119 protein-coding genes, 2 tRNA genes and 2 pseudogenes (1 of these 123 cut by a window edge) are annotated in these 109,517 nt (G+C 62.0%); 64 read left to right on the top strand and 59 right to left on the bottom strand.

Annotated elements, in window-relative coordinates:
- On the top strand, positions 1-677 hold the 3' portion of the coding sequence (locus ACODNH_RS15420) for a sugar phosphate isomerase/epimerase family protein (protein WP_306705676.1). 292 nt of this gene lie to the left of the window's left edge; the window shows 677 of its 969 coding nt (coding positions 293-969); the start codon falls outside the window, past its left edge; the stop codon is at positions 675-677.
- Positions 678-771: 94 nt separating this feature from the next.
- Entirely contained in the window at positions 772-1,485 is a 714-nt protein-coding gene (locus tag ACODNH_RS15425) for a TIGR00266 family protein (RefSeq protein WP_306705678.1), read from the top strand.
- Between the two features lie 34 nt (positions 1,486-1,519).
- On the opposite strand, the gene ACODNH_RS15430 is transcribed toward ACODNH_RS15425, so the two are convergent.
- Entirely contained in the window at positions 1,520-1,900 is a 381-nt protein-coding gene (locus tag ACODNH_RS15430; protein WP_306705680.1) for a CBS domain-containing protein, read from the bottom strand.
- Between the two features lie 102 nt (positions 1,901-2,002).
- Between ACODNH_RS15430 and ACODNH_RS15435 the strand changes: the two genes are divergently transcribed.
- Together ACODNH_RS15435 and ACODNH_RS15440 are read left to right on the top strand one after the other, a co-directional pair.
- On the top strand, positions 2,003-3,112 hold the full coding sequence (locus ACODNH_RS15435; protein WP_434530523.1) for a Gfo/Idh/MocA family protein: 1,110 nt from the start codon (positions 2,003-2,005) through the stop codon (positions 3,110-3,112).
- Between the two features lie 47 nt (positions 3,113-3,159).
- The gene (locus tag ACODNH_RS15440; protein WP_434530524.1) at positions 3,160-4,341 is read left to right on the top strand and encodes a redox-regulated ATPase YchF; all 1,182 of its coding nucleotides are present in this window, start codon (positions 3,160-3,162) and stop codon (positions 4,339-4,341) included.
- Between the two features lie 30 nt (positions 4,342-4,371).
- Here ACODNH_RS15440 and ACODNH_RS15445 read toward each other — a convergent pair whose 3' ends face one another.
- Entirely contained in the window at positions 4,372-5,298 is a 927-nt protein-coding gene (locus ACODNH_RS15445; RefSeq protein ID WP_434530525.1) for a hypothetical protein, read from the bottom strand.
- Positions 5,299-5,509: 211 nt separating this feature from the next.
- Here ACODNH_RS15445 and hisD point away from each other — a divergent pair, with 211 nt between their 5' ends.
- The 3 genes from hisD to ACODNH_RS15460 all read left to right on the top strand — a co-directional run bounded on the left by hisD (position 5,510) and on the right by ACODNH_RS15460 (position 9,725).
- Positions 5,510-6,778 carry a histidinol dehydrogenase gene (hisD, locus tag ACODNH_RS15450; protein ID WP_306705689.1) on the top strand — a complete coding sequence of 423 codons (1,269 nt, stop codon included), beginning with the start codon at positions 5,510-5,512 and terminating at the stop codon, positions 6,776-6,778.
- 284 nt (positions 6,779-7,062) lie between these two features.
- On the top strand, positions 7,063-9,288 hold the full coding sequence (locus ACODNH_RS15455; RefSeq protein WP_434530526.1) for an alkaline phosphatase D family protein: 2,226 nt from the start codon (positions 7,063-7,065) through the stop codon (positions 9,286-9,288).
- A 62-nt stretch (positions 9,289-9,350) separates the two neighbouring features.
- Positions 9,351-9,725, top strand: a complete 375-nt coding sequence (locus tag ACODNH_RS15460; RefSeq protein ID WP_306705694.1) for a HesB/IscA family protein — start codon at positions 9,351-9,353, stop codon at positions 9,723-9,725.
- Here ACODNH_RS15460 and ACODNH_RS15465 read toward each other — a convergent pair whose 3' ends face one another.
- The 7 genes from ACODNH_RS15465 to ACODNH_RS15495 form a co-directional block, all read right to left on the bottom strand.
- Positions 9,726-9,926, bottom strand: coding sequence for a dodecin (locus ACODNH_RS15465; protein ID WP_005535273.1), 201 nt, complete (start codon positions 9,924-9,926; stop codon positions 9,726-9,728).
- 47 nt (positions 9,927-9,973) lie between these two features.
- Positions 9,974-10,633: a hypothetical protein gene (locus ACODNH_RS15470; RefSeq protein ID WP_434530527.1), complete on the bottom strand. Its 660-nt coding sequence runs from the start codon at positions 10,631-10,633 to the stop codon at positions 9,974-9,976.
- On the bottom strand, positions 10,630-11,250 hold the full coding sequence (locus ACODNH_RS15475; protein ID WP_434530528.1) for a hypothetical protein: 621 nt from the start codon (positions 11,248-11,250) through the stop codon (positions 10,630-10,632). Before ACODNH_RS15475 ends, ACODNH_RS15470 begins: the two co-directional genes overlap by 4 nt.
- Positions 11,251-11,310: 60 nt before the next feature.
- Entirely contained in the window at positions 11,311-12,225 is a 915-nt protein-coding gene (locus ACODNH_RS15480; protein ID WP_434530529.1) for a metal-dependent hydrolase, read from the bottom strand.
- Positions 12,226-12,292: 67 nt separating this feature from the next.
- On the bottom strand, positions 12,293-12,826 hold the full coding sequence (locus ACODNH_RS15485) for a mechanosensitive ion channel domain-containing protein (RefSeq protein WP_306705702.1): 534 nt from the start codon (positions 12,824-12,826) through the stop codon (positions 12,293-12,295).
- Positions 12,827-12,850: 24 nt separating this feature from the next.
- Positions 12,851-13,183: a DUF7116 family protein gene (locus ACODNH_RS15490; RefSeq protein ID WP_434530530.1), complete on the bottom strand. Its 333-nt coding sequence runs from the start codon at positions 13,181-13,183 to the stop codon at positions 12,851-12,853.
- A gap of 81 nt (positions 13,184-13,264) precedes the next feature.
- Positions 13,265-13,504 carry a DUF5816 domain-containing protein gene (locus ACODNH_RS15495; RefSeq protein WP_434530531.1) on the bottom strand — a complete coding sequence of 80 codons (240 nt, stop codon included), beginning with the start codon at positions 13,502-13,504 and terminating at the stop codon, positions 13,265-13,267.
- A gap of 72 nt (positions 13,505-13,576) precedes the next feature.
- Here ACODNH_RS15495 and ACODNH_RS15500 point away from each other — a divergent pair, with 72 nt between their 5' ends.
- On the top strand, positions 13,577-14,935 hold the full coding sequence (locus tag ACODNH_RS15500) for a bifunctional metallophosphatase/5'-nucleotidase (RefSeq protein WP_434530532.1): 1,359 nt from the start codon (positions 13,577-13,579) through the stop codon (positions 14,933-14,935).
- Positions 14,936-14,967: 32 nt separating this feature from the next.
- Positions 14,968-15,414 carry a universal stress protein gene (locus ACODNH_RS15505; RefSeq protein ID WP_306705708.1) on the top strand — a complete coding sequence of 149 codons (447 nt, stop codon included), beginning with the start codon at positions 14,968-14,970 and terminating at the stop codon, positions 15,412-15,414.
- Here the strand turns inward: ACODNH_RS15505 and ACODNH_RS15510 are convergent.
- Complete coding sequence (locus ACODNH_RS15510) at positions 15,384-16,445, bottom strand: mechanosensitive ion channel family protein (RefSeq protein WP_306705710.1); 1,062 nt, start codon at positions 16,443-16,445, stop codon at positions 15,384-15,386. The two genes, ACODNH_RS15505 and ACODNH_RS15510, sit on opposite strands and share 31 nt — an antisense overlap.
- Positions 16,446-16,522: 77 nt before the next feature.
- Between ACODNH_RS15510 and ACODNH_RS15515 the strand changes: the two genes are divergently transcribed.
- Both ACODNH_RS15515 and ACODNH_RS15520 read left to right on the top strand, forming a co-directional pair.
- Entirely contained in the window at positions 16,523-17,257 is a 735-nt protein-coding gene (locus tag ACODNH_RS15515) for a proteasome assembly chaperone family protein (RefSeq protein ID WP_306705712.1), read from the top strand.
- Positions 17,258-17,382: 125 nt separating this feature from the next.
- Positions 17,383-17,577, top strand: coding sequence for a hypothetical protein (locus ACODNH_RS15520; protein ID WP_306705715.1), 195 nt, complete (start codon positions 17,383-17,385; stop codon positions 17,575-17,577).
- Between the two features lie 9 nt (positions 17,578-17,586).
- Here ACODNH_RS15520 and ACODNH_RS15525 read toward each other — a convergent pair whose 3' ends face one another.
- Together ACODNH_RS15525 and ACODNH_RS15530 are read right to left on the bottom strand one after the other, a co-directional pair.
- Positions 17,587-17,808 carry a hypothetical protein gene (locus ACODNH_RS15525; RefSeq protein WP_306705717.1) on the bottom strand — a complete coding sequence of 74 codons (222 nt, stop codon included), beginning with the start codon at positions 17,806-17,808 and terminating at the stop codon, positions 17,587-17,589.
- A 105-nt stretch (positions 17,809-17,913) separates the two neighbouring features.
- Positions 17,914-18,765, bottom strand: a complete 852-nt coding sequence (locus tag ACODNH_RS15530) for a translation initiation factor eIF-2B (RefSeq protein ID WP_306705719.1) — start codon at positions 18,763-18,765, stop codon at positions 17,914-17,916.
- Between the two features lie 90 nt (positions 18,766-18,855).
- On the opposite strand from ACODNH_RS15530, the gene ACODNH_RS15535 reads away from it, so the two are divergent.
- Positions 18,856-19,287, top strand: coding sequence for a type IV pilin (locus ACODNH_RS15535; protein ID WP_306705721.1), 432 nt, complete (start codon positions 18,856-18,858; stop codon positions 19,285-19,287).
- Between the two features lie 12 nt (positions 19,288-19,299).
- On the opposite strand, the gene ACODNH_RS15540 is transcribed toward ACODNH_RS15535, so the two are convergent.
- The gene (locus ACODNH_RS15540) at positions 19,300-20,394 is read right to left on the bottom strand and encodes a DoxX family protein (protein WP_306705723.1); all 1,095 of its coding nucleotides are present in this window, start codon (positions 20,392-20,394) and stop codon (positions 19,300-19,302) included.
- A gap of 120 nt (positions 20,395-20,514) precedes the next feature.
- On the opposite strand from ACODNH_RS15540, the gene ACODNH_RS15545 reads away from it, so the two are divergent.
- From ACODNH_RS15545 to ACODNH_RS15560, 4 genes are all read left to right on the top strand, one after another.
- The gene (locus tag ACODNH_RS15545) at positions 20,515-20,994 is read left to right on the top strand and encodes a GNAT family N-acetyltransferase (protein ID WP_170098070.1); all 480 of its coding nucleotides are present in this window, start codon (positions 20,515-20,517) and stop codon (positions 20,992-20,994) included.
- 39 nt (positions 20,995-21,033) lie between these two features.
- A complete protein-coding gene (priS, locus tag ACODNH_RS15550) occupies positions 21,034-22,212 on the top strand; it encodes a DNA primase small subunit PriS (protein WP_434530533.1) in 1,179 nt (392 codons plus the stop codon).
- Positions 22,209-23,150 (top strand): hypothetical protein, encoded by a 942-nt coding sequence (locus tag ACODNH_RS15555; protein ID WP_306705727.1) that lies wholly within the window; start codon positions 22,209-22,211, stop codon positions 23,148-23,150. The genes priS and ACODNH_RS15555 overlap by 4 nt, the downstream gene beginning before the upstream one ends.
- Positions 23,151-23,252: 102 nt before the next feature.
- Complete coding sequence (locus tag ACODNH_RS15560) at positions 23,253-23,684, top strand: hypothetical protein (RefSeq protein WP_306705729.1); 432 nt, start codon at positions 23,253-23,255, stop codon at positions 23,682-23,684.
- A gap of 37 nt (positions 23,685-23,721) precedes the next feature.
- On the opposite strand, the pseudogene ACODNH_RS15565 reads toward ACODNH_RS15560, so the two are convergent.
- Positions 23,722-24,806: pseudogene (locus tag ACODNH_RS15565) on the bottom strand (S1C family serine protease).
- Between the two features lie 146 nt (positions 24,807-24,952).
- Here ACODNH_RS15565 and ACODNH_RS15570 point away from each other — a divergent pair.
- Together ACODNH_RS15570 and ACODNH_RS15575 are read left to right on the top strand one after the other, a co-directional pair.
- Positions 24,953-25,216, top strand: a complete 264-nt coding sequence (locus ACODNH_RS15570; RefSeq protein WP_014039944.1) for a hypothetical protein — start codon at positions 24,953-24,955, stop codon at positions 25,214-25,216.
- A 140-nt stretch (positions 25,217-25,356) separates the two neighbouring features.
- Positions 25,357-27,939, top strand: a complete 2,583-nt coding sequence (locus ACODNH_RS15575; protein ID WP_306705734.1) for a heavy metal translocating P-type ATPase — start codon at positions 25,357-25,359, stop codon at positions 27,937-27,939.
- On the opposite strand, the gene ACODNH_RS15580 is transcribed toward ACODNH_RS15575, so the two are convergent.
- Positions 27,936-29,144, bottom strand: a complete 1,209-nt coding sequence (locus tag ACODNH_RS15580; RefSeq protein WP_306705736.1) for an ABC transporter substrate-binding protein — start codon at positions 29,142-29,144, stop codon at positions 27,936-27,938. The genes ACODNH_RS15575 and ACODNH_RS15580 overlap by 4 nt on opposite strands.
- 247 nt (positions 29,145-29,391) lie before the next feature.
- Between ACODNH_RS15580 and ACODNH_RS15585 the strand changes: the two genes are divergently transcribed.
- Entirely contained in the window at positions 29,392-30,111 is a 720-nt protein-coding gene (locus ACODNH_RS15585) for a metal-dependent hydrolase (RefSeq protein WP_306705737.1), read from the top strand.
- Here the strand turns inward: ACODNH_RS15585 and ACODNH_RS15590 are convergent.
- A complete protein-coding gene (locus ACODNH_RS15590) occupies positions 30,108-31,460 on the bottom strand; it encodes an ATP-binding response regulator (RefSeq protein WP_306705739.1) in 1,353 nt (450 codons plus the stop codon). The genes ACODNH_RS15585 and ACODNH_RS15590 overlap by 4 nt on opposite strands.
- Before the next feature lie 326 nt (positions 31,461-31,786).
- Between ACODNH_RS15590 and ACODNH_RS15595 the strand changes: the two genes are divergently transcribed.
- The gene (locus ACODNH_RS15595) at positions 31,787-32,029 is read left to right on the top strand and encodes a hypothetical protein (RefSeq protein WP_306705741.1); all 243 of its coding nucleotides are present in this window, start codon (positions 31,787-31,789) and stop codon (positions 32,027-32,029) included.
- A 234-nt stretch (positions 32,030-32,263) separates the two neighbouring features.
- Here the strand turns inward: ACODNH_RS15595 and ilvD are convergent, their stop codons facing one another.
- The gene (ilvD, locus tag ACODNH_RS15600; protein ID WP_306705743.1) at positions 32,264-33,991 is read right to left on the bottom strand and encodes a dihydroxy-acid dehydratase; all 1,728 of its coding nucleotides are present in this window, start codon (positions 33,989-33,991) and stop codon (positions 32,264-32,266) included.
- 121 nt (positions 33,992-34,112) lie between these two features.
- Between ilvD and ACODNH_RS15605 the strand changes: the two genes are divergently transcribed.
- Together ACODNH_RS15605 and ACODNH_RS15610 are read left to right on the top strand one after the other, a co-directional pair.
- The gene (locus tag ACODNH_RS15605) at positions 34,113-35,078 is read left to right on the top strand and encodes a beta-ribofuranosylaminobenzene 5'-phosphate synthase family protein (protein ID WP_306705745.1); all 966 of its coding nucleotides are present in this window, start codon (positions 34,113-34,115) and stop codon (positions 35,076-35,078) included.
- A gap of 100 nt (positions 35,079-35,178) precedes the next feature.
- The gene (locus tag ACODNH_RS15610) at positions 35,179-36,282 is read left to right on the top strand and encodes an NADH:flavin oxidoreductase/NADH oxidase (RefSeq protein WP_306705747.1); all 1,104 of its coding nucleotides are present in this window, start codon (positions 35,179-35,181) and stop codon (positions 36,280-36,282) included.
- 6 nt (positions 36,283-36,288) lie between these two features.
- Here ACODNH_RS15610 and ACODNH_RS15615 read toward each other — a convergent pair whose 3' ends face one another.
- The 3 genes from ACODNH_RS15615 to ACODNH_RS15625 form a co-directional block, all read right to left on the bottom strand.
- Positions 36,289-37,299, bottom strand: coding sequence for a DUF368 domain-containing protein (locus ACODNH_RS15615; protein WP_306705749.1), 1,011 nt, complete (start codon positions 37,297-37,299; stop codon positions 36,289-36,291).
- A gap of 106 nt (positions 37,300-37,405) precedes the next feature.
- Positions 37,406-37,657 (bottom strand): DUF7127 family protein, encoded by a 252-nt coding sequence (locus ACODNH_RS15620; protein ID WP_306705750.1) that lies wholly within the window; start codon positions 37,655-37,657, stop codon positions 37,406-37,408.
- A 91-nt stretch (positions 37,658-37,748) separates the two neighbouring features.
- On the bottom strand, positions 37,749-39,059 hold the full coding sequence (locus ACODNH_RS15625; protein ID WP_434530534.1) for a phosphoribosylamine--glycine ligase: 1,311 nt from the start codon (positions 39,057-39,059) through the stop codon (positions 37,749-37,751).
- A 177-nt stretch (positions 39,060-39,236) separates the two neighbouring features.
- On the opposite strand from ACODNH_RS15625, the gene ACODNH_RS15630 reads away from it, so the two are divergent.
- Entirely contained in the window at positions 39,237-39,509 is a 273-nt protein-coding gene (locus ACODNH_RS15630; protein WP_306705752.1) for a DUF7553 family protein, read from the top strand.
- 78 nt (positions 39,510-39,587) lie between these two features.
- Here the strand turns inward: ACODNH_RS15630 and ACODNH_RS15635 are convergent, their stop codons facing one another.
- Entirely contained in the window at positions 39,588-40,415 is an 828-nt protein-coding gene (locus tag ACODNH_RS15635) for a hypothetical protein (RefSeq protein WP_434530535.1), read from the bottom strand.
- A gap of 266 nt (positions 40,416-40,681) precedes the next feature.
- Between ACODNH_RS15635 and ACODNH_RS15640 the strand changes: the two genes are divergently transcribed.
- Together ACODNH_RS15640 and ACODNH_RS15645 are read left to right on the top strand one after the other, a co-directional pair.
- The gene (locus ACODNH_RS15640; protein ID WP_434530536.1) at positions 40,682-41,143 is read left to right on the top strand and encodes a winged helix-turn-helix domain-containing protein; all 462 of its coding nucleotides are present in this window, start codon (positions 40,682-40,684) and stop codon (positions 41,141-41,143) included.
- Between the two features lie 70 nt (positions 41,144-41,213).
- On the top strand, positions 41,214-41,501 hold the full coding sequence (locus tag ACODNH_RS15645; protein WP_434530537.1) for a hypothetical protein: 288 nt from the start codon (positions 41,214-41,216) through the stop codon (positions 41,499-41,501).
- Here ACODNH_RS15645 and ACODNH_RS15650 read toward each other — a convergent pair.
- From ACODNH_RS15650 to crtD, 7 genes are all read right to left on the bottom strand, one after another.
- Positions 41,498-41,821, bottom strand: coding sequence for a transcription factor S (locus tag ACODNH_RS15650; RefSeq protein WP_434530538.1), 324 nt, complete (start codon positions 41,819-41,821; stop codon positions 41,498-41,500). The genes ACODNH_RS15645 and ACODNH_RS15650 overlap by 4 nt on opposite strands.
- Positions 41,822-41,853: 32 nt before the next feature.
- On the bottom strand, positions 41,854-42,489 hold the full coding sequence (locus ACODNH_RS15655) for a hypothetical protein (RefSeq protein WP_434530539.1): 636 nt from the start codon (positions 42,487-42,489) through the stop codon (positions 41,854-41,856).
- Positions 42,482-43,354, bottom strand: a complete 873-nt coding sequence (locus ACODNH_RS15660; RefSeq protein ID WP_434530540.1) for a hypothetical protein — start codon at positions 43,352-43,354, stop codon at positions 42,482-42,484. The genes ACODNH_RS15655 and ACODNH_RS15660 overlap by 8 nt, the downstream gene beginning before the upstream one ends.
- A 133-nt stretch (positions 43,355-43,487) precedes the next feature.
- Positions 43,488-44,324: an RAD55 family ATPase gene (locus tag ACODNH_RS15665; RefSeq protein ID WP_306705761.1), complete on the bottom strand. Its 837-nt coding sequence runs from the start codon at positions 44,322-44,324 to the stop codon at positions 43,488-43,490.
- Positions 44,325-44,405: 81 nt separating this feature from the next.
- Complete coding sequence (gene cruF / locus ACODNH_RS15670) at positions 44,406-45,287, bottom strand: bisanhydrobacterioruberin hydratase (RefSeq protein ID WP_434530541.1); 882 nt, start codon at positions 45,285-45,287, stop codon at positions 44,406-44,408.
- Positions 45,280-46,164, bottom strand: coding sequence for a prenyltransferase (locus ACODNH_RS15675; protein WP_306705765.1), 885 nt, complete (start codon positions 46,162-46,164; stop codon positions 45,280-45,282). The genes cruF and ACODNH_RS15675 overlap by 8 nt, the downstream gene beginning before the upstream one ends.
- A 3-nt stretch (positions 46,165-46,167) precedes the next feature.
- A complete protein-coding gene (gene crtD / locus ACODNH_RS15680) occupies positions 46,168-47,655 on the bottom strand; it encodes a carotenoid 3,4-desaturase (protein WP_306705767.1) in 1,488 nt (495 codons plus the stop codon).
- Positions 47,656-47,790: 135 nt separating this feature from the next.
- Here crtD and ACODNH_RS15685 point away from each other — a divergent pair, with 135 nt between their 5' ends.
- Complete coding sequence (locus ACODNH_RS15685; protein WP_306705769.1) at positions 47,791-48,966, top strand: M24 family metallopeptidase; 1,176 nt, start codon at positions 47,791-47,793, stop codon at positions 48,964-48,966.
- 10 nt (positions 48,967-48,976) lie between these two features.
- Here the strand turns inward: ACODNH_RS15685 and ACODNH_RS15690 are convergent, their stop codons facing one another.
- Positions 48,977-49,126 carry a DUF1272 domain-containing protein gene (locus tag ACODNH_RS15690; protein ID WP_306705771.1) on the bottom strand — a complete coding sequence of 50 codons (150 nt, stop codon included), beginning with the start codon at positions 49,124-49,126 and terminating at the stop codon, positions 48,977-48,979.
- A 206-nt stretch (positions 49,127-49,332) separates the two neighbouring features.
- Between ACODNH_RS15690 and ACODNH_RS15695 the strand changes: the two genes are divergently transcribed.
- Together ACODNH_RS15695 and ACODNH_RS15700 are read left to right on the top strand one after the other, a co-directional pair.
- Positions 49,333-49,503 carry a hypothetical protein gene (locus ACODNH_RS15695; protein WP_306705772.1) on the top strand — a complete coding sequence of 57 codons (171 nt, stop codon included), beginning with the start codon at positions 49,333-49,335 and terminating at the stop codon, positions 49,501-49,503.
- 44 nt (positions 49,504-49,547) lie between these two features.
- Positions 49,548-49,757 carry a ribbon-helix-helix domain-containing protein gene (locus ACODNH_RS15700; protein WP_004593281.1) on the top strand — a complete coding sequence of 70 codons (210 nt, stop codon included), beginning with the start codon at positions 49,548-49,550 and terminating at the stop codon, positions 49,755-49,757.
- 8 nt (positions 49,758-49,765) lie between these two features.
- Here ACODNH_RS15700 and ACODNH_RS15705 read toward each other — a convergent pair whose 3' ends face one another.
- The gene (locus tag ACODNH_RS15705; protein ID WP_306705779.1) at positions 49,766-50,176 is read right to left on the bottom strand and encodes a hypothetical protein; all 411 of its coding nucleotides are present in this window, start codon (positions 50,174-50,176) and stop codon (positions 49,766-49,768) included.
- A 47-nt stretch (positions 50,177-50,223) separates the two neighbouring features.
- Positions 50,224-50,904 carry a hypothetical protein gene (locus tag ACODNH_RS15710; RefSeq protein ID WP_434530542.1) on the bottom strand — a complete coding sequence of 227 codons (681 nt, stop codon included), beginning with the start codon at positions 50,902-50,904 and terminating at the stop codon, positions 50,224-50,226.
- 121 nt (positions 50,905-51,025) lie between these two features.
- Here ACODNH_RS15710 and ACODNH_RS15715 point away from each other — a divergent pair, with 121 nt between their 5' ends.
- Positions 51,026-51,712, top strand: a complete 687-nt coding sequence (locus ACODNH_RS15715; protein ID WP_306705782.1) for a VOC family protein — start codon at positions 51,026-51,028, stop codon at positions 51,710-51,712.
- 148 nt (positions 51,713-51,860) lie between these two features.
- A complete protein-coding gene (locus ACODNH_RS15720) occupies positions 51,861-52,145 on the top strand; it encodes a hypothetical protein (protein ID WP_434530543.1) in 285 nt (94 codons plus the stop codon).
- A gap of 120 nt (positions 52,146-52,265) precedes the next feature.
- Here ACODNH_RS15720 and ACODNH_RS15725 read toward each other — a convergent pair whose 3' ends face one another.
- Complete coding sequence (locus tag ACODNH_RS15725; RefSeq protein ID WP_306705784.1) at positions 52,266-52,568, bottom strand: DUF5779 family protein; 303 nt, start codon at positions 52,566-52,568, stop codon at positions 52,266-52,268.
- Positions 52,569-52,702: 134 nt separating this feature from the next.
- Between ACODNH_RS15725 and ACODNH_RS15730 the strand changes: the two genes are divergently transcribed.
- The 11 genes and pseudogenes from ACODNH_RS15730 (at position 52,703) to pfkB (ending at position 64,158) form a co-directional block, all read left to right on the top strand.
- Positions 52,703-53,947 (top strand): LeuA family protein, encoded by a 1,245-nt coding sequence (locus ACODNH_RS15730; RefSeq protein WP_306705786.1) that lies wholly within the window; start codon positions 52,703-52,705, stop codon positions 53,945-53,947.
- A 345-nt stretch (positions 53,948-54,292) separates the two neighbouring features.
- Positions 54,293-56,047, top strand: a complete 1,755-nt coding sequence (gene ilvB / locus ACODNH_RS15735) for a biosynthetic-type acetolactate synthase large subunit (RefSeq protein WP_306705787.1) — start codon at positions 54,293-54,295, stop codon at positions 56,045-56,047.
- 41 nt (positions 56,048-56,088) lie between these two features.
- A pseudogene (gene ilvN / locus ACODNH_RS15740) lies at positions 56,089-56,622 on the top strand (acetolactate synthase small subunit); the annotation flags it as partial.
- Positions 56,623-56,640: 18 nt separating this feature from the next.
- Positions 56,641-57,672, top strand: coding sequence for a ketol-acid reductoisomerase (gene ilvC / locus ACODNH_RS15745; protein WP_306705788.1), 1,032 nt, complete (start codon positions 56,641-56,643; stop codon positions 57,670-57,672).
- Complete coding sequence (locus tag ACODNH_RS15750) at positions 57,665-57,937, top strand: hypothetical protein (protein WP_306705790.1); 273 nt, start codon at positions 57,665-57,667, stop codon at positions 57,935-57,937. Before ilvC ends, ACODNH_RS15750 begins: the two co-directional genes overlap by 8 nt.
- 79 nt (positions 57,938-58,016) lie before the next feature.
- A complete protein-coding gene (leuC, locus tag ACODNH_RS15755) occupies positions 58,017-59,438 on the top strand; it encodes a 3-isopropylmalate dehydratase large subunit (RefSeq protein ID WP_306705792.1) in 1,422 nt (473 codons plus the stop codon).
- Positions 59,435-60,079: a 3-isopropylmalate dehydratase small subunit gene (leuD, locus tag ACODNH_RS15760; RefSeq protein WP_306705794.1), complete on the top strand. Its 645-nt coding sequence runs from the start codon at positions 59,435-59,437 to the stop codon at positions 60,077-60,079. Before leuC ends, leuD begins: the two co-directional genes overlap by 4 nt.
- Positions 60,080-60,234: 155 nt before the next feature.
- On the top strand, positions 60,235-60,975 hold the full coding sequence (locus tag ACODNH_RS15765) for an HFX_2341 family transcriptional regulator domain-containing protein (RefSeq protein WP_306705795.1): 741 nt from the start codon (positions 60,235-60,237) through the stop codon (positions 60,973-60,975).
- Positions 60,976-61,419: 444 nt separating this feature from the next.
- Entirely contained in the window at positions 61,420-62,403 is a 984-nt protein-coding gene (locus tag ACODNH_RS15770; protein ID WP_306705796.1) for an isocitrate/isopropylmalate dehydrogenase family protein, read from the top strand.
- 88 nt (positions 62,404-62,491) lie between these two features.
- On the top strand, positions 62,492-63,253 hold the full coding sequence (gene glpR / locus ACODNH_RS15775) for an HTH-type transcriptional regulator GlpR (protein ID WP_306705797.1): 762 nt from the start codon (positions 62,492-62,494) through the stop codon (positions 63,251-63,253).
- Positions 63,250-64,158 carry a 1-phosphofructokinase gene (gene pfkB / locus ACODNH_RS15780; protein WP_306705798.1) on the top strand — a complete coding sequence of 303 codons (909 nt, stop codon included), beginning with the start codon at positions 63,250-63,252 and terminating at the stop codon, positions 64,156-64,158. Before glpR ends, pfkB begins: the two co-directional genes overlap by 4 nt.
- A 36-nt stretch (positions 64,159-64,194) precedes the next feature.
- Here pfkB and ACODNH_RS15785 read toward each other — a convergent pair whose 3' ends face one another.
- Complete coding sequence (locus tag ACODNH_RS15785) at positions 64,195-65,322, bottom strand: hypothetical protein (RefSeq protein WP_306705799.1); 1,128 nt, start codon at positions 65,320-65,322, stop codon at positions 64,195-64,197.
- A gap of 3 nt (positions 65,323-65,325) precedes the next feature.
- Complete coding sequence (locus ACODNH_RS15790; RefSeq protein ID WP_306705800.1) at positions 65,326-66,108, bottom strand: class I fructose-bisphosphate aldolase; 783 nt, start codon at positions 66,106-66,108, stop codon at positions 65,326-65,328.
- Positions 66,109-66,227: 119 nt separating this feature from the next.
- On the opposite strand from ACODNH_RS15790, the gene ACODNH_RS15795 reads away from it, so the two are divergent.
- Positions 66,228-66,371, top strand: coding sequence for a DUF7557 family protein (locus ACODNH_RS15795; RefSeq protein ID WP_306705801.1), 144 nt, complete (start codon positions 66,228-66,230; stop codon positions 66,369-66,371).
- Here ACODNH_RS15795 and ACODNH_RS15800 read toward each other — a convergent pair.
- Positions 66,368-66,817, bottom strand: coding sequence for a DUF5799 family protein (locus ACODNH_RS15800; RefSeq protein ID WP_306705802.1), 450 nt, complete (start codon positions 66,815-66,817; stop codon positions 66,368-66,370). The genes ACODNH_RS15795 and ACODNH_RS15800 overlap by 4 nt on opposite strands.
- Positions 66,818-66,993: 176 nt before the next feature.
- On the opposite strand from ACODNH_RS15800, the gene ACODNH_RS15805 reads away from it, so the two are divergent.
- On the top strand, positions 66,994-68,277 hold the full coding sequence (locus ACODNH_RS15805) for an FIST signal transduction protein (RefSeq protein WP_306705804.1): 1,284 nt from the start codon (positions 66,994-66,996) through the stop codon (positions 68,275-68,277).
- Positions 68,278-68,325: 48 nt separating this feature from the next.
- Here ACODNH_RS15805 and ACODNH_RS15810 read toward each other — a convergent pair whose 3' ends face one another.
- Positions 68,326-68,721 carry an OsmC family protein gene (locus ACODNH_RS15810; RefSeq protein WP_306705806.1) on the bottom strand — a complete coding sequence of 132 codons (396 nt, stop codon included), beginning with the start codon at positions 68,719-68,721 and terminating at the stop codon, positions 68,326-68,328.
- A gap of 107 nt (positions 68,722-68,828) precedes the next feature.
- Here ACODNH_RS15810 and ACODNH_RS15815 point away from each other — a divergent pair, with 107 nt between their 5' ends.
- Complete coding sequence (locus ACODNH_RS15815; protein ID WP_306705808.1) at positions 68,829-69,200, top strand: hypothetical protein; 372 nt, start codon at positions 68,829-68,831, stop codon at positions 69,198-69,200.
- A gap of 52 nt (positions 69,201-69,252) precedes the next feature.
- Complete coding sequence (locus ACODNH_RS15820; protein ID WP_306705810.1) at positions 69,253-70,107, top strand: UbiA family prenyltransferase; 855 nt, start codon at positions 69,253-69,255, stop codon at positions 70,105-70,107.
- 74 nt (positions 70,108-70,181) lie between these two features.
- Here ACODNH_RS15820 and ACODNH_RS15825 read toward each other — a convergent pair whose 3' ends face one another.
- Positions 70,182-70,841 (bottom strand): DnaJ domain-containing protein, encoded by a 660-nt coding sequence (locus ACODNH_RS15825; protein WP_306705812.1) that lies wholly within the window; start codon positions 70,839-70,841, stop codon positions 70,182-70,184.
- A gap of 127 nt (positions 70,842-70,968) precedes the next feature.
- Here ACODNH_RS15825 and ACODNH_RS15830 point away from each other — a divergent pair, with 127 nt between their 5' ends.
- The 3 genes from ACODNH_RS15830 (at position 70,969) to ACODNH_RS15840 (ending at position 74,363) form a co-directional block, all read left to right on the top strand.
- Entirely contained in the window at positions 70,969-71,517 is a 549-nt protein-coding gene (locus ACODNH_RS15830; RefSeq protein ID WP_306705814.1) for a DUF1684 domain-containing protein, read from the top strand.
- 72 nt (positions 71,518-71,589) lie between these two features.
- Positions 71,590-72,450: a CPBP family intramembrane glutamic endopeptidase gene (locus ACODNH_RS15835; RefSeq protein ID WP_306705816.1), complete on the top strand. Its 861-nt coding sequence runs from the start codon at positions 71,590-71,592 to the stop codon at positions 72,448-72,450.
- Between the two features lie 263 nt (positions 72,451-72,713).
- On the top strand, positions 72,714-74,363 hold the full coding sequence (locus tag ACODNH_RS15840) for a PAS domain S-box protein (protein ID WP_306705818.1): 1,650 nt from the start codon (positions 72,714-72,716) through the stop codon (positions 74,361-74,363).
- Between the two features lie 68 nt (positions 74,364-74,431).
- Here the strand turns inward: ACODNH_RS15840 and ACODNH_RS15845 are convergent, their stop codons facing one another.
- The 8 genes from ACODNH_RS15845 to ACODNH_RS15880 form a co-directional block, all read right to left on the bottom strand.
- On the bottom strand, positions 74,432-76,492 hold the full coding sequence (locus ACODNH_RS15845) for a TRAP transporter permease (protein WP_306705820.1): 2,061 nt from the start codon (positions 76,490-76,492) through the stop codon (positions 74,432-74,434).
- Between the two features lie 45 nt (positions 76,493-76,537).
- The gene (locus ACODNH_RS15850; protein WP_306705822.1) at positions 76,538-77,614 is read right to left on the bottom strand and encodes a TAXI family TRAP transporter solute-binding subunit; all 1,077 of its coding nucleotides are present in this window, start codon (positions 77,612-77,614) and stop codon (positions 76,538-76,540) included.
- Between the two features lie 579 nt (positions 77,615-78,193).
- A complete protein-coding gene (locus tag ACODNH_RS15855) occupies positions 78,194-79,558 on the bottom strand; it encodes an APC family permease (protein ID WP_434530544.1) in 1,365 nt (454 codons plus the stop codon).
- A 94-nt stretch (positions 79,559-79,652) separates the two neighbouring features.
- Entirely contained in the window at positions 79,653-80,069 is a 417-nt protein-coding gene (locus ACODNH_RS15860) for a mechanosensitive ion channel domain-containing protein (RefSeq protein ID WP_434530545.1), read from the bottom strand.
- Positions 80,070-80,459: 390 nt separating this feature from the next.
- Entirely contained in the window at positions 80,460-81,452 is a 993-nt protein-coding gene (locus tag ACODNH_RS15865; protein ID WP_306705828.1) for a hypothetical protein, read from the bottom strand.
- A 204-nt stretch (positions 81,453-81,656) separates the two neighbouring features.
- Positions 81,657-82,361 carry a universal stress protein gene (locus tag ACODNH_RS15870; protein WP_306705830.1) on the bottom strand — a complete coding sequence of 235 codons (705 nt, stop codon included), beginning with the start codon at positions 82,359-82,361 and terminating at the stop codon, positions 81,657-81,659.
- A gap of 816 nt (positions 82,362-83,177) precedes the next feature.
- The gene (locus tag ACODNH_RS15875) at positions 83,178-84,536 is read right to left on the bottom strand and encodes an NAD(P)/FAD-dependent oxidoreductase (protein WP_434530546.1); all 1,359 of its coding nucleotides are present in this window, start codon (positions 84,534-84,536) and stop codon (positions 83,178-83,180) included.
- A 96-nt stretch (positions 84,537-84,632) separates the two neighbouring features.
- Positions 84,633-85,154, bottom strand: a complete 522-nt coding sequence (locus tag ACODNH_RS15880; RefSeq protein ID WP_434530547.1) for a response regulator transcription factor — start codon at positions 85,152-85,154, stop codon at positions 84,633-84,635.
- A 216-nt stretch (positions 85,155-85,370) separates the two neighbouring features.
- On the opposite strand from ACODNH_RS15880, the gene ACODNH_RS15885 reads away from it, so the two are divergent.
- Positions 85,371-86,324, top strand: a complete 954-nt coding sequence (locus ACODNH_RS15885) for a D-2-hydroxyacid dehydrogenase (RefSeq protein WP_434530548.1) — start codon at positions 85,371-85,373, stop codon at positions 86,322-86,324.
- Here ACODNH_RS15885 and ACODNH_RS15890 read toward each other — a convergent pair whose 3' ends face one another.
- From ACODNH_RS15890 to ACODNH_RS15905, 4 genes are all read right to left on the bottom strand, one after another.
- Complete coding sequence (locus ACODNH_RS15890) at positions 86,325-86,705, bottom strand: hypothetical protein (protein ID WP_434530549.1); 381 nt, start codon at positions 86,703-86,705, stop codon at positions 86,325-86,327.
- Between the two features lie 91 nt (positions 86,706-86,796).
- Complete coding sequence (asd, locus tag ACODNH_RS15895; RefSeq protein ID WP_434530550.1) at positions 86,797-87,834, bottom strand: aspartate-semialdehyde dehydrogenase; 1,038 nt, start codon at positions 87,832-87,834, stop codon at positions 86,797-86,799.
- Between the two features lie 68 nt (positions 87,835-87,902).
- Positions 87,903-88,337, bottom strand: coding sequence for a hypothetical protein (locus ACODNH_RS15900; protein ID WP_434530551.1), 435 nt, complete (start codon positions 88,335-88,337; stop codon positions 87,903-87,905).
- A gap of 58 nt (positions 88,338-88,395) precedes the next feature.
- On the bottom strand, positions 88,396-90,621 hold the full coding sequence (locus ACODNH_RS15905) for an AAA domain-containing protein (protein ID WP_434530552.1): 2,226 nt from the start codon (positions 90,619-90,621) through the stop codon (positions 88,396-88,398).
- A gap of 104 nt (positions 90,622-90,725) precedes the next feature.
- Between ACODNH_RS15905 and ACODNH_RS15910 the strand changes: the two genes are divergently transcribed.
- From ACODNH_RS15910 to ACODNH_RS15920, 3 genes are all read left to right on the top strand, one after another.
- On the top strand, positions 90,726-91,766 hold the full coding sequence (locus ACODNH_RS15910; RefSeq protein ID WP_434530553.1) for a tyrosine--tRNA ligase: 1,041 nt from the start codon (positions 90,726-90,728) through the stop codon (positions 91,764-91,766).
- Between the two features lie 12 nt (positions 91,767-91,778).
- Positions 91,779-92,468, top strand: coding sequence for a class I SAM-dependent methyltransferase (locus ACODNH_RS15915; RefSeq protein WP_434530554.1), 690 nt, complete (start codon positions 91,779-91,781; stop codon positions 92,466-92,468).
- Between the two features lie 201 nt (positions 92,469-92,669).
- Positions 92,670-92,740: transfer RNA gene (locus ACODNH_RS15920), tRNA-Gly, on the top strand.
- 204 nt (positions 92,741-92,944) lie between these two features.
- On the opposite strand, the gene ACODNH_RS15925 is transcribed toward ACODNH_RS15920, so the two are convergent.
- On the bottom strand, positions 92,945-93,259 hold the full coding sequence (locus ACODNH_RS15925; protein WP_306705853.1) for a hypothetical protein: 315 nt from the start codon (positions 93,257-93,259) through the stop codon (positions 92,945-92,947).
- Positions 93,260-93,354: 95 nt separating this feature from the next.
- On the opposite strand from ACODNH_RS15925, the gene ACODNH_RS15930 reads away from it, so the two are divergent.
- Positions 93,355-93,510, top strand: coding sequence for a hypothetical protein (locus ACODNH_RS15930; RefSeq protein ID WP_306705855.1), 156 nt, complete (start codon positions 93,355-93,357; stop codon positions 93,508-93,510).
- Between the two features lie 131 nt (positions 93,511-93,641).
- Positions 93,642-95,003 carry a DNA polymerase IV gene (gene dinB, locus ACODNH_RS15935; protein ID WP_306705857.1) on the top strand — a complete coding sequence of 454 codons (1,362 nt, stop codon included), beginning with the start codon at positions 93,642-93,644 and terminating at the stop codon, positions 95,001-95,003.
- Positions 95,004-95,009: 6 nt separating this feature from the next.
- Here dinB and ACODNH_RS15940 read toward each other — a convergent pair whose 3' ends face one another.
- Complete coding sequence (locus tag ACODNH_RS15940; protein WP_306705859.1) at positions 95,010-95,357, bottom strand: hypothetical protein; 348 nt, start codon at positions 95,355-95,357, stop codon at positions 95,010-95,012.
- Between the two features lie 169 nt (positions 95,358-95,526).
- Here ACODNH_RS15940 and bluB point away from each other — a divergent pair, with 169 nt between their 5' ends.
- Together bluB and ACODNH_RS15950 are read left to right on the top strand one after the other, a co-directional pair.
- Complete coding sequence (gene bluB / locus ACODNH_RS15945; protein WP_306705860.1) at positions 95,527-96,198, top strand: 5,6-dimethylbenzimidazole synthase; 672 nt, start codon at positions 95,527-95,529, stop codon at positions 96,196-96,198.
- A gap of 170 nt (positions 96,199-96,368) precedes the next feature.
- Positions 96,369-98,276: a helicase HerA domain-containing protein gene (locus tag ACODNH_RS15950; protein ID WP_306705862.1), complete on the top strand. Its 1,908-nt coding sequence runs from the start codon at positions 96,369-96,371 to the stop codon at positions 98,274-98,276.
- Between the two features lie 27 nt (positions 98,277-98,303).
- On the opposite strand, the gene tpiA is transcribed toward ACODNH_RS15950, so the two are convergent.
- Positions 98,304-98,951: a triose-phosphate isomerase gene (tpiA, locus tag ACODNH_RS15955; protein ID WP_434530555.1), complete on the bottom strand. Its 648-nt coding sequence runs from the start codon at positions 98,949-98,951 to the stop codon at positions 98,304-98,306.
- A gap of 98 nt (positions 98,952-99,049) precedes the next feature.
- Between tpiA and ACODNH_RS15960 the strand changes: the two genes are divergently transcribed.
- Entirely contained in the window at positions 99,050-99,655 is a 606-nt protein-coding gene (locus ACODNH_RS15960) for a response regulator transcription factor (protein WP_306705865.1), read from the top strand.
- 1 nt (position 99,656) lies between these two features.
- Here ACODNH_RS15960 and ACODNH_RS15965 read toward each other — a convergent pair whose 3' ends face one another.
- From ACODNH_RS15965 to hisC, 4 genes are read right to left on the bottom strand one after another with little or no spacing between them, the layout of a single operon-like run.
- A complete protein-coding gene (locus tag ACODNH_RS15965; RefSeq protein WP_306705867.1) occupies positions 99,657-100,184 on the bottom strand; it encodes a multiprotein bridging factor aMBF1 in 528 nt (175 codons plus the stop codon).
- A gap of 41 nt (positions 100,185-100,225) precedes the next feature.
- Positions 100,226-100,834, bottom strand: coding sequence for a CDP-alcohol phosphatidyltransferase family protein (locus ACODNH_RS15970; protein WP_306705869.1), 609 nt, complete (start codon positions 100,832-100,834; stop codon positions 100,226-100,228).
- Complete coding sequence (locus ACODNH_RS15975; protein WP_306705871.1) at positions 100,831-101,337, bottom strand: adenylate kinase family protein; 507 nt, start codon at positions 101,335-101,337, stop codon at positions 100,831-100,833. The genes ACODNH_RS15970 and ACODNH_RS15975 overlap by 4 nt, the downstream gene beginning before the upstream one ends.
- A complete protein-coding gene (gene hisC, locus ACODNH_RS15980; protein ID WP_306705873.1) occupies positions 101,334-102,416 on the bottom strand; it encodes a histidinol-phosphate transaminase in 1,083 nt (360 codons plus the stop codon). The genes ACODNH_RS15975 and hisC overlap by 4 nt, the downstream gene beginning before the upstream one ends.
- 254 nt (positions 102,417-102,670) lie before the next feature.
- Here hisC and ACODNH_RS15985 point away from each other — a divergent pair, with 254 nt between their 5' ends.
- From ACODNH_RS15985 to ACODNH_RS15995, 3 genes are all read left to right on the top strand, one after another.
- Positions 102,671-103,369, top strand: a complete 699-nt coding sequence (locus ACODNH_RS15985) for a chemotaxis protein CheC (protein ID WP_306705875.1) — start codon at positions 102,671-102,673, stop codon at positions 103,367-103,369.
- 48 nt (positions 103,370-103,417) lie between these two features.
- Positions 103,418-103,870 (top strand): transporter, encoded by a 453-nt coding sequence (locus ACODNH_RS15990; protein WP_306705876.1) that lies wholly within the window; start codon positions 103,418-103,420, stop codon positions 103,868-103,870.
- Positions 103,871-103,954: 84 nt separating this feature from the next.
- Complete coding sequence (locus ACODNH_RS15995) at positions 103,955-104,533, top strand: metal-dependent hydrolase (protein WP_434530556.1); 579 nt, start codon at positions 103,955-103,957, stop codon at positions 104,531-104,533.
- Here ACODNH_RS15995 and ACODNH_RS16000 read toward each other — a convergent pair.
- From ACODNH_RS16000 to ACODNH_RS16010, 3 genes are all read right to left on the bottom strand, one after another.
- On the bottom strand, positions 104,530-106,161 hold the full coding sequence (locus tag ACODNH_RS16000; RefSeq protein WP_434530557.1) for a GMC family oxidoreductase: 1,632 nt from the start codon (positions 106,159-106,161) through the stop codon (positions 104,530-104,532). The two genes, ACODNH_RS15995 and ACODNH_RS16000, sit on opposite strands and share 4 nt — an antisense overlap.
- Positions 106,162-106,439: 278 nt before the next feature.
- Positions 106,440-106,513: transfer RNA gene (locus ACODNH_RS16005), tRNA-Arg, on the bottom strand.
- Positions 106,514-106,590: 77 nt separating this feature from the next.
- Positions 106,591-106,827, bottom strand: a complete 237-nt coding sequence (locus tag ACODNH_RS16010; protein ID WP_306707468.1) for a twin-arginine translocase TatA/TatE family subunit — start codon at positions 106,825-106,827, stop codon at positions 106,591-106,593.
- Between the two features lie 537 nt (positions 106,828-107,364).
- Between ACODNH_RS16010 and ACODNH_RS16015 the strand changes: the two genes are divergently transcribed.
- The 4 genes from ACODNH_RS16015 to ACODNH_RS16030 all read left to right on the top strand — a co-directional run bounded on the left by ACODNH_RS16015 (position 107,365) and on the right by ACODNH_RS16030 (position 109,457).
- A complete protein-coding gene (locus tag ACODNH_RS16015; RefSeq protein ID WP_434530558.1) occupies positions 107,365-107,610 on the top strand; it encodes a hypothetical protein in 246 nt (81 codons plus the stop codon).
- 59 nt (positions 107,611-107,669) lie between these two features.
- Positions 107,670-108,137 carry a peroxiredoxin gene (locus ACODNH_RS16020; RefSeq protein WP_306705897.1) on the top strand — a complete coding sequence of 156 codons (468 nt, stop codon included), beginning with the start codon at positions 107,670-107,672 and terminating at the stop codon, positions 108,135-108,137.
- A 46-nt stretch (positions 108,138-108,183) separates the two neighbouring features.
- Complete coding sequence (locus ACODNH_RS16025) at positions 108,184-108,996, top strand: HD domain-containing protein (protein ID WP_306705899.1); 813 nt, start codon at positions 108,184-108,186, stop codon at positions 108,994-108,996.
- 62 nt (positions 108,997-109,058) lie between these two features.
- Positions 109,059-109,457, top strand: a complete 399-nt coding sequence (locus tag ACODNH_RS16030) for a hypothetical protein (protein WP_306707470.1) — start codon at positions 109,059-109,061, stop codon at positions 109,455-109,457.
- Positions 109,458-109,517 lie beyond the last annotated feature (60 nt).

Raw genomic sequence — 109,517 nt, forward strand, 5'->3', positions numbered from 1 at the left:
GGCTGGCCGACCAGCTCGGCGTGAACACCGTCACGGGGTTCTCGGGCTTGCCTGCTGGCGGCCCGAACGACGAGGTCCCGAACTGGATCACTGCGCCCTGGCCGACCGAACACGCCGACGCTCACGAGTACCAGTGGCGCGTCGCCGACGAGTACTGGTCGGACCTCGCGGCTCACGCGGGCGCACATGATGTCGATGTCGCCATCGAGATGCATCCCAATATGTTGGTGTACGAACCGCGCGGCCTGCTGGAACTGCGCCGCCGGACGAACGACCGCATCGGCGCGAACTTCGACCCGTCGCATCTGTACTGGCAGGGCATCGACGTGACCGAGGCCATCCGACTGCTCGGCGAGCACGACGCCATCCACCACGTCCACGCCAAGGACACGAAGGTCTACGAATCAAACGCCCGCAAGAAAGGCGTGCTCGACACCGCGCCGTATACGGACGAGGCAGACCGGTCGTGGCTGTTCCGCTCCATCGGCTACGGTCACGACGAGTCCCACTGGAAAGACGTGGTGTCGACGCTACGGATGGTCGGCTACGACGGCGCGCTCTCTATCGAACACGAGGACTCGCTGACCAGCGCCCGCGAGGGTCTGGAGAAAGCAGTCGACGTGCTCGACCGCGCCGTCTTCGAGACCCAGCCCGGCGACGCCTACTGGGCTGAGTAAGCAATAGAACCAGCGAAACGGCTTTCTCCGACACTTAGGCTTATATAGTATCTGTGAGATACTACGACTGGACTATCCCATCCAGTGACACGATATGGACATCGAACTCACCCACAAACCCTCGTATACGCACGTCCGCGCTTCCCTCGACAGCGGCGAATCGATACTCGCCGAACCCGGCGCGATGGTCAGCCACTCGCCGACTATCGAAATCGAAACGACGACGAGCCGGGACGGCCTCCTCAGCTCCGCGAAGTCGATGCTTGGCGGCGAGTCGCTGCTCGCAAACGAGTTCACCGCCCGGGGCGGCCCCGGAACGGTCACTCTCGCGCCGCCGACGCCGGGTGACGTCCACCACCACGAGCTCACAGGCGAGACGCTGTACGCTGTCGATGGGGCGTTTCTGGCGGCCGACCCCGACATCGATATCGACTCCGAGTTCGGCGGTATCAAGTCGATGCTGGCCGGTGCAAGTATCACGCCGCTGGCGCTGAAAGGGACTGGGAACGTTCTCATCGAGGCGTTCGGTGGGCTGGAGACCGTCGACCTCGACGCCGGTGAGTCCTACACTGTCGACAACGACCACGTCGTCGCCTGGGAGGAGTCGGTCAACTTCGACGCCCATCGCGTCGGCGGACTGAAGTCGACGGTCCTCAGCGGTGAGGGCCTCGTGATGGATTTCACCGGCCCCGGAACGGTCTGGTACCAGACACGTGGCCTCTCCTCGTTCACCTCGGCCATCGCGGACGCGCTGCCCGGGACAGGTGACAACGGCGGTAACTCAACCGGTATAGACGACTTCATCTGAGTCCCGTCGGAAGTCCGCCGAAGAACAGCCGCGTTCAGGAGAGCGCTTGCGTGATGTCCGTCGACGAAACCATCCCGACGTAGTCCTGGTGTTCGTCAATGACTGGAAGGTGCTTGATATCGTAGGTCGTCATCATCGCTGCCGCTTCGCCCAGTTCGAGCGAGGTCGTCACCCGCTCGACCGGAGCCGTCATCACGTCATCAACGGTCGCCGACGAGAGGTCTTTCCCGGTCGCGACGGCATCGACAATGTCGGTGGTGGTGATGATGCCCGCCTCTGCTCCCGGCACGAAGATGCCGTTGATGTTCTGCGCCTGCATCTGCGTCGCGGCCGCTTTGACGGTTTCGTCAGCAGAAATCGTCTCTAACGGCGTCGACATGATGTCCTCGATACGGACGGTCGTTTCAGTGGCCATGGAGTATCAACACGGGCATCCGGTTTTGGCTTTTCCCTCGGCGCGGCCCGCCGCCCTGCCGTCACCATGAGCATTATCTCGGCCCCGAGTGAACAGTCGGCTATGACCCTCGATATCGGCATGCTCGGCTATCGGTTTATGGGCAAGGCTCACGCAAACGCGCTGGACCGCCTGCCCATGTTCTTCCCCGAAGCGCCCGCCGTCAACAAGGACGTGCTCGTCGGCCGCGACGAAGACGCGCTGGCCGACGCGGCCGACCAGTTCGGTTTCGACCGGATCGCAACGGACTGGCAGGATATCGTCGACGAGGTGGACGTGTTCTATAACCTCGGCCCGAACCACATCCACGCCGAGCCGTCCATCGCGGCACTGGAGGCCGGTACGCCGACGTTCTGTGAGAAGCCACTCGCACCCACGCTCGATACGGCTGAGGAAATGGCCGAGGCCGCTGCTGACGCTGACGTGCCCGCAGGGGCGGCCTTCAATTACCGGTTTGTTCCGGCCATCCAGTACGCGAAGGGGCTCATTGACGACGGCGTCCTCGGCGAAATTCATCACTTCCGCGGCCAGTATCTTCAGGACTGGCTGGTCGACCCAGAGGCACCGTGGTCCTGGCGCAACGACGAGGAGATGGCCGGCAGCGGGGCACTCGGCGACCTCGGGTCGCATACCGTCGACCTGGCCCGGTTCCTGCTCGGCGACGCCGCCGGGGAGATAACAGACGTGAGCGGGCACCTCCGAACGTTCACCGAGGAGCGCCCTGTGGAGGGCAGCGACGAGACGCGCCCGGTGACTGTCGACGACGCCTACAGCGCCCAGATCGCGTTCGACGGCGGCACGATGGGAACACTAGAAGCGTCCCGCGTCGCCAACGGACACAAGAACGCCCACACCATCGAAATCGAGGGGTCGAAGGGTGCAATCAAGTTCGACCTCGAGCGGCTGAACGAACTGCAGGTCCTCACAGAGGGCGACCGGGGCTTCCAGCAGGTGCTCATCACGGACGAAGACGACCCCTACGTCGACCACTGGTGGCCCCCCGGCCACGTCATCGGCTGGGAGCACACGTTCGTCCACGAGAACTATGAATTCCTCTCGGCCGTGGCCGACGGCGGGCAACAGGAGCCGTCTTTCGCCGACGGCCTCGCCGCACAGCGGGTCCTCGACGCTATCGAGCGAAGCGACGCCCGCGGCGAGTGGGTCAGCCTGTAGGGCCGCGAACCGAAACCCCCTTTCGGCGGCCACTGGTAGGGGCTGGCATGCTCTCTATCGCGCTGGCCGGGAAACCGAACGCCGGCAAGTCTACTTTCTACAAGGCGGCGACGATGGCCGACGTGGACGTGGGGAACTACCCATTCACGACCATCGATGCCAACCGCGGGGTCAGCCACGTCCGAACGGAGTGCCCCTGTCTCGACCGGGAGGAACGCTGTGGCGACGACAACTGCCGGGACGGCAAGCGCTACGTCCCGGTGGAACTCATTGATGTGGCCGGCCTCGTTCCCGGCGCACATGAGGGGCGTGGCCTCGGGAATCAGTTCCTCGACGAACTGTCGACCGCCGACGTAATTCTCAACGTCGTCGACGCCTCCGGCGGGACCGACGCCGAAGGTGAGCCGGTCGAGGTCGGCGAGCACGACCCTGTCGAGGACGTCCACTTTATCGAAGAGGAGATGGACCTGTGGATCGCCAGCATCATCGAGCGCAATTGGGAGTCAATCGAACGCCAGTCCCGCTCGCCGGATTTCAAACTCGACGAGTCGCTCGTGGACATGCTGGCCGGCGTCGGAGCCTCCGAACTCGACGTGGCGCGGACGCTGCGGGACCTGGAGTACCCCGAGGACCCCATCGCCTGGACCGACGAGCACCGCGAGGCGCTGGCGACGGAGATCCGCCAGCGGACGAAGCCGCTCGTCGTCGTTGCGAACAAGGCCGATATCGCCCCGGAGGGGAACATTGAGGCCCTGCAGGAGGCTGCTGACGTGGTCGTGCCCGCGACGGCCGACGGCGAACTCGCACTGCGCAACGCGGCGCAGGCGGGGGTCATCGACTACGACCCGGGCGACCCGGACTTTGACATCGTCGGCGACGTGAGCGACCAGCAACGCGAGGGGCTGAACCGCATCCGTGACGTGATGGACGAGTGGGGCGGCACCGGCGTTCAGGGCTCGCTTGACACTGCTGTTTACGACCTGCTTGACCATCTGACGGCCTACCCTGTCCAGAACGAAACGCACTGGACCGACGGGCAGGAGAACGTCCTCCCCGACGCGTTCTTGTTACGGCAGGGTGCGACGCCAAAAGACCTCGCCTATGCCGTCCACTCGGACATCGGCGACGGCTACATCCACGCCGTCGATGCTCGTGAGAACCGGCGTATCAGCGACGAGACGGAACTCGAAGAGGGAGCGGTCATCAAAATCGTCAGCGACGCGAACTGACGTTCCTATCCCGTTACCACACGCTCGTTCTCATTCCGGCAGCAGGTCCCGAAGCGTCGCCCGAATGTCCTCGCTCCCGGGACTTTGTGGCACTTGCCCGAGTACGTCCTGTCCGAGTCGCTCCGTCGCCGCGCCGACTGAAAGCCTGTCCAAGAGTGATCCGTACTTCAGCGCCAGCCGCGGCGACACGTCGAACAGCAGGTCGCGCTTCCCGATGAGCGAGTGGGTTATCGACAGGATTTCGCCGGCGTTGTCGACGTACTGCTGTCTGCTGTCGTCGTCACCGTAGCCAGCCAGTGAAGCCAGCAGGAACTGCTCCAGTTCTGCCTCCCGGTCGTGGAGCGCCGGCGGGTCCGAGAGCACGGTCGTTCCGTCGGGCCGTTCCGGGAGCATACTCCGGCGCGGCGCATACGAGAGGACAGCGCCGGTAGTGGGCGTAGTTGCAGCGGGCAGTGGTACGGCCAGCCGCTTCGAGGGGTTCGTATCGGTGAAGACGACGTGGAGGTTTGCTGGTTCGCCGCGTACCGGCTCGTCCCAGCCGTCAGGGCTGTGCTCGTAGCCGCGTCGGAGCGCTTCCCGGAGCGTTCGCTGAATCCGTCCGGACTCGCCCTGCAGTTCCAGGTGGAGTACGACGGGGCCGTCACCGCTCTCGTCGATGAGTGACCACAGGGTCGGAAGCGCGTCCGCAGCGCCGGCCGAAAGTTCGTAGCAGGCCGCGTCTTGTTCTGCGGCCAGCAGTCGGGCGAGCGTGCTGCCGCGCCAGCCGGTTAGGTCGGCCACGTAGAACCACGGGAGCGTGTGTATTGGGCCGACTGCAGCGTCACCGGCCACCGTATCGATAGTCGGCGGGACCGTTTCGAGATAGCGCTGGATAGTCGCTAGTTCGGGTGCAAAATATTCGGTCGCCGCTGGGGGCAGGTCGGTTGTCCGGCGACGATGGTCGTCGACTGAAGCCATACCACCTGTAGGCCCGTGTGCCGGAAAATGGTGACGAGAGAACGACTGACAGTGAGTCAAGCATTCGCGACTGGCGTGTCCGTCCCGACAGCCTCCGATTCCGAAGCCACTCCCGCCCGGCGAATCGGTCCCTCTCTCACGCACTCCGCTTCAGTGTCGTTTCTGACCAGCGAAGGGAAACCCGTTTTTTGCCCCGTCCCGAACCAAGGGTATGAACGTACGGACGATAGCCGACTTAGGCCCCGACGAACGGGCCGCTTTCTTCGACCGCGACGCCGGTGTCGACGCCGTCAGAGACGATGTCCGCGATATTGTCTCGCAGGTCCACGAGGAGGGCGACGTGGCGCTTCGGCGATTCGCTGAGGAGTTCGACGATGTCTCAGTGGGCAACATCGACATCACGGACGCCACCGAGCGGGCCTACGAGGAAATCGACGACGACGTGCGCGAAGCCATCGAGGACGCCGCGGCGAACATCCGTGCGTTCCACGAACGACAGGTCCCAGAGGACTGGCGTGACGACTTCGACGGGCGCGAACTGGGTCGCCGGTTCCGCCCGCTCGACAGCGCCGGCGTGTATGCCCCCGGCGGGACAGCAGCCTACCCCTCCAGCGCGCTGATGGGCGTCATCCCGGCGAAGGTCGCCGGCGTCGAGCACGTCGCCGTCGCCACCCCACCAGCCGAGGAGGTCAACCCTGTCACGCTGGCTGCCATCCACGTCGCCGGGGCCGACGCCGTCTATCAGGTCGGCGGCGCACAGGCCATCGCAGCATTGGCCTACGGGACCGAAACCGTCAGCGCAACGGACATCGTCGTCGGCCCCGGCAACCGCTGGGTCACAGCGGCGAAGGCCGAGGTCCGTGGCGATGTGGCAATCGATTTCTTGGCCGGCCCCTCCGAAGTTATGGTCGTCGCCGACAGCGACGCGGACCCGGAACTGGTCGCGGCTGACCTCGTCGCACAGGCTGAACACGACGAGAACGCCTCTGTCGTTGCCGTCACCGACGACGAGACGCTTGCTGAGCAGGTCGTCGACGCCGTTGACAAGCAGGCCGACGGCCGGGAGCGTGAGGCAGTCATCCGCGCCGCACTGGACAACGACGCGTCTGGCGTCCTCCTCGCACGCTCGATGAGCGAAGCCGTCCTCTTCGCCGAGGAGTACGCCGCCGAACACCTCTCGATTCAGGCCGCCGACGACGAATCACTTCTTGAACGGATTCCTTCTGCCGGGTCCGTGTTCCTCGGTCCGTACAGCCCCGTTGCGGCCGGCGACTACGCGACTGGGACGAACCACGTCTTGCCGACCGGCGGCAGCGCCCGGGTCACCGGTGGTCTCTCCGTGGACACGTTCGTCCGGTCGACGACAGTCCAGCGCCTCTCCGAGGATTCGCTGGGCGACATCGCGGACACGATTACGACCCTCGCCGAAGCTGAAGGGCTGGACGCCCACGCTGAGAGCGTCCGCAAACGGTTCGAGTAGCTGCCACACCGGACAGCACAGTGGCCGTCAATACGGCGGTGTGAGCCCGCCGGTACTCCGGGTTTTCATCAGATGCGTGGGAAGGGCCACGCCGCGTCTGCGTTGTTGCCGAGTCATCGAATAGCCTGCCTGATAAGATGCCTGATATTACAGGTATCGACACCTATTGTGCCCAGTGTATGCGTAATTTGTAATCCTGAAACAACATACTCGGAACGAAGAGACACGAATAGATCATATCAATATTATAAAACTTTAATCAGCGTCTGGGGCGGCAGTTAGTCGTGAGGCCCACGGACCTCCCCGAAATAGACACGACAGCACAGAACCGGCGAACGTTCATGCAGCGGACTGGTGGCGTTTCGCTGGCGGCTGTACTCGGACTGTCCGCCAACGCCAGTGCGATGGTGGACGACGACGGCAACTTCGAGTCGGACCCGTACACGCTAGGGGTCGCATCGGGCGACCCGCTCCCCGACTCCGTCATCATCTGGACGCGGCTCGCCCCGAACCCGCTCACAGCAGATGGTGCGATGCCGAGTGAGGCATTCGACGTCAAGTGGACGGTCGCCACCGACGAAGGGATGAGCGACATCGTCAACACCGGGACCGCGACTGCCGAACCGGACCACGCGCACACCGTCCACGTCGACGCAGACGGACTTAAACCCGCTACCGAGTACTATTACCAGTTTACGTGCCGTGGCGAGACGAGTCCGGTCGGCCGGACCAAGACCGCGCCCGCCGCCGGCGCGTCCGTCGATGCGTTTCAGTTCGGCTTCGCCTCGTGTAACCGCTGGGTCGACGGCCACTACACAGCGTTCGGGGAGATGGCCGAAGACGAGCTCGACCTCATCGTCCATCTGGGTGATTACATCTACGAGTACGGCATCGACGTTTCGGAATCACCCCGGGAAAAATCGCTCCCACAGGAATACAAGAAGGAGACGACGGACCTCGACACCTACCGACTCCGCTATGGCCTCTACAAATCAGACCCGAATCTGCGAGCCGCTCACGCCAGCGCCCCGTGGCTCGTTACTCGTGACGACCACGAGGTCGACAATAACTGGGCAGGGGACGTTCCACAGGACCCCGACAAGCAATCTACCGAGGCGTTTATCCAGCGCCGCGCAGCGGCATTGAAAGCGTACTACGAGCACCTGCCGTTCCGGATGGAACAAAAGCCTGACAACGCCAGTCAGAAGCTCTACAGATACTATGAGTTCGGCGACCTGCTCGATTTCAACGTCCTCGATACGCGGCTCTATCGGTCCGACCAGGCCTGTGACGACGTGTTCAACAAGGTCGACTGTGCGGAGCGCTTTGAGGAGGACCGAACTATTCTCGGGGACGCACAGGAAGAGTGGTTGCTTGAGAATCTTTCGGCCACTGAGACTACATGGAATGTGCTGGCGAACCAGCTTCCCTTCGCAGCAATGGATTTCAAGCAGGGTCCCAAAGAAGGGTTCCGGACAGAGCAGTGGGATGGCTACGTTCCTGAGCAGAATCTGGTCAAAACTGCGTTTGAGGAGGACGCCAACAACCCGGTGGTCATCACTGGTGACTTCCACTCCCACTGGGCGAATACGGTTATCAGTGCCAAAGACGGCTCCAGCGAACCAGTCGGCGCGGAGTTTGTCGGGACGTCCATCTCGTCGGGCGGGAATGGCACCGACATGGACGACTTCGGCCGCCACGTCGTCACAGAGAACGACAACGTAGAGTACTACAACAATCAGCGCGGCTACGTTCGCTGTACGGTCACGCCCGACAACTGGACGACAGAGTTTCAGGTGCTAGAGTACGTCGACGAGCCTGGTGCACCGATACGCACGGATGCGACGGTCGAACTCACGGCAGGCCAGCCCGGTATCCCCGCTGACAACCCGCTGATCCTCGCTGACTCTGTCGCCGTTGGCAACGGCAAGAACGGGACAGCAGAACTGACCGGTCGCTGGCTGGAGTCAGGACTCTCGGGCGGAGCGATGACTGTCTCCATTTCTGACCCAGAAGTCGCGACGATCACAGGCGTGACAGTTGCTGAACCATTCAGTATCTCTGAGACGGACGTTACCAGTGACGGGACGTCCGTTGATATCCGGTTTGCCGATGTGGAAAAGAATGCCCAGTCCGTTGTCGGTGGCACTGACACGCGACTTGCCACACTCGACATCCGCGGAGAGAGCGCCGGAACGGCTGACATCGAAGTGTCGGTCGATAGACTGGACGACGACAGCGGGACCTCGCTTGAAGCGAACACGGAATTGGGTGTCGTCATCGTCGGTCCGCCGCCGGTCACCGGGAGTACCGAGCCAACTGACCCCGACGGCGACGGGCTATTTGAGGATGTTAACGGCAACGGTCGGGTAGACTACGATGACATCCAGTTGCTGTTCGACAGCTTTGACGACGACAGCGTCGCGCTCAATAAGACTGCGTACGACTTCAACGAGAACGGCAAGCTCGAATACGACGATATCGTCACGTTGTACAGCGAGGTCAACTGAGTTGGAGCGGGTCCCCCTGTGCCGGCGTCACTGTTAACACGTTCGGGCGTCCACGTAAGTGTATGAGCAGCACAGCGGACGACGGCGATCCGAACTTCGGGGGCGAGGACGTTGCCGTCACCGAGCAGGCAGCAGGAGAGGCGCTGGACCTCCTCGAAAGCGAAGGCATGGACATCGAAGAATCCGGGCTCCGTCTGTACGTCCAGCAGGGCGGCTGTGCCGGCCTCTCCTACGGGATGCGGTTCGAACACGCACCTGAGGAAGACGACGAGGTGTTCGAGCGCAACGGACTCCGCGTGTTCGTCGACGACGCCAGCATCGACTATATCGAAGGGTCAGTCCTCGACTACGAGGGCGGCCTGCAGGGGGCCGGGTTCCACGTCCAGAACCCGAACGTGGTCAGCGAATGCGGTTGTGGCGAGTCCTTCCGGACGTAGTTACTCTTCGAGCTCGAACGCCACGACAACCTCAGCCTGGTACTCGCGGCCTTCGACGCCTGCAATTTCGACGCCGAGTTCCTCAACCTCGACCCACTTGAGATTGTCCAGTGTCGCCTCCGCACGCTCGATCGCGTCGTCGGCGGCTTTGTCGAAGCTTTCCGGACTGGTCCCGATGAGTGTGATCTTTTTGAAAACCATTTGCGTGCCATTCGTTCACACAGCGATGTGATAAAAGTACGGACAGGTCACTGAGACTGCCGGTTCAGCAGCGTCTCGACGTGGCCGACCACGTCGGTAAGGTGTGCCGTCCCCCAGATAGCCACGATAATGGCTCCGATCGTATCGAACACGAGATCGAGCATCGTGTCGGTGAGCCCGAACTGTGTCAGAATCGTGTCGTTCTCGGTCGCCGAGGCGGCAAGCGTAATCGAGAACTCGATGACCTCCCAGAACACACCGAAAGCCATCACGAACAGGAGGAGGAACACGAACATGAACCGCGAGGGAATCGAGATTTCGTCGGTGTGCTCGTCGAGCGCGCGAACCGTCGTGTACCCGACCGCGGCGACGACTGACGACGAGAGAGCGTGGGTGAAGTGGTCCCACCACCATATCGTGACGTAGAAATTCTCCTCGGCCCCCGGAAGGCCAACAGTTCCGAGCGCGTGGAAGAACGCTGCGGAGGTAATCCACAGGGTCAATGCTGGGTCGAGCGCGATACCGTAGTCCCGTTCCAGTAGCGCCGGGAGTTGTGTGACGATGATGGCGACGCCCGAATTGACGATGATACCGACGTTGCCCCGCTCGATACCGACCGCGAATAGGCCGATGAGGGCAATCGACAGACTTCGCGACAGCCGTTGCTGTGTTGCCGTACTGATGCTGAAGCGGTCACGGACCCTCATACGTCCGGCTGGACCTCCTCTGGAAGGCGGCTGGTCCCAGCCTGCCGGCGGACGTAGTATGCGAAAACCACACCGGCACCGATGCCGGCGATGGTCGACGCGACGAACTCCCACATCACCGCTTCCTCGATGACGTGTTCGGACACCGTTGGGTCGATCATGAAGGTGGTCCCGAGAAACTGGTCGGCTACCCAGCGGACGACTGCCCAGGCGCCGGCGGTAGCCATCGTGGTGATGGCGACGAAGACAACGGCGAACCGAGGCGTCATCCGGACAGGGGTAAAGAGCTGGAGTTCGACAGCGAGAATGAGCGCGATGGCGGCAACCGAGAGGTACGTGGCGAGATTACCAGTCATCGAGAGCGTCGCAAACAGACGGCCGACAACGGGCGACGCCGCCAGCAAGAGGATTTCCCAGGGGAGCATGGCGTCCCGGTTGCGCAATAGCACCGGCGGAAACAGCGCCAGCGCCGCGACAGCGGCCGCGAATCCGGCCCACAACAAGTCGGCCTGAACAGCACTTGTCACTGAAACGGCTGCGAGCATAGCGACGATGCACCACGCCGCGAGGGCGTTGACGCGCTTGTCCCGGAGCAACCGCGCTACGTCTCGGCTCATATTATCTGGTGAATCCCAACTGGAAAAACCCTATCGACCGATGCCGGCGGCGTGGGCTGTTCAGATAGCTCCATACGCCATGGCATACGCGAGCGCAGCGATGGTCACTGCCGCAAGCCCCGTCACGACCGTCTCCAGCCAGTCGACGCCGTCACTGAACGGCCGAGTCGGCGCGCCGACGACGCCCAGTGCGAGGACGCTGAACACGAAGTGCGCCGACTGTTCGAGCGTCGGTGCAGGCATGAACAGAACGGCTGCTGCATACCCCAGTCCCAGCGCTGCTCGGGGGCGGACGAGTCCCGTTAGCGTGTACCCACGAAGGTGGACGTACGTCCACACGGCGAGCCACACCGTCGCAAGTTCGATAGCGAACGCCGCCAGAAGATGCGTCGTCGGATCGGGGTGGAGCATCACTCGTTCGGTGACGAGGCTCACGTCGAAGGGATAGAAGAACGGGGGCGGGCCACCGGTGAAGAGGTCGCCGAATGGGTGGCTAAGCAGTCCCAGTAGCGCCAGCACGGTCACCGTCTGGGGGCTGATATCGCGTGACTGTGCGACTGTAGCCACACCCAGCACAGCCAGAACGAACACGAGCATCACGAGCCCTGCGACGGGGCCGCTGACTGCGCCCGTGAGAACGGTCAGTGCGACGCCGATGGACAGCGCGCCGGCTCGGGCAGTCCGTGAGTTACTTGCCCAGAGGCCGGCCGCGGCGGCGAGTGCCGTCCCTAACAGAAGCGAGTGTGTCGGCCCGCGGTGGACGACGTTCGCGGTCTCCCAGAAGCCGTCTGCCGTCAGATTCTCGGCGGCCCCGACGAGTAGTCCGAAGGGGGCGTAGACGATATCCACGTCGGGAACTGCGGCGAACAGGCCGGCGATGACGCCCAACTGGACCGCTCGCTCGCGGGAGAGCCCCAGCCACCACGCGGCGAGGGATCCAAGGGCGAACGCGAATAGTGCGTGCCCGACGAACATACCTCGAATAAGATGTCGATAGGCTTAAACACCACGTGTGAACGGGTAGCGCGGCATTTGACCCCGCTCAGGACTCTGAGCCGACCTTCGTCCAGCGTTCTTCGATAGCCGCGTTCGCTCTGACGACAGTGTCACCGTCGACACGGAACCGTGTCTTCCGGAGTTCGATGGCGGCTACCTCCCCGGTGGTGTCGCCGGCTTTGACGGTGTCGCCAGGGTTGAAATCGGGATCTCGGAGGAGGTAAACGCCAGCAACAGCGTCCTTGATCATCTCCGAGAGCGCGTACGAGACGCCAAGCGCGAGGAATCCCGTTGCAGTTCCAAGGGACGCGGCGATGGCGGTCAGGCCGACGATAGAGAGGAACGACAGCGCCACGCCAAACCACAGGAACACGAGTACGATCACCGACAAAAACTGTCGGTACACGGGCGATTCGCCGGGCAGCGACCGCTTCAGAACGGCCCGGACGACGAACATGATCGCTTTGATGCCGACTGCAGCAATCGCAAGAAAGACGAACGCGGTTATGAGGCGCGGGAGTGCGTCAACAACGTTCGTGACTAGCTGTTCAAGCGCTCGATTGATGACACCGACTTGCACGCCGGATGATGAAGGGAGAGGCCCCTAAGTGTTGGCGTCAGCTGACACAGCTGTGTCGCCGGGGTGACGGACCACCTCGTAATCGCCGTCTTCGGTAATCCCGATGACGGCCCAGTCATAGGATACGTCGAGCCGATTGAGACGGCGGCTGAGATGCGTCGCATCGCCCGTACGTGTGACGAAACAGCGCAAGTCGCCGCCGTCAGGTATTGGATCCTGCGAGTCGAGCACTGAGACAGTGACGACGCGCCAGTCGCGTTCCGCTCGCAGTTCGGTGCCAGTGCGCGACACGGTGTATCCGAGGTCATCGAATATCGACCGGGCCTGCTCGTCGAGTGATGTGGTAACGGCCCCCATCTGAGATTCAGTACCACTGGCTATCTGATAAACGTTCCCACTAGCCACCTGGTTGATAGGTCGCCCGCTCAGACCTGACTGCTACTCGTGAGCGGCGTCCCACTCTTCGGCCTTGCGGAGGTTCGAACAGTCGTTACAGCGGATGCGTCCCATTGAGTCCATCGCGTTGTTGAACGTCTCGCAGTTGCCACAGAAGTAGCCCCAGCGACGCTCGCGGTCGGCGTCGCGGTAGACGACGTAAAACGCGCCTTTCGTACCGGTGTCACCGTCGCTCCGGTCGACGTACAGCGTCTCGCCGTCGGGACCGTCGAGTGCGTCCATATGGGCTCATGACGGGCCAGCGGCTAAATCACTGCGGAAACCATTAGTGGCTGGTTCCCCTGCACTGTGGGTGTGAGTCCCCGGATCATCCACTACTCCGACGTGGAGAAGGCGTACGATACTCCCGAGCGAATCGGTCGATTTGCGGGGACAGTGGCCGCCGCTGACGGCCCGGATGCGCTGGTAGTCGGCACCGGGGACAACACCGGTCCGGGAGTGCTGTCGCTGGTCACCGACGGCGAGCAGTCGCTTGACCTCTTCACCGCGCTGACGCCCGCATTCGAGACGTTGGGGAACCACGATTTCGACCACGGACTCGACGCGACGCGGGAGATTATTGCGAGGTCGCCACAGATGTGGCTGACTGCGAACGTCGAACAGGACGGTGAACGGTTCGCCCGACGGTTGACCCGACCGTGGGCGAGTCGCACCGTCGACGGGGTGCAGGTCGGCTTCGTCGGTGTCACCAGCCCGGACACGGCCTCGGCCAATCCACAGGCGACGACGCTGACGTTCACGGACCCCGTTGAGGCTGTCAGCGAGGCGGCCACAGCGCTTCGGGATGCCGGGGCGGAGGTTATTGTGGTGCTCTCGCATCTGGGGCAGACTGACGAGAAACTGGCCCACGCCTCCGACGTGGACGTAATCCTCGGCGGACACATCCATGAGCGCCGCATCGACCGCATCGGTGGCACGCTACTTACCAGACCAGGAGCCAACGGCAAGACCGTCGTCGAGGTCGATCTCGCCGGGCCGGAACCGACTGCGAAGTTCCACGAAACTGTTGACGGTCCCGCAGACAACCGCGTCGCCGAGACGATCGAGGACAGACTCTCTGCGGCGGGACTCGATGAAGTCATCGGGCACGTTGAGGACCCGCTGGACCGGAGCAGGGCGACGACCTACGACGGCGAGTGCCGGCTCGGCAACCTCGTCGCGGACGCGTACCGGTGGGCGACGGGCGCAGATGTGTCCCTCCAGAACAGCGGCGGTCTCCGGAACGACATGGTTCCGCTCAATGGGGCGCTGACGGTCGCCGATATGGTTTCTGTCGTCCCCTTCGAGGAACCCCTGACAGTCGCCGAACTGACGGGAGCGGAGCTTCGGACGCTGTGTCGACAGGGAAGCGGGCAACAGGTCTCGTTCGGAGAGTCGGACTGGTGGCACGCCCATTTCAGCGGCGTCGAACTGGTCTGGAACGATGGCACACAAACCATTGAGCGACTGCGGGTCAACGGGCGACCGGTTCGCGACACCGAAACGTACACGCTCGCGACGAGCAACTACCTCTACTACACCGAGTTGGAGTTCCCGGTCCTCACCGACTCCCATCGGGTCAGTGTTGCCGACGTACAGTACGAGGCGCTGGCCGACTACGTCCGCGAGACGGACATCACCCCGGCGGTCGACGGCCGACTCACTCGTCGCTAGCGATTTAAACCTCGGCGCGGTACGTTCCGCCGATGCCACAGGTCGTCGTCCCGGTCAGATACCCACTCTCGGAGAACTCCCGAGCCACGCTTGCGGAGGCCATTCAGATCGCCGACGAAGAAGACGCGGACCTCACCGTCCTACACGTAAATCTATACCAGAACGGCCACCACGTCGACCGGACAGAGCTCAAACGCGCCGTCGAGCAGTCGTTCGGTCACGTCCCGCGAACGCGGTACGTCGTCCGGTCGGGGATGCTGGTGGAAGAAACGATCCTTGATGAGGTTGCTGCACAGGACGCCGATATCGTCGTCATCGGGAGCAAACAGGCGAGTCGCTGGCGACAGATGATCCGTCGGTTGGTTGATGACCCTGATGTCGAACAGTTCCTCCGCGAGGAACTCGATTGCGAAATCGTCACCGCCCAGCCGGATGCCCAGTCCAGCCGTCACTCGTCGCCGAGTTCATCGGGATCCTGACGCGGCGGGACAGGGGAGTCACCAGTGACCGTCTGGGACCGGTCAACGCCGTCAAGTCCGCCCAATCCGTTGGTAAGTGAGACGTTCATCTCCCCGCTGGTGTCGTCGAAGTATAGGTGTGAGTGCGGGTACGCGATCTCGACGCTTGCATCCTCGAGCCGCCGCCAGACGTTCGTCTGGACTCTCGAGCGGGCGGCGAGCAGTTTGTACGGTTCGGTCACCCAGTACCGCAGTGTCAGCAACACGCCGTGGTCGGCGAACTCGTTGATGTACACCGTCGGCGAGGCGGGATACCGGGCCGCACCGACGCGGATGTCCGGGCCGCCGGAGATGACGTTGTCTACTTCCCGGGCCGCCGCTTCGATGAGGCTTCGTGCGACGGCGATGTCACTCTCGTACGTGACCATCACGTCGAGCGACAGCCGTGTCCGTGAGTCTTCCGCCGAGTAGTTGACGACATCCCGCTGGCGAATCTCCCCGTTGGGGATGACGAGAAACGTATTGTCGAGGGTGAATATCTTTGTGTGTCTGAGCGTGATGTCCTCGACGAACCCCCGCTGGCCGGTGTCGACGAGTTCAATCATATCTCCGATCTCGAAGGGCTGGTCAGCCAGCAAGAAGACGCCGGAGATCAAGCCCCCAAGAATCGGGGCCAGCACGACACCAACCACGGCTGTGAACACAGTAACGGAAAGCGCGATGTCGCCCAGTTGCAGGCCGTAAATGCCCAGAATGGTCAGCAACGCGAAAATGTACACACCAGCACGGATGCCGCGCAGCGCCGTTCGAGTGAGACTTGGCCGCCGGAACTGCTGAGCGACACGTCGGCCCAGAAGACGAACGAGAACGCGAGAAACGACGATTGCCAGCCCGATAACGATCAGGGATTTCCCGATGTTGGCAATCCACATCGGAATTTCGAAGGGGAGCAACCCACCAATGTCGGTGGCTACCTCTGTCGCCACCTCCGTCGCGGCTTCGGTCGGCGCTGGAGTGGGTGTCTGCAACGGCCAGGCAGGGCCAAAACGCATGACATGGAATCAATCCTGCCACGAGAAAAGGATTCCCCTCCCGAACTACTTAATCCTCCAACTGTATCTGAACATGTATGTCGTCCAACGATATCTCGGTGGTTCTCTCAGACGACCGGCCACCGGTCGATACCTTGGCGGTCGGTGTCTCGGAGTACGGTCTAGCTGGCCTCACGGCCGTCGATTATCTTGCCGACCAGCAGTCGATGCGCGAAATCGGCCATCTACGGATTCCGGGGCCGCCGTTTATTACTCCCTTCGAAAACGGAACCCCGAGACATCACACGCGGCTATACGTCGACGAATCGGCGTCGTTTGCCGTCTTAGTTGGCGAGCGGTTCGTGCTACCGGCACAGGCAGGGGCTGTCGCCGAAGCGGTCGCGAGCGCTGGCGCACGGCTGGACGTTTCAAACATCACGATGCTCACCGGCGTCCCCATCGCACACGGCCCGGACGACCACGTCCCGTTCTACATCGCAACTCCGGCGTACCAGGAATCGTATCTCGACGACACCGACATCAGACCCATGGGAAACGGGTTCCTCGACGGACTGAGTGCCGAGCTAGTCACGCGCGGAATCGATGAGTCGCTTCCAACCGGTGTGTTCACGACGCCGACCCATCCGCAAGCGCCCGACGTGGCGGCCGCAATCAGACTGCTCACTGCGCTGAAAGAGAGCCACTCGATCCAGATTGACACCGGTCCACTGGAGGACTTCGCTGCGAACATCGAGGCCCACTATCAGGCACTCGCCGAACAGATGGACGCCGCTGATTCCGATCAGTTCGGAGATGACCGAATGTATATGTGAGGGCTAAAGTTTGGCACGTGTGTCCACATTTACTGAGATTTAAACTATACTAATTCCACATTGTGCGTGAACAATCAAACATTCTGCCGACACATTTTTGACCGTACAGCACGTTCTTTTCCTTGATGACCTCCACCGAAATCTACACGACCAGTGCGGTCGATTCAGACCCACCACCACAGACGCGGTCCAAGACATCACTGTTCTGTCCCGACTGCGGTCACGAGAGTGCCGTCACGGGCGACTGGACCACTGAAGCAACCGAGCACAGTTTCCAACTCCAGTGTCCAGACTGTGACACTGTCGTCCAGCAGCGGTAGAGTACGTAATTACCTCTCGTCCTCTGTAGACGAGGAACTTTCAGGGTTCTCAGCAGGCGGGTTCACTTTGATGAACTCAACAACGAGATACACTACTGAGACGATGATCAGTATGAGCAAGAAACCCGCATCCCAAGAACCCTGCAGACTCACACCGACCGTGGCCAGGGTTGCAACGAGTACAGCGGTACACCGGCGGATGGTTTGACGAAGGAGGGCAGTGTCGTCCATACATGCTTATTCACTGCCAGCAACAAGAACCTTCGATCCTGCTTCCCGTTGTTGTGACCCGTCCTGCTGGACAGTGATATTAGAACAAACGTACAGCAGTCCGTCTCAGTACTCGTGGATTCCGTCGTCAGTGACAACGGTATCGAGCAGGTGCGTCGGCGTGGCGTCGTAGGCCGGGTTTGCGATCTCGAATCCGTCTGCCGGCTCCCGGAGCACCTCTGACGGTGACCGAATTTCGTTTTCGAAGGCAAAGGCCCCGTCGACGTACTTCGCGGCGGCCCCGACGACCGTCACTGGAACGTCGTTGTCCGCTGCCGCCGTCGCAATCGGATACGTGCCGATGCGGTTGTACAGCGTGTCGTCGACGATGCAGTCCATGCCGACGAGCACGCGGTCGACCTGTGGCATGAAGTGTCCGGCGGCGCTGTCGACGATGAGTGTCACGTCAACCCCGTCCCGGTCGGAGAGGTGGCGCGTCATCTTTCGACCGAGGAAGCGTGGGCGAGACTCCGTAACGTACACCTCGAAGCTGTGGCCGGCTTCGATGGCGTCGTCGATGGCCGCAAGGACCGTCGAGGAAAAGTCATGCGTCAACAGCACGTCGTCATCAGCGATCTCCGACACGGCACGGGCAGCGGCGCGGTCCTTCGATGACTCCACCGAGTCGATAACGTCGTCGATAGCCTCATTGGTCAGTTCTTTGGCGGCCGCCACGTCGCCGGGCTCCGCGTCTGAGACGGTGTTCACGATCCGGTGCTGAGTCGTATGGAGGGAAGCGTGTGAGGGGTTCGCTCGTCGGAGGGCGCTGCTATTCCGGTCAAGCGAACGGAGGTAATCCTCGACCGTCGGGTACTCCCTGTCAGTCAGGTCCCGGAGCGCCTGGGCAGCTTTGACTGCGACCACGGAGGAACTGTGGGTCTGCATCTCCGAGATCTCCTCGACAGTCTCGTCTATCATACCGGTGGCTGTGAGTTGAACCGATATGTGTCTTCCCCTCGCCGTCGAACAGCATTTAACGCCGTCTCACATTAGGGGTGATAGACGGCTATGGGACAGTTCAGGACTGAGACAGTTGGGATGTCAGAGACCATCGGCGTCGCCGTCCTCATTGGGCTGACGCTACTCGTGACGGCCATGGTTGGGCTGAACGTCCTCGTCATCGAGGACGACGACAGCGGTGGCCCACAGGCGAATTTTAGCTACGACTACGTCGAGGACAACGAACTGCTCATTGTCACACACGAACGCGGCGACGAATTCGAAGCCGGGAACGTCGAATTCGAAGGGCCAAGCAGAACTGTCACCTGGGCGCAGGTGGCAAACCGGGAGCCAGACGCGATGATTGGCCCGGGCGACCTCGCACAGCTGAGCAGCGGTAACGCCTACGAGCGACGAGTGGGCGCCCGGGACACGATCACGATATACTACAACGCGAGCGGAAACCGGACCCAGCTAGATCAGTGGGACGGCGCGAACTGACCTGTCGCCTTCTCAGTCCGTCGAAACGACGGTCTCACGGTCGTTCTGTGCCGGCCGACCAAACCAGTCATCGAATGAGAGCGGTCCAGCACCCATCGTGAACACTGCCGAGGCCATTCCGAACAGCGTGATATGCGCGAGTACCGGGTCGTCTGGTAGCCCGAACAGCGTTGTGGTGAACAGGATAAAGGAGACAGCCGCGGCCCCACGAGTCATGAAGCCGAATATCAGCACCAGACCGACCAGCATCTCAGTTAGGCCAGCACCCAGCACCCACATCCCGGGGTCGACTGGGACGACGGCGGTGAGGTCGTACTTTTCGACGACCAGAAGTGCCTGGCCGGGTTCAGCGAGTTTCTGGAACAGTCCGAGAAAAATGAATGTCACGCCCATTCCGATTCGGATGATGACCGGGACGTACTCACGGTACGGTGCCGTTGTTGCGTCCAGAAACCCCTTGAGATGGTGCACCGGGTCGATGCGCCCGTAGTAGGTCCCGTCGGTGCTGGCGACTCGCTGGAGCATATGGTCCGCGCTCGGGCGGCCACCGCCCAGTATCAGCAGTGCCAGAAACGCCGGCACGTACTCCATGGCGAGAACAACACCGGGGTCAACGCTCAGCGCCCAGCCGAAGGTCACTAGCCCGATCGTGGTGACAATACGGGTCGCGAGCCCGAACAGGAGTGTGAACCCCAGCCCGATAAACAGGATACGGACGACCGGGCTCGTGGCGGGGTCAAACGTCACCGTCGGGGCGAACAGATACCCCTGAAAACCGGCACCGACGAGTGGCAGTCCCACGCTGAGTCGGAGCATCCACGGGACGAGGTCCGAGTAGCCGACGAGTACGTTCCGGAGGATGACGATGTCCGCAATCGTCGGCCGGACCCAGAGATACGCCGCGAGGCCGCCAGTCACAGCCAGTCCCGAGATGCCGAAAACAGCCGCGTTCACCGGGCTCGACAGTACCGATATCGCAAACGCCACCGCGTCGAGGGCCTCGCCCGGCCCATCTGTCACGTAGTCGACGTGTGCCGCCGCGGGTCGCGAAAGGAGCGCGAGCGCGAGCGCGACGCTGACGACACCACTCGGGAGACGCGTGTCCATGCCTGAGAATTCGTGCGCTGCCTACCTAACCCTGTTCGTCCGGCCCGCGGAACTGGACGGTTGGATACCCCGCTCTGTAGGCGGTGGAATTATATCCACGCCGCCACTACTTATACGGCAGTGAGCGTCAACATCGAGACACAGATCGTCGAACGCGGGGACGACGAACACGTCGACGCGGCGTGGCGGCTCAAGGAGGACATCCGAGAATCCGACGGCGTCCTTCGACAGCGGCGGGGGTTCTTTCGCGACGCCTACCGACGGTCGACCACCTATCTCTACATCGACCGCTCCAAAGACCGCCTCATCGGCTTCGCTGCGGTTCGACGCGACGGCTACATTCTCTTTCTCGCAGTCGATGACGAGTACAGGGGCCACGGCTTCGGCAAGCGACTCGTCGCCCGCGTCGCCGAGGACTACGGCAGCGTGACCTGCCACGCTCGGGCGACGAATCGGGAGGCCATCGGCTTCTACAAACACATCGGCTTCGAGATTACGCGTCGCATCGACAACTACTACGAGGACGGCGGCGACGCCTACTACCTCAAGCTCGGCGAGGACTCGATTACGGACAAACTGTCGAAGTTCCTGCGCGGCTAAGCGAACGCTTTTCAAGGGACCTCCCCAACGAGGTAGCCGATGGAAGAGCGGACCCGCGCGTACCTCCGTGGCCGGTTCGGCGATCACTACCGACAGGCATCCGTAACGCCGCCACCGGCCGCGAACGAACGTGAATGGGGATTCATCCCGTGGACCGAAGGCCCCGGCGAGACGATGGTCCGCCATCGCTCGCTGCTGGACCTCGGCGAAATCGAGGATTTTCTCGGTCGCCGGAAGCCCCGCCACGTCTACTTCTCCGCGGGCCGCTACGACGAACCAAGCGCCTCCACGATGTCGGACAAGGGCTGGCGCTCCTCGGACCTCGTGTTCGACCTCGACGCCGATCACCTGCCCTCCGTAGTACTGGGCGAGGACAGCTACGCCGAGATGCTCGCAAAGTGTAAGGACGCGTTGCGCAGGCTGCTCGACTTTCTGGAAGACGATTTCGGTTTCGATGATCTCACTATCGTCTTCTCCGGTGGCCGGGGCTACCACGTCCACGTCCGCGACGAGCGTATCCGGCACCTGGAGCGGGACGCGCGCCGGGAGGTCGTCGACTACGTTCGTGGCATCGGCCTAGAGTTCGACGAACTCGTCGACGAGGAGTCTGTCGCCGGCACAGCTGGCCGGTCCAGCCCGGCACAGAAGCGGACGCTCTCGACAGAGGGCGGGTGGAGCGCCCGCGCACACCGACATATGCTCGCCGTCGTCGACGACCTGCTCGCGATGGAGGAAGCGGACGCCCTCGACCGACTGCAGGAGTACGACGGCATCGGCGAGGGGAAGGCGACGGCGGCACTGAACGCCGCCCGGTCGAACTACGAGCAACTGGAAGCCGGCAACATCGACGTACATCCGGCGTTCTACCAGCTGGCGAAGATTCTGCTCCACGAGGTCGTCGCAGCAGACAACGCACCGATCGATGAACCGGTGACGACGGACACGAACCGGCTTATTCGCCTTCCGGGCTCGCTCCACGGCGGCAGCGGGCTGGAGGTCCAGCGCATCGACCGCGACGATCTCGACGCGTTCGACCCGCTGGTCGACCCCGTCCCGGAAACCTTCCGGGGCCACGACATCACCGTCGAGGTGACCGACGGCGGCCTCGTCGAACTATATGGCGATAGCTTTACACTGGAGGCGGGTAATCAGACTGTACCAGAGCACGTGGGCGTATTTCTCATGGCCCGCGGGCGTGCCGAGAAGGGGAAGGAATGAACGTAGACGAGCTCCAGTCCGTCCAATCGCGGGAACGCCAGACCGACCAGCTCCAGCAGCTGCGCGAGACGTTCTACGAGGACGCCGGGCAGTTCATCCAACAGCTCCGGTCGGAGCGCGACCGCGCGGCCGAGCGCGCCGAGGACCCGTTCGACTCGCCCGAGGTCAATCGCCTGACCGACGATATCAAGACCGCCGAGCAGACCGTGGAGGCTGTGTACGAGCGGCGTGTCGGTAAAATTGTCAAGATGGCGTCGCTGGCCGCGGCGGACATGCCGACCGAGGACGACGGTCTCACACAGGAGGAACGGGACCTGTTCGAAACGATGGTCGAGGCCATCGAATCCAACCGGGGCCACGTCCTCGATGTGATTGCGGGCGAGGCTCCGACCGGCGCGGTCGGCGACGAGCCGAACTCGGATGAGAGACAGGCTCCTGACCCGGACCCACACCAAGCAGCAAACGACGCGACAGCCGGCGAGCCCGAGCAGTCGACGCCGGACACCGGCGTTGACGCGGCTGACATGATGGGCAGCCGTGGGGACCAGTCCCCGCCCGCGCCGGACTCTGACGCACCAACGCCGCCGCCCGAGCTGGACACAGGCAGCAATCCCACAGTCGACGGCCAGTCCGAGCCGGCGGACGTGCCGCCCGGCGATGATGTTCCTGTCCCACCAGCCGAACAGAGTGTTGAGTCGCCCTCCGGCCCGGCGGCGGACCCGACGCAGGCTGACGGCGGTACGCAGTCACCAGCCAGTGCTGGCACGGCCGGGGCCGCCGACGTAGACCGGCGGACGGTTCGTATCACGGACGACGTGGGCGAGATATTCGGCGTCGACCAGCGCGAGTACGACCTCTCAACCGACGACGTGGTGACACTGCCGGCCGACAACGCCGACCCGCTGGTCGAACAAGACGCCGCCGAGCCGTTAGAATAAGCCGACGCGACGGGGCTGACGGGCCACTGTGCGAAACGCCGCTGAATACCCTGTTCCGTGGCAGCGGCTGACTATTTATACACGTTCGTTCAGTTGCTACGTATGAACACGCACGTCCGCATCGTTGTCGCCCTGCTTCTGGGCGCGTTTGCGTTTGCTGTCACGACCGTTGCAGTAACCGCTGGCTTCGAACCGCAGATAGAGTTCTCGCTGCTCATCGGCCTTCCTGTGGGCGTGTCGGCCGGCCTGACCGCGCTGTTCGCTGGCTACGTCCTGCTGTGGCACCGCGACCGAGCAGCGGCAGGTGCGGTCCCCGAGCGCGCGGTTCGCCTTCGACTGGCCGCGCTGGCGACCATCATGGACTTCGTCACGGTCACCGCGGCCGGCGCTGGAATCTACGTGTTCGTCGGTGAAAGTCTCGGTATCAGCCTGCTTATCGCGGGACTCCCGGTGACGCTGCCGCTCGCCGCCGCCGTCGGCTACATCGCAGCCGGTGGCGGCCGTAGCGAACAGAGCGAGTTCCAGACGCAGTAATCACCGTCGGGGCAGCAGATCCGGCTGACAACGTTCGTTACGGCTCTGGGCGCGAACCGAGCGTGAGTTCGACTGTTTCCTGTGCACCGTCTCGCTCGACCAGCACGTCAACTGTCTCGCCGGGGCTGGTCTCAGCGCGAGAAAGCTCCCCAGCGCCTGCCGCGTCGGCGTCGGAGTGTCGTTCATCTGCCTGACCACGTCACCGCCAGTTGGAATCGCTGTCCCCGAAATCATCGTTTCTCCGTCGCTGCCCTGTAGAACGCCCGCCGCTGGACCATCACTGACGACACGGGTGATGTACACCCCTGACCCGGGGTCCAGATTGTTCGCCTCAGCGACCCGCGGCGACACACTCCGGAGTCCAACACCCATATACGGGTGGTCGTAGTCGCCGGTCTGGATGAGTGACGGCACGACGCGCTGTGCGAGCGGGGCCGAAATGGCGAATGCGACGTTGTCGCCGCCGCCCGAATTGATGATGCCGACCACGTCGCCCTCAAGCGTGACGAGCGGGCCGCCGCTGTTGCCCGGGTTAACCGGCGCATCAGTCTGGACCGCATCGGCGATGGAGAAGTTGTTAGCACTCTGGAGCGTGCGGTCGACACCGCTGACAATGCCTGCGGACACTGAGCCGGACAGTCCGAAGGGGTTCCCGATAGCGACGACTTCGGTCCCGACTGTGGGTTCGGTCTCGACAAACGAGAGGGGTGTCACGTCCGGCGTCGCACCGATACGGAGAACCGCCAGGTCGCTGTACACGTCTGAGCCGACGACGGAGGCAGCGCGCCAGCCGGTGTCAGCAAAGCGGACGTAGTACTCGTCCCCGCCCGCAACGACGTGTTCGTTCGTGACGATATGCTCGTCGTCGATGAGGAAGCCGCTCCCCTGCCCACCACGGGAGTCTTCGGCGTACACTCTAATCGAGACGACGGCATCGGCTACCTCCTGATACACGTTGGTGTAGACGCTATCGGACTGTGCGACCGCGTCGGCTGACTCCGACTGAGCTCCGGTGTCACCACCTGAGTCGCTGCCGGTCCCGGGACTCTGACAGCCAGCCGTGGTCGCGACGGCTGTCCCAAGGGCCCCTAACATCGCCCGGCGAGTGAGAGACTGCTTCATACTGGGGCGTGGGTCTGGGCCGCGAAAAAGGCACGGTCAGAACTCTTTACCGCAACCAGAGTGCCTGATTGCCGTGCGCTCTGGCTTTCAGCTCGGTCCCGCAAGCGGGCACAAACTACAATCGTCCCGATAGCATACGGGGGTGCATGGCAGAGGATTCATCGGGAACGAAAACGCCGACACCGGGGTTCGTGTTGCCCGGACTGCGGTGTGGTGTCGAGATGGCACTCGTGGGCACAATCGTGTTGCTCATCGGCCTCCCGACCGAGGAACCGATACGGCTGGGAATCGTCTTCTTGTCCGCGCTACTGGCGATGACTGTAGTACTGTTCTGGGCAGTCGGCCGGCATATGCGGCGCTGGATCCGGTACGCACAGGGGAAACCGACGCGGACGACGCCGTTCGACTGAGGGTCGCTGCTGGCTCAGTCAGCCACACGGTCGATATCGGCCGATTTAATAACGAATCTGAATTTATTTATTAATCAATCCCACTTTGAGCGGTTAATTTAGCAGCTGAATTAATAAGACCGGGTAGCCTAGCACCGGTAATGACGGAGTCCGACAGCTGTTCGAACGATGACGGGTGTGGCAGTGCGAGTGACGACCCTCCTCCAGCAGCGCACTCCCACGATGGGGCCCACGTCGCACAACTGTCCGTCCCAGAGATGGACTGTCCCTCCTGTGCGGGCAAGGTCGAGTCGAGCGTCCGTGAACTGTCTGGCATCAAGGCCGTTGACCCGCAGGTAACAACGGGTCAGCTCACCGTCGAATACGACGAAACCGAGACCGACATGGACGCGATAGCGGCGCGCGTCGAAGCGGCGGGCTACACTGTCGCAGACGACGGCGGCAAGACGTTGCGGTTCGGCGTCCCGGAGATGGATTGTGCATCCTGCGCCGGCAAGGTCGAGAGCGCGCTCGGCGGGGTCGACGGCATCAGAAGTGCCGAAACACGCCCGACTACCGGAACAGTCGTTGTCACATACAACCCGAACGCGACGGCGAAGCGGGACATCGCGGCGGCTATCGAGAGCGCCGGGTACGAGGTTACGGAGACGACGGGCGAGGACGACACGGGGGCCGGTCAGTCGGACGAGAACAACTCGATCTGGACCAGCTCACGGGCGCTGAAGACGTGGGTCAGCGGCGTGTTCGTCGCCCTGGGCCTCGTTTTCTTTCTGGATTTCTTGCTGCCCGGTGCGAACGCGCAAGTCGGACGCGTTCTGGGGACGCCGCTGTACGTCGACGACGTTCTGTTTCTCATCGCGGTAGCGACCGGTGGCCAGGAAATCCTGCGTGGCGGCTACTTCTCCCTGAAAAACCGGAATCTGGACATCGACCTGCTGATGTCCATCGCCATTCTGGGCGCGCTCACCGCGAGCCTGGCTTTCGGCGAGGCGCTGTACTTCGAGGCCGCAACGCTGGCGTTCCTGTTCAGCGTCGCGGAGTTGCTGGAACGCTACTCGATGGACCGTGCGCGGAATTCGCTTGCGGAACTAATGGACCTCTCGCCCGATGAAGCGACGGTCAAGCGTGACGGGGAAGAGGAGGTACTGCCTGTCGACGACGTACAGGTCGGCGATGTCGTCGTCATCAGGCCCGGCGAGAAGATTCCGATGGACGGCGAGGTCATCGACGGAACGAGCGCGGTGAATCAGGCCCCGATTACTGGCGAGAGCGTCCCGGTCGACAAGACCGAGGGTGACGAGGTGTACGCGGGGACGATCAACGAGGAGGGGTATCTGGAAGTGCAGGTCACGGCGGCGGCCAGCGACAACACCCTTTCGCGCATCGTCCAGATGGTCGAGGACGCCCAGTCGAACAAGACCGAGCGCGAGCAGTTCGTCGAGCGCTTCTCAGCGTACTACACGCCGGTCGTCGTCGCCTTCGCCGTCCTTGTGACGCTGGCGTCCCCCGCCGTATTCGGGGTGGCTTGGTCGACCGCTGTCGTGCACGGCCTGACGCTGTTAGTGTTGGCCTGTCCCTGCGCGTTCGTCATCTCGACGCCCGTGTCGGTCGTCTCAGGTATCACCAGTGCCGCGAAAAACGGCGTGCTCATCAAGGGTGGCAACCACCTCGAAGCGATGGGCGCGGTCGACGTGGTCGCCTTCGACAAGACGGGCACGCTGACAAAAGGCGAACTGACCGTCACCGACGTGCTTCCACTGAACGGGAACACCGAAGCCGAGGTCTTGCAGTGCGCCCGCGGACTCGAACAGCGGAGCGAACACCCCATCGGCGAAGCCATCGTCGCGGAGGCGGGAACGACCGGCGTCGAAAGCGCCGACGTCGATGACTTCGAGAGCATCACTGGCAAGGGCGTCCGGGCGGACCTCGACGGGACACCCCACTACGCCGGGAAGCCGGGGCTATTCGAGGACCTTGGCTTCGATCTCTCACACGTCCACGCCACCACCGATGGTGGCGTTGTCACGAAAACGGCCCAGCAACTCTGTGAGCGCAACAACTGTCTGGACCTGCTGGAAGACGCCGTGCCCGAACTTCAGGCTGAAGGGAAGACGGTCGTCATCGTGGGCACGGACGAAGAGATAGAGGGTGTCATCGCCGTTGCCGACGAGGTGCGCCCAGCGGCGAAAGCCACCGTCTCACGGCTCCGGGATCTGGGCGTCGAGCGGACGGTGATGCTTACCGGTGACAACGAACGCACCGCGGGGGCTATCGCCCAAGAAGTCGGTATCGACGACTATCAGGCCGAACTCCTGCCTGACGAAAAAGTCGCCGCTATCGATGACCTCGTCGCCGAGTACGAAGACGTTGCGATGGTCGGGGATGGTATCAACGACGCACCGGCGTTGGCGAGCGCGAGTGTGGGCGTCGCGATGGGGGCCGCCGGCACGGACACGGCGCTTGAAACGGCCGACATCGCCCTGATGAGTGACGATCTCTCGAAGCTCCCGTATCTGTACGAACTGGCGAACGACGCTAACGGCGTCATCCGGCAGAACATCTGGGCCAGCCTGGCGGTCAAGGCCGGGCTCGCGCTCGCTGTGCCGTTCGGCGTCGTTCCCATCTGGGCCGCTGTGTTGGCCGGCGACGCCGGGATGACAACGGCTGTGACCGGGAACGCCATGCGGCTCTCTCGGGTTCGGTCCGAAAGCGGCGACGGTTAGATCTCGCCAGCGCGAATGTCCGCGATTCGCTGGCGGTCATACAGCGTCTCTTCCTCGTCGAACTCGTCCGGGAACAGCTGTTTTGCGGCGCGCTCTGTCTTCGAGAGGTTGATAATCGGTCCCTGATACATCCCGCCAGCCGGGTACACAGCGCCGTTCTGCACGGCAGTGAGCTGGCTTGCTGTGTCGTGGTCCTGCAGAAATGAGCGGTACGTGTCCTCGAATGCCGCATCTGTACGATGGGTATCCGTGTACAGCATCAGCACCTCCGGATCGATCTCAAGAAGCGGCTCGTAGTCGATTGTCCCCCGATCAGAGGTGAAGCTCTGGATCTCACTCCCGGCGAGCGCGTCGCTCACACCCAGGTCGCGCCAGTGCTTGTACGCCGTCCGGTCCCCGAGCCGGTACGGATAGAACGTCTCCGGCTCGATTGACCCTGGTGAGAGGAGCGCGATCTCCGGGCGCTGGTCTTCCGGGGGGAGCCGTTCCTTCAATCGGTCGAGGAACGCTTCGTGGAGATTCGAGAGTGCCCGGAACCGGTCCTGTCGCTGGAACACTGCGGCTACCTTCTCGGTCGCTTCGTACAGGCTGTAGTACGGATAGTCCTCGTGCCAGGAGTACGTCGAGAAACTGGTGTTCCCACAGAACGGGCCGACGCGTTCGTGCATCTCCTCGACGTCCGACCGGCCCCAGTTCGGGATGAGATTCGCCATGTAGTTGGGGTCGATGAAGTGAACACCGGCGTCGATTTCGAGTAGCAGTTCCTTCGAGATTCCATCCTGCCACAGTGAACTCATATCGCTTTTCGACGGCGAAAGTCCCGGAACGTCCTCGTAATGCCACGTACGGTACTCCCCGGTGAGAACGACTGCACTGGGTTTGGTCAGGCCGAGTGCGACGCCCATATCGGCCCAGCTGGCGTTTTCTGCGACCCACGTCTGTGGCACTGTCTCGAACATCACCTCCCCCACTGGTTCGACGGTGACGCGATAGGGTTTATCGGTGGCCGCCGTCTCCGTCGGTTTGGACTCCGTTGCTGTTGTTGTGGTCGTTCCCGTGGTAGTCTCCGAGTCTGTCGAATTCGGCGGGTCTGAGCCGCTGCTTCCCGTACACCCAGATAGCAGTCCACCAGCGATGACCGTGCCGCCGCAGGCGACGTACTCGCGTCGTGTCAGCTCCGACTGGTCATTTGAGTTGCTCGGCATGATTTTAGGCTAGCCTAAAAATTATAAAACGACTTCGGTTCCCGTCCCCAGAGCGTTCCCCATCGAAGCACGGTACGGGTTGGGCCTGTGTAACGGACAGACAGAGAATACTCTGAAAGACTTTTCGGATACCCATCATGACTGACTGCTGCCTGCGATGATAGCTGGGCACCGGTCTCTGGATCGAACACCACGAGGCTCGTCCACTGTAATATTAAGTAGACGCCACGAGTAGCGTGTATCCGGTATGGAACTCACATGGTACGGCCATTCGACGTGGCACGTGACAGTTGACGACACCGAATTGCTCATTGACCCGTTTTTCGATAATCCACACACAGACACCGATCCCGAGGAACTGGACCCCGACTACGTGCTGTTGACCCACGGTCACGCCGACCATATCGGCGACGTGGACCGCTACGAGGGGTGTGGACTCGTGGCAACGCCGGAAGTAGTCGAGTACTGCGAGGACAACTTTGGCGAGTTCGACGCCGTCGGCGGCATGGGGATGAACCTCGGCGGCACCGTCGAGATCGGCGACGCCTTCGTCACGATGCACCGGGCCGACCACACCAACGGCATAGACACCAGCTACGGTACCAGCGGCGGGATGCCGGGCGGATTCATCATTTCCGACACGAAGCCGACGCAGGTCAGCGACGCGGAGTCGACGACGTTCTACCATGCCGGCGACACCGGTCTCATGACTGAGATGCGCGATGTCATCGGTCCGTTCCTCGAACCGGATGCCGCGGCGGTACCAGTCGGCGACCACTTCACGATGGGGCCGATGCAGGCCGCCATTGCCGTCGACTGGCTGGACGTCGACCACGCGTTCCCGATGCACTACGATACGTTCCCGCCCATCGAAATCGAGACGCAAGACTTCGTGAACGAGGTCAAAGGCACCGGAAGCGACGCCGAGGTCCACGTCCTTGACGGCGACGAGACCTTTGAGCTTTAATCGGGTCGTTCCACGTCGGTTACGGTAAATCGCGCCCCGCCGTCCTCGCTGTCATCGACGGACAGCGACCAGCCGTGTTCTTTTGCGATCCGATTCGCGATATAGAGTCCGAACCCGCTGTTTTGCTTCTCTGATGCGTACCCCGCCTCGAACACCCGCTCTGGTGGCGAGACATCGACGCCGGGCCCGTCGTCCGCAACGAAGAATCCCGACGACGTGGCCCCAACGCGAATCGCAACATCGGGGCCGCCGTACTCAACGGCGTTCGAGAGCAGTATCTCAAGAAACAGTCGCATCGACTCTGCGTCCGCCAGCAGTCGCCTGTCAGATGTTACTTCGAGCGACGCGGCTTCGAGCGACAGCGAACTCCATACGTCCCAGACGACCGTCGAGAGCCACTGCTGTTCGGGCTCGAACGTCGGCGAGTCACTTGTGGCCAGCGAGACGACTTTATCAACAATCCCAGAGAGTTGGTCGATAGAACGCTCGACTGCGTCGATATGCTCGTCGTCGGCCTCAACCTGCGAGAGATGGCCGGTCGATACCTGAAGTTCGTTTCGGAGTTCGTGTGCGGCCAGCAGCGCCACCTTCCGGAGGCGTTCGTTCTGCTGCCTGAGGAGCCGTTCGTGCTCCTTCTGGTCAGTGACATCCTGCGTAATGCCAATGAGGCCGGCCAGTTCATCGGTTTCGTCGTACCAGGGGACCTTCGACGTTCGGAGGTGTTTCCCCATTGACGGCGAGAACTCGTGGACGTCGAGGATGTCGGTCCCGTCGTTGATTACCTGTAAGTCGTCGCCGCGTGCCGCATCCAGATACGTCGCCCCGGCGGGGAGCCCGTCTTCGTCTCGCCGGCCAAGCAGTTCTGGGGGTGCGTACGAAGAGTCGTTGAGCAACAGATAGTGCCTGTCAGTGTCTTTTACGTACAGGTGTTCGGAGTTTCGTTCGAACATCGTGGCGAGAATCGTCTCCGGCCGGGACGCCGGTCGTGCGGCCATTGTCTCGCTGTTTTCGAGTGCCGCACCGATTGCGGCTGCCAGTTCCGGCGATCCCAGATTGTCCGCAGCGACCGTTTGAATATGGTCTCCGCGGTCCGCCGCACTGCCATACATGATCACTGGGAGGTCCGGATAGAGGCCGGTAGCTGCCTCCGCCAGATGGCCGCCCGCCATCCCCTCACACGTCACCGGAACGACGAGGCAGTCAACCGCAGTACGTAGCAGTGTCGTATCGACGCAGTCGGGCTCGGTCGTATCAACTACGGCGTCAATTGCTGCCTGTTCAAGTGCCGCCTGTAACTGCTCTCCGGCAGCAGTCTCGGCAGCGACGAGGAGGACAGTCGGCGGGGACATCAACACGCCCACGATTTGTACTGTGATTGTAAATAGGTTTAGTAGTCATGATAACGCTGCAACAGGACGCAACAACGGGACGAGCCCCTGTGACCAATACTGACTAGCGCCGTCCGCAGTGACAGGTCGTCTTCTGTGTTGGCCCGCTAACTGGGCTGGCTGGTCGCTATACAGCACTCTCGTATCACGATGGCTGTCCTCAAACTAGAGAACTGTGTGGTGATTGCCGAGAGGAAGAGCCGTCGACAGGATAGCCGATACCCAGTAATGATACCCAAGTGAAAGGATTCACAACAACCGAGTATCCGGACAGCGTATGGGCAGGTGTGTCCGAAACGTACGTGTGTGCCCGATGCCAGGCCGGCGTCGAGCGGGACTTCGAGGTTCGGTCGATCATCAGGACCTGCAGCGAGTGCGGCGAGAACGAACGGTTCCTCCACAGGTCGCTGGTCGAGTCGCTCTCTGCAATCGCCGCTGAGAACCGGCCGGACGGCTGGGACCAGATGACACTGGACGAGCGGTTCGAAGCGGCGCTCAAAGAGGGGCTCATCACGGTTACACGGAAATAAGTCTGTACTGCCGCGCTGACGGCTCCCTTCGGTCCGGTGAAAGGTCCGACTACCGTCGGCTTCTCAGTCTACTTTGCGCCGGGATTCGTCACCGCACCGCTAGCCACCCGCCTCTTTCAGCGTCCCCCTTCCTCGCGCCATCGGCACTTCGGGAGGGGCCCTCGAAAAACGTGGGCGAAAAAACCGGATCTCACTCCACACGGTCCAGTGAAATGTCCGTTTATTGTCGGTTTCTCACTCCCACTTTGCGCCGGGGTTCGTCACCGCACCGTTGGCCGCGGAGCCGAAGTCGTTGTGATACTTCGCCAGCACGCCGCTGTCGTACGTCGGTTCTGGGTCGTAGTCTTCGAGGCGCTGTTCCATTTCGTCCTCTGTGAGGTCGACCGACAGTTCGTGGTCGTCGATGTCGATAGTGACGGTGTCGCCGTCCTCCAGAGCGGCGATTGGGCCGCCAACGAACGCCTCGGGTGCGACGTGACCGATAGAGAAGCCGCGGGTCGCGCCGGAGAAGCGGCCATCAGTGAACAGCGCCACGTCCTCGGCGTGGCCCTGGCCGGCGACGGCCGACGTCACGCCCAGCATCTCGCGCATACCGGGGCCGCCCTGTGGCCCCTCGTTGCGGATACAGATCACGTCGCCGGACTCGACGTGGCCTTCCTGCACGTACTCCATGGCTCCTTCTTCCTGTTCGAACACGCGGACCGGTCCCTCGTGGTGGAGGTGGTCCTCGCCGGTAATCTTGATGACCGCGCCGTCGGGCGCGAGGTTACCCGAGAGGATGCGGATCGCACCGCGTTCGTGGATCGGGTCCGCAACAGTATTGAGATAGTCCACATCGAGGTCCTCGACCGTTGGCGGGTCGATCTGTTCGAGTTCCTCCGCGATTGTGTTGCCCGTGACCGTGAGTGCATCACCGTGGAGCAGGCCGGCGTCGTTCAGGGCCCGCAACACGACCGGGACACCGCCGACCTCGTGGAGGTCGTTCATGACCCGCTCGCCGCCAGGCTGGAGGTCGGCGATCTTGGGCGTCCGGGCGCTGATTTCGTTGAACGTCTCGATATTGAGGTCGATGCCGGCCTCCGCCGCGAGCGCAAGCAGGTGAAGGACGGCGTTGGTCGAACCGCCGACCGCGACCTGCAGAGCGATGGCGTTCTCGAAAGACTCGCGGGTGAGGAAATCCGAGGGGCTACGACGTTCCTGCACCACCTCGACGGCGAGTTCGCCGGCTCGGCGGGCTTCCTCGTAGCGTGACTCGTGTTCGGCCGGTGGAGAAGCCGACCCAAGCGGCGCGAAGCCGAGCGCTTCGGAGATAGATGCCATCGTGTTGGCGGTGAACATCCCACCACAGGAGCCCGCACCGGGGCAGGCATGACGTTCCATCTCGTCGAGTTCGCCTTCGCTCATCTCGCCGTCGGCGACTGCGCCGACGCCCTCGAAGACGTTCTGGATAGTGACTTCCCGGCCGTCGTGCTCACCGGGCATGATCGACCCGCCATAGAGGAAGACGCTCGGCAGGTCCGTCCGGATGGCGGCCATCATCATCCCGGGCATGTTCTTGTCACAACCGCCGATGGTGACGATACCGTCCATGCGCTCGCCGAAAGTGACGAGTTCGACCGAGTCGGCGATTATCTCACGGGAGATGAGCGACGCCTTCATTCCCTCGGTCCCCATTGAGATGGCGTCTGAGATGGTGATGGTCCCGAACTCGATTGGCATCCCCTCGGTGTCGTCGATGCCGTCGTAGGCGGCGTCGGCCACATCGTCGAGATGGACGTTGCACGGCGTGATATCGGCGGCGGGGTTCGCGACGCCGATCATCGGCGAGGAGAGGTCCTCATCGTCGTAGCCCATCGCGCGGAACATCGCACGGTGGGGGGCTTTCTCGTACCCCTCCGTTACCTCGGTACTCCGCAGGTCCGGGTCTTTTTCCGGACGTTCTTGCCGCTCCTGATTGCTCATATTTCACCGTGGCCATGGGCAACCTTAAATAACTTGTACTCGCGCTAACGTCCCACATAGAAGTACGGCGAAACCCACCGGTGACAGCAGGTTCTTTTCCGTCGGGGACCTCCGCTGCGATATGCCGACGGTCACGACCGCCGCGCGACTCCACTTCGGGTTTCAGAACCTCTCGCTTGCCCACGAGCGCCTTTATGGGGGCGTCGGGCTTGCCCTCGATGAGCCGCGGCTGACCGTCGAGGCGACACGGGCCGACACGGTGCAGTGCGACGACCCGGCGACTGAGCCGTACGTCCGGCGCGTCGTCGACGTGCTTGACGTTCCCGGTGCTGCTGTCTCCGTCAAGGAGCGGTTCCCGCGACACGTCGGCCTCGGGAGCGGCACACAGCTCTCGCTGGCGACGCTCATTGCCGTCGTTCGGGCCTACCACCGGACCGCTGACGCACGGACGTACGCGCCGCAACTGGGACGGGGTGGCCGGAGCGGCGTCGGCGTAGCCGCGTTCGAGTCAGGCGGGTTCATCGTCGATGGTGGTCACCCGACGGAGCGGTTCACAGCAGAGCCACCGGCGGAGGGAGATTGGGACGTGCCGCCGGTGCTGGCCCATCACGACGTGCCTGCACACTGGCGTTTTGTCATCGTCGTTCCAGACACCGATCCCGGCCAGAGTGGGAGTGCGGAAGACCAGAGCATGCGGCAGGCCGTCGAGCGTGCCGACCCCGGCATTGCCGACGAGATTTCGACGTTACTGACTCGCCGGGTCCTCCCTGCGATTGCGACCAGAGACCACGACGACTTCGGGCAGGCCGCGGCGCGGCTGGGCCGACTCAATGGTGCGTGGTACGCTGACGAACAGGGCGGGGTCTACCGCCCGCCCGCCGGTGCGCTCGTCGATTCACTGGCAAGCGCCCCAGTTATTTCAGGGGCCGGCCAGAGTTCTTGGGGGCCAACCGTCTGGGGACTGACGACAGCGGATTACGAATCGGAGGCCCGCGAAGCGGGCGTGCTGGCACTCGATAGGGCTGATGTCGACGGAACAGTTCGCGTCGTCGCGCCCAGTAACACTGGTGCCTCGCTGACTGAATAGGCTGCCTTGCGGCGGGGCCGTTCAGTATGAGCCACCGGAACTAACGACGACTCTTGCAGCCGCCAGTGCGGTTATCCGTCTCGCCAGCGAACCCTCATCGATGACTGCACTGTTCTCACCACTGGAACTTCGCGAGACGACAGTCCCGAATCGCGTCATGGTCTCTCCAATGTGCCAGTACTCCTGTGGGGCCCGCGACGGCCTCGCCACCGACTGGCATCGGACACACCTCGGCTCTCGTGCCGTCGGCGGTGCAGGTCTGGTCATGACTGAAGCGACTGCCGTCGAAGCTCGCGGTCGCATCTCTCCGGAAGACCTGGGTATCTGGAGCGAGGAGCACGCAGCGGCACTCGAACCGATTACGGAGTTGATCAGCGAACAGGGCAGCGTACCGGGCATTCAGCTGGCCCACGCTGGCCGGAAAGCATCCATCGAACGACCGTGGGATGGGCACGACCCGCTCCAGTCCGACGACGGCGGTTGGGAGGTCGTCGGCCCGAGCGACGACCCGTGGCCGTACGAGGACGAAGAGGCCCCACCGACGACAGCACTCGACCAGGACGGTATCGAGGCTGTCATCGATTCGTTCCGTGCCGCCGCCGAGCGTGCACTCGACGCCGGCTTCGAGGTCGCGGAGGTTCACACCGCCCATGGCTACCTCCTGCATCAGTTCCTCTCACCAGTAACGAACCACCGCGAGGACGACTACGGCGGTGACTTCGAGAGCCGCACGCGACTGACACGAGAGGTTACCGCCGCTGTCCGCGATGTCTGGCCTGACGACAAGCCGGTGTTCGTCCGTATTTCGGCGACTGACTGGCTCCCCGACCGCGACGCATGGACTGTTGAGGACTCCGTGCGCCTGTCGGACCGACTCGCTGACATCGGTGCGGACTTCATCGACGTGAGCGGCGGCGGTATCCACCCCGAATCCCGCCCCGATTACGCCGGCCCGAACTACCAGCTTCAGTACGCAGAGCAGATTCGACAGGAAACCGAGTCGGATATCGCCGTCGGCGCTGTCGGCGGCATCACGACGCCCGAACAGGCGGAGGCCGTCATCGCCAACGACCGGGCCGATATGGCTATCGTCGGCCGTGAACACCTCCGGGACCCGTACTTCGCGATGACTGCTGCGAAGGAACTCGACGCGACAGATGAAATCGAGGGGCCGCCGCAGTACCGCCGCGCCTGGGGCTTCTGACGGAGGTCAGACTTTATCGAGGTCGAGGTCGACGGCGTACCAGTCGAGCACGAGCAGGAAGACCGCGCCGACAGCACCAGCGGCGACGAACGCGATGAGAACATCCGTTGAAAAACCCACCTTCTCCTGAACTTCCACGACGGGGGCACGCAGCGCGCCGACGACAAGCGCGACGAGAAACGCGAGCGTGGCCCGGCGGTTGTAGGCAAGCGCCCGACGGACAACGCGCGCAATGGTGAACAAGCCGACGAGCCCGCCGAGAATGAACGTCACGACCGGCACAGCGGTCGTAGTCACGTCTTCGGTTGGGCCGCCAGTAACGAGCGCGATGAGTGCGTCGACGAACTCGCTGAGGGCCGTCGACATGCGGGTATACTGGCCGAGGATGATGAGCAACAGCGACCCCGAGATGCCGGGCAGAATCATCGCGCTGACGCCGATCATGCCGGCGACGAAGACCAGTGCGAGGCCGCCACCATCTGTGGCGGCTGTCGACACCCCGGACACGTAGAACGCGAGGAGAAAGCCGACGACGCCGGCCCCTATCTGGAACGGGGAGTCGACTGTGAGACTTCGCAGTAGCACTATCGCTGAGGCGGCAATGAGCCCGAAGAAGAATCCGAAGAGGAGTGCCGGCGTTTCCTGGCTGGCGATGTGAACGATGCGCGTTACGATGACAACGGCGGTGGCGACGCCAGCGACCAGCGCGAGGAGGAACCAGATATCTATTTCGAGAAGTTCCGAAAACGCGCCACGGATATCGACACCGCCGTCTACGGGAGCGAGTGCGCGTAAAAACCGAAGTATCCGTCCCGGCGTGAAGGCGGTAATTGCGGCGATGAGTCGCTCATAGACCCCGGCGATAAGCGCGATTGTCCCGCCAGAGACGCCAGGGACGCCGTCGGCACTGCCCATACAGAGGCCGATGAGAAACGTTCGAAGCCACGCACGAAGCGGCGGCACCGAGCCCCGAATGGTCGGCAGGTCGCTCGAGTCTCGGTCAGGATGGGTGGTCATCACTGAACGCTTCCAGCATCACGCTGAAATCCCTTGTGGAGTTGCGTCGTGTCATGGAATCATCACAACGACGGAACAAGGGCTGGACAGGCAGTCCGCGACAGCGTTAGCTCCGCTGTGATAGCGTGAGCACGCCGTTCCTGAGTGTCTGGACTGCGTCAGCGGCCGGCAGATCGATGTCGAACTCCGTCTGGAGGTGCGGGGCGTCGACGGCAACGACGGCTTCCGTTCCAATTACATCGACTGTCACGTAGTCGTCGCTAACCTGAAGTGAGTTGAGGTCGACGGCAACCGTCCAGCCGTCATCGTGGTCGGTGTGCGAGACGTGTAGCGGCGACCGTTCAGTTTGTGCGTCCATTCGTCATCCATGAGTACGTGTTACACACATAAAGGTCCCCGTTCGGCGCGTGCCAAAGAGCACAGCGCAAGACAATGCAAGCAATCTGTCCTTACAGAGCCGGGCCGAGATAGCCCCACGCCTGCAGTCTGTCCCCGTCACCGTCGATCCAGCGCTCACCGATGTCGTCGCGGTAATAGCGGTTCGGGATGAGGATGTCGTCGATGCGTTCGTAAGCCTGCTCTCGCGCCGCCTGCATCGTCTCGCCTTTGCCCGTGATAACTCGTGGCATTCCACTCTCCCCGGCGACCCGCCACTGCCCGTCGATCCGCTTTGCGTCCTCGATGTGGACGCCCTCGCGGCTGTCGGATTCGAAGACGATCGCCGCGTTGCGGGAGTTCTCATCGTATGTGTCCTCGTCGTCAAACGGGAACGGCGGGAGGACGACCCGAACCGCGACCTGATACCCGCGATGGACCGCCAACTCCGGGTCGCGCCCGTTTGCCAGGTCGAGGAAGAACTGGCCCGTCTCTGATTCGAACGACTCCTCCTGAAGCGTTATCGTTGGATAGCCAAAACGCGGCGTGAACTCAAGCGGGTAGATACCGCTGTCGTTGACGATGCAGTTGATGTCGATGCTGCCGACGTACCCCTCGTCGGCGAGCCAGCCTTCCACCTTGCCGAGTGTCTCCTCAAACAGTTCGTTCCGGCCGGCCCAGAACATTGAGGTTCCCATCTCACCGGTCGAGGGACCAATGTTGCCCGGGAATAGCTTCTTGTGCTCGAAGTTGAAGTTGATCGGTTCGACGAACGACTCGCCGTTGAAGAAGCCACAGACGGCGATTTCGACGCCCTCGACCTTCCGCTGCAGCTGGAAGCCCTTCATCCGATGGCCCCAGGCCTTCTTGTACGCTCGAAGTACGTCGACGATATCGCTCCCGTCGTCCTCGTTCCCGACGTAGAGCAGTCGTTTGACGTTCTGGACTTCCCCTAGGGGTTTGATTACGTACGGTGCGGGGTTCTCCTGTACGTGTTGGATACCGGCGTCGAAGTCCTCGAAGACGTGATGCTCGATAGTGTTGACACCGTGTTCTTCGAGGATCTCCATCGCGTAGCCGCGGTCTTCTTCGAGCGTGTCCGTGTTGGGTGTCCCGCCAACGACGGCGTGGCCTTCGGCCCGGAGTTCCTGTGCAATCTCGCCGGTACCGATATCGCTGCCCACCCAGATATCGTCGAAAATCACGACATCGGCCCAGTCGAGATCCCCCCGCCAGTCGTCGGTTTTCGGGACGAACCCATCGGCGATCTCCTGATCGCTGTCGGCCTCGATGTAATAGCGAACGTCGTGTCCCTCCTCGGTGACCTGCCAGGCAATGTCGCCGATGAGTGCTGCGTCCAGCGAACAGAAGAGGAAGTTTGCCATGGTACGTCTGCAAGCGGGTGCAGGGTAAACGTTGCCGTCCTGCCAATCGCAGCCATTGCTATCGCGATGGTCGGACACAGGACTGTTATGCCGGCCTGTTGGATACCCGCTGTTTGTTTAAATGAACCCACATCGGGAAGCCGAACCGTTTTAGTCCCTATCTGTAAATTGCCACGTATGACACGCGACGAACTCGCGTCCGCGAGTGAACTGCTCGAATCGGCGGCCGAAGACACTGACAGTGACGCGGCGAGCGAACGCCTTGCCGAACTCGCTGACCAGCTCGACAGTCTCGCGACTGACGAACACGGCCCGGACCACGGTCGACTCGCCCGCATCCAGTCGGCACTCAACGACCTCAGTAGCGGTGACGCAGAAGACGCGGCTGGCGCCATCGAAGACGCCGACGACGAGATTAACGAGTACCGGTCCAACCTCGAAGGGGTTTGAGGCGGCGCTTCTGCGCCAGTAGATGGCTGTCCGGTGATTTTCTGCGAGGCAACGTTGGTTTTTGAACGCGATAGAGCGCTACGACTCGGTTGCGGTTTCCTCGTCGACCGGCTTGATTCGGTGTGTTGCGTCGTTGTGATCTTCCGCGGCTCGTAGTCGGTAGATGACTTCACGAGGCTCTGTATCGTCAACGTACGGTGTTTTACCGTCGCGTGTGATGACCGCTGTCTCTCCCGGCTTCAGTTCCCCATCAAACCGACCGACGGGCGCGTAGGCGACGCGCGGCCCGGTTCGGTTGAGTGCAATGACGTACCGGCCAGTGGTGTCGCCCGTGTTTGTGACCGTTATCTCAAGTGTTGGCTTGGCGGGCTCAGTGACGCGCTCCGGCCCGTCAAGGGTAACATCGAATGACGGCAACGGGGCGTTGAGTCTGTCTCGAACAGCCTCCGGTGGCGTCCACTTCCCGCCGGGCCAGGACAGTTGGGCGTCGCTGACTGAGCCGGTTTCCGGGAGGGCAAAGACCAGTGGCCCACCGGTCTCGGTGAACTGTCGGCCCCACTCTCCGTCACGATACAGGCCGTTCCTGAACGTCTCGGGGCTGTACGTCGCCCCATCGAATCTGAGCGAGAACGCGGCACGGTCGACTTCCGAGCCCCGGATAGCCGCTGTCAGCACGAGGAACTGGCCGTCAGCTGACTGAACAGTGATCGAGTCGGTGCCGGGAACCACAACCCCGGGCATCACCGCAGCGTCGGTAATCGTCACCGCGGGCGGCGGTCCGGTGTCGGTTTCACTGACGGCCGGTGACGGAACGGGTGTCATCGTTTCGGTGTCAGCAGCCTCACCCTGACATCCCGCACCGGTGATAGCCAGTCCGCAGAGTGCCAGAACACGACGGCGGTACATGGATCTGCGTTACCCTGCCCTGGGTAAATGCTTTCAGAACGCTTGGGTTCAGTTTTGACCGACCGTTTCCAGTTTGGCCCAGAATAGACCTGTCTCCTTGACTTGGGAAGTCTGTGACGCTGCGAAGGCAGGTGATGTCAGATTAAATAACATCTTAATTAATGTTTGTGGCTAACCAAAAGCTTTTGACAATTCCGTTGGTTTCAGTCAACTGTATATCAGGTTGGGGGATTGGGTGGCAGTCCCTTTCCTACGTGGTGATATCAATGAGCAAATCAACGAACGGCCGAACGGCCCCCAAGTCGATGCGACACAAGCAAATACTCGACGTAGCGGCCGAGAACCCTGAGGCGTCCATCGCAGAGCTTGCGGCTGAAGTACCGAGCGCGACAGCGGAACTGGTCGAGCGGGTCCTCGAAGAACACGGCGACCCAGCTGAGACCGACGAGACGGACGCGCCCGACGAGTCACCGGGTGAACCGTCGGCGGAGTCACAGTCGTACCCGGCCCCCGAGGATCTCTCGTCGACAGAACGCGAGACGCTCCGGTCGATTCAGCAACACCCCACCGCGTCCCAGCGGGACCTCGCTGAGAAGCTCGGTGTCACGGCTTCGACTGTAAGCAACCGCGTCAACGGCATTGACGGGTTTGACTGGTCGAAACCGCAAGACGTTCGCAAACGCTGTGTTCAGCGACCAGGGGACGGGGTCGCTGACCCCCTCCGATGAGACCGAAACGCCGGCATCCGACAGCGAACCATCGGAGTCAACAGACACCCCGGAGGATGCCGACGGGCAAGTGTCAGAATCAGCTGCCGCGTCCGGCCGCAGCGACTCTTCGGTCGCGGAGGTGGAGTCCGCAGCCGGCGAGGTGAACACCACGCTGACGACATTCCAGTCGACTGTCGAAGACCTCTCCACACAGTTGGCCGAGCTCGAAGGCCAGGTCGAAACCGTCACCGACGGCGGCGGCTCGCCACAGCCGTTTCAGGACCCGGAGCTCGTCCACAAGGTCGTCCACGCGTGTATGGACTCCGACAAAATATCTGAGGATGAAGAACTCCGGATTCTGGATTCGCTGCTCTAGTTATACTCTCGCCACCGGTGGCCACAGTCTTGACACTTGAAGAAGCGCGTCGGCGGTTCATCGGCTGACCCGGTCTGTTTGATCGTGTACCACGCTTTGCCGTGTCCGCATTCCTCACAGGTCACGTCGTCGGCCGTCGGCTTCCCCTCGAAGTTCGACCCCTCTTCGGTCTCTATCAGTTCGTCGTCGCTCTGTTCGTCCGTGCTGACGAACGCTGCCGCGCGGTCCTGATCTTTCTCGACGCGCGCGCCACAGGACTGACAGACCATCTCGTCACCATCGGCGTGCATCATCGAACCACAGTCGTCGCAGAACTGCATACACGCTCGTCGGACACCGAAACAAAAAGCCGTTACTGCTCGTCCTCGATTTCGTGTTGCTCGGCGACGACCGGACAGTCCAGCAGCCGGACCGTCTCCATGTCGAGGAACTCCATGATTTCGGTCCCCTCATTCGTGCAGTGTGCGTTCGGCGGCGCGGAGAAGTGTTCACATTGCTCGCAGTAGCGGTGTTTCGACACCTCCGCGTAGCGGCTCTCTGTGGTGGTCTCGCTGTCATCGTCTGCAGCGATTTCCGCCCACACCTTGTCCGCGTCGATGTGGTCGACATCGACCCGCTCGAACGCGCTCTCGCCGCTCCCGAAGGGGTCCTCGCCCCGCTCGTCCATCCCCGAGAAAGGGTCGTTCGGGTCGGGCGACGATCCAGAGCGTGGACTGTCTGAGTCGGCCGCCGAATCCGAACGGAACTCTTCCGTGTCGACGGCCGAGAGCAAGTCGTCAGCATCGGTCGCATCGGGGCCCGTCTCGGACACATCGTCGGCCGGTGTGTCACTCGGTTCGATGTCCGTCCAGCCATCGTCGGGTGGCTGGCGTGTGTCTGTCGAGCCGTCCGCGTCATCAGGCCCCCCATCGAGGCGCTCGAACGGGTCGCCCTCGCGGTCGTCGCCGGAATCGAGCTCTTCGAAGGGGTCTCGTTCGTCGTCACTCATGGGTCTCGCCCGGTTCAAGTTGTGCTGCGGCCACCAGCCGCGCCTTCGAGCGGATAATGCCGCCCTCGGGCCGCACGTCCGACACCGTCGTGTTGCAGTGTGGACACTGGGGTTCGGTCAGGAGCCCAATCTCGACCTGCTCGTCACAGTTCGAACACCGCGCCGTCGAGATGTTCTCCTGTGCCGCAGCGCGTTTCAGCCGGTCGACCGCTTTCTGGTTCTGGTCTCGGCCGCCCTGATCGTCGCGGAGGTCGCTGACGACCCAGGCGACGCGAGTGAGTTTGTCTTCGACATCGTCAAGACGGGCGTCGATGTCGGCGACTCGCTCGTCCTCCGTTTCGAGCGAGTCGGTCAGGTCACCTCGAAGCCCGGCGAGTTCCGTCTCCATTGCGTCAATCTCCTGTGAGAGTGCATCGATGCGATCGAACTCCTCGTGGCTGTGGTCGGCCGGCGCTTTCGCGTCAGCCTCCCGTTTGACCTGCACGACGCGCTCGCGAACGTCGTCGATTTTCGTCTGGAAGTCCGATTCGAGCGCGTCGAACCGATCGGCAAGCTGGCGTTCCACCGTGTCGACGATATCGGGGACATGGGAACTCACGGCGCTCTTGGTCGCCGCTTCGACTGAGCCGTTCAGCTTTTCGTCCACGGTTGCAGCGACGACGGCATCCAGTTCGTCTGACGACGGCTGAATGTGGTCGCCCATTTCGTCGTCAGAATCGGCCGTTGTCATATATGCGGCCAGCAGTTGCTCCATGACGGCATCGCGAGGAACGCCGAGTGTCTCGGCCTGCTCGGTCAGCCACTCATCTAGATCTGCAGATAGCTCGACGTACACTCCCCCGTCATCAGTCGACTCGGAGGACATTACGACACCTTTGACGAACAAGACTGATAAGGGTTTACCGCCGATTTCAGATACCGAGAGTGGAAGCGACCACTCAGCACCGTTCTCATTGTTCTCTGTCGACAGATTCTGCAAGTTGTCCCGCCGACTATCGTTATCGAATCTTGCGCACGTCGCTGATGTCGAAGCCGGCATCGCCCAGTTCAGTTTCGAACTGAACGATGTCCTCGTCCTCGATCTGTGAGAGGACGCCGCGGAACTGCTGGACAACAAGGGTTCGGGCGCGAGTGGAGCCGCCGGATTCCCACGCGAACTCCATCGTGCCGTGGGAGGCGTCAACGAGCTGCCCGTGTCGTACAGTCGACAGCGTCTCGGGATTGATGTGCAAGAGGAGCAGACAGCCCCACTGATGGGCCGCCTTCTGAAGCCCCTGAACAAGTGAACTGATGTCCGACCACTCGATTTCCTCACCCATGGCGCTGACAAGATCCGATAGCGAGTCGATGATGACGAGGTTGTTCGCCGCCACCTCGTTCAGCACCATGCCGAGCGTCCCGAGCAGGTCCTCCCGCTCGTGCCGTGCCCGGAGGTCGGTGATCGATGCGGTTTCGCTGGCGTACCATTCCCGTGGCACTGGACTGATGTGGAAATATCGCTCCGAGAGGTCGTGGAACTCGACCGCCCGGCTCCCCTTGTCGACCACATCATCGTCCATCGCCAGCCGCATCTCGCTGACCAGTTGCGATTCGCTTGTGGTAAACGAAATGTAGTGGATCTCGTCCGGGGCGACAGCGTCGGCCGAGCGGTCGCCGTAGTAGAGGTCGTGCAGTTCCGTGTCCACCTGTTCGAGCCCGTTGATGAGTGCGCTCGTATGCATGAACTCCCGGGAGCCAGCGCCGGCCTCGCCGGAGAGCAGGACGACGCTCCCGGCGGGTGCTCCACCGTTGATGATGGAGTCGAGCTGGCGGATTCCAAACGGGATTCGGTCCATACGTGCACCTACCTACGCGGTTGCTTAAACGCTTGGCCTGTCTCGGTGGTCGTGACAGGCGGGCAACAGCAAGCCACGAGGTCACCGCCAGACAGCACGGCCGAGCCGGGTTTCCGAGAGGTCGAAGTCGAAGCGATCCGTCCAGAGAAGGCCACCCCCCAGCAACGCGGCCAGGCCGACAGGCATCCAGTTCGCGTAAAAGAGGTTGATACCGCCCCACAGCAAGACGAAGCTCACCAGGTCATCGAGCATGAACGGGCAGTCCCGGAGTCGCTGGCGGAGCCCTGCACGGTCGAACCCGAAGTCGAACAGGAGGACGGCGACTGATCCCGAGAGGAGCCAACCGGCGTAGTTCTGCCACGGGACGCCGTAGAACTGCGGCATCTCGTAGATCCAGAAGCCGATGGCCACAGCACCCGGATCAAGCACGAGATCGACGAGCATGACCGTCGCCAGCGTCGCCAGCAGCCGAACCGCGGTTGACGCTGCCCTGTTGCCGAGCAACAGCAGGACGAGCAGGTAGGCGTTCAGGACCAGCGGGAAGAAAAACACCGGGAGCCCGAACGGTACCTCGCCAAGCAGCATCGGGCCGAGGTCGACACCGTAGATGAACTCGCCGTAGGGCCAGCCGGTCTGGACGCCGATGAGTTCGATGCCGTACGAGTAGAGTGTCAGCGCGACCAGCGCCAGCCCGGCCCGGCGGTCTACGAGCGGGAAGACGCCGGCGGCCAGCGGAAGCCGCATCACGAACGTCCCGAACAGGACGAAGTAGGGATTGAACGCGAGCGGGTCCGGCAGGAGCCCCTCGGCACTCGCGAGCAAGGTCACCGCGCCGACGAGCGGAAAGACGACAGCGATGGTAAACCGGTTCTCGGTGACGAACTGATCGAACTGCGCGGTCGCGTCGGTCTTTGTTTCCGGGAGTGTCCAGCCCGCCAGCGTTCGGTCTTCGCCGCTACCCATACAGCATCACCCACAGCGCGATGAGTGTGAAAACCATTCCGACGACGGTGTTAATCGCGGGATACCACCAGTACGCCTCGTCGATGTCGACGCCGATGCCGAGAATCCCGAAGACGAGGCCGGGATAGACGAGCAGTATCAGGCCGAACACCCAGTGCGTGTAGGTGAACACGAACGCGGCCGTGAGCCAGCACATCACGCAGTAATAGTAGGTGTTTGACTCGCCCAAGAACGTCGCCGTGGTCTGGATGCCTGCCTCGCGGTCGGGTTCGATATCGGGAATCGCCGAGAAGGTATGCATCCCCATCGCCCAGAGCCACGCGCCGGCGACCGCTGTCGCTGGCGGGGCCACTCCTTCGATAGCGGCGTAGCCGATGACGCCGGGCAGGATGTACAGCCCGTTCGAAATGGAGTCCAGAAACGGCGTCGTCTTGAACCGGAGTGGCGGTGCCGAGTACTCCACTGAGAGCGCAACCCAGGCGAGCAGGGCCACGACGCCGAGCGTTGGCAGTCCGAGGGTGAACAGTAACGCGAGCACGCCGCTGGCGACGACGATGGCTGTGATAGCGCTGTCCCCGCGGTAGCTGACCTCCCGGCCCTCGTCTTTCTTGGGATTGTGCTCGTCGATGTCGGCGTCGAAAATGTCGTTGACGCCGTAGAGGAACACGTTCCCAGGGATGGTGAAGTACAGAAACAGCGCGATAGCCAGCGGCGAGAACAGTTCTCCCGGGCCGTCGGCCGCGTAGCTAACGCCGACGATGACCGGGCCGCCGAGGTAGAGCCAGAATCGCGGGCGGGAGAGCCGTAACAGGTAGCCTACAAGCGTCTCCTCCGGCGGAATGACGGCGGTAATGCGGTCGGTCGGGAGTTCGGGCATTACTCAGGCGATATCCTCAATGAGTGCCTCCGCGGTGTGTTCGCCGCTGATGAGACACATCGGCACGCCGATGCCGGGCGTCGTGAACGACCCCGTGAAGTAGAGCCCGTCGACGGCCGACGAGCGGTTGTTGGGCCGCAACAGGGCTGTCTGGCGGAGCGTGTGTGCCAGACCGAGGGCCGTGCCCTCCGTGGCGTTGTACCGCTCGCCGAAGTCGGAGACGGCGAATTGCTTCTCGTAGACGATGCGGTCGCGCAGGTCCACCCCGGTGTTGTCGGCGATATCTCCCAGAACCTTCTCGCGGTACTCCTCGCGGATCTCGTCCCCATCGTGCAGGCCCGGCGCGATAGGGACCAGAACGAACAGATTCGAATGCCCGTCGGGGGCGACGGTGTCGTCAGTCTTCGAGGGTACACAGAGGTAGTACGCCGGGTCGTCGGGCCACGCGGGCTCGTCAAAGATATCGTCGAAGTGCGGGTCCCAGTCCGTCGGCAGGACAAGGGTGTGATGCTCCAGCGGTTCCACGTCGCCCTCGACGCCCATGTACATGAGGAAGGCAGACGGTGCGTACGTCTTGTCATCCCAGTACTCGTCGTCGTACTGGCGTTCGTGGTCAGGGAGGAGTTCCCGTTCGGCGTGGCCGTAGTCGGCGTTGACCACCACTTCGTCGGGGTGGGTCGTGTCGCCGTGGACTGTCTCGACGAGGAATCCATCCTTCCGCCGGGAAATCTCCTCGACCTCGGCATCGGTCTCGTAGGTGACGCCGAGTTCTTCGCCGAGTTCGACGAGGCCGTCGACGACCGCGCCGACGCCACCGTCAGGGTAGTAGACGCCGAGGTTGAAATCGACGTGGCTCATCATATTATACAGGGCTGGCGTCGTCCGGGGCGAGCCACCGAGAAACACCAGCGTGTACTGCATGATTTGCTGGAGCTTCGGGTGCTCGAAGTAATCTTCAACGTGGCTCTGCATCGTGCCGATGAGCTGGAGGCCAACCGGCGCGGCAGTCATGACGTCAAGGTCGACCCAGTCGCGCAGCTCCGAGCGGTCCTCGTAGACGAACTTGTTCATGGCCGTCTCGTAGTGGCGTTCGCTGGTCGACAGATATTCTTCGAACGCCTCGCCCGCGCCGGGTTCGTACTCCTCAAATTTCTGGGCCATCTCGTCGTTGTCGCCGGTCACGTCGATCTGGTCGCCGTCCTTGAAGAAGATGCGGTAGTGCGGGTCGAGCCGCTGGAGGTCGTAGTAGTCGCGGGGCTCCTTCCCGAAGTACGCGAAGAACCGCTCGAACACGTCGGGCATCAGGTACCACGACGGACCCATGTCGAACCGGAACCCATCCACCTCCAGCCGGGACGCACGGCCCCCAAGTTGCTCGTTTTTCTCCAGTAAGGAAACGTTCGCATCTGCGTCCGCCAGGTAGCACGCAGCGGAGAGCCCACCGATGCCGCCACCGACGACAGTCACGTCTTCACCGGACAAGTCACTCATTACTAGGTATTGAGGGGCTGGAACGTCAATAAATGAGCGGCCAAACTGCATCGGTATGGCATTCGTGGTCATATACCGGGCCATCGAGCGGCTCAGTGGGAGACGTATATGGGGATGGGGAACAGACTGACACGTATGGAGCCTGATCTCTCAGCACTGGACGCATATCTCGATGACGCCGGCGTCGACGGCTACCTCCTTGACGCAGATTCCGAGGTGTCAGATCAGTACTATCTCTCGGGTTTCGACGCGCCTGACCCGTTCATCACGCTATACGACGGTGACACACATCTCCTCTTCCCACGGAGTCTAGAATTCGGCCGCGCAAAGCGTGAGTCACGGGCCGAGACCGTCGAACGCTACGTCGACTTCGATCACCAGAACAAAGTCGAGGAGTACGGCCCGGACGAGGCGGTCTCGCACGTCCTCGCGGACTTCCTTGCGGCCTATGATGTCGACAGTGTGGCCGTCCCGCCGCGGTTCCCGCTACGGACGGCAGACGGCCTGCGTGCACGCGGCGTGGACGTGTCGGCCGACACCGACGGCATCGTCACGGAGATCCGAGCGACCAAGACCGAACCGGAAGTCGACCATATCCGGACGGCCCAGCGGGCCAACGAGGCGTCGATGGAAGCTGCTGAGTCACTGCTCGAAGCGTCGACGATTGCTGCCGACGATACGCTCGAAGTCGACGGCGAGACGCTGACAAGCGAGCGAGTGAAAGAAGAAATCGAGGTGACGCTGCTCCGGCACGGCTGCTCGCTGGACGAGACTATCGTCGCCTGTGGCGCGGACGCCGCGGACCCCCACGACCGCGGGAGCGGGCCACTCGTCGCCCACGAGCCGATTATCATCGACATTTTCCCCCAGGATAAGGCGACGAAGTACCACGCCGACATGACGCGAACGTTCGTGAAAGGCGAGCCCAGCGAGACGGTGCGCGAGTGGTACGACCTGACAGAACGCGCGATGGAAGCCGCGTTCGACGCCCTGGAACCCGGCGCGACTGGCGCGGACGTACACGACGCCGTCTGTGATGTGTACGAGGACGCCGGCGAACCGACGCTGCGTGACGACGACCGAACGGAGACGGGGTTCATCCACAGCACAGGCCACGGCGTCGGGCTGGACGTCCACGAGCTTCCACGGCTGGCACCGAACGGCGGTGAACTCGAACCGGGGCACATCGTCACTATCGAACCAGGCCTCTATGACCCCGATGTCGGCGGGGTCAGAATCGAGGACATCGCCGTCGTCACTGCCGACGGCTACGAGAACCTGACCGAGTACGAGATCCAGTTCGTCGTCTGATCCGGTCGCTTCAGAGCTGTTCCATCTGGCCGCCACAGGACGGACAGGCTGCTTTGGCGTCCTCTGTCTGAGTCCCACAGAGCGTACACTCATACCGCATTCCAGTCGAGTCGCTGTCATCGGTGCCGAACAGACCCGAGAGTCGTGGTAGCAGTTTCATTTTGGCCACCGTTCCAAGCTATGATTGCTTTTGTCAAGGCACTTGTTACCAAATGTCAGTAATTTCCGCGCCTTCATCATGAACATTTATTATGGATGGGTCGAAAGGTGGTGGTACTTGATGCTTGTATCCGATGTACGCCCCGCACGCGACCTCCACACTGCACTGCCCACAAAACACAGACGCCGGCCGACACGACCCCTAGGATGACAACACGAATCACGACCCCCCGAAACGAGGACTCGTACCCGACAACTACGCTGCCCTTCGACGACGCGGACGACCAGTCTCGATCCCGCCGCGCACCGAAGATGTTCTCGCCGACCAATCACGCCACGATGGGCCAGTTCGACACTGAGGCCACGGACCCGCGCTGAACTGGGACACAACGCATATCCCGCAGGCAGACCTCCGTGCCGATATGGCTGATTACACCACGGTATCGATTCCGAAGGACCTTGCGGAGCGCGTCGAAGAGACCATCGAAGGGACGAGTTTCTCCAGTACGTCCGACCTCGTTCGGTTCCTGCTCCGGAGTATCGTCGTTGAACACCAGCGGGAAGGAGAACTGACTGAAGCGCAGTTCCAGGATATCACCGACCAGTTGCGGGACCTGGGCTACTTGGAGTAGTTGGGACGCTACTGCGGATACTTCTCGGGCGGCTCAATGTCGAGAACAGTGACCTCCTGCGCTTGCCCGGATCTGTCGAAGGCCTCGAAGGCATCGATATCCCACGGCGGGATGCCGACGAAGACCACTTCGTGCAGGTCATCAGTCTTGCTAACACCCATGTATCCGTCAGGATGTGAGACGAACCGGCCCTGCGTCTGGCCGGCCGGCGTTCCCAGATCGACGCCGAACACTGCCTTCACCGAGGCCCCCGCTGAAGGGAGATAAAAGTCAGTAAACACCGGCGTTTCGTCCGGCAGGTCTGCGTCAGGAAGCTCTCCAGCAGGCGTGACGGCCAGCGAAATTGTCACGTCGTCAGGTTCGGCCTCGCTGGCGAGCCGTAACAGCGTCTCGACGAGTCCGCGTGTGACGTAGACCACGCTATGCTTTCGCACGGCCCGGGTAAAACGGCGTCGTTTGACCCACCTCAGCCGAGCACGAGCGACTTGAGGTTCTTCGCGTACAGCCCCGGCGTCCGGCCGCGGGACCCGCGAAGCGCGTAGGCGATGGCCTCAGCGGCGTCTTCCATCACGCCCTCGCCGTGCCCGACCAAGACTCGCTCGGGGTCAAGCCGCGTGAGCTTCTTCGGCGGGAACAGGCGCAACATCGGGTGGACCCCAAGACGCTCATCGCCGGCGAGGAAGTAGTCCGCCGCCCCGACCGCCTCGGGGACGACTAGCGTGTCGTCCTCGTCGCCATACAGTGCGGCCTCTTGCCAGAACGTGTTGTCGATAATCTTGTGGACACCGTAGTCTGTGTCCGGCAGCTGTCGGCGCATACGTTCGACCGGTGCGTCGATATCTTCTTCGACACCCGACATCCAGTCAGGGATATACACAGGCACGTCGTGGCGGTTTGCAACGGCGGCGCTATCGCGTTTGTGCCGGTCTAACAGGATGACAACGCCGGCCACCTCGCCGAACTCCGCGAACAGGTCGTCGATACCGTCGACGTCTATCGGGTCGGCGACGAACACGCCGGCATCCGTCTTGAGAACGTGACTCGCCCGGACCATCATCTCGTCGGGATAGGGTATGTAGCTCACGCCGCGCTCCCAGCGGTTCGTCTCCATCCAGCCTGCGGTTTCGTCCTGAGTGTTGGTTGGCATACGCCTCTGTACGAGCCTGACGCGAATAAATGGTTGAGAACGGGAAACACGCGAGCTGGGATTGTTTTGCCTGTGAAACAGCCTCCACAGCGGCTTTGTCGGTGGCGGTCGAAGCGCCGATATGCTCTCATCGCCCGCGTGGCTCACGCTAGAGGTGAAGTATCCCGACCGTGCGACGGCGTTTTACGAGGCCTTTCTGGAACTCGACGTCGTTTCAGAGACGCCAGACGAGGCCGTGCTCGCGGCTGGCGACACCGAACTCAGGCTCCGCGCGCCGGGAACAGTTCCACGCGGCGGGCTCCACACACATTACGCGCTCACGATTCCCGAGCGGGAGTACGACGACTGGTACGACCGGCTGGACGAGCGCTTCGATCTGGTCGAACACTCCTTCGGGGACGCGCGCTCGCTGTACTTCTACGATCCGCAGGGCAACTGCGTCGAACTTGGCGAGCGGGCGGTCGACGGCACTGGCGTCACGGGCCTGTTCGAACTCGTCCTCGAAGTCGAGGACCTGTCCGCGGCAGTGGAGTTCTACACCACGCTGGGGTTCGAACTGGTCGACGACGGCCGCGACGAAGGCCGGGTCAGGCTGTCGACCGGCGACCTCGATCTGGAACTGTGGTCACCGCGGCTCGGCATCGCTGACGCCCGCGGCGGCGCCCACGTCGACTTCGGCGTCGTCGCCGAAGACCCAAAATCGACGGCCAGGGAGGTCGCTGACGACGCGCTCGCAGTCACGTCAGTTGACGAGGGCGTCCGAATCAGGGACCGGGACGGCCACTACCTGACGCTGGTGTCTGCGTAGCCGGTTACCGATGTCAGTGTGGCTGGCCAACGGTATCGGGGGATACACTCGCTGGACGTGCATATAATGACTTCCCCCTGTGCTAGTAGCCGTATAGGCCCCTCATAGGCAGGTTCTTTTCGTGTCGAGAGCCACATTCTGCTTGAGGATGTCCCCGACTGACTCCCGGACTGAACGCGATGTCCCCGCGAAGGTGACGCTGTTCTGTCCGGACTGTGGGCACCGGAGCAGGTACGACGGTGACTGGGTCACGGTCGAACGGCGTGGTAGCATACACTACCGCTGTCCGGAATGCCACACCCAAATCACGACTCGACCGCGCCACACTGACAGTGGTTTGCCCCGGTCCCAGTTCTTCGACACCTACTGGCAAGCGTGGAACCATGGTGTTCGTGTGTGGCACGGACTGTTGCAGCGACTGCTCTCGCCGTAAGCGGTCGTGCCAGCTGTTATAACGTCGACCACAATCGCTACACCCGCGGTCTCGCTGGCTATCCCATAGAAGCCCATCACTCATGCAGGACCGCTCGGTTGAGACAGCCTGTTCTGCCACTCAACCCAGCCGCTCAGAGTCGATGCTGACACCCGGCGGCGTCACAATCAGGAACCCACGGAAGTGCATCAGTTCGCCGCCGGCCTCCCGGACCGGTCGGGCGAACCCGGCGGCGAGTTCGTTCAGGTCGCCCTCGACGTTGAGAACCAGTACCGACCCGTTCTCGATGGTATCGATCCACTGTTCGGGCGACTCCGATCCGTCGAGGACGCCGAGCACGACGCGGTTGCTTCCGGCCCCGTCACGGTCCTCATCCATCTGGTCCTCGACGGCCTGCAGGTCAAGCCCCTCGAAATCACTCATAGACACACACACGCGCGGATGGAGCAAAAATCCTCCCCAAGCCGTCTGACGCGCGGCAGTCACGCTGGCTGCGATACCGGGCCAGTGTCGTGTGCCATGTGCACGTGCCACCGTCTTATGAACAAGTATAAATAGTGGAAGCATCCAGTTACGGGTGCTTATGTCCAACAACGAGGGCACGTCGGAATCTCCGGCGGATCGAGTTCTTCCAGGGCACACTGGATTCCACGTCTGAGATTACAGACGCACGGATTTTCGACACCACGCTGCGCGATGGTGAGCAGTCACCACGTACGTCGTTCAACTACGAGGACAAACGCGAGATAGCCGCGCTGCTCGACGAGATGGGCACCCACGTCATCGAGGCCGGGTTCCCCGTCAACTCTGACGCGGAGTTCGAAGCAGTGCGCGACATCGCCGAGTCCACGCGAGTGACGACCTGCGGACTGGCGCGTGTGGTCGAGAAAGACATCGAGGCGGCCTTGGATTCCGGTGTGGACATGGTCCACACCTTCGTCTCGACGTCGGACGTACAGTTGCAAGATTCCATGCACGCGACCCGTCAGGAGGCGCTCGACACCGCTGTCGACTGTGTCGAGATGATCAAAGATGCGGGCGTCGAATGCATGTTCTCGCCGATGGATGCGACTCGGACTGACGAGGACTTCCTCGTCGAAGTCATCGAGGCCACGTCCGCGGCGGGGGCGGACTGGATCAACATTCCGGACACGTGTGGGGTCGCCACGCCGCGGCGGTTCTACGACCTCATCGAGATCGTCGACGACTGCACCGACGCCTACATCGACGTGCACACGCACGATGACTTCGGGCTGGCGTCGGCCAACGCCATCTCCGGCTTCGAGGCCGGGGCCAGCCAGGCGCAGGTGTCGGTCAACGGCATCGGCGAACGCGCTGGCAACGCGGCCTACGAAGAGGTCGTGATGGCGTTGGAGTCGCTCTACGACGTCGACACCGGAATCGACACCACCCGCATCACGGAGCTATCGCGGATCGTCGAGGAGAAGTCCGACATCGGGGTACCGGCGAACAAGCCTGTCGTCGGGCGCAACGCCTTCTCCCACGAGAGCGGCATCCACGCCGCCGGTGTCATCGAGAACTCCGACACGTTCGAGCCGGGCGTCATGACTCCCGAGATGGTCGGGGCCACGCGCGAGCTCGTGCTCGGCAAGCACACCGGGGCCCACTCGGTTCGGGAACGGCTCGTCGACGCCGGATACAACCCGAGCGAGGCGGAGGTCCGCGAAGTGACTCGCCGCGTCAAGGAGTACGGCGCGGAGGAGCAGGTCACCATGTCGGTGCTTGAACGGTTCGCCGAGGAAATCGGCGTGACCGAGGAAAGCGAGGAGGTCCGGGCGTAGGCCAATGACCTCGCTTCCGGCCGTCACTACGAGTGAGCAGCCACCGGTGAGTACCCGGTTTCGAGTAGCTGTCCGCCAACAACTATCACAGAACGTTTATTATTCGGGACGAACTGCATCCGGATGTGATGACCGCGGCTGCTGGGCGTCAGGTTCGAACCCCCGCCAGCACCGTGACCGCTATTCTCGGCGTGCGTATTGTAGGGGCACTATAGCCCCTCTCTTTACCTTTTCACCCCCGGCCGAATCGATTCGTCATACCACCACAGAGTCATCAGTCATGCACGCAGCACACACATCACCGCGGTATCGACCCCGAACACGAACAGATGGAGGGATGACACGATGAGCGAACGCGCATCCGTCCCCAAGGAAGAAGAAACGGAGCCAGAAACCGAACAGGAACCGGTCACAACGGGCGCGCAGTCGGTCATCCGCGCGCTTGAAAACGCCGGGACCGACTACGTCTTCGGCGTTCAGGGCGGCGCGATCATGCCCGTCTACGACGCGCTGTACGACTCCGACATCAACCACGTCACGATGGCCCACGAACAGGGGGCCTCACACGCGGCGGACGCGTACGGCGTCGTCACCGGCGACCCCGGCGTCTGTTTCGCCACGTCCGGCCCCGGCGCGACGAACCTCGTGACCGGCATCGCCGACGCTAACATGGACTCGGACCCGGTCATCGCGCTGACCGGCCAGGTCCCGACGGAGTTCGTCGGCAACGACGCGTTCCAGGAGACGGACACGGTCGGCATCACCCAGCCGATCACGAAGGAAAGCTACTTTGCCGCTGACTCAGACACTGTTGGCGACAACGTCAGCGAAGCGTTCGCGCTCGCTGACGCCGGCCGGCAGGGACCGACGCTGGTCGACCTGCCGAAGGACGTGACCCAGGGCGACACCGAGGTCGAACCCGGCTCCCCCGAGACGCCGGAGACCTACGACGTGCCCGAGGAAGCAGACGACGAAAACGTCCAGGAAGCCGCGGACGCGCTGGCCGAAGCCGAGCGCCCAGTCATCCTCTCGGGTGGCGGCGTCATCAAGGCAGACGCATCGAGTGCGCTCCGTGAGTTCGCAAAGGAGTACGAGATTCCGGTCATCACGACGATGCCCGGCATCGGGAGCTTCCCCGAGGACCACGAACTCTCGCTTGAGTGGGCCGGGATGCACGGCACCGGCTACGCCAACATGGCGATTAGCAACACCGACTGCATGCTGGCTATCGGGACGCGCTTCGACGACCGCCTGACCGGCGGCGTCGACTCATTTGCCCCTGACGCGGAGGTCATCCACGTCGACATCGACCCGGCCGAAATCAGCAAGAACGTCTACGCTGACTACCCGCTCATCGGGGACGCTCGGGAAGTGCTCCGGCAGCTGTTCGACGCGATGCCGCGTTCGCCGGACGCCGACGAGTGGCGCGACCAGTGCCAGACCTGGAAAGACGAGTATCCGATGGACTACGACACGCCCGACGACGAGCCGCTGAAGCCGCAGTACGTCGTCGAGAAGTTCTCGGAGATGACGCCGGACGACACCATCGTCTGTACCGGCGTTGGCCAGCACCAGATGTGGGCCTCCCAGTTCTGGGAGTACACCGAGCCCCGGACGTGGGTGTCGTCCCACGGCCTCGGGACGATGGGGTACGGCGTGCCCGCCGCCATCGGCGCGAAACTCGCCGCGCCGGACCAGGAAGTCGTCTGCTTCGACGGCGACGGCTCGTTCCTGATGACCGTCCAGGGGCTGTCAGTCGCGGTCCGTGAGCAACTGGACATCACCTACGTCGTCCTGAACAACGAGGCGGTCGGGATGGTCCGCCAGTGGCAGGACGGCTTCTACGAGGGTCGCCGGATGGCCTCCGAGTACCCGTGGATCCCGCAGTTCGACAAGCTCGCCGAGGCCTTCGGCGCACGCGGGTTCACGCTCGAATCCTACGACAACGTCGAGGAGACGATACAGGAAGCACGCGAGTACGACGGCCCCAGCGTCATCGACGCCCACATCGACCCCGGGGAGAACGTCTTCCCGATGGTCCCCAGCGGCGGTGACAACGGTCAGTTCGCGCTCAACGAAGACCATCTGGACATGATCTAACAATGACTGGAGGAATGCCAGGCCCCGCGCCGGACGAACGGATGCGCCCAAAGGGCCGACGCAACACGCAGGGAATCCGCGTCGACCCCGAGGCCGAAGTGACACACGAACCGCGACAGGCGGTGCTGTCCGCGCTGGTCAAACACCGACCGGGCGTGTTGTCGGAGGTGTCGGCGCTGTTCAGCCGACGGCAGTTCAACATCGAAAGTCTGACCGTCGGGCCGACAGTCGACGACGACACAGCCCGGATGACGATCCTCATCGAGGAGCCGGAACCGGGGATCGATCAGGCGAAAAAGCAACTTCGGAAGCTCGTGCCCGTCGTCTCGGTCAGGGAACTCGAAGGCGAGGCCGTCCGTCGGGAGCTCGCGCTGGTGAAAGTCAGCGGCGAGAAGCCCGACGACGTCAACGCGGTCGCCGATATGTACAACGGGCAGGCCGTGGATGCGTCTACCGATTCGGTTACTGTCGAGATTACGGGCAGCAAGCAGAAGATCGACGCCGCCATCGAGGCGTTCAAGCAGTTCGATGTGCAGGAAATTGTGCGAACCGGGGCCGCCGCACTGGAACGCGGCCCGAAAACACTAGAGAAGATGTCTGACGGACTTACCACAACAGTCTACTACGACGAGGACGCTGACGTATCGACCATCGATGACGAGACCGTAGCCGTGCTGGGCTACGGGTCGCAGGGCCATGCCCACGCACTGAATCTTCACGAGTCCGGCGTCGACGTAATCGTCGGCCTCCGCGAGGACTCTTCGTCGTGGGCCGACGCCGAGGACGCGGGTCTCCGTGTCGAGACGCCAGACGTGGCCGCCGGCGAGGCAGACCGCGTCGTGATGCTCGTCCCCGACACGATTCAGCCGGCCGTTTACGAGGCTATCGAGGACGAACTGGACGCCGGCGACACGCTCCAGTTCGCCCACGGCTTCAACATCCATTACGGCCAGATCGAGCCGCCGGAAGATGTCGACGTGACGATGGTCGCGCCGAAGTCGCCCGGCCACCTCGTGCGCCGGACTTACGAGCGCGGCGAGGGGACACCCGGCCTCATCGCGGTGTATCAGGACGCGACCGGCAACGCCAAGCAGGAGTCGCTGGCCTACGCGAAGGGCATCGGCTGCACCCGCGCCGGCGTCATCGAGACCTCCTTCCAGGAAGAGGTCGAGACGGACCTCTTCGGCGAGCAGGCCGTCCTCTGTGGCGGCGTCACCGAGATGGTCAAAGCCGGCTTCGAGACGCTGGTCGACGCCGGCTACGCGCCGGAGATGGCCTACTTCGAGTGCCTGAACGAACTCAAGCTCATTGTCGACCTGATGTACGAGGGTGGCCACATGGGCATGTGGAACTCCGTCTCCGACACGGCCGAGTACGGCGGCCTGACCCGCGGTGAGGAGGTCATCGATCGCGAGGGCATGGAGAAAATCCTCGAAGAGGTCCAGAACGGCGAGTTCGCTCGCGAGTGGATCAACGAAAACCAGGCCAACCGGCCCGCCTACAAGCAGTATCGCGACGCCGAACAGAACCACCAGATCGAAGCCGTCGGCGAGAACCTGCGTGAACTGTTCGCGTGGGGCGAGGACGCCGACGCAGAGAAGACAGAAGCTCCAGCAGATGACTAACGAACGCACAGATTCGACGGACGGCGAACAGAACGACTCACGCACAACGATGGGGCGCATCCAGCACACGCACCCCGAAACGAACGGAACCTTCGGCGCGGTGTTCCGCCGCGGCCCAGTTGTGGCCGCTGATGGCGGCGAACGCGACGCAGAGGAGGGGGAGGAGACTGACGAGAAGATGGAAGACATCGACCACGAAGCACCCGACGAGGGTGTCACTCGCGCATACGAGCGCGGAACGGAAGGACGGGACGAGACAACATGAGTACCGATAGACATTCCTGCTCGCTGCGCTGCGCGGGCTGTGACTATCGACCTCATGCTCATGTACGGGGGACATTCGGATGAGTCAGGGAACGCTGTACGACAAGGTATGGAACCAGCACAAAGTCACGACCCTGCCGAACGGCCAGGACCAGCTGTTCGTCGGACTGCACCTTATCCACGAGGTCACCAGTCCGCAGGCGTTCGGGATGCTCAAGGAGCGCGGCCTCGAGGTCGCGCGCCCGGATCTGACCCACGCGACGGTCGACCACATCGTGCCGACCGCGAACCAGGATCGGCCATACAGCGATGACGCGGCCGAGACGATGATGGCCGAACTCGAAGAGAACGTCCGGGACGCCGGTATCCAGTTCTCTGACCCGACGACGGGCGATCAGGGGATCGTCCACGTCATCGGTCCGGAGCAGGGCATCACCCAGCCCGGCAAGACCATCGTCTGTGGCGATAGCCACACCTCGACCCACGGCGCGTTCGGCGCGCTCGCGTTCGGTATCGGGACGAGCCAGATTCGGGACGTGCTGGCGACCCAGACCATCGCGATGGAGAAACAGAAGGTCCGCAAGATCGAGGTCACCGGCGAACTCGACGAGGGCGTCGAAGCCAAGGACATCATCCTCGAAATCATCCGCCGGCTTGGGACCGAGGGCGGCGTCGGCTACGTCTACGAGTACGCCGGCGAGACAATCGAGAATCTCGACATGGAAGGCCGGATGTCCATCTGCAACATGTCCATCGAGGGCGGCGCTCGCGCGGGCTATGTCAACCCTGATGAGACCACCTATGAGTGGCTTGAAGAGACGGACTACTTCCAGGAACACCCTGAGAAGTTCGAGGAACTCACGCCGTACTGGGAGTCCATCCGCTCCGACGAGGACGCCGAGTACGACGACGTGGTCGAAATCGACGCGGGCGAACTGGACCCCGTCGTCACGTGGGGGACCACGCCCGGCCAGGGAATCGGTATCGACGACCCAATTCCGGAACCCGAGGACCTCGCCGACGACAAGGTCGACACCGCCCGCCGTGCCCAGAAGCACATGCGCGTTGAGCCCGGCGAGACGATGGAAGGGTACGATATCGATGTTGCCTTCCTTGGTTCCTGCACCAACGCTCGGCTGCCTGACCTCCGCCGCGCGGCCCGCATTGTCAAGGGCCGGCAGGTCGCTGACGACGTGCGGGCGTTCGTCGTCCCCGGCAGCCAGCGCGTCCAGCGCGCTGCCGAGGAGGAGGGCCTGAAGGGCATCTTCGAGGAGGCCGGCTTCGAATGGCGTAACGCCGGCTGTTCGATGTGTCTGGGCATGAACGAGGACCAACTGGAAGGCGACGAGGCCTGTGCCTCCTCCTCGAACCGGAACTTCGTCGGCCGACAGGGCAGCAAGGACGGCCGGACCGTCCTGATGAACCCTCGGATGGTGGCCGCCGCAGCCATCACCGGCGAAGTCTCTGACGTACGCGACCTGGAGGAGGTGGCAGTCGCATGAGCGATGCGACTGATGACATCCCCGAAGTCGACTACGTTGAGGGGTCTGGTATCCCGATCCGCGGGAACGACATTGACACGGACCAGATAATCCCCGCGCGGTTCATGAAGGTCGTCACCTTCGACGGTCTGGGCGAGTTCGCCTTCTTCGACCTGCGGTTCGACGACGAGGACAACGAGAAGGACCATCAGTTCAACGAGGAGCAGTTCCAAGACTCGAACGTGCTGGTCGTTAACAACAACTTCGGCTGTGGCTCTTCCCGCGAACACGCGCCCCAGGCCCTGATGCGCTGGGGCATCGACGCCATCATCGGCGAAGCCTTCGCCGAGATTTTCGCCGGGAACTGTTTGGCGCTTGGCATCCCGACGGTCACTGCCGACCACGAGACGATCAACGCGCTCCAGCAGTGGGTTGATGACAACCCCGACGGCGAGATTGAAGTCGACGTGCGGGCGGAGACAGTCACTTACGGCGACAACGAAATCAACGTCAGCGTCGACCGCGCCCAGCGCGAGGCCCTCGTCGAGGGCAACTGGGACACGACGGCGCTGATGAAGGCCAACCAGAACGCTATCGAGGAGACGGCCTCGGAGTTGCCCTATCTCGATCAGACGCGGTCGGATCTCGAAGCGGACGATTAACTACGAGAACCGCTTTGCGTGTTCTCTGCGCGAGCGTTCGGTTCGCAGAAGCGGACGATTGACGCGAGGTCGCTTTCCGACCTCGGTTGGTGCGAACGGATTTTCCGTCCCAGAGATGGCAAGACCAATAGCTGTGCAGGGCGCCCCATTCTCGCATGGACCAGATTCGGGAGATACACATCGCGCCGCTGGGGCACGAGCGTGACCGGATCGCCGAGCCGATTCACCAGCACAACGCCGACGACGTGTACCTCCTCACGGCGACGACGGAGCCGTCACGGTTAACGCCGTATCAGCAGGCACTCGTCGAGGAACTGGACGCCAACGGCGTCAGCGTCGAACTACACCGAGCGGATTTACACGACCTCTACGACGTGCTGGCCGAGGTCACGACGCTGACCGCCGACCATCCCGAGGATATCGTGCGCGTCAATGTCTCGAGCGGGCCGAAGGTGGCGGCTATCGGGAGCGCAATCGCGTGTATGGCGACGGCGGCAACGGCATACTATGTCCATCCCGAGGAACACGTCCCATCGGTCTCTGCGGAGCCACTCACCCGCGGGATGGAGCGCGCAGAGGTCCTCCCGTCGTATCCTATTGAGGCCATTTCTCGTGACCAAGTTGCAGTGCTGGACTATCTCAAGCGGACAAACACGGACACCTACACTGCGAAAAAGTCGGACCTCATCGGGTTCGCCGAGGACGCTGGCCTTTCGTTCATCGACGACGCTGACCCGGCAAACGAGAAGGCGAAGTTCGCGCTGTTGAACGCAAATATCGTCGACCCACTGGTTGAGGACGGCTATATCGCGGTCAGCGATGTCGGTCGGACGAAACAGGTCGAACTGACCGAGACTGGCGAGAACGTCCTCCACGCGTTTCGGCATAAGCTCTGAAACGGGCTGTCGCTGGCGTGGCCGACATTTTGTGTCATCACTCCCGCGACAGTGACACTCGGTGGACCAATAGTATAGATAGTAAATTTTGTTTTTGTAGTATGAATAGTTTTGTGGTAATAAATACATATTAATCACCACAATACTCGGGTGCGCACGGTCCTCGGCGACGCGCTGTTCTCGTCGCTTCGGCCCTCCACCAGTTCGATGCGCTCGCTGGGGAGCCGTGCCACCGCCCTGCCATCCTTGTCCCGGCCCCGAGCCATCGCCCGGTTCGCCGGGTCGGGACGGTCCACCGCTGACGCCCTCCACGAACATGGCGCTACCCGGAACTCGGGTCGGCTCCAGCAACGACCGCTTGCCGGACGCTGCTACCCTCCTCAAGCGGCATACGGGAGCCAGCGAACCGAACCACTTTCACCAGCCGGCTACGTGCCTCCCGCTATGACACACGAGATAGCCGTTATTCCCGGCGATGGAATCGGACAGGAGGTCACACCCGCCGCGGTCGAAGTGCTGGAGGCAATCGACGCCGTCGACTTCGACTTCGTTGAGGGTGAGGCCGGCGACGCGGTGAAGGAAGAAACCGGCGACGCTCTCCCGGAGGAGACGCGCGAACTGGCTGCCGACGCCAATGCGACGCTGTTCGGCGCGGCAGGCGAGACAGCGGCCGATGTCATCCTGCCCCTCCGGCAGGTCGTCGGCTCCTTCGCTAACGTCCGCCCGGCCCGCTCGTATCCAGGGCTCGACGCCGTCCAGCCCGACACGGACATCGTGTTCATCCGGGAGAACACCGAGGGCGTCTACAAGGGGATCGAGAGCGAGATCTCCGAGGGCGTCACCACCTGTACGCGGGTCATCACTGAGGATGCCTCCCAGAAGATCGCCGAATACGGATTCAGCTACGCGAAGCAGAACGGCTACGATGACGTGACGATTGCCCACAAAGCCAACGTCATGCGCACTACTGACGGGCTGTTCCTCGATGCGGCCTCAGCAGTCGGCGAGGACCGCGACGCCGCGTACGACACGGCGCTGATGGACGCGCTTGCCATGCATCTGGTCATGAACCCACAGGACTACGGCGTCGTTATCTGTCCGAACCTCGCCGGCGATATGCTATCAGACCTTGCTGCGGGCCTCGTCGGCGGCCTCGGCCTGCTGCCGTCGGCCAATATCGGCGAGGAGAACGCGCTGTTCGAGCCGGTCCACGGCTCTGCCCCGGACATCGCTGGCGAAGGTGTCGCCAACCCTTCGGCGATGATTCTCTCCGCGGCGATGTTGCTCGACCACCTCGGATACGACGAACAGGGCGATGCAGTTCGAACGGCTGTCGAGACCGTGCTCGACTCTGGGCCTCGAACGCCGGATTTGGGTGGCGACGCATCCACTGAGGATGTGACCGCCGCGGTTATCGACGAACTGTAAGCAGTTTTCTCGCGTTCTATCTGGGCAGAAACAAGCACGGCCCGATAGAAAGAGGTAAAACCGAAGCGAAACAATCACAGCCGAAAGAATGCTCCCGGCCGAGCGAAAGCGCACTATCGTCCAGTTGGTGACAGAGCGAGACGGTTGTTCAGTGTCGGAGCTGGCCGCGGAACTGGAGTTCTCGAAGGCGACGATACGCCGTGACCTCCGGGATCTGGAATCGCAAGGTCGGATCGAGCGGTCCCACGGCGGTGCGGTGCCGGCGTCCTCCGTCGGGACCGAGCGCCCCTACGGCCAGCGTGAGGTCGACCACTATGCCGAGAAGCAGGCGATTGCAGAGCGAGCCGCTCAGGAAGTCCGTGAGGGACAGGTGGTCTGTTTCGATGCCGGGTCGACCACGATGGAGGTCTCGCGTGCGATCCCGGACACCGACTACGTCGCGGCGACGAACATGCCGGACCTCGCCACCGAACTGGCCGAGCGGGATGTCGACACCAAACTCACCGGTGGAAGCCTCCGACCGCGAACCCGCGCGCTTGTCGGCCCGACGGCCGAGCGCGCCGTCGGACGGATGAACTTCGACCTGCTGTTTCTGGGGACGAATGCGCTCGACAGCGCCGCCGGGCTGTCGACCCCGAACGAGGACGAGGCGGCTATCAAGGAACTGATGGTCGAGCGTGCCCGTCGGGTTGTGCTGGTCGCTGATGCGTCGAAGTTCGGTGACCGGAGTTTCGTCAGCTTTGCCGATCTGGATCAGGTCGATCTGCTGGTCACCGATGCAAGCCCGCCAGGGGCACTCGCTGCGGCACTCGCGGATGCCGACGTGGCTGTCGAGGAGGTCAGCACATGATTGTCACCGTCACCTACAATCCCGCGGTCGACCAGACGATCCAGTTTGATGAACAGATGGCTCCCGAGCGTGTCATGCGGGCCAACAAAGCGCAGTTCGACGCCGGCGGGAAAGGCATCAACGCCGCGCAGTTCCTCACCGCGATGGACCGGCCCTGTGTCGCGACGGGACTGCTGGGTGGATTCACCGGCTCGTTCATCAGAGAGACGCTGCAGGACGACGGCGTCGGGACAGCCTTCGTCGACGTGGACGGGACGACGCGGCTCAACACCACCGCTATCGCAGCCGCGGAGGAGTACAAGCTGAATCAGGCCGGCCCGACTGTCGGCGAGTCGGTCGTCGGCTCGCTGCTCGAACAGGTGCGAGCGCAGTCCCCTGACCGCGTGCTCGTCGGTGGGAGCCTGCCGCCGGGGTTGTCCCCCGACGCTATCGACCGCATCGCGGCCGGCGGCGACTGGGAGACCATCGTCGACACCGGCGGCGATATCCTCCGGGAACTCGACGCTCAGTACGGGCTTTGTAAGCCGAATCGCGCCGAACTCGGTGATGCCACCGGGGCCGATGTCTCAACGGTTGCGGGCTGTGCGGACGCGGCCGACACGTTCCGAGACCGTGGCTTCGACCGCGTACTGGCCTCCCTCGGCGCGGACGGCGCGGTCCTTGTCGGCGACACAGTCCGACTGTACGCGGAGGCGCTCGACATCGATGTTGTCGACACCGTCGGGGCCGGTGACGCGCTTCTTTCGGGCGTCCTGAGCGCCTGGGAAGCCGGCGCGGACGACGAGACGGCGCTCCGGACCGGCGTGGCCGTCTCATCGCAGGTCGTCCAGCGGGCCGGCACGGCCGTTCCGGACCTAGATAACATCGACTCGCTCCGTGATGGCGTGACGGTGCGGCGGCTGTAGCGGGCAAAAAGAGTCGTAGAAAGCGGAGACAGCAACTCAGAACTTTTCGAGGTAGTCGTCAACGAACGCCCGTACGTCGGCCAGCGACGGCTGGTCCGCGGTCCGAACGAAGTAGCCGGCGACGGCGTTGCCGACGACGACGGCAGCGGTGGGCGGGAGGTCGGCGATGCGGGCCAGCCCCAGTCCGGCGTTGAAGTGGTCGCCGGAACTGGTCGTCAGTTCCGGGTCCGAGACCGCGGGGACAGCCACGCTGTCGGTGCCGTCCGCAGTGATGACGACCGAACGCTCGACGCCGTGACCGACGAACCAGGTCGGTTCCAGCGCCGCGAACACCGCCTCGGCATCCTCGCCGAACGACCGCTCGGCGTCGCCGGCGTAAGCGTCCGCGAGAACGCCCGTCTCGGCGCGGTTCGCGGTGACCACTACATCCGTCACCTCGTCCAGCCGGCCGATAGCCTTCCGACCGGCGCGTAGGCGGTCGGCGTCGAGCTTTCGCACGTCTCCGGGGTCGACCAGCACCGTCTCAGGCGGGTCGTCGATATCAGCCCACAGGGTACGAAGGCCGTCGAAGACGGTCGGCAAGTCTGGCGTCTCGGACCAGTAGCCAGCCCCGAACAGGCTCGCGCCGTCGAGCGTCTCGGCCAGTCGATCGTGGCCGAAGGCCGCGTCGAGTTCGGCCCAGTCGAGCGCCATTGTGTCGCCGATTTCCGTGAGCATGAGCTTCCCGTCGTCAAACTCGACGGCGTCGGTGACACCGGGTTCGCCCAGCGAGTGGAGTTCGTAGTTGCCGAACTCCGTCTCGAAGGCGTCGTGGACCGGGTCGCCGTACATCCCGACCATCACGGGGTCGAACGACCAGCCGCCGAAGGCCCGTGCGAGGTGGCTGGTGTGGCCGCCGGTCCGACTACCCTGCTGGAGCCACTCGAAGGAGAGCGAGCTGTCGGCGGCAACGGAGCGGTCGATACGGTCGCCGAAACTCTCCAGCGTGGCGAGGCGCTCGTGGCTCTCGGGGTCGATGCGGTCAGCGACGACTTCCCGGACGCGGTCGAGGTAGCCGTCGAAGCCGAACACGACCCGCCCAGTATCGATAGCGTCGGGAAGCGCGTCGCTGGCGGGCAACGCCTCGTCCGCTGCGGCGACGGCTCGGCGCGTCTCCTCGTCCATGGCCTACAGGACGTCGTCGGTTGTCGCGTCCTCGAAGATGACGCCTTCGAGCTTGTCCAGAATGTCGTAGGGATCATCGCGCTGCCAGACGTTGCGGCCGACCGCGAGGCCGGCGACGCCCACGTCCATGCAGTCTTCGACGAGTTCGAGGAAGTCGCGGTCCGAGGTCTTCGATCCACCGGAGAGCAGGACGCGGTTATCGGCCGCGGAGCGGACGGCGTGGGCCATCGCTTCCTTGTCGCGCGGGTACTTGACCTTCGTGAAGTCAGCGCCGAGTTCGAGCCCGATTCGGGCTGCGTAGGCGATGGTCGAGGGGCTCCGGTGCTCCTTGATGGCCTGTCCGCGCGGGTACGACCACATCGCAACTGGCAGGTCGTGGTCGCGGGCGTTCTCCTGCACCGGGCGGAAGTCCTCGAACATATCGGTTTCGCGGTTGACGCCTGGGTAGACGGTGTAGCCGATGGCGTCAGCACCGAGTTCGGCGGCGTAGTCGACCGACCAGTTCTGGGGCGAGTACGGATCGCCCATCCAGAGGTCTGAGCCGCCGTTGAGCTTCGCCAGCAGGTTCACGTCGTCCTCGTAGCTCGGGTAGTACGTTTCGGCGAGGCCTTTCCCGACAGCCAGCGCCGTCACGGCGTCGTGGGTCGCCATCTCGAACACCTCACGCGGGTCGAGGCGTTCCTCGACGCCGCTGAACTGCTTGGGACCGTGTTCCAACCCGTGGTCGTGTGCTAGCACCAGCGTCTTATCGTTCCGTACGAGCGGTGAGTCACCAAGTGGTCGCATGTGTCGTATTTCTACCGAGAACGACCATTAACAGTTTTCGGTTCTGATTTGTTACTACTGTTCGCGTTCGTTTTTGATCGAGGACGGGAATTAAGTGTGTTCCAGTGAAAGGTTCGGCTATGCCATCCGTGGAGCTGGACGCCGAGACAGTCGAGCGCCTTGACGACCTCCGCGTCGAGGACGAGTCGTACGATGAAATCGTGACGGAACTCATCAACATCTACGAGGCTGAGGAGCTAACACTGTTCCACAGCGGCGACTAACCCTGGGCCTGTTCACAGACAGACTTCCAGCGCCCGTTCGACTCCAACTTCTCCTGTAGTTGCTCAGCGTACGCCTGTGCGAGGCGTGCTGCCTCTTCCTCCTGTTGTTTGTTCCCGCCATCGGACCCACCAAGTCCAAGCGCGTCCTTGACACCTGAGAGGAGGCCGCCGCCTGAGCCCCCGGACCGGTCACCACCGGGGCCGCCCATTGGTCCCTGGTTGGCGACCCGTTCCATCTCGGGCATGACGCTAGAGAGCTTCGACGTATTGGCGACGATTCGAGCGGCATCTGGGTCACCCGGGTTCTCGATCTCGAACTCGACAGCAGTCATCACCAGCCCCCACTGCTGACTCGAGAACGACGACGCTTTGACCTGTTCGTTGAACCGCTGGTCGACCGCCATCCGTTCACCGGCGATGCGGTCGGTCCAGTTTGAATCGCTCATAAACTGGTGTTTGCGGGCCGGCGGTATGAGCGTTTCCCGCTCCGTGTGGTGTTCTACAGTAAAACGTACCATTTCTGGGCTGACTGTCACGCCACCGGCTGCCGCGACCGCTACGTTTTATTGTCTCCAAAACGGTTCCAATATGTTAAGTTAGCTCACGATATACTTGTATCTCAATGAGTACTGAGTTTGGGACAGGGCAGGCGACGGGGGACTCGGGAGATGCAGCAGCTATGGACGCCATACGGGAAGCCATGGCCGATATCTCGGCAAGCGAACCGGACTTCTGTCAGATTTTCTGCTCCCCGACATACGATTACGAGGCGGTGCTGTGGGGTGCTCGAAGTGTTGTCGGTTCAGATACCGAAATTGTGGGCTGTTCGTCTTCCGGAGAGTTCACTGAAACCGGTTCGGGGAACGGAACTGTTACAGTCGGCGTTGTGTCGTCGGACTCGATGCAGTTCTTCTCCAGCCTTTCGACTGAGCTCAGCGCTGATCCTGAGCGCTGTCTGTTCGAAGCGGTTCACGACCTCCCTGCGAGCGGGGACCCTGCTGTCGACGGGTACCCGCATCGGACGATCATCAACCTCCACGACGGCATGGCTGGAATCGGAAACAAGGTTACGCGACTCACGGAGCAGTACCTCGACGACGAGGAGACGCCGGTGGTCGGCGGGTCTGCAGGTGACGACCTCCAGTTACAGCAGACCCACGTCTTCCGGAACGACCGCATCGAGACGGATGCCGTCGTCCTCGTGCTCATTGCCTCAGAGGATCCGCTTCCGGTGACAGTCAACCACGGCCACGAGCCGATCTCCGAGGCGATGACGGTAACCCGAGCGGAGGGAAGCACCGTGTACGAACTCGACGGCAGACCGGCCTTCGAGGCTTGGCGGGACGCGATTCGAGAGGACGCGATGGAGACATACGATATCGACGTCGACGAACTGGAGGCGGGGTCGGAAGACCTCGTCATGTTGCTCGGCCGTTACGAGCTTGGTATCGAGTCGGAACCGGAATCTGACACGGACGGACTCGCCTCCCGAATCAAGACCTTCATCGAGAGCAAACTCATCTCGACGACGGGATACAACATCCGGTGGCCGGGCCACACGACCGACACCGAAGGACCGCTGGATTTCGCCGTCGCCGTCTCCGAAGGAACGGAAGTGGTGGTGACACATAGCAATAAATCCGACCAGGTGTATGCGGTCCGGAACGCCGCCAACAACGCTGTCAATGAACTCCGCGGCGGAAGCGTCGCGGGCGGGTTCGTCTACGACTGCGCCTGCCGTGCAATGATTCTCGGTGACGACTTCGATGACGCCGTCGACACGATCCACAGCGCTATTGACGCGCCCTTCGCTGGCTTCGAAACTTACGGTGAAGTTTGCTCGGCCGATGAAGATTACACTGGCTATCACAACACGTCCTCAGTGATCCTGCTGTTCCCGGAGTGACGACTACGGGACTACGACCAGCGAAAAATGGCCGCCTATTCCTGTCCCTCAAACGCCGGATTCGATAGTGATATCCGCGTGTAGCTCGTCCTGCAACGCCGAGTGGACGTGGCAGATGTCTTCGGCGAGTTCGACGATGTCCTGCTCTTCGTCCGCAAGCGATTCCTCGACCTCGACGTGGAAATCGATGTACTCTAGGTCGTCGTCCTCATCGAGACCTGCGGCGACCTCGACATCGACGCTGCCGATATCCTCGTGGCCGTACTTGTCGGCGGCGACGCGCAGTGCCGGGATGTAACAGGAGGCGTAGTCGGCGGCCAGGATCTCGTTCGGCGACGGGCCGTTCTCGCTCAGCGCGTCGACGATAAGCTCCCATTCGCCGTTGATGACACTTTCTACTGTGTACCCTTCCTCGCATGTACTCTCGACTTCGATATCTGCCATAGCAATCCTGTGGACACGTCCCTCCCTCCTAAACGTTTCCTGCGCGGTATTTCTGCTTGCAGGGCACTGCCGAAGGATAATACACTTCCAGTCCGTACAGAGGGACAATGGAACACCTCGCACCGTCGAACGTGCCGGTGTACGCCACGCGGGAACAACAGCGCGAGATCTGGGAGCGCTGTCGGGACCGGGGACACCCAGTTCTCGCTGTCCGGGACGCGACGCGGGGGTTCATCGTCCGGTACGACCTCCAGCATCTGTCCTACGAACTCTCTGACGCCACCGTTCAGGCGCTCCGGGACCGTGTCCGGTCCCGCCGACCGTATCCGACGACGACGGACCCGATCTCGGAGACGGAGGGCGTCGGCGGCGAGGCTGGCCCAGTGTCCGGCGAACTCCATGCAGATACCGAACAGGCTGCCAGAGAACTAGCCTCGCACATATCGGGGTTCGTGCTGGACCGGTCGAACTGGCGGTAGTACCGAAACAACGCGGCTGGGGATTTTTCCCACAGCCGTGCCTTGAGTTCGTATGGCAGTCGCCCGACACGATACCGGTCCGTTCGCGACGGTGAGTGCCCTGGCCTCGCAGGTGCACCCGGTGTTCATGCTGCCGCCGCTCGCGACATCGCTGTTCGGTGGGTTGCTTTCCGGGGGCTTCTGGCCACCGGTGGCAGCGCTCCACGCGGGCGCGATGTTTTTCGCCGTCTACACGGCCCATGTCAAGGACGGCTACGTTGATTTCCACGTCCGTGGCGAGGACGACGACCATCCCCTCACTGGCTCGGGCTGTCGCATGGCTCTGGTCGGTGCTGGCGTCGGCTTCGCGCTCTGTACGGCAGCCATCTGGCTGCTGGTCGGTCCCGGCGCGGCACTGCTGACGCTTCCGACGTGGATTATCGGCTACACCCACGCGCCGCAACTGGATATGAACCCCGTCGGCGCGACGATGGGATATCCGTCGGGTATCGCGCTGGCGCTACTGGGCGGCTACTACGCGCAGGTGACGACGCTGACGCCACGTGCCGTCGGTCTCGCGGCCGTGTTCCTCCTGTTGCTGACCGGCATCAAAATCATCGACGACGAGCAGGACTACGACTACGACCGGTCGATACAGAAACGGACTGTCGCCGTCGTATTGGGTCACCAACGCGCCCGGCAACTCGCGCTCGGCCTGTTCGGAGCGGGTCTGCTCGGAATCGTGGGGCTGTCCGTGGCATTGCCTGGCATCCCACCGAGTGCTGCGGCGGCCGCGCTCGTTTTCGGGGCGGTCGCGGCCATCGCCCAGCGAGGCGACCCCGAAACCGCGACGATGCTGCTGATTCGGGGGTCGTATCTCCTGTTGGCCGTCCTCGTGACCGCTGTCTGGTTCCGGCCGCTAGCGTGAGGCTGTAGCCGTTCTGGCAGTCATGTGTTCGCTGGCTGTTCGAAACTGCTATCGCTCGAAACCGCCCTCGTCAGTCAGCCCGACACGTGTGTGAGGACGTGAGTCGCAGAGACGACCAGCGAAATCGTCACCATCGAGACAGCCATGACACCTGCAACGACCGGTGAAAGGTCCCCAGTGAGGCCACCGACTGCGAGCAGTACGGCGGCAACGATAGTACAGACCAGCAGTGCCAGATGGACGAACAGCCACGGGCCAACACGTCGCAGTGAATCGAGCAGTGTCTCGACTCCCGACGACTGTGTCGGCCGAACCCGCTTGCCGGGCTTGTAGTACTCCGCGGCAGTCCCGTAGCCCGTGCTTCCCCCGCGGGTCTGGGTGGGCCGCTGTGTCGCGTTCGCCGTTGCCTCGCCCGTCGTCTCTGCGTTGGCCCGCTGGTCGACGTACTGCTGTGCGATGTCACTGACACCGCCCGTGGCTGTGCCTCCGTCCGCGCCGCTGTCGACGTGCCTGTTGACGTATGCGTCGTGACCGAGTCGGTCGTATCGCGCTCGCTCGGCCTCGTCCGTGAGCACGTTCTTCGCCTGCGTGAGGCGCTTGAACCGTTCTCCGGCGGCAGGGTCGTCACTCACGTCCGGGTGATGCGCTTTTGTCTGCTCCCGGTAGGCGCGGACTATCGTCTCTTCGGTGGCATCTGGGTCCACCCCCAGAATACCGTAGAACGTCGCTTCCATACACACCCCTGTGTATTTATCCAGTTGGACTAGGCGTATAATAAGGTATTCACTCCCTCACGCTACGATATCGCGCGTCTGTCGCCGAGTCGCCGGACTGAAACTGCGTGGCCACCACCGTCTCCGTATGGACGAAGACACCGAGGACTGGGAGACACAGTTGCAGGCCAACCGGGACGAGAAAGACCGCTTCTTCGCGGAACACCGCCAATCACCGATTCCCCCGGAAGAACGCGACGATTTCGACGGACTCAGCTACTTCGAGCCTGACTCCGACTATCGGGTCGAAGCGACTGTTACTGTTCACGAGACACCGGAGTCGGTCGATCTGGAGACGAGCGACGACCGAACAGTGCGCTATCTCCACGTCGCAACGCTCTCGTTCGACCTCGACGACGAGTCCCGCGAACTCCATGCGTTCCGGCAGGCTGCCGATGAGTCACGGACGCTCTTTGTTCCGTTCCGAGACAAGACGACCGGGCAACAGAGCTACGACGGCGGCCGATACATGGAGCTGGAACCCGACCGCGATCTGAGTGACGGCGACAAGATTACGCTGGATTTCAACCTCGCGTACTCGCCGTTCTGTGCCTACAGCGACACCTTCTCGTGTCCACTCCCGCCGGAGTCAAACTGGCTCGAAACCGCGGTGACGGCCGGGGAACGGATAGACTGAGGCGTCTTTGCCGGCAGTCATGACACCAACACCAAACGAATTGTTTACACATCACCACGACCAAGGCAATGTATGGCAACGGCGACCCGCGACCGTCCGATTTTGCAGGCCTTCCAGTACGGGTTTACGCTTTTCTCGGCCCTTTCGCTGGGCGTGATAGGACTCGGGTTCGGCTCGGTCCTGCTCCTCACCATCGCTTTTTCGCTGTCACTCGGCGCAGGAGTACAGATTACCGAAGTACAGACGCTGGTTCTTGGGCTGATAACGGTTCAGGGAATCGGCTGCCCGGCCATCGCGTACACGTACATCAAACTCAGGCCGGTGATCAGAGCGAAACTCCGCGAGGTGTTCTCGTATGCGCCAGACACCGGCGCATTCAGTATCGGCATTTCTGTGCCGAGTCTCCGTGAGGTCGGTATCGTCGTGCTGGGCTACGCCAGCGCAATGGGTGGGCTCGTAGTGGTGGCTGTCATCATCACGGCGCTCGTCTCGATGTTCGGGATAGAACCGGCAACCAATCAGGCAGCAGAGACCGGAATGGAGAACCCCGATGTCCTCCTCCTGTTGATTCCCGCCTCGTTCCTCCTCATTGGCCCGGGCGAGGAACTGCTGTTCCGCGGTGTCGTTCAGGGCCGCATCCGGGACTATTTCGGCCCGGTTTCGGGCGTCACTATTGCGAGTGTCATCTTCGCCAGCATTCATTACCCCGCCCTCAGCGGCGGGTCAGTCACGGGGAAGTTGGTCGCGGTGAGTGCCCTACTCATTCCGTCGCTTATCCTCGGCACGACCTACGAGTACACGGACAACATCGTCGTCCCGTCACTTATCCACGGCGCGTACAACGCCACGCTGTTTACTGGCCTGTACGTCACCGTCAAATTCAGTGGTGAACTCTCGTCCGCCGCGGGCGTCCTCAGTAGTAGCGGCTTCTGAACGGTCCCTTCCATAGCAGGCCCACACTGTCTGACGTTTGTAAATCATGTGATTGGTTTCCCGGCCTGTACACACAGGGGAAGGTGATAGTTATATTCTATTGGGACCAGTAACAGGCGATTTTCGACCCTGGTATGCTCTTTACCCCCGGAATAGAATTCTATCCATCACCCGTATTTTTACCCAGTAGCAGGCGACACCTTGATGCTGTTAGTTTGAAATGACAAACGTCTTATTACCGTTTTTGCACAATATCTAAACAGATGGTTGGTTCAGTGCGCGTCTTACATGTCGATGACGAACCGGACTTTGCCGATCTAACTGCGGCATATCTTGAACGGACCATGGATTCATGCACCGTCGACACCGCGGTCCGGGCCGACGATATCATCACGGACCGCCCGCAGGACACGTATGACTGTATTATCAGCGACTACGATATGCCCGGAATGAATGGGCTTGAGTTCCTTGAACGGATTCGCGAGGACGCACCGAAACTTCCGTTCATCCTCTACACTGGGAAAGGCAGCGAAGAAATCGCGGCCGAAGCAATCTCTGTAGGTGTCACGGACTATATCCAGAAGGAACCGGGAACGTCCCAGTACACGGTGCTAGCGAATAGGGTGCAAAACGCCGTCGAGGCCCGCAGAGACGAACTGCAAGTCACGCGTGGCCACCGCGCAATGAACGCGGCCTGGGATGGCATCAGTACGCTGGATCACGAGGGACGATTCACCTATTTGAACGACGCCTATGCGGCCACGTTCGGCTACGAGCGCGAGGAGCTTCTGGGCGAACACTGGCAGAAAATCCACTCGGAAGAGAGCCTCAAAACGGTCGATGGTGAAATCCTTCCAGCCGTCAGCGAGGCCGGAACGTGGACGGGTGAGACACTGCTCGAACGCGCCGACGGAACACAGTTCATCGGCGAACACACCGTCGCGAGTATCAAAGATAACGGCGCCGTCTGCGTGGTCCGTGACCGGACTGATCGCGAAGAACTCGACAAACAACTGCGCCACGAGCGCGAGCGGTTCCGGCTGCTCGTCGATGCGGTTGAGAATTACGCGATATTCCTGCTTGACCCCGACGGTCTCATCCAGTCGTGGAACGCGGGTGCGAAACAGCTCACGCAGTACGAGGAGTCTGATATCCTCGACGAGCATTTCTCGGCGTTTCACACCGAGAAACAGATAGCCGATGGCATCCCCGAGCAACTGCTGCAAGAAGCCGGTGAGTGCGGTAAGGCCACCGACCGCGGGCTCCGGGTTCGGAAGGACGGGAGCACGTTCTGGGCCGATGTGACTGTCACGGCGCTCCAGGAGAACGGCGACGCCCGCGGCTTTGCGAAAGTGATCAAAGATATCACGGAACAGATCGAACGGGAGCGACAGCAGGCGAGGGCCGAACGCTACCGGAAGAAACTCTATGCGGTCACGAACGACTCGAATCGCCGGTTCGAACAGCGGTTAGTCGACGTACTGGAACTCGGTGTTGAGTATCTTGATGTCGACCAGGGCCATCTCGTCGCAATCGACCCCGAAACGGGAACACATGAAATAATCGCTATTAGCGGCGACCCGTCTCTTACCGCCCCCGGCGACATAACATCGCTCTCTGAGACCTACTGCCGACGAACCATCGAATCCGACGGTCCGCTCTCGATCTACAGCGCCGAGCAACAGGGTCTAGACGACGATCCCGCATACCAGCAGTACGGTATCGGCTGTTACCTCGGTGCGAAGATCGAAGTCGACGGTGAACTGTTCGGGACGGTCTGTTTCGTTGCTCGTGACCCACGGTCGGGCCAGTTCAGACAGGACGAACAGGCCTTCGTCGAACTGCTCACCCGCTGGCTCAAATACGAATTGAGTCGACGCGACGGACAGATCGAGTGGCCCCTGAAGATGTGAAAATCTGAAACGTCTCCTCGTCGGGCGATGGATCGTGCTGACGCGCGACCTGATTTACTGCGGGCCGCTCAGTCATCGACTGAGACCTGTTCGGGCTGTCCGGTTTCGGACCCGGAGTCGTATTTCACCGCTATGTACAGCAATGCGACGATGGTGAGTGTTGCGAGGGTCTGCACGGCAACGGTCATCGGCGCCAGTGGAGCGAACATCGCTGCTCCCGCAGCCACCAGTAGCCCGGCGCGATTCGGCAGCCTGAGTTGGCCTGAAAAATAGTTGACAATAGCTGTCACGGTGGCGACGAGACCGGTGCCCACGACGACGAACGTAATCGGTGTCGCCGGCACCGACCAGAACAACAGACTATCGTTGACGACGAAGACGTACGGGAGAACAAACAGCGGCGCCCCGAGCACGAGCGACTTTCCGGCGGTTCGCCAGAAATTCCCGCCTGCGACCCTGGCCGTGACGAGGCAGGCGATGGCAACCGGTGGCGTCAGCGCCGAGAGAATCGCGAAGTAGAACACGAAGAAATGCGCCGCGAGTAGGTCGATACCAGCCTCAGTCAGTGCTGGTGCGATCAGCAGCACGGCCGTGATGTAGGCTGCGACGGTCGGCATCCCGAGACCAAAGAGAAGCGCGGCGACCATCGCGAACATGAGCAATAGCGCGAGTACGCCGCCCGAGAGTTCAACGAGGCTGGAGGCGAACACCTGTGTGAATCCGGTGAGGTTCAACACACCGACAAAGATGTTCATCACGCCAAGCGATACCGCAATCGGGGCTGCGTTTTCCATTCCGCGGCCCAGGCCGTCCATAGTGTCCACGAAAAAGTCGCGGCTCCCGTACCCATCGCGGAAAAAGATTCCCTGAATGAACGCGGCTGGGAACGCCGACATGATTGAAAGGAAGCCTGCGTACAACGGGTCGTACAGAAGGATGACCAGTGCGTACAGGAGAACGACCAGCGGGACCCACAGCGCGAGTCCTTCAACGATCAGGTTGCGAACCGATATCTGCCCGAACGAAACAGCGGTTGTCGTCCGACCGAAGATCCCATCTAGTGCGTTTTTCCGCTCCTTGTCGACCGTCTCGACGTCAGTCAGTTCGTCCTCGCTAATCTCGCTCGTGAGCCCTTCCTTGATCGTCGTCAGGTGGACACCAATTGCGACCGTTCCGTAGAAGAGGAGTGCAGGCAGAAACCCGACGACAATAATCTTCAGGTAGCTCGTTCCAGTGATTTCGGCCATTATGAATGCCGCTGCACCCATGATTGGTGGCATAATCTGGCCGCCGCTGGAAGCCACCGCTTCGTAGGCCGCTGCGGTATCTCTGTCGAGCCCGTGACGCTTGAGCAACGGGATGGTAAACGCGCCCGTCGTCGCCGCATTGGCGGCCGCGCTGCCGTTGACCGACCCCATGCCCATGCTTGCGACGGTTGTCATCTGTGCTAGCCCGGAGCGGACTCGCTTGCCGATCAGCGTTCCGACCTGCACAAAATACTCCAGCGCGCCGTACGCTTCCAGCAGCCCCGCAAGGATCATGAAAATAATGATGAACGTCCCTGAAACCTCGACAATGACGCCGAAAACGCCACTACCGAACTCAACCGTTAGGCCCTGTACGAGCCGTTCGGCCTGAACCCCGTTGTGGTTCAAAATACCAGGGAAGTACGGCCCATACAGTGCATACGCAAGGCCAACGACGCCGACCAGCGACAGCATTGGACCGTAAACCCGCCGGCAGACATCCAACAACAGCAGGATGAGCAACAGCCCCATGAATAAGTCGAGGTCGGTGTATATTCCGAGTTGCTCATAGACGATGCGGTTGAAGGCGGTAAAGAGGTAGACAGCGACGACAGCAGAGAGGGCGGCCTCAAGTAGCGTCGCGTAGTTGCCGAACCGCTCCCGGCGTGTCTTGGGTTCGGGTTCAAATGCGAGGACGGCCGCCCCCACGAGCATGAAGCCGAGGTGGGCAATTTTGTGCTGGTCCTGTTCGAACGGGAACAGCTGGGTGAACCAGAGGTGATAGGCTGTCGAGGCGATTCCCAGAGCGATCAGGAACCCGTACTTGACCATGCGTACCCGGGACGGATCGACCCAGCTCCCGGGTGTGTTTTCTTCCGTCATGGCTGGTACTGATGGGGTGGCCGGAGAAGATACGGGCAGCTCGTGTTACCCCTCATATTCCTCAAGTGTGGTTAGTCTGTCCTTCCACAGACCCTGTTCCTTGTAGTACTTCTCCGCTCCGGGATGGACGGGTGCATTCGACGAGGGGAGCAAAAATTCCTGTGCGAAGTCCGGGCCAGCCCGCGAGAGCACTGAACTCGCCTCACGGACCGCGTCGATGTCCTCCATGACCGTCTGTACGAACTCATAGCCCAGTTCCTCAGATACGTCGGCCGGGAAGATCGTCTCGTAGCCGACACCGACTGCCGGAATGGAGTCCATTCGAATATCTTGCCCATCCCAGAGGCTGGCCGGTGTCTCAATATATGTGTAGGGCAGGTCGGAGTTTGCCAGGTCTGACTCGTCGAACTCCCAGTTGACGACCGCGACGTCGGCCTGTGCACCGGCCTCCTGCGCCCATCCGGTCAGCACCTCGCGACTGACCCCATAGACTATCATCATATCGAGGCGGCCGTCCGCGAACTGGGCCCCCTGATCTCCCCAGCTCATTGACTGGAGGTCGTACTTGTCCTCGACATTGTCGATCCCGGACAGTCGGAATCCGTCAAGTCCCGCAAAGAAGTTCGTCCCGCCGCGCTGGCCGAACGCCATCGAAACCGACCCGTCCTGTGGAATGTCCGACACTGTTTCAATGCCTGCCAGCGCGTCGTCAGTCCGCCTGACGAGGTAATACTCTAGAGTCATGAACGGTAACACCTGGGTCATCGTTTTCCCGACTGGTTTTCCGTAGGGGTCTCCCCCGCTGTTTGAGCGTGCGACCGCCCAGTCAGTACTCTGGGCGACATCGATGTCTCCCTGCGCGATCAACCGAGGGTTTGCCGCAGTCCCGCCGGTGGTCTGGGCGCTCATGCTGATGTCGCTTGACTTTTCGGAGATCAGCTGTGCCATCGCTACCCCTGACGCGTGAGTCGCTGTCTCCGGTCCCGACGTTCCAATTGTCCAACTTGTACTGCCGCCACTTCCATCACTACCACCGCTCTCGCCGCCACCACCGTCGCCGCCGTCGCCACCGCTGTCTCCACCACAGCCAGCGAGACCGGCCAGGCCAGCTGTACCGACCATTTTCAAGAAGCTACGCCGCTTGGAGGTCAGACTATATTGATCGTTGCTTAACATTATCTAATCTACAAATATGCTGTCAACCAGTCAATATATAAATGTTACTGCAAATATTATTGTCATGCTGGGATTGGCTGTGGGAAAATACACCGCAATCCTGCGCAAACGAGTAAACCTTGAGAAATAGTGCGTCCGCAACGAGATTATTGAGACTGTAGAAATGACAGATATGGGCCTATTCGACAGCCCCAGTCTTGGAAGCGCCGCCATCAATTATCACGAAGTTCCGGCTAACAGGGTGCAGTTACGGAAGAACCTGCCTCAGGGACATACTGGAGCTAATGTGGATAGTGTCAGTATTATTTTAATTGGAGTCAATGGGACTCTGGAAATATACGCTCAGGACACTACCGGGTGAAAATCTACTAGTACCGTCGCTAAAAGCGAACGGTATTGTCTACAGAAGAAGTACGGGACACATCGTAGTTACTCTGTATCGAGAATGTCGCAAGCATTGTAGTGTTCGTCACTGGCGGCACTAGCGACCCGATGGACGAGTCCCAGCGAGGTCATTTTGGGATGTCACCGCTTCGACCATTCTGCTTCCCCACTGTCTATCTCGGGCGTAAACGAACTCCGCTCGATATAGAAGTACTCTACGAGGAAGACTACCGCGAAGATCCCTCCGATCCAGAGTAGGATCGCCACGTCCGTTCGATATAAGTGATAGAGCACAACCGGAAGTGCGACCCCTGTGCCGACCAGTCCGAGTACGGGGATGAAACGGTTCGAACCCGTCTCATCAGCGAGTACGATGTTCGTATAATTCGTGACCGCAAAAGAGATCAGAAACGCCACTGATCCAAATTCAGTGATCTGCTTGAGTGTCCCAAGAGCTGCGAGTGCTGCCGTCAGACTACCGATAATCAGCAGCGAGTAGACGGGGATTCCGTCTCGGTTCCGGAACGAAAAAACGCGTGGGAGTGCACCTTCTGTCGCAATCTTGTGGACAAGCCGAGATGTACCGAACAATGTTGCGTTGATGCCTGACGAGGTGCTTTTGATTGCCGAAAGGATGACGAGAATGAATCCAGCACCCCCGAGTACTGGGATGTTGGAGACGGCCTCGGCGAGCGCGACCTCCTGATGAGCGAGAAGCTCCGCTGGCGTGAGATTGAGCGTCGCCATGAATGACACCGAGACGTAGATCAGCATCGCAATAGCGATGGCAACGTACATCCCGATTGGCAATACCTGTTCCACGTTTTCGATCTCCTCGTAGTCATATACCAAGAGTTGGAAACCCTCGTAGGAGACAAAGATGATGGCGAATCCGGCGATGGGGCTGACGACGCCTTTGCTGAAGAAGTCAATTGCCACCACACTCCCATCATAAAAAACCACTCCGAGAGTTGCGAGCGACAGCAAGATGGCGATTTTGATGTACACTGCGATATCTTCGAAGAGCCCGGTTTCTTGGACGCCCCGGATATTAAGGCCGACGAACGCAGCGACAATTATGATTGAGATTACCGGACGCAGGAGTTGCGGGAGTTCGTTCCCCGCGATGGCTCGCGCGGCAGTGAGCGTGTACGCACCGAAGGCGAACGCGTACATCGCCATCACACCCACGTATCCGACGATGAGAATCCACCCGACGTACGCGGCGATAGTTGGATTGTCAACAATGTGCTCGACGAATGAAAAGACGCCGCCGTGCTCGCCGAAGTGCAGCGTGAGTTTGAGATAGGAATAGGCAGTGAGGAGGGTGATGATGCCCGCAATGAGATACGACAGTGGGACTGCATTACCGGCTTGCTGCATTGCGACGCCGAGGACAGCGTAGATCCCGCCCGAAACCATTCCGCCAACACCCATCGCAACGACTTCGATGAGTCCGAGTTTCCCAGAACGACTGCGAGTCAGGAGAGAGGGCAGTAGTCCCATAGCTGTGATAATTAAGACGTACTGTTAGATTATACCAAGCGCACGGGTGAAAAGTTTGTGAACTGATTCGTGGTGCCAAGAGGCGACAGCAGGGTCAGCGGTGCTTGGAGATGTGAACGGGTGCCTTTGGTATCGTGATACCTTCCCTGGCGAAAGCGGCCATCGAGCGCTCAGTCACATCTGAGGCGAATGCGAACTCGTCGCGCAGGTCGGCTACATACGCCTTGCCGCGGATTGTCCGATAGTAGGATTCATCCTCAACCAAGACCGCGAACGGGTGGTCGTCGTCGACGAAAACGTACTTCGAGGTCACCATTGCCTCCTCGACGATAGCACTCGCCCGATCGAGATCGGCTCCGGTGGTGACCGCCAGCTCGACGACGACCATCATCTCTGGCTGTCCGTCGTTGGCGTTTGAGACGTTTGCGGTGAATAGCGTGGCGTTTGGGACTCTGATGGCGCTGTCGTCAGGCGTTATCAGTGTCGTCGCCCGGAGCCCGATATCGGTCACTTCGCCGTAGTCGCCGTCGATGGTAACCTTGTCGCCGACCTGGTACGGACGCTCGGTAATCGAGCACTAGCCCGCCGATCATCCCCGCGAAGAGGTCCTTCAGGCCGAACCCCAGGGCCGCCCCAAGCAGTCCCGACACTGCGAGCAACTGTGTGGCGGACAGTCTAAGCAACGGTCCCAGAATAAGAAAGGCCGCGGTTCCGTAGATCAGAAACCGCACAATCGGAACTAACATCTTGATACTGATCCGTCGGCGAGGCCGACGCTCGGCGACCGCGATGAGCGCATACCCAACCACCCGGCTGGCCACGTACGCGGCCACAAGTACTCCCACAATTCCTACGAGCGTCTCTCGGTCTATCCCGAGGTCTACCAGCACCTGAAGCGGGGTCACAGTATCCGCTCCCGTTCAGTCATCGCGACGGCGGCCGGCATCGCTGCTGGCTTCAGTTCCACGATATCGTCCTCAAGCGAGATGAGGCCGTCGCGCGAGAGGGTCCCAAGGACCCGGTCAAGTCCATCAACAATTCCCGTGAGCGGTTCCCGGTTGACCCGCTCTTTCGAGAGTACGATCCGCAGACAGAACGCCTCCTCGCGGTCCAAGTCCCGCTCGGATGCGGAGACCGCGATGTCGCTCGGGCGCACCTCTGACTCATCGCGGGTCTCCCAAATCGCTGTAGCGACACCAAGGTTCCCGTTCGAGACCGCAGCGAGCCGACCGAAAGTTACGTCCTTGGGATCGAGGTTTCCATCCGAGAATAGGTCCTTGATTGCAACTGGATCCAGCACAGGGACCGGCACCGATACCGACCAGTCCCGCCAGCCGAAATCACGATGTGTCGTGACGACTAAACCGCCCCGCTCGGGGTCGTCTGCGACGAACGCCGGCATCTCGTCGTAGCGGCTTAGCACGAGTTCCGCGATCCGTTCTGTGGAAGCGGACTGGATCTCAGCGACGACAGGAAACTCTCGATCAAGGTCCTGTACTGCTGTGAGATACGCCCACGCATACCGGTTCCAGCCGGTCACCACTCTCACATCGATGCTCGCCATATCGTCGAGAAACGCAGACAATTCCTCGAAGCCCCCGATACGACGCTCGTAAAGATGCTGGCAGTTCTCTATCACGACTGGCGTCCCATTGACCCTTGACCGTATCTGATCGACTCCATCACCCGGGCCAAGGCTGATACGGCTTGCATCCAGTTCCTGCACAGCATGGTCTATAACTGACCCGCGCCCGGAGAAGGGCTCGCCCACGATGGCAACCGGCCCGGTTCCCTCACCCGAGAGAAACGTCTCGAACGCTTCGTGGTCGTCACCCAGAAGTGTGGGGACGTCGACATCGAGTTCTTGATGTCGCTTTCGAGGGGCACTATGCATCAATATTCTCCTATTTTTGTGTCTAGGGAATTGAAAATACCGAATCCGGGTTGGCCCAGCCAGACACTCTGTCAATCTGTTCAGATCGCGACTCACACGATTGAGAGAGGATTAATAGAGCTATTGATCGATCCGAGCAGTAGATGGTTGAACCGGCGTGAGACTGTCATTAAATAGCGGGAAAAGGCGTTTAGCTGGTTGTCGTCACCGAATAGTCAATACGGGAACGTCCTGTTTGTCAACAATATAATCGCCTACTGGGCCAAAGACTTCGTCACCAACATCCTGCTCGGTTTCACCCAGTACAACGAGGTCATAGTTGCCCGCGGCTTGATTCAGCTCAAATGCCACATCTCTTCCTGTTCGCACCTCTCGATTGATATGAAGGGCCGGAATGCCTTCACTTGTAAGGTGTGAACTCATCTCGTTTAAGATTCTTTCACCCTCAACTTCTCCTTCTGGGTCATCCGGATCCGCTATGTGTATGAGGTCAATTGAAAGCAGGTCATCACCGTCAATGATATTGAGAAGATTGGCCACTTTCTCTTCCGCATTGTGTGTGTGACGGGCGGCCATCAATACTTTGCCAAGTGTATTTGCTCCACCCGGAGTGAGAACCGCATCAACCCTATTGGCGATTTTTTGCCGTGCTTCGACCCGATCATGGTTGAAAACAAGTTTGTACTCCGTCCGTATCCCCCGTTGCTCGAATTGTTCGGCCTGCTCTCGCAACTCCGTGGTGAAGTCTTCCTCGTATTCGTTCTTTACTTCTTGGACAGACTCGTTTTCATCAAGATGGTAAAACCCAACAAGCTCTGCATCCGGGTATGCAAGACGGTCAAGGAACCCTGGTTCGGGGAACTCAGGATCGGGGAACTCGACGAATACGAGGACGCTTGGATGCTCCATATTGCTTATACAAGTTACAGCAAACTAATACTTACCCTGAAAATGTCTCGGCACCAGCGATACTGACTGCTGAGTCAATCCTTCTACTCAGGGCGCCACTCATATGAGATACGTGTCATACTTCCGACCATCATAATACTTTGCTGGTCTGTCGGGTCGCCGGTTGTAACTCGGAATAACTCTTCGCCCGTTGTAACAAGATAGGGCGATACCTACTGATAGCATTTATTCTATCATACACCTGTAATTTCCTTCTATCTCTGTGATTCCACGTTTTCGGTATGGTGGATATGCGCTCTGTACCCGGCACAGTCATCTAAAGCTGACTGATGCCAACACTCCCGGCAGACTCCATTCCAGGCTGGTCAGGATAGATTGCTTCCAAAAATTCGTCAGGAAGAGCGGTTACTACCGAAGAACTGCTCCCAACCGAATACCGTAGCTGAGGCAATCAATATTATTTATCAATATTATCATTAGCGTACTCAAAATGTACGCCCGGAACACTAACGTCCGGCATCATCCTCGGCGGTGTGCCACGTCAGCCGGCAAACCCTCGTGCCGGGCGGGTCGTTGAATAACGACCAGATGCGCGAGCGGCGTCAGCCGCGAGCGCGGGTGATTACGGCGTAATCACCGAACGCCCAGACGGTGCAACCGTCTGGCAGATCGTCGAATGACGACCAGATGCGGTGTGAACCGCGGTCATGTCGCGTGCCCGGGTTCTCCGGGTCGTCATTGTCCCGGTGACGGGTCTCAGCCGGGGATTAAAGGCACGCACCCGTAGTTAGCCGGTCGCACACCTAAGGGTGACGTTCAGACGGCGTAGTCGTCCTCACGCAACTGGACGTACTTACCGTTGCGGGAGGAGAACTTCCCCCATTTGTAAGCCAGCACCATCTTAATACCGTTAAAGCCGCCACGGAGCGCCGCATCGGCCTTGATACCGCGGGCGTCCATCAGGTCGTTGGCGGTGGTAAAGGCCCGATCCCAGTCGCCGGGTCGCCAGTCCCGAACCATGTCCGCGAAGGTGACGTTCCGGAGGATTTCGTCGCCGATAGCGTCGTGCCAGGCGTCGTTGTACCGTTCGAGGCGGTCGTTTGCGGCGAGGCGACCGGCGATTTTCCCGGTGCGAACGGCGACATGGTCGCCGCCCTCGTGGAACGCCGAGGTGGTCCCCATTGCTCCACCGGCCACGGCGATGCCGGCACCCACCGGGGACTCTATCGGCCGAGTTGAGGAGATGGGATACGTCTCCGTCCCCTTCGATTTCCCACGGTCTTCGACGAGCGGGAAGTCGTCGAGGTCGTACGCTTGGAACTCCCGTTCGAGCAGTCGCTCGATGTACTGCCGGCCCTGTGGAATACTGTCGTCGCCCGCTCTGAGCAGGTCCCACTCGCTGCGGTCGTAGGCGTCGATGTCCAGCCCGATAGGCATCGTCAGACCGATACGGGCGACCGGCGCGTCGTTCGGGAAAATCCACGGGTACGCCGTGTGACCGGGCATGATACCCCACCAGAACTCGATGAACTCCGGCGTGAACAGCTCCTCGGGCATCCGGCGGTGCTCCTGATAGGCGATGTGGTTGACCTTGTTCGACGGCATGATGTCGGCCATCGTCTGTCCGGCTGGAAGGAACTGGTCGAGCGTGCCGCCGGTGATAGTCCGCTGTGGGCCGTCGGCAAGGATCACGTACTCGGCGGCGATGTCCTCGCCGTTGGCCAGTCGGACGGTGTGGCGCGGCGAACTCCGGAGGTCTGTCTCGACGCCGGTGACGCTGACGCCGATACGGTAGTCCGCGCCTGCGTCCGTCGCCCGTTCGCGGAGCCAGTCGTCGAACCGCGCTCGGTGGAAGGTGATGCCGAAGCCGTCAGCACTGGAGCTGATACCAGTCTCCGTGAGCGTCATCTCCGTCGAGGGGCCGTAGAATTTCGCCCCGTCGAGTTCGCTCAGTACCACGTCCTCGGGGAACTCCGACCGCGGAATACCCATGATGTCGAACCAGTAATCGAGTAGTCCGGCGGCGTCCGTCGAGTCCGGCCCCGTCCCCTCGCGGTCGGCTCTGGGGACCCCCTTTTCGAGGAGGACGGCGTCGGCCCCGTGGTCAGCTGCAGCCTCGGCCGCCGACGACCCGGCCGGGCCACCACCCACAATGGCGACGTCTACGTGTTCCATACCCGCTACGGTGTCCCGCGCCCGCTAAAACCTATTGTCTTGCATCGAAACTGGGGTCTGACGCTCTCACCTGACTAAACTGGAACACACCGTGCGCTACGGCTCGGACACTGCGTCGGCGAGTGACACGTCGTGTTGTTCCAGCCGTTCGACGGCCCGCTGGTACGAATCGCTTTCCGCGAGCGCTGTGGCCCGTACAGCGTCGGCAACTGTTGCCCGCCGGTCGGCAAGTCCCAGGATTTCTCGGCGTTGCGCCTCGTATTCACATCGGGTACGGACCGTCGAAAGTACTGACAACAGGGTATCCCGGTCAGCGGGCTTTCTGAGATACGAATCCACGGGGATATCCAGAATATCCACGTCCGGCTTGACGCTACTGATCATGACAACTGCGGGGGTAACTGACCGCTGCCGGAGCCTTTCGGCGACCGTTTCGCCGCTCAATTCCGGCATCTGGCGGTCCAGCAGTACCGCATCGATTGTGTCGTCGATCCGTTGTAACCCCGTACGGCCGTCTCCGGCCTCTATAACCTCATATGCCTCCGGGAGCCAGAGCTTGTAGAGCTGTCTAAAGTCTTCGTCGTCATCGATCACCACAACGCTCGTCGATTTCCCCATTCCTTGAACGCTGTACGCTGGCCATCCTACAAATATGCTAAGATATCGGCGCACTATTACTACAAATTTTACTAATTCAGGCTGGTAGTTCCCTCGTTCTCCAACTATAGCAATATCAACACTATCTCTGGCAGACGGTCAACAGACTGCCGGCACCGTTTTGAGGGGCCCGCGTGGAGCAGACGGTATGGATCCGCACGCCACAGGAGGGGTTCAATGGCTGACATCGTTGTGACGCGCTATGACGTTCACGGAATGCCAGTCGACCAGTATGTAACAGCGCTCCGGGAACGACTGCCGGAATGGGATATCGCCGTCGCAGAGACGCCAGAGGCCGAGCGGGACTTGATTGCGGGTGCGACAGTCCTGACTGGGAACGACATCTCGCCGGAGCTGGTCGACACTGCCGACTCGCTGCAGCTGTTTGCAGGGACATACGCTGGATACGACCACCTCCCACTCTCGGAACTGGCGGACCGCGATATCGCGCTCACGACAGCTTCCGGTGTCCACGGCCCGAACGTCGCCGAGAACGTCGTCGGCTCGTGGCTCGCCTTCGCCCGGGGCTTCTTCACCGCCCGTCGCCACCAGCGCGACCACGTCTGGCAGTCGTTCCACACCAACGATTTCGCCGGTAGCCGTGTCTGCGTTGTCGGTCTCGGCGAAATCGGCGAGGCCATCGTCGACCGTGTGCAGGGATTCGACGTGGAGACCGTTGGCGTCCGCTACTCACCAGAAAAAGGCGGCCCGACCGACGAGGTGTACGGCTTCGACGAGATTCACGAGGCGGTCACCGACACGAAGTACGTCGGGCTCGCCTGCCCGCTCACCGACGCAACACGTCACCTTATCGACGCGGAGGTGTTCCGGACGATGCATCCCGAGGCGGTACTTACCAACGTCGCCCGTGGTCCAGTTGTCGATACCAACGCGCTGGTCAGTGCGCTCCAGCGCAACCATATCGACGGCGCGGCACTGGACGTGACCGACCCCGAACCGCTGCCCGGCGATCATCCGCTGTGGGACTTCGAGAACGTCCTCATCACGCCACACAACGCCGGCCACACGCCGAGCTACTACGAGCGACTGGCCGATATCGTGGCGGAAAACGTTCGGCAGGCCGAGCGAACCGGTGAGTGGGACGGGCTCAGGAACCAAATCGACCTATAGTCACTGTCGGCTGGCGAGATAGCCAGCGCGGGCTTCGTACAGCAGATAGGATACAACTGTCACAGCGAGCACGCCGCCGAGTAGTTGATTGAGCGTGATGCTCCCGACGCTAGTCCGTCCGGCAACTGCTCGCAGGAAGGAAGCCACAGCTACCATCGCTGCAACTCCGATGTACCGCCAGCGGGCCGCAACTGGAATCGTCTCACTATCATCCACAAGAGCTAGGTACCGATGTGCGCCACCCAATATGACAAAGTTCGTGCCTGCGAAAAACGCGATGGACCCGAGCCGTCCGAGCGGAAATACGAATGGGCGGAGCACTGAAACGATTATAACCACGCTCACCAGTCCAATCTGAAGCTTCGTATCGCGGGAGACCATGTGTACGCAGTCGATACTGGTCGTGAAAAATGTCTGCCTAGCGACTTGACCTCGGTCAATTTCTAAAAACCGCACTCAGCGAGGCCGACCGTTACAGATAGCCGCGTTTGTTCAGCAGTTCGCCGTTCAGCACGCTCGCACCGGCAGCACCGCGCATCGTGTTGTGCGCGAGGCAGTTGAACTGGACGCCGTCGGTCGTCTCGCGGAACCCACCGACTGCGACGCCCATGCCGTCCTCGATGTTGCGGTCGAGGCGGGGCTGTGGTCGGTCCGGCTCCTCGAACACCGTGACGAGTTTCTCTGGCGAGGACGGCAGGTCGATACCGGTCACGGATTCCATCGCGGCCTCAGCGTCGGCCGTGGAGATGTCCTCGGCTGTGTCGGCCCAGACGTTCTCTAGGTGGCCGTCGAGCGTCGGGATGCGGTTACAGGAGGCGGCCACGTCCATCTCGTTGAGCTGGACTTCCGCGCCGTCGAACGAGCCCAGTAGCTTGCGTGATTCGCTCTCCATCTTCTGCTCTTCGCCGCCAATGTGTGGGATTGCGTTGTCGATGATCTCCATCGACGTGACGCCGGAGTAGCCCGCGCCGGAGACGGCCTGCAGGGTCGAGACACGCACGTCGGTCAGGTCGAACTCGCGGTCGAGGCCGGCAAGCGGCGGCACCATCGTAATCGTCGAGCAGTTCGGGTTCTTCAGGAGTGCGCCGTCCCAGCCACGCTCGTCGCGCTGGACTTCGAGGAGGTCGACGTGGTCGGCATTGACCTCAGGGATGATGAGGGGCACGTCCTCGTCCATCCGGCCGTTCGAGGAGTTCGAAGAGACTGTGTAGCCGGCCTCACAGAACTCCGGTTCGACCTCCGCGCCGACGCTCGACGGGAGCGAGGAGAAGATGAGATCGACGTCGTCGGGCACCGAATCCGGGTCGGTGGCGCGGACCTCTGACCCGGCTACGTCCTCGGGAATCGGGGAGTCGACGCGCCACTTGGCGGCGTCCTTGTATGTCTCGCCAACGCTCGCGTCGCTGGCGGTCAGTGCTGCGATTTCGAACTCGGGGTGGGGGTCAAGCAGTTGGATAAGTCGCTGCCCGACTGCGCCAGTCGCACCGAGCACACCTACGCGTACAGTCATCGGTTGACACACGGCTACGGGTGGTCAAAACAGTTTGGATACGGAGCCATACCGCTGCCCTCGTCGGGTTACTCGTCTGCAGTGTCTTCGAACACCCATTCGATGACGCGGGCCTCGACGAGGTCCCGCTCTTCGACGTAGGGGTCGTCGTGATTCGTCAGCGCTTCCTCAGCCTTGGCGCGCATCTCCGCCTCGATTTCCGTGTGGTCCGGCTCGTCCCGGATGTCGTTCAGCAGCGCCTCGAAGTCCTCTCGGAGATCGAAGGAGGCGCGAGCAGCGTTACACCGGGACAGCGGGCTCATCCCAGTTTCTAACACGAGGTCCCGAACCGTCTCCCAGTCGGAGCCACAGAAATAGATGGACACCTCGCCGACGATGTCCTGCCAAGCGATGGGGTCTGCGTGTTTGAGCAACGGGACCGCTCGCGGCGGCAGATCGAGACGGGTCTCGGTGTCGGGATTCCCGCACAGACAGCAGGCCTTCTCCGTTTTCCCCGTGTACATGTGAGACAGTTGGGTCGGACGTATTTGGACCCATCGCAGTCGGACGATAGCTGGCCAGCTACACCGGAATGAACTCGGGGTCCACGTCGTTCAGGCGGTCGGTGTTCGAGACGAACTGGTAGAAGTCGCTGTAGAGATCTGTGCACTTCCCGTCCGCATCGTAGCGGAGTGTGTGCCAGTCAGCGACAACGGCGCAGTACCGCTTCGCTCGCGTGAGCGCGACGTTCAACCGCCGTGGGCCGTCAACCGGTCTCCCGAGGAAGCCAATGTTCCCGTCTGCGTTGCTCCGGACGAGCGAGAGGACGATGGCCGTCCGTTCGCCGCCCTGAAACGAGTCGATGGTGTCGACAGTTACCCCGTCCGCAGCGTCGGTCTGCCCGGCGAGCGTCTCGCGGATACGTGACACCTGCGCGCTGTACGGTGTGATGACGCCGATCTCCTCGGCGGGTACGTCTGCCAGCAGGTCTTGAACGAGATGCGCGACAAGGCGGGCTTCGGTGGGATTAGCTCTGGAGTGCCCGACGGTTTCGACCCGGCCGCCAACGTTGTACCCTTCGACCGCCGGGCGGTCGGGGAGCGGGTCGACGGCCCGCCCGTTACGTAGCGTCCGGTCGTAGAACCGCCGGTTCGGGAAGTACGCGATGTCCCGGTGCATCCGGTACTGGGTCTGTAGCTGGAGGCCAACACCGTCGTAGACGCCGCCGTCGGCGTAGAGATGCTCAAACAGCGAGTGGCCGTAGCTCGATTCTGGCGGTTCGTCGCTGGCGCTGTAGGGCGGGAGCTGTCGGTGGTCCCCGGCCAGCACGGCGCGGTCGGCCCGGACCAGCGGGATACACGACGCTGCGCAGGTGGACTGTGTCGCTTCGTCCAGCACCACCAGGTCGAACTCACGGGCGAGCGTGGCGGCACTGTTGTTCGTCACCGCGACAACGTCGGCCCGCCCGGGAACGTCGCCGTAGGCGCGACGCACAACGTCGTTTGCCGACTGGCTCGCGTTCACGCGGTCGAGCGTGTAGTCGTCGTCGCCGTGTTGGCCGTAGGCGTGCAGCGACTGCGGGTCCGCCGCGTCGCTCGTCGACGACCCCGCGACGAGGTTGTCGACGGCCTGATTCGAGTCCGCACACACCAGCACGTCCTCACCGGCCTGTGCGGCCCGGCGGACGATTTCGACAAGCGTCCGCGTCTTCCCGGTCCCTGGCGGGCCGTGAATACAGAACAGGTCGTCGGCCAGCAATGCGTGCTCGACGGCCAGTTGCTGCTCCTGATTCAGTTCCTCATCGAACTGGTCGCTTCGGGCGGCTGCCCCGTTTGAGAACGTTATCGGCCGGTTGCCGGTGAGCACGTCCCGGAAGCGGTGGTCAGATAGGTCCTCGACCGCCTCCCGTTCGCGGTCGAACGGAACGGGATTGAGCAATGCTGTGAGCCCGTAGGTGGCGTCACCGTCGGTGAGGGCACTTTCGAGCGTCGTCGCACCGTCGACCTCGGCCCAGTTCACCGCGAGCCAGACCGACCGGCCGCGGATGCGCTCGACTGTCGCTGGGATCGGGAACGGACCGTCCCCTCGGGTCCCGTCCACGTCGTGGACCAGCACCTCGTTTCCCTCGTGGATGCCAAACTCCGATTCCACGACGAATGCCCAGTCACCGTCCTGTCTGGCGGCGATGTCTGCGGGCGGGTCGACGCGGAACCGGTACGTTCCGTCGTCTCGGCCCCGTGCGTGGAGCTCGGGGACTGCGTCGCCACCGGCCTCGTACACCTCGGCAGGTGAGCGCCGGTCGGCCTGTTCGCGGTTCTGCTGGCGAGTCGCTTCGCGTTCGCGCTCAACGTGGGAACGCAAACCGTCGAGCAGTTCCGCCAACGGGATCGGATTTCGGGGCGGTTCGCTGTCGTCTATGGGAGAGTCGTAGGAGGGTGGGTACGTTTCCGGGACGTAGTCGGAGTGCCAGAAGCGAATCCGGTCGGCCAGACCCGTGGCTCCGAAGGCGTCCGCGTGGATGAAGTCCCGCTCGCCGTCGCGCTCGAAGACGAAGATCTGTCCGTGCAGGGAGTGGTCGGTGAAGGCGACGAACTCGTCGGTGACCCGCGCTGAGTCCGGTTCGTGCAACGGGATACAGACCCAGTCTTCCTCGGAGTGGGCGAGTTCGTCGTGATGGCTTGCAAACTCGGCAACGGGCCGCGCGGGGACGACATGGCCGCGATCGTCGAGAGCGTCGTCGTCGGGGACACACAGCGACGCGCCGTCGAGGTCGAAGGACCCGATGACGTGGTCGAACAGGAGGGACATCTACCCCCGAATGTGCCCTGCTGTCATAAAACAGTACGGCCCACCTCGCCAGCCCGTCACACCGGACAGGAACGTTTTAATCGCCGGACCGGCCACACATCGGTATGGATACCGCCGAGCGACTCGATCTGGTGACACGACACACCACAGAGGTCGTCACCGAGGACGAACTGCGGACGCTGTTCGAGGAGAGCGACCCGTCGGCGTACATCGGCTACGCGCCGACCGGCGAGATGCACATCGGCCACTTCACGACGATGCGAAAGCTCGCGGACTTCCTGCGGGCCGGCGTCGACGTGACGGTCCTCATCGCGGACCTGCACGCCCACCTCGATGATAACAAATCACCCTTCGACCTGCTGGATGCCCGCTCGGCCTACTACGAGACGGCCATCGAGGGCATGATTGAAGCGGCCGGTGCGGACCCCGAAGATGTGACCTTCGTCCGCGGGACCGACTTCCAGCTCGACGAGGAGTACACGCTGGAGATGTACCGGATGGCCGCCGAGACGACCATCTCTCGCACGCAGCGCGCGGCCAGCGAGGTCGTCCGTGAATCTGAGAGCCCGAACCTCGGCGGACTCATCTACCCGTTGATGCAGACGCTTGACGTGAAGGCACTGGACGCCGACATCGCCTACGGTGGCGTCGACCAGCGCGGCATCTACATGCTCTCCCGCGAGATTCTCCCGGACCACGGCGGCGAGTCGCCGATCTGTCTGTTTGCACCGCTGCTGTCGGGCCTTTCCGGCGGCAAGATGAGCGCTTCCGACGAGGCGTCGAAGGTCAACCTTACCGACAGCCCTGGCGAGGTTGACGAGAAGATCAATCAGGCGTACTGCCCGGCCGGTGAGGTCGAGGAGAACGGCGTGCTGGAGTACCTCAATCACCTGGTCTTCCCGATTCTGGACGTTCGCGGCGACTCGTTCGTCGTCGAGCGCCCGGAGGAGTACGGCGGCGACCTGACCTACGAGAGTTACGACGAGGTCGAAGCGGACTTCGTCAGCGGCGAACTCCACCCCGCCGACCTGAAGCCGTCCGCCGCAAGCGCGATCTCGGACGTTATCGATCCGGTTCGGGAGCGGCTGGCCGACGAGGACGAGCTACTCGCCGAGGCCTACCCCGAAAAGTACGGCACGGAGTGACGCAGTCGACCGATGCCAGCCTCCGATTCGAGCGCCGACAGTGACGAACCGGCCCGTTCGCGGGCCGCCGTCCGCCGGACGTACGAGGACATCGGTGACCACTTCTCGAAGACCCGTGAGTATGCTTGGCCGGAAGTCGAATCGTTCGTCGACGAATCCGATAGTGTTGGGATGGCGCTCGATATCGGCTGTGGCAACGGCCGCCACGCGGAACTGCTCGCAGGGGTCGCTGACCACGTCGTCGGCCTCGACGCCAGCCGCGCGCTCCTGCGGGCGGCGACCGACCGCGTCGGCGACAGCGTCGCGCTACTGCAGGGCGACGCGACCCGCCTCCCGCTTACAGCCGGGTCTGTCGATCGCGCGGTGTACGTCGCGACGCTGCATCACCTGCCGTCGCAGGCCGCCCGCCGCGCCAGTCTGGACGAACTGGCCCGCGTCCTCGCGCCGGGTGCTCGGGCGCTCGTCAGTGTGTGGAGCACGGCTCACGACCGCTTCGACGCCGACCCCGACGCGGACGAGGGCTTTGACACGACCGTCGACTGGACGCTCCCCGGTGGCGAGACGGTCCCGCGGTTCTATCACATCTACGCGCCAGCCGAGTTCGAGCGTGATGTCGCTGACAGCGACCTTCGACTCGTCTCGATGGAACTCTCAAGCGGCAACTGTTACGGGGTTGTCGAGCCAGAAGGGAAACGCACTTAATTGCCTTCCATCTATGGACCTATACGTTCGCACTCGGGCGAAACACAGTCCACCGAGTCTGTGTCCGCACGAGTTAGCGGCGGTGGTGAGCAAATCCAACGGATTTGCGAACGACGCCGCGCGCGAACGAAGTGAGCGTGCGGCGGTGGCGAGCGATTCCAACGGAATCGCGAGGCACGCCGCGAAGACGCGGAGCAATGAGCGGCGGTGGTCTAGTGGTAGGACCTGAGCCTTCCAAGCTCATGGCCCGGGTTCAAATCCCGGTCGCCGCACTTTTTCAACGAACTATTGGTGAGTCGGAACTGTGGAGTGACGGATTTGACCTACTGAAATCCGAGCGACAGCGAGGATTTGCAGTCGAGTACAAACCCCAGCCATCGCATTCTGCGGCAACAAAAACGACCAGCCGAGGCGTTAGCAGGCGTTTGAAGCTCGCCGCGTTCGTCCTCTGTCCGGCTCCGTAGCCGTCGACACCCTCACTCTGGCTCGACGGCAGCCTGCTCGAACTCTTCCCAGTCATCACCAATCCACTCTTGTAGCCGGTCAGTGACGCCCGCGAAGTCCTCACCGTCCTCGAAGGACTCGACGACTACCCAGCCGTCACCGTCACGGTCATAACCGAGGCTGTAGCCCCGGTCGCCGTTGATGATGACGACGAACGCGGCCACTACATCGAGGTCAGGAAAGAACCCGACCGGCGCAAACCCGTAGTCGTCGTACTGGGCTTCAAGGGCTGAGATTTCGCTCGTTGAGAGCGGTCTGTCCGGCAGCGAGTCCGTCAGTTCAGTCATTACGTCGCAGTCGTGGGGAGAGGACTGAAAACGTTTCGAGCGGGGCCCTCAAAGTGTGAGATAAATATAACTTCAGCCAACATTGAAGTGCTACCATGACTTTTGTTAACATGGAGCTATCCACGCTCCCGGCGGGAACGACCGTCGTACCATCCGGGATTGGCATCGGCGGACGACAACTCGCCGGTGGAGCAATGGCCACTCCACCGGCCACGTATCGCTATGCAACCAACGGCGTACGGAGCATCTGACACCCCACCCCCACCCCACCACTTTCCCTGCTCCCGTTTTCCGGGGTTATGTCGACACACCCGACCACCCTTGACCTGATGCGCTTGGCGAGGGCCGGTGGGGTTTTCTGCCAGTACACATAGCGTCGGGTATGGACGTTGCGCGGCTCCCTGGGACCAGCGGATCCGAGCAGATAGTCGCGCACGTCGACATGGACTGTTTCTACGCTGCCTGTGAACAGCGGCGGGAGCCAGCACTCAGAGATGAGCCACTCGTCGTGGGGATGGGTTACGAGAACGGCGCGACCCATGGGGCCGTTGCGACAGCGAGCTACGAGGCCCGAGAGTACGGTGTTGAATCAGCGATGGCCATCTCAGAGGCCCTGGAACGCCTGCCACGGAAGGTCGACGCTGTTGCGGCTCCGGACCTCGATGTCGAAGACGCCGGCTTCTACCGCCCGGTCGACATGGACTTCTACGAGTCCGTCGCCGCGGATGTCCGGGAAATCCTCCACACGGAAGCGGATGTCGTCCGCGAGGTGAGCATCGACGAAGCGTATCTGGATGTGACCGAGCGGGTCTCATGGGAGACTGTCGAATCGTGGGCGCAGGACCTGAAAGATACAATCGAGTCAGCGGTGGGCGTGGTCGCAAGTGTCGGCGTTGCCCCGACGATGAGCGCTGCGAAGGTGGCCAGCGACCGCGACAAGCCGGACGGGCTGGTCATCGTCGAACCGGGAGCCGTCCGAGAGTTCTTTGATGACCTCCCTGTCGAGGACGTGCACGGCGTCGGGCCGGTCACCGCCAGAGAACTCGCTACACTCGATATCGAAACTGCAGGGGACCTCGCGGCCGCCGACCCGGAACTGCTGGCCGAACGCTTCGGTGAGCGCGGCCGCGAGATACGCCGCTACGCCCGCGGCGAGGACGAGCGGTCGGTAACGCCGAAAGGCGACCCCAAGAGTCTCTCGCGGGAGTCCGCGTTCACTGATGCGACGGCCGACATGGAGGCCAAGTGTCGACAGGTTCGCACCCTCGCCGATGCTGTCGCTGACCGCGCCGAGCGAAAAGGCGCGCGTTACCAGACTATCGGCATCAAGGTCGTGACGCCGCCGTTCGATGTGAACACGCGCGCCCGGTCGCTTCCCGGTCCAGTCGAGGAACCCGAACTGGTCAGACGCATCGCGCTGGACCTGCTCGGCGAGTTCGCTGGCGATCCCGTTCGGAAGGTCGGTGTTCGCGTTTCGAATCTGGACTTCTCTGCCGGCGAACAGGCCAACCTGGACGGGTTCGGCGGTGGCGATGGTTCCGAGGAACCGTCCGATAATCCCCGCACCAGCAACGTCCCGGCGGTAGCCGACGAGCTGGACGACGGGGGGCAAGTCGGACTCGGAACGTTCGCCGAGAATGAGGCGGGTAGCGAGGCTGTCGAGGACACGGTGGACGAGGGAACAGACGCCGGTGAGACGCACATCTCGCTCCCGCCCGGTCAGACCACGCTCGCAGATTTCTAGGCGTTCTCAGGCGACACCGTGTTCCAGATTCTCCAGTAGTTTCCCGACGAACAGGCCGGCTCGCGGCGAAATAGTGTCATCAGCCGGGACATCTGTCGGATGTGCGGCCAGCGTGTCGACGAACCGCCGACTGTGGGTCATTGCGTGCAACATGTCGACTACGTCGACCACCAACCCTTCGTCGCTGGTGTCCATCCCGGCGTAGCGCTCTTTCTCCGCCTCGGTGTAGGAAATCGTCCACGCCGGGCCACCTGCGGCCGTGACGATATCGTCAAGCGGCGCCACCTTCAGGGGACCGTCGTCACTCCCGACGTACACGGTTCCGTCCTCGACGAACGTCTCGTATCTGTCCATGGACAGCCCAGCTGAATAACTATGCCAAGGAGTCCCATTGCAATAGCCGTTACCCCGACCTGAACTGACCGGCACTGATCATGATCTGCCTTGCATTCGGACATCGCTGTATCCGGAACATCCGCTGGCCAGCATAACCGGTATACAACTGTCGTCTGTCATGGAACATATGGCTGAGATCGGTCCCCAAGACCGCGAAGCAGTTTACAAGACCATCTATTCGCGACGAGACATCAGACGATTTGTCGGCGACCCAGTTCCCGAGGAAGTGCTCGGACGGATTCTAGACGCCGCTCACAACGCGCCCAGCGTTGGGTTCTCGCAACCGTGGGATTTCGTCGTGATAGAAGACGAACAGACGAAATCAGCGGTCGCAGCGATTGCCGAGCGGGCGATAGCGGCCGCACGAGAAGGATACAAAGAGCCGCGCAAATCAGAGTTCGGCCAGTTGAAACTTGAGGGGATAACCGATGCGCCGGTGAATATCTGTGTTACCTGTGACCCCACCCGCGATGCGCCACACGTTCTCGGCCGGAACACGATGCAGCGAATGGACGTTTATTCGACGTGCCTTGCCGTGCAAAACCTCTGGCTCGCTGCCCGTGCCGAGGGTATCGGTGTCGGCTGGGTCTCGTTCCTGTATCCCCACGAACTCCGTGATGTGTTGAACATTCCACACCACATTCAACCCGTGGCATATCTCTGTGTCGGCTACCCAGAGGACGGCTTCCCTTCCGAACCGGTACTGCAACAGGAAGGCTGGCGTAGTCGTATCGATAGATCGGAACTGGTCCACCACGACGAGTGGGGCCCCAGTCGGACACCCGAAACACGGTCATAACGGATTCGGTGAGAGAATCTCACCGAGAGGACACGGAATCTCGAAGCCGACCGGGCGAAATCGCCGCGTCATTCCGAACGGTTTCGCCCCCGGCCCAGACCTGTACTGCAGTTGACGGTCGTCTGACGGAGAGTTATGGGGCCTGCGCGTCTCCGTCTTGACAGAAACGCATGGCAGAGACCGAACAGATAACTGTCGCGACGACGAGCGCGGGGCCGGGTGGGACCGGGGAACCGGGAGAGACTGTCAATCTCCCGGTGGTGGAACTGCTGACTGGCCGGGGATTCATCACCGGCAAGAGCGGGTCCGGGAAGTCGAATACGGCGAGTGTCATCGCCGAGAAACTGCTGGACAACGGATTTGGCCTACTTATCGTCGATATTGACGGTGAGTACTACGGTCTCAAAGAGGAGTATGAGATACTCCACGTCGGCGGTGACGAGGAGTGTGACATTCAGGTCACGGACGACCACGCCGGCAAGATCGCTTCGCTGGCGCTGGAACAGAACGTCCCCATCATTCTCGACATCTCGTCGTTCCTTGATGAGGAGGAAGCAGAGACACTACTGACCGAGGTCGCCAAGCAACTGTTCGCGAAGGCGAAAAAACAGAAACAGCCCTTCCTGATGCTCGTCGAGGAATGCCACGAGTGGATGCCGGAGAAGGGGTCGATGGGCGAGGTCGGGAAGATGCTCATCAAAATCGGGAAACGCGGCCGGAAACACGGGCTGGGCATCGTCGGCATCAGTCAGCGCCCGGCCGACGTGAAGAAAGACTACATCACCCAGTGTGACTGGCTGGTCTGGCATCGCCTGACCTGGAACAACGACACGAAAGTCGTCGGGCGCATCCTCGACAACAAGTACGCTGACGCCGTCGAGGACCTAGACGACGGCGAGGCGTTCATGATGAACGACTGGGCCGAGCAGGTCAGCCGTGTCCAGTTCCACCGCAAGCAGACGTTCGATGCCGGCGCGACGCCGGGCCTCGACGACTTCGAGCGCCCGGAACTCAAGTCCGTCAGCGACGACCTCGTTTCCGAACTGGAGACAATCAGCGAGGACCAGCAGGAGACGGAGAACCGGATCAAGGAACTCCGTGAGGAACTGGATAAAAAGAATTCCCGCATCGCCGAACTGGAGGCGGAACTGCAGGACGCCCGGGACCTCTCGCGGATGGCCGAGCAGTTCACCGAAGCGATGCTGGATCAGGCCGAGGACTACAACCCCGGCCGGACGGAACAGGAGAAGATGCGCCGCCAGCGCGAACGGTTCGCCGACCAGCCGGCGTCGGACGGCGACGCAGACGCCGACAGTGAGACGGACGCCGACGGTTCCCGCGACGAGCAGCCCGCGGAGCCGGACGAGACCGCTGACGCCACGTCTGGCGGTGGGTTCGGCGACGCGTTCAGCGCCTTTGCCGAGGACGGGGCTGCAATGAACGGCGGCAGCGCCAATGGCGGTACAGACGCGAATGGGAGCAGCGCTGACGCTGAATCGGAGCCAGATGCCAGCAACGCTGACGCCAAACCAGCGTCGAACGGCCACGACGCGAACGCCGACGTAGCGGCGAACGGGGGCGCCACAAACAACGGTGCGGCGGCCGTGCCAGTCAACGGTCAGGCTGAGACAGACACTGCTGAGACTGATGACGAGGATCTGAGAGCGGCCATCGCCGAGGCCGTTGAAGCTGAGCAGTCGGACGAGGCAACTGAAGCCACCGAAGACGAGACGTCGTCCGATGCTGACGGCCCCGCTGTCTACGGCGACCTGCGAGCCGACATCGAGGAGTTGGATCGAAAGACCTGCAGAATGCTCGCGTACTACCGTGAGCAGGGTCCCGGGACGCCGCTGAACGCACATTTCTCGGCCGGCGGCTCCGGCGACCGGACGGCGGCCTATGCACGAAATAGGGAGCTCCGGCTCCGCGGGCTGGTCGAACACGTCGGCCGTGGACAGTACGACACGCGACTGGCGGCGCTGGTTCGGGAAGAGAGCGACCGCCGACTCGACGAAGACGAGGTCGAGTCAGTTGTGTCCCAGCTTGAGTCGGCGTTTCTCGACGGGGACAGCGACTGAAAAGGTAGTACTGCGACGCCGTCGATTTTACAGGAGCGGTTCGACGAGGTCTTCGAGTGCTGCGCGCGGGTCATCAGCCTTCGCAACGCCGCTTGCCAGCAGGACACCGCTCGCGCCGAGGTCGCTCGCCGAGACGAGGTCCGCGCCGGTCGAGATGCCGGCCCCACAGAGCACGTCCACATCGCCGTTGACACGGGCAGCGGCGTCGACCGCGCCGGTCACGATGTCCGGGTCAGCCTTGCTGACGGGCGTGCCAGTCCCGATGAGTTCCGGCGGCTCGACGGCCACGCCGTCAGGGTCGAGCGCGGCGGCCGCGCCGATCTGTGCGGGGTTGTTCGCACAGACGATGGTTTCGAGGTCGGCTCGGTCGGCGGCGTCGAGCGCCCCGTCGATGTCCGCGAGCTTGAGCCGGTTCTCGGAGTGGTTCAGCAGCGTCCCGACGGCACCGGCGTCCGCAGCGGCCTCGGCGAGGGTACTGCCGGTGTGACTGCCGTGCTCGACGGCGCTAATGTGCTGGGCCCACGTCTCGACGCCGGTCTCCGCAACAGCGCCGATCTGTGCGGCCTGTGGCGCGACGGCGACACGAACGCCGGAATCGTCGCTGACGTCAGCAGCGGCGGTTGCTACCTCGACTGGGTCACACGGGTACGCCTTCAAATTGACAAGGACGAACATACGAAACGCACCGGTTGCTGTGGGGAAATAGGTTGCGAAGCCCCCGTTTGGCGTCCCTATCACTGTACCTTCGTTTCTCCCCAAACCACCGCTCGGGGATGACAGTTATTACGGTTCAGCCGAGACAAGAAACGAGACAAGCCGTGACAGCAGGGGATGACGACACACCGACCGTTCTGATAGTCGAGGACGAACAACACCTGGCCGACCTGTACACCGATTACCTAGCTGACCAGTATCACGTGCAGACGGCCTACAGCGGCGAAGAGGGGTTAGAACTGCTGTCGCCCGACATCGACGTCGTACTGCTTGACCGCCGGATGCCGGTCGTCTCCGGTAACGAAGTGCTTGCGCAGATCGAAGAGACAGGCCTTCGATGCCGTGTCGCGATGGTGACTGCTATTGACCCCGACTTCGACATCATCGAGATGCGCGTCGACGACTACCTTGTTAAGCCTGTCACCCGCGACGACCTGCGGGAGGTCGTCGATCGGCTGTACAGTATTCGGGAGTACAACGACCGACTCCGGACGCTCACGTCGAAAAAGCTCAAGCGCAACGTCCTCCGTGTCGAGAAAACCGACCGGGAACTCCAAGACAGCGAACAGTATCAACAACTCCAGGACGAGATCGAACGGATTTCGTCGAACGTCGAGTCACTCGCGGACGAACTCGACGTTGAGGAAGGAGACCTCCGGTTGTAAGCTAATCCTTTCGCTTCACAACATCGCCGAGCGTGTACTCGCCGTCGCTGCTCCCGCCGGACCACTCCGTCTCGTCGGCGCTGCCGCCGGCGCTCAGGGAGATCTCTAGCGCGCTTTCGAGTTTCTTCTGGACGTCATCGCTGGGCAGCGAGTTGCCCTGTTCGAGCTTCCGGATCAGGCTCGCCTTCTCGTTGAGTTGCTTTGCGAGTTCCTCCTGACTGAGGCCCTGGGACTCTCGACCTTTACGGATCCGGTCGTCGTAATCCTGTGCGACCTCGTCCATCTCGTCGAACATATCCCGACGGCGGCCACCGGACCCGCCACCCGTGGAACTCGACGAGGAGGACGAACTCGACGACGATGATGAGGAGGACGACGTCGAGTACTTCGTCGACGTAGACGACGTCTCCTCCGTTTTGACCTCCGTGCCGAAGTCGGTACACTCGTCACAGACGTCGAGTTCGGCTCCCTCGATTTTGACGCGGTTCGGAGACGAAACCTCCGTTCCGCACATCTCGCACTGAACCATACCGACGGCTTAGACGGGGCGCGGTATAAATGGTGCGCTGGCTACTCCAGCGCGGCCATCGCGTGATAAAACCGCTGGACGGCGGTAACGTGGCCGACGACGGCGAACACGACCAGTAGCCAGCCGACCAGCGTCAATCCGGCCAGTGCGGTCGGAACGAACGCCGCAACGCCCGTGACAACGCCGACGAGTGCAAGCCGGTCGGCGCGACCGAGCAGGCCGCCGTACACGCGGTCGAGGCCGACCGCCTGTGCCTGCGTCCCGAGATAAGAGGTCATCAGGACGCCGGTGACGGCGGCGATGCCCAGTTCCCACTGGCTCACACCGGCGGCGAGGCCGACGATGATGCCGATGTCGGCGTAGCGGTCCAGCACGTGGTCCAGCAGGTCACCGCCCGATGACGCGACGTTGAGTTCCCGCGCGAGCGCGCCGTCCACGAGGTCGAGCCAGCCGTTCAGAAAGACGAGGACGGCACCGCCGAGATACAGCAGGGGTTCCTGCGCCGCGACAGCGTACACCCCGCCCGCACCGAGGGCCAGCAGGAACGCGATGACGCTGACACCGTTCGGGGAGAGTCCAACAATCTTGGCAGCGCTGACGAACGGGCCGAGCGCACGGTCAGCCAGCGGGCGGAACTGATCGAGCGTCATAGCCAGTCGATGTAGGAGACGGTCCCCGCACTCGGCTCGCGCTCGCCGGCCACGACGGCCTGAATCTCCTGTGCCACCTCGTCGGGGTCCCGGTCCGTTGTCTCTATTTCATAGACGGAGTCCATGCCGTGCTCCTCGACGGCTTCGCCGAGGATGACATCGAGTGCTTCCGACTCCGCGTTCTCGTAGGCCTTCGAATCGTCGTCGCCGCGCTCCCGGAGCCGCTCAACGATGGTTTCAGGGTGGGCTCGCAGCACAATCACCCGGTCGGCATCGAAGTGGTGCGCGAGGTGGGACTCGAACAGCACGTCGTCACGGCCGTCCAGCCACTCGGACAGCCCCTCAAGATCGGCGACGAGGCTTCCACGGTCCTCGTCGATGCCCGTTGAGAACCCGTCGTCTTTGATCACGTCGTTGAGGTGGAGCGTGTCGAGACCTGTATCGAGGTGTTCCACTGCCGTTGTCTTGCCCGTCCCGGGCGTTCCGGTAACGGCGACTCTCACGCCTCGACCACCTCAATGACCTCGTTCAGTACCGAGACGGCTCGTTCCGTGTCCTCGCGCGTTCCGCAGGTGATACGGATGCATTCAGGGAGGCCGAACGAGGAACAGTCGCGGATGATGACACCACGCTCCTGGGCGGCATCCGCGATGGCCGACGCGTCGCCGACCTCCGCGAGGATGAAGTTCCCCGCGCTGTCCCAGGTCGGCGCGTTGAGTTCCTTGGCGAGGTACTCCCGGGCCCACGCAGCGGTGTCGACGGACCGCTCGACGTGCTCGTCATCGTCGAGCGCCGCCAGCCCGGCACGGCAGGCGAGTTCGCTGGCCGAGAACGGCGTGTTGATGCGGGCATAGGCGTCGGCCCAGTCCTCGGGAACGACCGCGTAGCCGAGTCGAATCCCCGCGAGCCCGTACGCCTTCGAGAACGTCCGCAGGAGCGCAACGTCGTCGCGGTCGTCCAGCAACGGCCGCTTGCTCGGCATTTCGGTGAACTCACCGTAGGCTTCGTCGACGACGACGAGGGTCTGCTCGTCGGTTTCCTCGGCGATAGTCCGGACCGCGTCGGTCGTGAACTCCGCCCCGGTCGGGTTGTGCGGGCTGGTGAGGTAGACGATTCGCTCGCCGTCGTAATCTTTCAGGACGGTGTCGGCGGTCTGGGCGAAATCATCGGTTTTCGAGAGCGTGTATTCATTGACCTCGCCGTGGTGATAGCGGGCGCTCATCCCGTAGTACGCGAAGCCCGGCGACGGGACAAGCACGTCCTGGCTGGGGTCGAGCATGGCTCGGGCGAGGCAGTCCAGCGCGCCGTCGCCGCCGTTGCTCAGCCACACCTGTTCGGGCGTGGCGTCCCACATATCCGCCAGCTCGTCCACAAGATCGGCGTGGGAGGCCTTCGGATAGGAGTGCATCCGCTCGGCGGACCCGCGAATCGCCTCGACAGCGTCCGGGCTCGGTCCGAACATGTTCTCGTTTGACGCCAGCTTCACCATGTCGTCCGGGTCGAGACCGAGTTCCCGGGCGACCTCCTCGATACCGCGACCTGCCCGATAGACAGTGTGAGCGGAGAGGTCCCGTGGTTCCATGGCTGTGCAAAACGGACGGGGCGGCTTAAGCGTGCTCACATCGGGCGTGGCCGTGGCTCCCCAGCCAGACCCATAGAAATTCGCTGGCGGCTTCCCGTGCGAAACCCGTCGATGACGGGTAAGACACGGAATAGCACGCTCCCCACCGAATCCCTGTCAGTCAGTGGTAATGAGCGTTACGGTGGGTCATCGTCGAGTTGCCGACCCTGTATCTACCGAAAACGGTAACACATCACAGGTACTGATACTGTGCAATGCCGCTTCTCATCGATATTCGGAAGCTCACGCTCATTACGAGACTCATTCAGGACGGAGCCGAACAGGTCGCCGATTCGCTGGCGACGCTGGCCGGGGTCGACGCCGCCGTCGAGATCAAGAGCCTCTCGTTTGTCCAGCCGGAGGACATCGCCACTGAGATGGGTGGCGGGACCATCTACAGCGCTCGTGTCCGACTGACGGAGCCGCCGTACGGTGTCTTCCTGATGACCTTCGAGACGGAGACGGCCGCGGAGATCGCGGAGCTGATGACCGGCTCCAGCGTTGACGATGGGTTCACACAGCTCCACGAGTCCGCGCTTCAGGAAATGTGCAACATCCTCACCTCGGGTTTCATCGACGGCATCGCGAACACGCTGAACGCGACAATCAATATGGGGACGCCGACGGTCGTACAGGACGACGCGACCGAGATCGCCGACAAGGCGCTCTCACACGTTCGCCGGGACTCACTGACTATCGTGCTCGACTCGCTCGTCGACATCAAGGAGAGCGACGTCGCGTTCTCGCTCCGCATCTTCCTCATCCCCGATCCCGGCTCGTTCGTCCACCTCATCGACCAACTGGACTACGACACCGACCGCGAAACGCACATCTCGGCCGACACCGATGCGGTCAAAGAACTCGACATGTCCGCAGACGTGGACGCCTTCGATGCCTTCGATTCCTCGGAGTAGCCGTACCGAACCCACGACGTTGAAGGGGGTCGCGTCCAACCGCCGCATATGAGTGTCGTAAACGCGGCTGTCTTCGGGGTACACCTGATATTCGCCGCGCTGTGGGCTGGCACCGTGTTGTTCATGACCTACGCTGTTCTCCCGACAGCGATGAACGGCGACTCCTCGCCGGGACCGCTGTCGTCGATTACCGGGAAGCTTCAGACAGTGTCACGGGCGAGTGCGACGCTCCTGTTCCTGACGGGTGGGCATCTGGCAGCGACCCGCTACACCGCCGAATCGCTGACGGGAACCGGTCGCGGGCACCTCGTCATCACGATGATCGTCCTGTGGTTCATTCTGGCTGGCCTCGTCGAGGTCGGCGCGTCGAAGCTCAGCGACGGTTTCGACCAGCAGAAGGTACGCGAACCGGCCCGGAACGCACGCCCGTTCCTGCTGGGCGCGTCTGTTGTGTCAATTCTCCTCTTGCTCGACGCTGGCGCCATTCTCGGCCTGTACTGAACGGCCGAGATATCAGTTACCGCTTACTCCTCACGCATACCTGTATCAGCAGATACAAATCACCATCCGGCATATCAGTGCACAATGTGGCCGTGGGGACATCTCGCCGTCGCTTACCTCGTCTACGTTGTGTACACTCGGTTTGACCCGACCCGTCGCCAGACGGCGGCCACGCTGACCGCGCTGGCGGTGGGGTCGCAGTTCCCGGACCTGATCGACAAGCCCTTCGCCTGGACGTTCGGCGTCTTGCCGTCCGGGCGGTCGCTTGCCCATTCCGTGTTCACCCTCCTCGTTCTCACAGTGGTCTTGCACCGACTCGCGGTCCGATATCGCCGAACGGACCTGTCGACGGCTTTCATGCTCGGCGCGTTCGTACACATCCTGACCGATATGAGCCCGACAGCGGTGGCAGGGCTACTCGGCGGCGACCTGACACAGTTACAGTGGCTGCGCTTTCTCGTCTGGCCGCTCCAGCCACCGCCACCGTACGCCAACGACACCTCCTTCGTTGAGCAGTTCGCTTCGCTCTCATTCGAACCGTACGTCCTGTTTCAGTTCGGACTGTTCGGCCTCGCCGTCGCCGTGTGGCTCGCACACGGCGCACCCGGTTTCCGGGAAGTCACTCGCCGGAGCAAAGCAGTGTTCACCGAGTCTGCGGACTAAAGCCGCTCGGAGACGTGGTCCGCGCACTTCAGTGCGAGCGCGGCGATGGTCAACGTCGGGTTCATCGACCCGGCAGTGACGAACACCGACGAGGACGCAATCGAGAGGTTCGCCACGTCGTGGGTCTGCAACTGTGGGTTGACTACGCTCTTGTCGGAATCCGTTCCCATCCGCGTCGTGCCCATGTGGTGGTACGCTGGCCCGGTGTCAGCCGGCCCGACCGTCCACGAGATGTCAGCGCCCAGCTCCGACAGCACGGCGTGTTGAATCTTGTTCGCACGAGTCAGCGATCGCTCTATCCGGTCACCCCACGACCACTGAATGTCTGGAACTGGATTGCCGTGGTCGTCCGTCGTTGACGTGTCCAGCGTTACGCGGTTCTCCTTCCGTGGCGGCTGGCCGACCAGTCCGCCCATCGCAATGCTGTTGCCGTAACTTTCGCGGAGGCTCGACAGCAACGTATCGCCCCACTCCTCACCGGAGAGCGCGAGTTCGACCGGTGATGGGCCAGCGTAGTTCAGGAACTCCAGTTTCAGCGGTGACAGCGTCTCGTCGGTCGCCGAAACGACCGTCTCGCCGTCCGCGACATGCTCGACTGCCTGCCCGGGGTCGTCGTAGAACTGGTGGCACTCGCTTGTGAGAAAGCCGACGTGGTTCTGACGCGTTTCACGGCCGAGCGTGCCGCCTGCCCCAGCGAACAGGTGATCCATGAAATAGTGCCCGACCAGTCCCGAACTGTTCGCCAGCCCGTCCGGGTGATCGTCGTCAGCCGACAGGAGAAGGAGTCGCGGCGTCTCGACGCCGCCCGCCGCGATGACGAACTCGCGGGCCGTCTGGCGGTGTTCAGTCCCGTCCGGCGTCGCGTAGACGACTGCTTCGATGCGTCCGTCGGCATCAGTAACGAGGCGCTGGACCGGCGCCCGGTCGATGACCCTGGCTCCCTCGGCTTCGGCGTCTTCGATGTGGACGCTGGCGTCGTACTTTGCGCCGGAGGGACAGACCGGCTGGCAGGTCCCGTAGCCGACGCATGGCCCCCGGCCATCGTACGGTTCCGAGTTCCGGGCGTTAGGCACGGAGTGCATCGTGATGCCCAACGACTCGCAGGCCTCGGCGAACAACGAGTCGCTGTGCGACGGCGGGAACCCGGGCAACGGATACGCACCGTCTCGCGGCGGTGCAAAGGGGTTGTCTGCGTCACCAGCGACACCCAGCGCCTGCTCGGCGTCGGCGTAGTACGGCTGCAGGTCATCGTAGCTGATCGGCCATGCCGGATCGTCGGTGTCGTGACTGCCGTCGAAATCCGAGGGGTGCAGCCGCATCACCATCCCCTGCCAGTGCAGCGTCGACCCGCCGACGCCTTTGACCCGTGAGATGTTCAGCGGGTAGTGCCGCTCACCGCTCGCACTGAACGCGTCGCGGTCGCCGCCCATATCCCAGACAGAGCCGTGGTCGCCGGGTCGGATCGCCTCTTCCATCTGCTGCTCTCGGTTCGACCTGTCGAACCGCGGCCCGGCCTCCAGCACGACCACGTTCTGTCCGACGCTGGCGAGTTGGCTCGCGATGAGTGCCCCTGCCGGCCCGGCCCCGATGACACAGACATCCGCCCGCTCGGACGGCTCCCGGTCCATTTCAGCAGGAGTTAGGTAAGCCTAAACTTATACGTTGGCATCTCAGGTGCTGTGGGCTGTATGCACGTCGGCTGCGATGGACGCTACTCGCATCGTTTAACTCACCGGGTCGGACGTGCTCGCTTCGCTGCGCGCGACCTCCCTGATTAGAATCCCGCCATGCCGGTTCGCTCCCTTCGGTCGCTGCACGGGCGTGTCGGGAGTGAGCAAACGCGAAGCGTTTGCGAACTACGCCACGGCCGCGAGTGTGTTTCGAGCGGATGCGAGAAACCACAAAGCGGGCGTGGCGGGATTCGAACCCGCGTTCTAGGGGTTAGGAACCCCTCGCCCTGGTCCACTAGGCCACACGCCCTACCGGGTGGTCGATTGAGCGGTGAAAAATCCTTTCGTTATCACTATCGCCCGCTAAAAACGGAGAAGTGGTCGAGATTACGTCTCGGTTTCCGTCGCCGTTTCGGTCGATTCGGCCGAGTCCACGGTAGACGCGTCGGCCCCTTCTGCAGCGCCGTCACGCATTTCTTCGAGTTCTTGTTCGACTTCTTCGCGCCCCTTCTGGAACTCGCCCATGGCTTCGCCAGTCGACCGCGCTAGTTTTGGAATCTTGTTCGCGCCGAACAGCAGGACGGCGATGAGGAGGATGACCATCATCTCCGTCGTCCCGGGCATCCCCGGGAACAGTACTGCGGATGTCCCTAACATTGTATCCGAAGGTTACGTGGTTGCTATTATAACCTTTTTGCTCAGGACGGCCAACTGGGTGATTCACTGCCAGTGGACTGACGCTGTGCTGCTGCCGGTCAGATACAGGACATGTAGCACAGACGAGGCGTACCCACTCAGCCTGTGGAAGCGGCCTCGCCGGGAACTGTCGGCGAGGCCCGGCAGTGGGGTGTGGATCGGACGGGGCAATACGAGGCACCAGGTCTCCGGCCGTTCCATATCGCTGGTCTGGGTCGGCACGTCGACAGAGAGACTACACCATGTCCACGGGACCAGATTGATAGCTGGGGTGCCCGGGTGACACGGTTTGCGTGGCTGTGTCCTACGTTTGTGCTGTCCGTCTGCGGGTTCGCACCCGCATCACTGGCAACACCGTCCTGTCAATTCATTATTCGTTTGTTAACCTGCCGCGCACCGGGCACAGTCTCGGATGGATGCCGCCGCCCGGGGATATAACTGCTATCGGGCGCTCAGAGATACCAGATGCCGGCCGATAGTCACACGATGGAAGTCAGGAGCGGGGAAGAAGTAACCATTCGACCGATCAAACCCGTCGGGGAGGACATTGTTCGGGTCGATATTGAGGCCGATGGAGTGTGGCGACTCGATATCACGCGCGAGGGTGAGATCGCCGATGTTGTCACGACCCGTGGCGCTGACGGGACACTTGCGGACCGCGAACTGCCGGAGTGGATCGATGAGGTCACGGCGAAGTTCGCACAGTTCTGATCGCGCCCGGACTCGGTCAGGTCGGAAAGGGTTTTACTCGCCTGGGTCAACTCGGCAATATGGTCTCAGTTGGAGACGTTGCGCCTGATTTCACGGCACCGATCGCAAACGGCGACGTTGACGAACTAACGCTGTCCGAAGCGCTCGCCGACGGGCCTGTTGTGCTCGCGTTCTTCCCGGGCGCATTCACCAGCGTTTGCAGTCACGAGATGAACTCGTTTCAGGACCGACTCGACGAACTCACCGAGGCGGGGGCGACGTTGTACGGTGTCAGCATCGACACACCGTTCTCACAGAACGCGTTCCGGGACGAGCTGGGACTTGAGTTCGACCTCGTCAGTGACTCCGGGCGGGAGATCGTCGATGCCTACGACATTTCGATGGACTTCGAGGCACTCGGCGTTCCGAACGTAGCAAAGCGAGCTGTCTTCGTTGTCGACGAAAATCAAGAAGTCACGTACGCCTGGGTCAGCGACGACCCCGGCGTCGAACCGGACTACGACGAAGTTATCGACGCCGCCACCTGATCGCGCCGGTGGGGGATTTTTCGCGGTGGGTCGTCTGGGTTGTGGTATGAGCGTTGATAGCGACGATACCAGCGGTCGTATTTACGATCCCGAGGCGGACCATGCGTTCCCGGACAGGCGACTGAATGCAGTTCTCGACACCATCACGGCTGACGAGGAGATCCAGGCGTATCTCGAAGCCCAGAACATCAACCCCGTCGCGCGCAAGCAGTACAACGATCACGGCGCGAAACACATTGGCATCGTTCGAAACCGAGCGCTGTGTCTGTATGACCTCCTCAAGCAGGCCGGCGTCGAATTCAACGGTGCAGCCGACCACGGCCTCGATGAGGCCGATGAGGCTGTCATTATTGCACTTGCGACGACGCTACACGACATCGGGCACGTTGTCCACCGCGATTCCCATCCGTATTACTCGATTCCGCTGGCCGCCGATATTCTCGATGACTTGCTCGATGAGTTCTACGATATTCGTCAGGCGGTTCAGGTGAAAGGTGAGGTACTCCATGCGATTCTCTGCCATCACACCGAGGAAAAGCCGCTGACGCTGGAAGCCGGCGTTGTCCGCGTCGCTGACGCGCTGGACATGGAGCGCGGCCGTTCACGCATTCCGTACAAGCGTGGCGGTCGCGGTATCGACACCGTTTCCAGCCAGGCTATTGAGACGGTGACGCTGAGCCTGGGCGACGACTATCCTGTCCTCGTCGAAATCGCAATGAACAACGCAGCCGGCGTCTATCAGGTCGATAACCTTCTGAAGGCTAAACTCAAGGACTCCGGCTTGGAGGAACACGTCCGTATCGTCGCGCTCAACACCCGAGAGGACGGCAACCAGATCGTCGAACGAATCGAACTCTAAACCGGACCGACACAACGGTTTTGTACCGTGCTTCCCTAGCTATGTTCATGAGTCTCACACCCATGGATGAGCCACGGGGTGCCCGGAAGCGGGCGGACGACGGCAACGTGTCGTCACCCTCACTTCTGGACCGAGTTAGGTACCGCGTGCGCTCAGCCATTGAGACCATCTCGTTTGGGGAGCGATGTTTTGAGTGGTTTGATAGACGTGGTCGAGACAAGCCACAGTCAAAGATTCACACGGATGGGTTCGCTGACGATGTCGTAGCGCCGCCGGAGTGCCCGTCGATCAGCGACCTTCCAACGCGGTCACGGCCGTTTACGTACCCGACGCGGAATCACACGGAAAGTAACACTGTCGACCTCATCGCTATCGAGTCTAGCGACCGACTGACGGTGACACATCCAGATAATTCTGAGGCGAAAATCTCGTCTGACATGTGGGAAGCTGTCGAACAATAAGTGCTCTATTGGCCTGTTCTCTCGCCGTTGAGCGAGGGTTCGGACGATCTGATTGTCAGC

It is taken from the genome of Haloarcula sp. NS06 (genome assembly GCF_051122755.1).
Lineage (GTDB): Archaea > Halobacteriota > Halobacteria > Halobacteriales > Haloarculaceae > Haloarcula.

Excerpts from the sequence above, each read along its gene's own strand:
- ACODNH_RS15425 (WP_306705678.1), top strand. The coding sequence starts at position 772 with ATGGACATCGAACTCACCCACAAACCCTCGTATACGCACGTCCGCGCT.
- ACODNH_RS15430 (WP_306705680.1), bottom strand. The coding sequence starts at position 1,900 with ATGGCCACTGAAACGACCGTCCGTATCGAGGACATCATGTCGACGCCG.
- ACODNH_RS15435 (WP_434530523.1), top strand. The coding sequence starts at position 2,003 with ATGACCCTCGATATCGGCATGCTCGGCTATCGGTTTATGGGCAAGGCT.
- ACODNH_RS15440 (WP_434530524.1), top strand. The coding sequence starts at position 3,160 with ATGCTCTCTATCGCGCTGGCCGGGAAACCGAACGCCGGCAAGTCTACT.
- ACODNH_RS15445 (WP_434530525.1), bottom strand. The coding sequence starts at position 5,298 with ATGGCTTCAGTCGACGACCATCGTCGCCGGACAACCGACCTGCCCCCA.
- hisD (WP_306705689.1), top strand. The coding sequence starts at position 5,510 with ATGAACGTACGGACGATAGCCGACTTAGGCCCCGACGAACGGGCCGCT.
- ACODNH_RS15460 (WP_306705694.1), top strand. The coding sequence starts at position 9,351 with ATGAGCAGCACAGCGGACGACGGCGATCCGAACTTCGGGGGCGAGGAC.
- ACODNH_RS15465 (WP_005535273.1), bottom strand. The coding sequence starts at position 9,926 with ATGGTTTTCAAAAAGATCACACTCATCGGGACCAGTCCGGAAAGCTTC.
- ACODNH_RS15470 (WP_434530527.1), bottom strand. The coding sequence starts at position 10,633 with ATGAGGGTCCGTGACCGCTTCAGCATCAGTACGGCAACACAGCAACGG.
- ACODNH_RS15475 (WP_434530528.1), bottom strand. The coding sequence starts at position 11,250 with ATGAGCCGAGACGTAGCGCGGTTGCTCCGGGACAAGCGCGTCAACGCC.
- ACODNH_RS15480 (WP_434530529.1), bottom strand. The coding sequence starts at position 12,225 with ATGTTCGTCGGGCACGCACTATTCGCGTTCGCCCTTGGATCCCTCGCC.
- ACODNH_RS15490 (WP_434530530.1), bottom strand. The coding sequence starts at position 13,183 with ATGGGGGCCGTTACCACATCACTCGACGAGCAGGCCCGGTCGATATTC.
- ACODNH_RS15495 (WP_434530531.1), bottom strand. The coding sequence starts at position 13,504 with ATGGACGCACTCGACGGTCCCGACGGCGAGACGCTGTACGTCGACCGG.
- ACODNH_RS15505 (WP_306705708.1), top strand. The coding sequence starts at position 14,968 with ATGCCACAGGTCGTCGTCCCGGTCAGATACCCACTCTCGGAGAACTCC.
- ACODNH_RS15510 (WP_306705710.1), bottom strand. The coding sequence starts at position 16,445 with ATGCGTTTTGGCCCTGCCTGGCCGTTGCAGACACCCACTCCAGCGCCG.
- ACODNH_RS15515 (WP_306705712.1), top strand. The coding sequence starts at position 16,523 with ATGTCGTCCAACGATATCTCGGTGGTTCTCTCAGACGACCGGCCACCG.
- ACODNH_RS15520 (WP_306705715.1), top strand. The coding sequence starts at position 17,383 with ATGACCTCCACCGAAATCTACACGACCAGTGCGGTCGATTCAGACCCA.
- ACODNH_RS15525 (WP_306705717.1), bottom strand. The coding sequence starts at position 17,808 with ATGGACGACACTGCCCTCCTTCGTCAAACCATCCGCCGGTGTACCGCT.
- ACODNH_RS15530 (WP_306705719.1), bottom strand. The coding sequence starts at position 18,765 with ATGATAGACGAGACTGTCGAGGAGATCTCGGAGATGCAGACCCACAGT.
- ACODNH_RS15535 (WP_306705721.1), top strand. The coding sequence starts at position 18,856 with ATGGGACAGTTCAGGACTGAGACAGTTGGGATGTCAGAGACCATCGGC.
- ACODNH_RS15540 (WP_306705723.1), bottom strand. The coding sequence starts at position 20,394 with ATGGACACGCGTCTCCCGAGTGGTGTCGTCAGCGTCGCGCTCGCGCTC.
- priS (WP_434530533.1), top strand. The coding sequence starts at position 21,034 with ATGGAAGAGCGGACCCGCGCGTACCTCCGTGGCCGGTTCGGCGATCAC.
- ACODNH_RS15555 (WP_306705727.1), top strand. The coding sequence starts at position 22,209 with ATGAACGTAGACGAGCTCCAGTCCGTCCAATCGCGGGAACGCCAGACC.
- ACODNH_RS15560 (WP_306705729.1), top strand. The coding sequence starts at position 23,253 with ATGAACACGCACGTCCGCATCGTTGTCGCCCTGCTTCTGGGCGCGTTT.
- ACODNH_RS15570 (WP_014039944.1), top strand. The coding sequence starts at position 24,953 with ATGGCAGAGGATTCATCGGGAACGAAAACGCCGACACCGGGGTTCGTG.
- ACODNH_RS15575 (WP_306705734.1), top strand. The coding sequence starts at position 25,357 with ATGACGGAGTCCGACAGCTGTTCGAACGATGACGGGTGTGGCAGTGCG.
- ACODNH_RS15580 (WP_306705736.1), bottom strand. The coding sequence starts at position 29,144 with ATGCCGAGCAACTCAAATGACCAGTCGGAGCTGACACGACGCGAGTAC.
- ACODNH_RS15585 (WP_306705737.1), top strand. The coding sequence starts at position 29,392 with ATGGAACTCACATGGTACGGCCATTCGACGTGGCACGTGACAGTTGAC.
- ACODNH_RS15590 (WP_306705739.1), bottom strand. The coding sequence starts at position 31,460 with ATGTCCCCGCCGACTGTCCTCCTCGTCGCTGCCGAGACTGCTGCCGGA.
- ilvD (WP_306705743.1), bottom strand. The coding sequence starts at position 33,991 with ATGAGCAATCAGGAGCGGCAAGAACGTCCGGAAAAAGACCCGGACCTG.
- ACODNH_RS15605 (WP_306705745.1), top strand. The coding sequence starts at position 34,113 with ATGCCGACGGTCACGACCGCCGCGCGACTCCACTTCGGGTTTCAGAAC.
- ACODNH_RS15610 (WP_306705747.1), top strand. The coding sequence starts at position 35,179 with ATGACTGCACTGTTCTCACCACTGGAACTTCGCGAGACGACAGTCCCG.
- ACODNH_RS15615 (WP_306705749.1), bottom strand. The coding sequence starts at position 37,299 with ATGACCACCCATCCTGACCGAGACTCGAGCGACCTGCCGACCATTCGG.
- ACODNH_RS15620 (WP_306705750.1), bottom strand. The coding sequence starts at position 37,657 with ATGGACGCACAAACTGAACGGTCGCCGCTACACGTCTCGCACACCGAC.
- ACODNH_RS15625 (WP_434530534.1), bottom strand. The coding sequence starts at position 39,059 with ATGGCAAACTTCCTCTTCTGTTCGCTGGACGCAGCACTCATCGGCGAC.
- ACODNH_RS15630 (WP_306705752.1), top strand. The coding sequence starts at position 39,237 with ATGACACGCGACGAACTCGCGTCCGCGAGTGAACTGCTCGAATCGGCG.
- ACODNH_RS15635 (WP_434530535.1), bottom strand. The coding sequence starts at position 40,415 with ATGTACCGCCGTCGTGTTCTGGCACTCTGCGGACTGGCTATCACCGGT.
- ACODNH_RS15640 (WP_434530536.1), top strand. The coding sequence starts at position 40,682 with ATGAGCAAATCAACGAACGGCCGAACGGCCCCCAAGTCGATGCGACAC.
- ACODNH_RS15650 (WP_434530538.1), bottom strand. The coding sequence starts at position 41,821 with ATGCAGTTCTGCGACGACTGTGGTTCGATGATGCACGCCGATGGTGAC.
- ACODNH_RS15655 (WP_434530539.1), bottom strand. The coding sequence starts at position 42,489 with ATGAGTGACGACGAACGAGACCCCTTCGAAGAGCTCGATTCCGGCGAC.
- ACODNH_RS15660 (WP_434530540.1), bottom strand. The coding sequence starts at position 43,354 with ATGTCCTCCGAGTCGACTGATGACGGGGGAGTGTACGTCGAGCTATCT.
- ACODNH_RS15665 (WP_306705761.1), bottom strand. The coding sequence starts at position 44,324 with ATGGACCGAATCCCGTTTGGAATCCGCCAGCTCGACTCCATCATCAAC.
- cruF (WP_434530541.1), bottom strand. The coding sequence starts at position 45,287 with ATGGGTAGCGGCGAAGACCGAACGCTGGCGGGCTGGACACTCCCGGAA.
- ACODNH_RS15675 (WP_306705765.1), bottom strand. The coding sequence starts at position 46,164 with ATGCCCGAACTCCCGACCGACCGCATTACCGCCGTCATTCCGCCGGAG.
- crtD (WP_306705767.1), bottom strand. The coding sequence starts at position 47,655 with ATGAGTGACTTGTCCGGTGAAGACGTGACTGTCGTCGGTGGCGGCATC.
- ACODNH_RS15685 (WP_306705769.1), top strand. The coding sequence starts at position 47,791 with ATGGAGCCTGATCTCTCAGCACTGGACGCATATCTCGATGACGCCGGC.
- ACODNH_RS15690 (WP_306705771.1), bottom strand. The coding sequence starts at position 49,126 with ATGAAACTGCTACCACGACTCTCGGGTCTGTTCGGCACCGATGACAGC.
- ACODNH_RS15695 (WP_306705772.1), top strand. The coding sequence starts at position 49,333 with ATGACAACACGAATCACGACCCCCCGAAACGAGGACTCGTACCCGACA.
- ACODNH_RS15700 (WP_004593281.1), top strand. The coding sequence starts at position 49,548 with ATGGCTGATTACACCACGGTATCGATTCCGAAGGACCTTGCGGAGCGC.
- ACODNH_RS15710 (WP_434530542.1), bottom strand. The coding sequence starts at position 50,904 with ATGCCAACCAACACTCAGGACGAAACCGCAGGCTGGATGGAGACGAAC.
- ACODNH_RS15715 (WP_306705782.1), top strand. The coding sequence starts at position 51,026 with ATGCTCTCATCGCCCGCGTGGCTCACGCTAGAGGTGAAGTATCCCGAC.
- ACODNH_RS15720 (WP_434530543.1), top strand. The coding sequence starts at position 51,861 with ATGTCCCCGACTGACTCCCGGACTGAACGCGATGTCCCCGCGAAGGTG.
- ACODNH_RS15725 (WP_306705784.1), bottom strand. The coding sequence starts at position 52,568 with ATGAGTGATTTCGAGGGGCTTGACCTGCAGGCCGTCGAGGACCAGATG.
- ilvB (WP_306705787.1), top strand. The coding sequence starts at position 54,293 with ATGAGCGAACGCGCATCCGTCCCCAAGGAAGAAGAAACGGAGCCAGAA.
- ilvC (WP_306705788.1), top strand. The coding sequence starts at position 56,641 with ATGTCTGACGGACTTACCACAACAGTCTACTACGACGAGGACGCTGAC.
- ACODNH_RS15750 (WP_306705790.1), top strand. The coding sequence starts at position 57,665 with ATGACTAACGAACGCACAGATTCGACGGACGGCGAACAGAACGACTCA.
- leuC (WP_306705792.1), top strand. The coding sequence starts at position 58,017 with ATGAGTCAGGGAACGCTGTACGACAAGGTATGGAACCAGCACAAAGTC.
- leuD (WP_306705794.1), top strand. The coding sequence starts at position 59,435 with ATGAGCGATGCGACTGATGACATCCCCGAAGTCGACTACGTTGAGGGG.
- ACODNH_RS15765 (WP_306705795.1), top strand. The coding sequence starts at position 60,235 with ATGGACCAGATTCGGGAGATACACATCGCGCCGCTGGGGCACGAGCGT.
- ACODNH_RS15770 (WP_306705796.1), top strand. The coding sequence starts at position 61,420 with ATGACACACGAGATAGCCGTTATTCCCGGCGATGGAATCGGACAGGAG.
- glpR (WP_306705797.1), top strand. The coding sequence starts at position 62,492 with ATGCTCCCGGCCGAGCGAAAGCGCACTATCGTCCAGTTGGTGACAGAG.
- pfkB (WP_306705798.1), top strand. The coding sequence starts at position 63,250 with ATGATTGTCACCGTCACCTACAATCCCGCGGTCGACCAGACGATCCAG.
- ACODNH_RS15785 (WP_306705799.1), bottom strand. The coding sequence starts at position 65,322 with ATGGACGAGGAGACGCGCCGAGCCGTCGCCGCAGCGGACGAGGCGTTG.
- ACODNH_RS15790 (WP_306705800.1), bottom strand. The coding sequence starts at position 66,108 with ATGCGACCACTTGGTGACTCACCGCTCGTACGGAACGATAAGACGCTG.
- ACODNH_RS15795 (WP_306705801.1), top strand. The coding sequence starts at position 66,228 with ATGCCATCCGTGGAGCTGGACGCCGAGACAGTCGAGCGCCTTGACGAC.
- ACODNH_RS15800 (WP_306705802.1), bottom strand. The coding sequence starts at position 66,817 with ATGAGCGATTCAAACTGGACCGACCGCATCGCCGGTGAACGGATGGCG.
- ACODNH_RS15805 (WP_306705804.1), top strand. The coding sequence starts at position 66,994 with ATGAGTACTGAGTTTGGGACAGGGCAGGCGACGGGGGACTCGGGAGAT.
- ACODNH_RS15810 (WP_306705806.1), bottom strand. The coding sequence starts at position 68,721 with ATGGCAGATATCGAAGTCGAGAGTACATGCGAGGAAGGGTACACAGTA.
- ACODNH_RS15815 (WP_306705808.1), top strand. The coding sequence starts at position 68,829 with ATGGAACACCTCGCACCGTCGAACGTGCCGGTGTACGCCACGCGGGAA.
- ACODNH_RS15820 (WP_306705810.1), top strand. The coding sequence starts at position 69,253 with ATGGCAGTCGCCCGACACGATACCGGTCCGTTCGCGACGGTGAGTGCC.
- ACODNH_RS15825 (WP_306705812.1), bottom strand. The coding sequence starts at position 70,841 with ATGGAAGCGACGTTCTACGGTATTCTGGGGGTGGACCCAGATGCCACC.
- ACODNH_RS15830 (WP_306705814.1), top strand. The coding sequence starts at position 70,969 with ATGGACGAAGACACCGAGGACTGGGAGACACAGTTGCAGGCCAACCGG.
- ACODNH_RS15835 (WP_306705816.1), top strand. The coding sequence starts at position 71,590 with ATGGCAACGGCGACCCGCGACCGTCCGATTTTGCAGGCCTTCCAGTAC.
- ACODNH_RS15840 (WP_306705818.1), top strand. The coding sequence starts at position 72,714 with ATGGTTGGTTCAGTGCGCGTCTTACATGTCGATGACGAACCGGACTTT.
- ACODNH_RS15845 (WP_306705820.1), bottom strand. The coding sequence starts at position 76,492 with ATGACGGAAGAAAACACACCCGGGAGCTGGGTCGATCCGTCCCGGGTA.
- ACODNH_RS15850 (WP_306705822.1), bottom strand. The coding sequence starts at position 77,614 with ATGGTCGGTACAGCTGGCCTGGCCGGTCTCGCTGGCTGTGGTGGAGAC.
- ACODNH_RS15855 (WP_434530544.1), bottom strand. The coding sequence starts at position 79,558 with ATGGGACTACTGCCCTCTCTCCTGACTCGCAGTCGTTCTGGGAAACTC.
- ACODNH_RS15865 (WP_306705828.1), bottom strand. The coding sequence starts at position 81,452 with ATGCATAGTGCCCCTCGAAAGCGACATCAAGAACTCGATGTCGACGTC.
- ACODNH_RS15870 (WP_306705830.1), bottom strand. The coding sequence starts at position 82,361 with ATGGAGCATCCAAGCGTCCTCGTATTCGTCGAGTTCCCCGATCCTGAG.
- ACODNH_RS15875 (WP_434530546.1), bottom strand. The coding sequence starts at position 84,536 with ATGGAACACGTAGACGTCGCCATTGTGGGTGGTGGCCCGGCCGGGTCG.
- ACODNH_RS15880 (WP_434530547.1), bottom strand. The coding sequence starts at position 85,154 with ATGGGGAAATCGACGAGCGTTGTGGTGATCGATGACGACGAAGACTTT.
- ACODNH_RS15885 (WP_434530548.1), top strand. The coding sequence starts at position 85,371 with ATGGCTGACATCGTTGTGACGCGCTATGACGTTCACGGAATGCCAGTC.
- ACODNH_RS15890 (WP_434530549.1), bottom strand. The coding sequence starts at position 86,705 with ATGGTCTCCCGCGATACGAAGCTTCAGATTGGACTGGTGAGCGTGGTT.
- asd (WP_434530550.1), bottom strand. The coding sequence starts at position 87,834 with ATGACTGTACGCGTAGGTGTGCTCGGTGCGACTGGCGCAGTCGGGCAG.
- ACODNH_RS15900 (WP_434530551.1), bottom strand. The coding sequence starts at position 88,337 with ATGTACACGGGGAAAACGGAGAAGGCCTGCTGTCTGTGCGGGAATCCC.
- ACODNH_RS15905 (WP_434530552.1), bottom strand. The coding sequence starts at position 90,621 with ATGTCCCTCCTGTTCGACCACGTCATCGGGTCCTTCGACCTCGACGGC.
- ACODNH_RS15910 (WP_434530553.1), top strand. The coding sequence starts at position 90,726 with ATGGATACCGCCGAGCGACTCGATCTGGTGACACGACACACCACAGAG.
- ACODNH_RS15915 (WP_434530554.1), top strand. The coding sequence starts at position 91,779 with ATGCCAGCCTCCGATTCGAGCGCCGACAGTGACGAACCGGCCCGTTCG.
- ACODNH_RS15925 (WP_306705853.1), bottom strand. The coding sequence starts at position 93,259 with ATGACTGAACTGACGGACTCGCTGCCGGACAGACCGCTCTCAACGAGC.
- ACODNH_RS15930 (WP_306705855.1), top strand. The coding sequence starts at position 93,355 with ATGACTTTTGTTAACATGGAGCTATCCACGCTCCCGGCGGGAACGACC.
- dinB (WP_306705857.1), top strand. The coding sequence starts at position 93,642 with ATGGACGTTGCGCGGCTCCCTGGGACCAGCGGATCCGAGCAGATAGTC.
- ACODNH_RS15940 (WP_306705859.1), bottom strand. The coding sequence starts at position 95,357 with ATGGACAGATACGAGACGTTCGTCGAGGACGGAACCGTGTACGTCGGG.
- bluB (WP_306705860.1), top strand. The coding sequence starts at position 95,527 with ATGGCTGAGATCGGTCCCCAAGACCGCGAAGCAGTTTACAAGACCATC.
- ACODNH_RS15950 (WP_306705862.1), top strand. The coding sequence starts at position 96,369 with ATGGCAGAGACCGAACAGATAACTGTCGCGACGACGAGCGCGGGGCCG.
- tpiA (WP_434530555.1), bottom strand. The coding sequence starts at position 98,951 with ATGTTCGTCCTTGTCAATTTGAAGGCGTACCCGTGTGACCCAGTCGAG.
- ACODNH_RS15960 (WP_306705865.1), top strand. The coding sequence starts at position 99,050 with ATGACAGTTATTACGGTTCAGCCGAGACAAGAAACGAGACAAGCCGTG.
- ACODNH_RS15965 (WP_306705867.1), bottom strand. The coding sequence starts at position 100,184 with ATGGTTCAGTGCGAGATGTGCGGAACGGAGGTTTCGTCTCCGAACCGC.
- ACODNH_RS15970 (WP_306705869.1), bottom strand. The coding sequence starts at position 100,834 with ATGACGCTCGATCAGTTCCGCCCGCTGGCTGACCGTGCGCTCGGCCCG.
- hisC (WP_306705873.1), bottom strand. The coding sequence starts at position 102,416 with ATGGAACCACGGGACCTCTCCGCTCACACTGTCTATCGGGCAGGTCGC.
- ACODNH_RS15985 (WP_306705875.1), top strand. The coding sequence starts at position 102,671 with ATGCCGCTTCTCATCGATATTCGGAAGCTCACGCTCATTACGAGACTC.
- ACODNH_RS15990 (WP_306705876.1), top strand. The coding sequence starts at position 103,418 with ATGAGTGTCGTAAACGCGGCTGTCTTCGGGGTACACCTGATATTCGCC.
- ACODNH_RS15995 (WP_434530556.1), top strand. The coding sequence starts at position 103,955 with ATGTGGCCGTGGGGACATCTCGCCGTCGCTTACCTCGTCTACGTTGTG.
- ACODNH_RS16000 (WP_434530557.1), bottom strand. The coding sequence starts at position 106,161 with ATGGACCGGGAGCCGTCCGAGCGGGCGGATGTCTGTGTCATCGGGGCC.
- ACODNH_RS16010 (WP_306707468.1), bottom strand. The coding sequence starts at position 106,827 with ATGCCCGGGACGACGGAGATGATGGTCATCCTCCTCATCGCCGTCCTG.
- ACODNH_RS16015 (WP_434530558.1), top strand. The coding sequence starts at position 107,365 with ATGCCGGCCGATAGTCACACGATGGAAGTCAGGAGCGGGGAAGAAGTA.
- ACODNH_RS16020 (WP_306705897.1), top strand. The coding sequence starts at position 107,670 with ATGGTCTCAGTTGGAGACGTTGCGCCTGATTTCACGGCACCGATCGCA.
- ACODNH_RS16025 (WP_306705899.1), top strand. The coding sequence starts at position 108,184 with ATGAGCGTTGATAGCGACGATACCAGCGGTCGTATTTACGATCCCGAG.
- ACODNH_RS16030 (WP_306707470.1), top strand. The coding sequence starts at position 109,059 with ATGGATGAGCCACGGGGTGCCCGGAAGCGGGCGGACGACGGCAACGTG.